A 111,189-nucleotide genomic window follows, 5' to 3' on the forward strand; every position below is an offset into this window, starting at 1 on the left:
CACGCAGACCACGTTTTATCATCAGCTCGAAGCGCAGCACCCTCAAACACCCGTTCAAGACGTGGGGCAAAGCCGAATACCCCATCTAAACACCTAGCCTAGGACACCGTCTGTCAGATAAAGTCTAAAATTAACAGCTATATGAAGCGGCGGTGGTCATTCTAACGCGCAGCTCGGCCGACAGCAGCCTGCGCAGATGGGGCCTCAAGCTCCGGGAGGGGATCGGCTTCAAACGAGCCGCCGTGGCCGTGGCCCGCAAACTGGCGGTGAAATGGATGCCATGCTTAAGACAGGCGAGTTCTTTGATCCGAATTTCGGGAGCTGCCCCGTGAATCTCGCGGATAGCGTTCAGAATTCTGAACGCCTGAGGCGTCCCTGCCGGGACGTGGGCCGAGCCATTCCGTTGATGGGTTGCGCCGCTGATACAGCAAAGTGTGTCATCCACATTGAAGGCTCTTCCCGTGAAGCTCCATCATGCGGCGGCTCTTGTCGACCGCGAAGACAACCATGAACCCGGTAGCGTCTCAACACAATAGATGCTTGACGACCCAAAAGCGATAAGACAACATCATCAATCGAGAACGCCTTCGCGCCAAGGCTGAGAGAACCATCACGGCTCTGTGGAACGCGGTCGACTCGCTCCTTGAACTGGAACTTTCGATCCTACGGGCCCGCTCGATGGAGGCTCTGAAGCAGAAGGCGCGGCGGGAGCCAACCCTTTCTGGCGGTGGCGATCGGTTACACAAAGTCATCGGAGCGGATCGGCAAGTCACCTGCGGCTGCGCGGCGAAGGCATCATGCTCCCGACCGTAAATTACATGCGCACGGCGAGCGAATGATTGTCTGAAAGCTGCCCGTCTACAACACAGTTCACCACATTTCCACCAACCCGATCAACGCCCACGCCTATGTGTTCGGGCGAACCGGCAAGTCGAGGCCAGGCGCAAACGGTGTTGCGCGTGTCCATGCGCGACCGCACCGACTGGGAGGTCTTGCACATCGATCATCACGAGGGTTACCTGAGCTGGCACGATTTTGAGAGCGCCATCACGGACAATGCCACAAGCAAGAGCCTGATGCCGAGCGCACTCTTCGCCGGGGCGAGTTGCTCCTGGGCGTTGCGGCCATGCACTCACGTGCCATCTCGTTGGCGGCGCGCAATAGTTGCCGCTGAGATCTGGGGATCCTGAAAACCATCGCGCTTGAGCTCGCGGAAAATCGTTGAGCGGTGCCGTCCGTCCCCTCAACAGAGCTCAGCGCCGATTGACTGCCCCCACGAACTCCTATGCTCCCTACAAAAACGTCGGGCCCCCGACACCACCTGTCGGGTTCGTCGGGTCCGCGACCCGGCGCGGTGCGGCCTAGTGTCCTGCCGCACGCTTCATGGAAGCCCATGAATACTAGCCAGAACATTTCTTCTTCGGCTCGATCCGCCAAATTGGCACGAGGTTTGCTCCTTTCGGTGCGAAGGAGCAGCTGCCGACCGGATCGTCATGGTCTGGGTAACTGCGCGATCGATAAAGAACAACAACACGTCGGCTCTCGAAGGCGCGGATGCGGTTCTGCATCTCGCGGAGGAGGAAGGTTCGGTGGAAGAGCTCGAACTCGAGAACGTGCCGCCATCAATAGCAGCTTGAGCTTCAATCAACGTCAGGAGAAAACGATGAGCGAGTTCCTTGGCCTTTATGTTGATCACCAGATGACCTCGCCTTTCGCAATGGCGCAGCATTCGGCGAAGATCAAACCAATTGCGAACGACCTTGCGAGAAGAGGAGTTCTCTTGGTCACAACCTGCTTGCGAGTTGAGATCTATGGTCAGGAGCACGCACTAAGAAACATCGATAACACGATATTTTCTGACTTTTCGTCGGAACGAATTGAAGGTGCGGTCGCTATTACCCAGCGTCTCGCCGAGATTGCGTCCGGCGCTCATTCTCAGATCCTCGGCGAGAATTACATCAGCGCTCAGCTCACGAAAGCTATCGAACTTCTTGATCCAAACCTTCCGATTTACCAGATCGTACGGCTGGCAATTGATATAGGTCGCGCATCGCGCGAGCGACAGCGGTTCATTGCATCGTTCAACTACGATCAGATCGTCCGAGACATCATAGCTGATCGATTTCCGAATGGAGAGCTACCCGACCGCCTTTATATGATCGGGGCGGGTATGCTGGGTCGCGAGCTGATCAGGAGTGGTGTGGGAGACCGATTTCGTTCCACGGTAATGGTAACGCGGAACCCTAAGAACCTTCGCAAACGTCTCCGCGCCTGGACTGACAAAGACGTCGAGCTCACGCGCCCAGCAGAGATTGGGAACGCACGCGAACCACAGTCGATCGTCGTGATCGCAACCGCCGATGTCAATGATGAATACCAAGCCGTTCTTCAGAATGCACTTCTGCGATTGCAACCGCGCACCATAGTAGATCTGTCATCAATCCCGGTACTGTCGAAGGCCACAGTCGAGAAACTCAACTATGTTACCATGTACGACGAAGAGTTTCTCAAGTTCATCGATAGAAACAATAGGCATATGGTCCCGAAAATGCCGCTTTTGCTTTCAGATATTGAGACAACACTCCGAGCAGCGCAAATCTATATTTCAGCAAAGGCACCGTAACCTCCACAGCGGCATGGACCGATTTTGGGATCGCGCAGCTGATGCGGCTCGGCTGGTTCCGACCGGTGCATTGCAAGTTAGAAATGGCGACGCGTTGCGTACAGCGCCCGCGGAAGAGAAGGTCGGAGCAGTGTCTCGAGAGATCCCACGCCAGCCGACGATGCTCAATAATTGTCGCAAAATTTCAAAAAATATAAAAAAACCTTTATAAATATTTCCTTTAACTATCCTACTATTTGTGCGAAAAGTCGAAACATGTCAGAAAAAGATTCAAGAGTTATTCAGATTCGAAGGAGAGAGATGTGAAGGAAAATATTGGCAAGAAGGTTTCTTTATCTGAACTTGATTCATACTTCAGCGAAGATTACGTCCATTTTGGGGATGCGGTAAATCCGCCAAAGACAAGTGACCGACAAGTAGGAGTAATCTGGACCCTTCTTTCTCTTACACAAGGCAGCTCAGTTCTTGAACTCGGGTGCGGCTATGGGCGGATTGCCAACCGATTGGCGGAAAAGGGAGCACGGGTAACGGGACTGGATAGGTCCGCGATCCTCCTAAACAAAGCCGAAGCGAATGCGGCCGAACGCGGAGTAGATGTCGAATATGTTCTGGGCGACATGCGCTCACTTCCCTGGCGAGATCGATTCGACGCGGCTTTTCTGTGGTACACGACCTTTGGCTATTTCGATGACGCGGATAACGAGAGAGTTCTTCGTGAAGCCGCTTCTTCACTTCGAAAGGGCGGGCGTCTGCTAATCGATAACCCCAATCGCATTGAGTCCCTAAGCCACCGGTTTCCTATTTGTGACGTTGCGCAGCGTAACGACGATTTACGAATCGATATATATAGCAACGATGTGCTAAGCGATCGCGAGAACCTCGAGAGGATTATCGTCCGCGATGGACGCGTTAGACGAACGCACCTCTCTTACAGGCAGTATGGGTTTTCTGAATATGTTCGAATGTTGCGAAGCGCGGGGTTCGAGACTGTTGAAGCTTATGGGGAGGAAGGTGAAGGGTTTACATCCGATAGCTCGCGCCTCGTGGTTGTCGCACACAAATAATACCAAGCGCATAGCCTAGCTGAACTGCGTGTCCGAAAGCCATTGGCCGGGAAGCGGTGAGATCACTCTTGGACGCTTCATCTTAAAGGATTTCGGCAAAATCATGGTTTTTTTGAAACTTAGCGCGTTTTAAGCGTTTGAGAAAGTATGGCTTTTGATTCTCGTGCAACCGTCATTCGCCAAGGTAGGAGAAACGCTAGTGCCTGCATTTAGTCAACAGGAATACCGCGAGCGCACTGCTCGGCTGCGACAGCAAATGGCGGCGCGCGGAATGGATGCGCTGCTTGTCATGAACGAGAATAATATGAACTACCTCACTGGCTATGACGGATACTCGGAGTACGTTCCGCAGCTCGCTCTCGTGTGTCAAGAAGATGAAGATCCGTGGCTGATTTTGCGCGAAATCGACACTTTGTGTGCGACGCCCACCTCATACCTACCGCAGTCGCGCATTCTCAGTTATCCAGAGAAGTACATTGGGTCGAGCCAGCGAACGGCATGGGAGCCGATCGGCGATCTAATCCGCGAGCGCACTAAGTCGAGCCGAATCGGGGTCGAACTGACGGCCAAGACGTTTGGAGTGAAAGACCATGCCGCCCTCGGTAACAGCTTGGACGCATCGAAGTTCATCGATGCCGATGGAATGATTGCTAAACTGAAGACGGTAAAGTCACCAGCTGAGCTTGCCTACATGGAGCAGGCCGGCAAGATTGTGGATAGGGCCATGCAGGTCGGCCGGCTCGAGATCGCTCCTGGCGCGCGCGAATGCGACGTGGGCGCCGCCATAGTGAATGCTTTGGTCAAGGGCACTCCCGAAATCCCGGGGGGAGTTTGCCACTTTCCAACTATGCCTGTTGGTTCTCCCGCCAATGCGCCGCATCTTTCGTGGTCTGACGCGAGCTATAAGATGGGCTGTCAGACTAATTTTGAGATTGGCGCCTTCCGACACCGCTATGCCTGCGCCTTGTCACGGACGGTATTTTTGGGCGAGCCAACCGCTCGCGCGCGGCACCTACATCAAGCCGCCTTGGACGGCTTCCTCGCGCAGGTCGAAACAATACGGCCTGCAGTTATGTGCTCTGAAGTTTCGCAAGCGTTCCAGCGCGCCTTTAAACCTTATGGCGTGCGTAAGGAATCCAGGAGCGGCTACTCCATCGGCCACGGTTGGGTCGACGGCGGAGTCAGCTTTCAGGCGGACGACGACACCATAATTGAACCCAACATGACCTTCCACGTCCTCATCGGCATTTTTGAGAAGGATGACGGCTACATCTTCAGTGAGACTGTCCGCGTGACCGAGAACGGCGTGAAGTCACTGAGCAATATGTCCCGTGACCTGCTGGTAAATTGCTGACTTTTCAGGATTGCGATGCCAGCGTAGCGCCAATTCGATGCGCCGGCATGCAACATCGCCATGATGTGGTAGGTTGTGCGTCTCACACTTGTTTCGCACGAGAGAGCTTTTTTGGAGGAAGCGCTCAATACGACGCCGCTAGTTCGTGGCCGACGTGCCAATAATCGGAAAGAAAAGGGGAGGATTAACTATTAGTTCAGTTGCCTGTTCTGCGTGAGACACACGCGGTAGAGCTTGAGACGAGACGGGCCGAGCAATCCGGGATTCAGGTGAAGGGTGTTCGGTGAACCGAGGGGGTAGCTTTGCTGGAGCCGACATCGCGCAGAATAAACACGCGCCGGTCTTGCAGGTGTCGGACCTGCGGATTGTTTTCAGGACCCGCGGCACCACGATCCACGCCGTTAACGGCATCAGCTTTGAACTCCAGCCCGGCGAGCTGCTGGGCGTTGTCGATGAAAGCGGTTCTGGCAAGAGCGTTACGATGATGTCGCTCATGAAGCTTCTGCCGTCGCCGCCTGCCGAAATCGTGTCTGGAAGGGTGCGTCTCGGGTGCCGGGATCTTTTGTCGCTCGACCCGAGCGAAATGCGTAAGGTCCGTGGCGGCGAGGTTGGGTTCATCTTCCAGGATCTGATGACGTCGCTCAACCTGGTCGGCATACCCTCGCCACAGGACAGGATACGACTATCCGCACCGCGCCTGCATGCCGAACTGGGGCAGGGGACACCGGTGGTGATCGATGACCCCGCGCCAGGCGGGGGGGTTTCAATTCAGCGTCGGCGACGTGGCGCATATCAGCCTGCGCCGTGGCGCTAACTGCCCTATGCCGTCCAGCTAACCTGATCGTCCATTTTCCAGAAAAACCGGAGCGTTCCCCATGAGCAATCATCTGAACTTCTTTATCGACGGCAAATGGGTGGCACCCGTTGTGCCGGCAACGCTGGATGTGATCCTTCCACCGAAGAGGCCTACAAGATTTCCGTCGGCTCGAAAGCCGATGTCGACAAGGCGGTGGCTGCGGCCACGGCCGCCTTTCCGTCCTTCTCCCAGACCAGCAAGGCTGAGCGCCTGAAGCTGCTGAAGCGCATCCTCGAAGTCTACAACGAGCGCTATGAGGACATCGCGCAGGCTGTCTCGCAGGAAATGGGCGCACCAATCACCCGGGCGCGCGAGGCGCAGGCCTGGGCCGGCAGGGCGCATATGGAAGCCGCCATCTAGGCGCTGGAGGCCTATGAGTTCAGCGAGAAGCGCGGCACCACCATGGTGGTCAAGGAGCCGATCGGCGTCTGCGCGCTGATCACGCCGTGGAACTGGCCGCTCAACCAGATTGTCTGCAAGGTGGCGCCGGCGATCGCCGCCGGCTGCACCGTCGTGCTGAAGCCTTCTGAGATCGCGCCGATCAGCGGCGTCATCTTTTCGGAAGTGATGGAAGCGGCCGGCACGCCGAAGGGGGTCTACAACATGGTCAACGGCACCGGTCGCGATGTCGGACAGGTCATGGCCGGCCATCCCGACGTCGACATGGTTTCCTTCACCGGTTCGACCCGGGCCGGCATCATCGTCGCCAAGACGGCGGCCGAGACGGTAAGCGCGTCGCGCAGGAGCTCGGCGGCAAATCGCCCAACATCGTGCTTGCCGATGCCGACTTCGAGGCGGCCGTGCGCAAGGGCGTCAACGCCTGTTTTGGCAACAGCGGCCAGTCCTGCGACGCGCCGACGCGCATGCTTGGTGCCGGCCGCCCGCCACGACGAGGCGCTGACGATCGCCAAGAAGGCGGCCGAGGCTCACAAGGTCGGCGACCCGCGCTCGGAAGAGACCAAGCTCGGGCCGGTGGTCAGCAACATCCAGTTCGACAAGATCCAGCGGCTGATCGAGGCCGGCATCGCCGAGGGTGCTACGCTGGTCACCGGCGGCCCCGGCCGGCCGGAGCACCTCAATCGCGGCTACTATGTCAGGCCGACCGTCTTCGGCCACGTCACACCAGGCATGACCATCGAAAAGGAGGAGATTTTTGGGCCGGTGCTGTCGGTCATCTCCTACAGCGATGACGACGACGCGGTGAGGATCGCCAACGACACCGTCTATGGCCTCGCCGCCTATGTGCAGTCCGGGGATATCGACCACGCGCGCAAAGTTGCAGGACAGCTGCGCGCCGGGCAGGTCTCGATCAATTATCCGGAGTGGGATACCTTCGCGCGCTTCGGCGGCTACAAACAGTCAGGCAATGGCCGCGAATATGCCGACTGGGCGATCCATGATTTCCTTGAGGTGAAGGGTATCATCGGCTACGGCGCCTGACGCCTTGTGGGCAAGCTTTCCGGCGCACGCGATGCCGGGGGGAGCCGACGCGAAGCCGCTGGCATAGAGCTGCGCAAGAACGCCGGCGTCGATGGTGTCCGTCTTGATCTTGGCACGGGCGATGATGCGCACCTGCTTCGGGTTCGCGATCACCACTTTCTCCACGGCCGAGCAGACACGACTGTGCAGCCGAAGAACGTGATGTTCCCGACCGACGCCAAGCTCATCCACCGGGCGCGCGGACGGCTGATGCGGCTGGCCATACAGGCGGGGCTGGATTTGCGCCAGACCTATGTGCGGGTCGGCAAGCTGGCGCTGATCAGGCACCAGCGCTATGCGCACGCCAAGCAGTTCAAGCGGGCCAACAAGGCGCCGCGCCGGCTCAAGACCTCTCTCGGCCGGACCATTCGCGACATCTCCCGCCAGATCGCCGGCGAAACGGAACTGGACGCGCTCTTCAAATGGCCGCTCTACCAGGCCTCCACCGTTCTCGAGCAGCGTCAGCGCCAGCGCGGCCGCAAAATCTGCAGTCTGCACGCGCACGAGGTGGAATGCATCGGTAAGGGCAAGGCGCATGCCCTACGAGTTCGGAGTGAAGGTGTCGGTAGCCACCACGCTGAAGCGCTCCAAGGGCGGCCAGTTCGCCCTGCATGCAAAAGCGCTGCCCGGCAATCCCTATGACGGCCACACGCTCGCAAGCGTCATCCCCGACATGGAAAAGACCATCGGCAACGAGATCGGCCGCATCCTCGCCGACGCCGGCTATCGCGGCCATAACGCACCGCAGAGCCACAAGCTCAGGGTCTTCACCAGCGGCCAGAAACGCCGCGTCACCCCAGCCATCAAGCGCCAGATGCGCCGGCGCTCCGCCATCGAGCCCGTCATCGGCCACATCAAGGCCGAGCACCGGATGAGCCGCAACTACCTCGCCGGCCAGCAGGGCGATGCCCTCAACGCCGTCCTGGCCGCCGCCGGCTACAACTTCTCCCTCCTGCTCAACTGGTTCAGGCAGCTTTTGTGGCTTCTCATCGCAGCCCTCCAAAGTCAGCCGATGGGGCTCGAAGCCTGACCAATCTCATTGTTCACGGACGACGAGACCTCAAGTCGCTTTTGCCGCTGATTGCCAGTGTGCTGTTCATCACGGCGTGTCAGTTAACTTGAGAATACGATGGTTTTATTTCCGTTGAGCAAAATCCGCCGCTCCAGATGCAGCTTGACGGCCCGTGCAAGGACGCGGCTTTCGATATCACGGCCCGTCGCGACCAAATCCTCCGCGCTCATCGCATGCGTTACGCGCTCAGTCTCCTGATCTATAATTGGACCTTCGTCGAGGTCGGGCGTCACGTAATGCGCGGTCGCGCCGATAAGCTTCACTCCGCGCTCGTACGCTTGATGATAAGGCTTTGCGCCCTTGAAGGAGGGCAGGAAGGAGTGATGGATGTTGATCAGCTTGCCGAAGAGGCGGGTTGACAAGTCGTCGGACAGGACTTGCATGTATCGAGCCAGGATCACGAGGTCCGCGCCAGTTTCGCGTGCGAGACCCAGCAGCTTTCGTTCCTGCTCGGTCTTGTTGTCCTTGCACACCGGCCAGTAGTGATAGGCGACCCCCTCTCGCTCGGCGACCCCACGGCTGTTTTCGTGGTTAGAGACGATCGCCACCACGTCCGCGTTCAGCCAACCGACCTTGATCTGGTAGAGCAGATGAAGCATCGCATGGTCGAATTTCGACACCATGATGATGATCTTTGGTCTACGGCGCGCATCGACGGTGTGAACACACAAACCGAAGCGGTCAATTACCGGCTTGAGCGCGAGCTCGATTGACGCGGTCGAAAGCGACTTGTCTCCTTCCACGGCCAGACGCAAGAAGAAGCGATTGCTGATGCGGTCCCAGAACTGGCTGCTCTCCGCAATGTTGGTGCCAAGCTCAGTCAGCTCGGTAGCGACGGCCGCGACGATGCCGGGGCGGTCATCGCAGGTTAACGTTAGAATCTGGCTTTGAGACATTGTACCCTCGGGGCTAAATCGATCTGGAGAGCTCGGCAGGATAACGAAAAGGTTGCCGACGATGCCGCAAGTCGGCGACCTGAACGATCCGCGCCTCCTCGTCCTTTTGATGGCGAAGATGACCTTCGAAAGCCTTCATGCCGGCAAGGTGCTGGATGGCGCAGGAGACGCTGACCGCAATCTGCGGAATCAGGTGCCACTGCCGATCTGGCCACCCACCACTCATTCGGCGCCGGCGTCAATCGCGCGGCCAGCGCGCGGCCGCCCGAGATGATTATCTTGGCCGAGGTCAGTTCCGGCCGGTCGCCCTCCGCCAGCCGGTGTTCGACGAAGCTGGAGAGGTCGGGGTCGGCTGCCGCCGAGACATGCTCGCCGACAGCCGAATTGCTTTGGCAGGCTAATGGAAAACAGCCGTCCGTACCGCAATGATCTTCCACCGATCGGTCGACTGCACGGTCGAGATGGCGTTGCCGACCTAGATCGGACGTTTGAAAGTGTCGGGCGAAACCACGGCGATGATCTCGGGCACCTGCATGACCTCTAGGAGGGCGGCCGCCCGCGGTCGCCGGCTCAACCAGCTTGTCATAGCCGTCGGCGTCGGCGAGTAGAATCTTGCGCACGCCCTTGAGCCTTGCGGCGGCATTGGCGGCGGTTTTCGCGCCCAGCGCATCGACTTCGGGACCGATCTCAAGCGCGACGGTGAGCGCCTTCGCAGCCTGGTCGGAAAGGGTGTGGTTGCCGTGTTCGCCAACGAGAAGAATGGCCATCTGTCTGTTCCTTCCCAAATCTCAGAGCACGCCGGTCGTTCTTGAGCTTGTCAACAAGTTCCGCCAACCGTCTTGACCTTGACGCTGGCCTTGCGGCGACCAGGCTGCTCGGTCTGACCTTGAGCGGACGCTTGATCTAGGCGAAGACGCCGGAACGCGAATTGACATGAACCCGGGCGCTATCGGTTCGCCAGCATAAATGAAGCCGCGCTGCGCTGCGCCGATCCTGATAGCAGCTTGGTCGAAAAACGCGCCGCTGCCAGGCACAAGCAGGATACCGTTGATCCGCACTTCGTTTCGCTCGATTTTTCGGATTGCGTTGACGGGCGGCTGCAGTTCGATCCCTGACCCGCCAAGTATCTGCCACTTGGCATTGATTCCGCCAATATAATGTTCCGTACGGTGCCATCTCGTTTTCAGATGGCGCCTGCTCTTAAGGATGGCAGTCGCTCTCTAAAGTAGAGAGGCTGAATAAATATGGCAGTAACCCATGCGAGACGCCTCGTAACCAGTCGGATGCTAGGAATGAGAGCCAAATTGCGGTGGAGACGATCGTTAACTCCAACCTTTAGCCATGCGCCGGCAGCGGCCAAAGGAGGCGAATGTTCGCTCAACAATCAACTACCCAGCGGCTTGGAAGGACTCCAAAGCCGCAGCGCCATCAGGCCGGATGACGATCTCAAGCACGAAGCTTCCGACCTTCTGGAGCCCGCCATTAAGCTTCGGGTCCGCAAAACTGCCCGTCAGGAAGACATGACGCAATCATGTCAGCGCATCAGGATGCGCAACTATGCTAAATCATGGTTGTAAACAGCTCTATTATTTATTTTCATAGAGGTTCATTCGATCGTGGACGCTTTTCATTTGAAACGAAGCCGGGTAGGCCCACCAAACCCCATCGCGCTTGTCCAAATCACGCTTGCCCCATCTCGCTTCTAGATGGCGATAATATAGAATCTGTAATTGACGCAACCCCCCCGGCCGATGATGTTCAACGAAAGCCGCAAATGGCGTTCGCTCGTCACGTCATAATCGAAAAGAAAGCCCCCCAATAATCGAAAAGAAGAGGGGAGGATTACCGATCAATTCAGTTGGCTGTTGACGTGAAACACGCGTGGCGCAGCTTGAGACGATACGGGCCGAGCCATCCGGGATTCAGGTGGAGGGCGTTCGGTGAACCGAGGGGGTAGCTTTGCTCGAGCCGACATCGCACCGAACGACCGACCTGCCGGTCTTGCAGGTGTCGGACCTGCGAATTGTGTTCAGGACCCGCGGAACCACGATCCACGCCGTAAGCGGCATCAGCTTTGAACTTCAGCCCAGCGAAATGCTTGGCGTCGTCGGAGAAAGCGGCTCTGGCAAGAGCGTTACGATGATGTCGCTCGTGAAGCTTCTGCCGTCGCCGCCTGCCGAAGTCGTGTCTGGAAGGGTGCGTCTCGGGTACCGGGATGTTTTATCGCTCAACCCGAGCGAAATGCGTAAGGTCCGCGGCGGCGAGGTAGGATTCATCTTCCAGGACCCGATGACGTCGCTCAACCCAGTCTTGACGGTCGGCTACCAATTGATGGAGCCGTTGCGCAAGCATTTCGGTCTCAGCCGTGGCGAGGCGCGCAAGCGTGCGATCGAGCTTCTCTCCTTGGTCGGCATCCCCTCGCCACAGGACAGGATGAACGACTATCCCCACCAGTTCTCCGGCGGGATGCGCCAGCGGGTGATGATCGCTATTGCACTTGCCTGCGAGCCAAAGGTGCTCATCGCCGATGAGCCGACGACCGCGCTTGACGTGACGATCCAGGCCCAGATCCTGGAGCTCGTCAAGAAGCTCCGCCAGGAAATGGGCATGAGCATCATCTGGATCACGCATGACCTCGGTGTGATGGCCGGGATCGCCGATCGGGTGATGGTCATGTACGGCGGACTCGTTGTCGAGTGTGCCCCTGTCGACGATCTCTACACAAATCCCCGTCATCCCTATACACGCGCGCTTCTGGAGACAATGCCGAGGCCCGACCATGCGGGACAGGAGCGATTGAAGAGTGTCGTCGGCCAGCCGCCGCACCTTACCGCCTTTCCGACGAGCTGCCCTTTCGCACCACGATGTCCGCATGTCTTCGATCGTTGCCGCGTCGAAAGGCCGCCGTTGATGCCGGTGCGAGAAGGCCACGAAGCTGCCTGCTGGTGGGAGGTGACCGAGCATAGGCCGCGCGACGATGTCTGAGCCAAGTATCCTCATCAGAGAAGCACAGTCTGGGCGGGACGATATCCTTCTCCGCGTCAGTGACCTGGTCGTGCACTACCCGACTTATCAGGGTGTCTTCGGGCGCCAAGCCGGCGCCATCAGAGCCTTGGACGGTGTGAATCTGGAAGTCAGACGAGGCCGGACGCTGGGCTTGGTCGGCGAGAGCGGCTGTGGCAAGTCGACGGCAGGGCGTGCCATCTTGCGTCTTTGCGACGCTACCGGGGGCCGCATCGTGTTTGATGGCGAAGACATTACACATCTGGAGGACAACAAATTCCGCCGGATCCGCCCGCGCATGCAGATGATCTTCCAGGATCCGCAGGCGTGTCTCAATCCGCGCATGACCGTCGGCTCCATCATTGCAGAACCGCTGAACGAGCACGGCGCCCTGAAAGGCAAGGAAAAGGAGAAGCGGACCCGCGAGTTGCTCGATTCCGTCGGTCTCAATCCGAGATTCGCCAACCGCTATCCGCACGAATTTTCTGGCGGCCAGCGCCAGCGTATTGGCATCGCCAGGGCGCTCGCGCTCAATCCCGATTTCATTGTTTGCGATGAGCCGATCGCCGCTTTGGACGTCTCCATCCAAGCCCAGGTTGTCAATCTCCTCAAGGACCTTCAGGAGCAGTTCTCGCTGACATATCTCTTTATCAGCCACGATCTTTCAATGGTTCGTCACCTCTGTGACGACGTCGCGGTTATGTATCTGGGCAAGGTGATGGAACTCGGCCCACGCGACCTCATCTACAAAGACCCGATGCATCCTTACACGAAGGCATTGCTCTCTGCGGTCCCGGTGCCGGATCCGAGGGTCGAACGTGCGCGCCACCGCACCATCCTGACGGGTGATGTGCCGAGCCCGGCCAATCCGCCTTCGGGCTGCCGATTTCGCACCCGCTGCCCGGTCGCGTTCGACCGGTGCGCGGCAGAGCAACCGGCCTGGCGAAAGGTGGCCGGTGACCGCTGGGCTGCTTGCCATAGGGCCGAGTGAAGCAGTGGAGGCGAGATCCCTTGCAGGAAGGTTTGCGTTAGCGCGTCAGCGATCACAAAGAGGACGGATATGGCGCGGGGCAACAAGGCCGGAGTAAGCCAGGCCGAGGTTAGAAATAGAGGAGGGACAACAAAATGTTGAGATTGAAGCCACTTGTAACAGCGGGGGTCATAGTAACTCTATTGGTCACGTCTGCATTTGCCGAACCCGGCGCAGACGGCGCCGTCAACATCCTGAACTGGCAGGCGCCGTCGACAATGAATCCTTACCTCTCGGGAAGTGACAATGACACCATTCCTGCCTCGCTAGTGCTCGAGCCGCTAGCCGGCTACGATGACAAAGGCGAGCTTTTCCCGCGGCTTGCGGCGGATATCCCGACATTCGAGAACGGCGGCGTCTCCAAGGATCTTAAGTCGATCACCTGGACGCTAAAGCCTGGTCTCAAGTGGTCGGATGGCACGCCCGTTACCGCAAAGGACGTGGCCTTCACCGCCAAGTACTGCATGGACCCAAAGGGCGGCTGCGCAGCACTTAGTAGGTTCCAGGGTGTCGGCAAGGTCGAGGCGCTGGACGACCTGACCGTGAGAGTAGCCTTCAAGGAGCAGACCGCAGTTCCCTATACTCTCTTTGTCAGCATGTCGTCTCCAATCATCCAGGCAAAACAGTTCGCCAACTGCCTGGGCGCTAAGGCCCCGACTTGCACGGAAGCCAATTTCTATCCGGTCGGCACCGGACCGTTTGTCGTCACTACCTTTAAGCCGAGTGATGCGGTCCAGTTCAAGGCCAACCCGAACTACCGCGATTCGAACAAGCCTGCTGTCGCCCAGGTCAACTTCAAGGGCGGGGGCGATGCGCTCGGGGCGGCCCGTGCCGTGCTGCAGACGGGCGAATATGACTACGCCATCAACTTGCAACTCGCTCCGGACGTGCTGAGCACGATGGAGCAAGCGGGCAAGGGGAAGTTGCTCTCGTCCTTCGGGACGTGGGTCGAAACCCTCTTCATGAACCTTACGGATCCATCCCCCAGCCGTCCGCCGGACGAGCGTTCGACGGCAAAGCATCCAAACCCGATACTCAGCGATCTTACCGTGCGCAAGGCTCTGTCGATGGCATTAGACCGCGCGATGTTGAGCGACATCGGCTACGGCTCGATGGGCAAGCCCACCTGTGACTGGATTCCGGCGCCGGCAAACTTCGCCGCCGGCAATACGGAGTGCCTGAAGCAGGATATTCCGGGTGCCGTGAAGCTTCTTGATGAGGCGGGCTGGACGCCGGGTCCCGATGGAATCCGGGAGAAGGACGGGAAAATGCTGAAGCTCACCTTCGTGACTACAACCAACTCTATACGCAACCAGTTCCAGGCGATCATCAAGCAGTGGTGGCACGAGATCGGCGTCGACGTTGAATTAAAGAGCCTCGACACTTCTGTCTTGTTTGGCAGCGATCCGAGCAGTGCGGACACATACCAGAAGTTCTATGCCGACGTCCAGATGTGGACCAACTACGCCAGCGGTACCGATCTCGGCGCATATGTCCAAACCTACATCTGTAGCCAGGCGCCGCGGCCGGACACGCAGTGGCAAGGCTGGAACATCCCACGCTACTGTGACACGAACTATGACGCGCTGGTGACAGAACTCGCCAATACTGCTGACATCGTGAAGCGCGGCGAAATAGTAAAAAAGCTCAACACCATCTTAACGGACAGTTACGCGATCATGCCGCTGGTCTGGCGCGCCAACGTCTCGGGGATCTCCAACACGCTGGGCGGCCCCGCCATGAACGCCTGGGATTCCGAGTTGTGGAATGCTCAGGACTGGTATCGCAAAAAATGAGATTGCCTGCGCCTTCTCGTAAGGCGCTGGCTATACATGTTCCCACGCCGGCCGCGGGCATCATTGTCCCAGCCGACAGCAATAGGTCCGGCGCATGCTCAACTATGCCATCCGACGACTGCTTATCGCAGTCCCGACCCTGTTTTTGATCAGCCTCCTGATCTTCTCGCTGCTCAAAATGGCGCCAGGCGATCCGCTATCGCAGTTGCCACCCACCATTCCACCTGAAGTGCGCGCGAACATGCGCGCCGCTCTTGGCATCGACGAGCCGCTGATCGTTCAGTATCTCCTTTGGCTGAAGCTATTCTTGGTAATCGAGCCGCTCCATGGTTTGGACGTTCTGTTCGGGACCCATTTTTCGGACGGTATGCAGCGCATCATCTCCTGGCAATCGCGCGGCCCGGTCTTCAGTGTTATCGCCGAGCGCCTTCCGCAGACGCTGTTGGTCGTTGGGCTCGCCTATATAGTCGGGGTGCTGATTGCTCTGCCGATCGGTATCGTCTCAGCCTACAAACAATATTCTGTGTTCGATCAGATCGGCACTTTTTTTTCCATGCTCGGCCTTGCCGTGCCGCCCTTCTTCTCGAGCGTTCTGGCAATCCTAATTTTCGCCGTCTATTTCGACTGGCTTCCCACCATCTACAATACCAATCTCGTCGTCAACAACTGGAGCAGTTTCATGGAGCAGCTTCGGCAGATGGCGATGCCAGTGATGGTGCTGGCGGTTCAGACCACCGCCTCCATCAGCCGCTATCTACGCTCGTCAATGCTCGACAATCTCAATCAGGACTATGTCCGCACGGCTCGCGCCAAGGGCATGGGCGAGGCTGCGGTCGTGTTCATCCACGTGTTGCGCAATTCGATGATCCCCGTCGTGACCGTAGTCGCGCTTGGCCTGCCAAGCGTTTTCGGCGGCGCCATCGTGACCGAACAGATATTCAAGGTAAACGGAATCGGCCAGCTTCTGATCACCGCCATATATGCCAATGACGTGCCGATAGTGCAGACATTGGCGTTCATCTTCGCAGTGCTAATCGTCGTCTTCAACCTGATCGCCGATCTGCTCTACGGCTTGCTCGATCCCAGGATTCGCTATGACTGAGCTGCTTCGCGACAACGAACCGAAAGAAGTCGCCGAGGCGCTTGTTTCGCAAACACGAACTATTGATCCCATCGCCGGCGTGGACCCTGTGTTGCTCGCAGCGCCGCCGCGCAATCAGTGGTGGAACGTGTGGGACCAGTTCAAGGCCCACAAGGGCGCCCTCGCCGGGGCTGCCGTCTTCTCCCTGATTGTCGTCGGTGTCGTCTTCGGGCCCTTCGTTTGGCGCGTCAGTCCCACCTATATCGACTTCACGACTTTAAACGCGGGACCAAGCTGGGCCCATCCGTTGGGCACCGACCAGCTTGGGCGCGATCTACTTGCGCGGACGATGATAGGCGGTCGCATATCGATCGCCGTCGGCCTGACGGCGATGGTCATCTCTATTTTTCTCGGCACTTGTGTTGGTGTCGTTGCCGGTTATTTCAAATCCCTCGACGGCCCGCTGATGCGGCTCACTGATCTCTTTCTGTCATTGCCGGTGCTACCACTACTTTTGATCACAGTGATGCTGTTCCGCGACGCGGTGGCGAACATTCTCGGATTCGAGATGGGGAATTTCATCCTCATCGTGTCGGCTATCGGATCGACGAGTTGGATGCAAACTGCGCGCATCGTTCGCGGCGAAGTTCTGGCCGTCAAGCGGCGGGACTTCGTGTTGGCATCGCGTAGCATCGGCGCGCCGCCGTGCCGGATTATCCGTCGTCATGTGCTGCCCAACGTCATGTCGCCGATCATTGTCTCGAGCACTCTCCAAATCGCAGATGCCGTGATTTCGGAAAGCTTGCTGTCGTTTCTTGGCCTCGGTTTTCCGCCGGATTTCCCGACCTGGGGGCGGCTGCTCTTTGACGGAATCGAATACATTCAGGGTTACCCGCAATTAGTGCTGTGGCCGGGCATTGCGATTTCGCTCACCGTACTCAGCGTCGCCTATATCGGCGACGGTCTCAGAGATGCGCTTGATCCGCGGCTGCGGCGATGACGAACGTTTGGTACCTGAAATATTACGACGAGAAGAACGTGCTTCCGGTGCCACGTGAGCGAGGCCTACGTCGCCGAGATACGGCTGGTGCGCGAGAACGCCGGACCAGACGCGGCGCGTGCCTTGACCGGCGAAGGCCGCGGAGTCCATGTCCCGGCTCGAATTCCTGCTCGATATCGCCTGGCCGGGTCTGCGCGTTTCGGTAACTTCGATCACCGAAGGATGGGCGGCGATGTCGATGGCCGGTCCAAAGAGTGCGAGATCCAATTTTCACGTCTCCAAACGAGGCGTTACCCGTTTGGGTCTTCTTGAAGGTCGATATGGGGACAAACCCCTGCGCATCATTCGCCTCAGCTTTTCGGGCGAACGGGGTTACGAGATCTATACCGGTGCTAGCGTCGGCAAGGAAATGCCGCGCAGGAGGGCACTGAGATCGTTGCTACCTATCCCATGAAGAGCCAGACGGTTCAAGCCCGGATAGTCTCGCCTATTTTCATCGACCCGAAGGGAGAGCGACTGCATGGCTGATGGTTCGAACATGGCGGGGTTCGAGATGGCGGCTTATGACTGCGCGATCCTCCAATTCTTGGGCTGGGACGGCACGATGGCGCAATTCGAAGCGGTACTGAATAGGATGCTGGGCGGGCTTCTGCCGAACAAGGTGAGAAGGATGACGGCTACATCTTCAGTGAGACTGTCCGACTAACCGAGAACGGCGCGAAATCGCTGAGCAGCATGTCCCGTGACCTGCTGTAAATTGCTGACTTTTTACTACGATGCCGGCGTAGCGCAATGCGATGCGCCTACATGCAGCAGCATCGATCATCGGCCGGGCTTCCGATTGGCGGCGATTAATCTGGGAAGGATGCCACGCGCAGTGACGAGAAGCCCAAAGCCAGACCACGATCCAGCCGCAGACGCTGGGTACCGTCTGCAGGATCGTGTTTGTCTACATCACCCATAAAATCCGGCTACAGCTGAGCCAGTAGGACGCGGACCCATAACCGCTTTCGAGACCGCAAGCCGCTCTTGCCGCTGATTCCCATGCGGTTTTAATCGCGGCGTCTCGGTTAATTTGAGAATACGATTGCTTTATTTCCGTTGAGCATGATCCGCCGCTCCAGATGCAGCTTGACGGCCCGCGCAAGGACGCGGCTTTCGATCAGGGCTTCATAGCCATTGAGCGATGCGAGTTGCACATCAACAGTCGGCAACCGGGCCGGATCCGGGCCGAAGAGCGCTCTCAGGGCGGCCAGATCAGGCAGTTCGCCGGTGTCTAGCGTTCTGGCAAGCTCTTCAGCCAGTTCACGCTCGCAGCCACGATCATGAGCCAGCGCCAACAGTTCGACGGCAATCTTGCAAGCCTGTTTGTCGGGCAGTTGCTCGATGAGAACGTCGAAGGCTCTACGATATTCCAGCCGGGGAAAGAGCTTGTCGCGATAGACGAGGCCCCGAAGTGCCATCGGCTTCTTGCGTAGGGAATGAATGACGTGCCGGTAATTGACGACCTGGTTGTGCGGCGGTCGGCATGGCCGCGTCCTCGGGGCAACGTCATCAAATGCGTCCCGCCGATGAAGACTCGAGGCGATCGTCGAACAGCCGGACCCGAAGCCGATGTCCGATCAGGCAGGAAGCACAGTGTAGAAGACCTTGCGCAGGTGAAGCCGCCGGTGCGCGACACCGTGACGACCACCTCTTCGAAGTCGGAAGTTCCTGCAGAAGCGGGCGCTCAGCGTCAATGCGCTTGCCATGTGCGGCATTACGGCGGCTGACGATCATCATCGATGAAGGCGCGGTAGGAGCCGAGATCGTCGAAGTCCCTGGTGCCGCGCATTAGCAGCGCATCGCGGACCGCATTCTTGAGATGGCCGTGGGAGCTTTCGATCGAGCCGTTCTCGTGCGCGACGCCCTTGTTGTTGCGCGTCGCCGTCATGCGATAATGGCCGCACAGTTCCTCGTAGCGATGCCTCAGATCGACCTTGGCGTCGGCATCGAGGGTACGGAAGGCGGCCGACAGGCTGTCGCTGCGATGGTAGAGCGGCGAACCGCCGACCGACCACAGCGCGTTCTGCAGGCCCTCGGCCAGAGCGACGAAGCTTTCGCCGGCAAGGATTGACATGGGCGTGCTCGAAGCCCGACCAGACCAGCCGGAAATGATAGAGCAGATGGTCGAGGGGTTGGCCGGCGATCGTCACGCCGAGGCTGCCCATGCCGGTAAAATCCGACAGTCCCAACCGACCGCGTTCGTGCGTCTTACCGAAGATCACTTCCTGCTCCTGACCGTGAACAGCCCGCCATGATCGGATACGCCGCTCAAGCGTGCGGCGAATGCCTTCGGACAGTTCCGGATGACGCCGCATCATCTCATTGTAACGGCGACCGCACGGAGGCCGGGAGCGGCCTTGAGGAGCGGAACAACCTCACCATCGAAGATATGCTCAAGAGGATCGGGGCGACGCCGGTCGCGCGGCGGCCTGCTCTGCGATGGAAGACGCGCCTCCTTCTCGATGCGGTAAGCTGTCGCCCGGCTGATCGACGCCTTGGCGACGGAGACCTCTTGGGAATTGTTTTGTCGGTACTTCATGAAAGGCCTCGGCTGATGATCCGTTACATGGCGACCCGGCACAAAGGTGATTCTCCAGTCTCAGAAAATCACCCACGCTACCGGGCCAACCGCGATTATGAGACGCCGAAAGATTGCGCCGCGGCGGGAGTGTAACTCCGGTCGGGCTACGCCCTCCTTTCGTCACACCCCCGCCGCCGAGTCTCATCCTGATTGGGTTCTTCCGCATATTTGGTGCAGGGACTACTTGTTTCGGGTGTCCCTTTGTCCGGTTGAGTCAAGCGGCTGCCATCAGTCGGCTCCCGGAGGAGTGGATAGGCAGCGCGCCCCGTACATCTGGCGCTTGATCGTCTTGAGGCGGTTGATCTGGCCTTCGACCGGGCTCATACTCCAAGGCTGTGTGATTGCTGCTCGGACAGCCTCAATGTCACGGCCGCTGCCTGCTGCAAGGGAGGTCAGCTCACTGGCCGTGGCATCGGCGATCCATTGCTCGAGGCCGGCATCATCGTCACCCCGTATCACTGCAGCAAAACGGCGGGCGAGTTCGCCCGCGATCGAAAGCTCCCGGCGCAATTTTCGTGGAGTTGGTGAAGGAACCGCTTGGTCTGCTCATCGAGAGATGTCGGGTCTTCGCTCCGGAGCCATGCACAATTCCGGCGCGATGGCGGCCGCCACCGCGAATTTGGTGGAGCGGTCGATGACCGCTCCTTGCGGGCGGCGGTCCACCTGTAGACGGTCGCCCTGCTGCCTTCAAATCCACGATGTTTTATTTCGGTCCACAGCTGCAACCCGTTGCGCTGGCCTTCCTCCCAGCGCTTTTCGAGATAGTCTCGAAAAAGATCCATGAGGACGGAGCGCGAGGGCGGCCGCCGGTGCTCGGGCTCACCGCCCGCTGCAAGCCAGCGTTCGACAGTTCTCACGTTCATGCCAATCCGGAGGCGCGATCTGTCGAGGCGACAGACAGGCCTTCCGCAACTGAAGGATTTGAGCATAGAGCTCCTGCGCTGGTAGCGCCTCGACCGGCGCAGGCAATCAAGTTTCGGGGATGGCTGGCGTCGTCGTTTCCGGCCATCTCGCACGCCATGGCCTTTCCGGCGGCGCTGACCGCCTTGCGATGGCGACCGACGGCCAGACGCAACGCTTCGCCCAGGTTCTGGAGAAGATGCAGCGGTCGGCGACCTGCGTTGCATCGGGAGCACCGCGACGGGCGCCCTCGGCAAAAACGCCGGCACGATCGCGCGCGATGACCTCGATGCCAGGATGACGTTCCAGCCATGATGCGACCGTGTCGGCATTTCGATCTCGCAATAGATCCAGCACCCGGTTGCGCTCCAGATCGCAGATGATGAGCGAAACTGGCCTGTTAGGAGCCGGATGCGGGAAATCTGCACGTCCGGATCTGTGGGGGGCGGGGATCGGCAACGACCCCGCCTACCCGACAAAGTGTGGCTGTCGAAATCCAGTCGCAGACGGATGTGCGACCGGCTGCTCCGGCATGCCGTCGTCATCAAGATCGCAGCTACCGGCCTTAGGGAGCATGCCCATCTCGTCCGCGAGCACATCCCACAGCCGCCGCCATCTGGAAACGCGATGGCATCATCCGGGAGATTATATTGGCGACCTGAAGCCCATATCGCGCATACTTGGCGAGCAGCGGTTCGTACAATATCCGCCCGTCACATAGTCCGGCAGAAATCGAGCAAAGCAAGTGCAGATCAAAGACGTCCTCCTTGCGCCTGGCAACGGCGCATTCTTCTATGACGATCAAGCTGCCATCAGGTCCGGCGCGACCCAGGACGGCTTCATCTATGTCGGCAAACCGATAACGCCTGCGTTCACGTCGATTCGCATTCCGGCATCTTCGATTAGTGTCGGGCTTGTCCTTGCCGACGACACCGTCGTTTGGGGCGACATGATGAGCGTCCAGTACTCTGGTGCTGGCGGGCGCGATGATTTATTTGAAGCTGACCAAATATCGGATTTTACGTCGCGCGTCGTGGTGCCACGGCTTCTCGATGTGGATGCTTGTCTTTACCTTGATGCCTGCGCGAAGGTTTTCGAGCGCATCGGACACAAGCGGTTACCTCTCGCGATTGAGTACGGGATCAGCCAGGCGCTTCTACGCGCAGCCGCCCACCTTCAACGTGCGACAATGGCAGAGATAGTATGCAGTGAATTTAACCTGCCACTGCCTACGCGCAGAATCCCAATCTACTGCCAGAGCGGGGATGCTCGCGAAATCAACGTGGACAAAATGATTCTAAAGGCTGTGGATGTGCTTCCCCACGGCCTGATCAACTCACTGCAAAAATTCGGCGTTGAAGGTCACACCTTCTTGGAGTTCGTGAAGTGGGTTGCAACGCGCACTCGCGAAATCGGTCGCCCGGGATATCATCCGGTGCTGCATTTCGATGTGTATGGCTGGATCGGCCAGGAAATCGGCCTGGAGCCGCAAAGCATTGCCGATTTTATCTGCAAGGTTGCAGATACCGTCCCGGATTTCTTGCTCAACATCGAGTCCCCGGCGGATTTTGGTTCGACACAAGCTCAAGTTGAGAACTACGCCAAAATCGTATCGATTTTGGACAATAGGGGTTCCAGCGCACGTATCGTCGTGGATGAGAGATGCAATACGCTAGAGGATATTCGGCTCTTTGCCGAAGCGAAGGCCGCGCATCTGGTTCAAATCAAAACGCCAGACGTCGGCTCGATCGCCGATGCCGCGCGCGCTGTTCTCCTCTGCAAGGCGAATAAGGTAGGGGCGTATGTCGGAGGAAGTTGTACCGAAACGGATCTCTCCGCACAGGCTTCAGTCCACGTCTCTGTAGCGACTCAGGCCGACATGATGCTCGCAAAGCCCGGAATGGGTGTCGACGAGGCCTTCTCAATAGTTGGGAACGAACAAAATCGGTTGCTGGCTATGCTGAACCGTCGTCGAATTCGAAACGAAAACGTTGGATGAAAACACGGTGTCGCATGCAGAAGTCTCTTGAGGGGATCACCGTCGTTGCCGTGGAGCAGGCGGTTGCTGCGCCTTACGCTTCGTCTCGCCTTGCTGATGCCGGCGCCCGGGTGATCAAGATCGAGAGGCCCGAAGGGGATTTTGCCAGAAATTACGACAAGTTGGTGCGGGGTCAGAGCGCATACTTCGTCTGGCTCAACCGGGGTAAGGAGTCGGTCTGTCTGGACTTGAGATCTGAGGCGGACCGCGCCGTTCTGGACACGCTCATTGCCGGTGCCGACGTATTGATCCAAAATCTGAAACCGGGCAGTATCGAAAAATTGGGTTTCGGGTCTGCGGATCTGCGTCGACGTTTTCCGCGGCTGATCACCTGCGATATCTCTGGTTTCGGGGAGCAGGGGCCGTATTCCCACTTGAAGGCTTATGATCTCATCGTCCAGGCCGAAACTGGTCTGTGTGCGATCACCGGGACGCAACAGGGGCCCGCCCGTGTGGGTGTGTCGGTTTGCGACATCTCGGCAGGCATGACAGCGCACAGTGCCATTCTTCAGGCGCTATATCACCGCGAGGTCACCGGCGACGGGACCAGCATTCAGGTGTCACTGTTCGATGCCGTCGCCGACTGGATGAACGTGCCGGTTCTTCAAAACGACTACAGCGGTTATCACACGGTGCGCGCGGGCGTGAAACACCCGTCGCTCGCGCCGTATGGCGCCTATCGCTGTGCCGACGGCAAAGAGGTCATCTTTTCGGTTCAGAATGACCGGGAATGGGTGAACTTTTGCGAGAAGTTCCTGAAGCAGCCGGGGCTTATACGCACACCTGGTTTCGCCGATAATATGGAGCGCCTCGGTCACCGTGCGCAACTTGATGAGATCATCGAACAGCGGTTTTCCGAACTGTTAGGCCACGAAGCAATGCAGGAGCTTGAGGCGGCCGGGTTGGCATATGGCCGACTGAACGAAGTCGCGGATGTTTCAAAGCACCCACACATTCGCAAGGTGCAGGTCGGAACACCCGAAGGAACCATCGATGCGATAGCGCCGGCGGCGATCTTCAACTCTGAGCGCCCTTTGCTGCGCCCCGTTCCGGCTCTTGGAGCTCATACCGAGGCTGTCCGCGAGGAGGTTCTGGGACGTTTGCGCGAACGAGCTCCGTCAGCGTGAGCGCGCGCCTTGTCGGGAAGGGGGCGTGGTCGCGACCCACAGAGTGTATGCCTACTCCTAACCCTTTCCAGTCCCACGGCCGCCCAGCCAGCTCACTGCAACAGCCCGCGCTAAAACCGGCAGCAGAGGCGACTTCATGAAGGGCACCATTCCGGCCGTTGAAAGCCCGATGTCCATTCCCCGCTGGAGATCGCTGCTCTTCGTTCCCTCTCACGTTCCGCGCTTTGTGGAGACTGCTCATGAACGCGGGGCAGATGGCGTCATACTGGACCTTGAGGACTCGGTTCCCCAGCATCAGAAAGAGGAGTCGCGAAAGCGGCTTTCTGCATCCGTGGCAAAGGTGGGCCGAAAGGGCGCATCTGTCTTGATCCGTGTGAATCGTGGTTTGCGCCCCTTGGCGGCAGATCTCGATGCAGCAGTGATGGCGGGTGTTGATGCACTTGTCCTTCCGAAAACGGATTCGTCAGCATGGGTATCGGAGATCGCGAATGCGGTATTGGAACTTGAACGAGAAAGAAATCTTGTGCCGGGTCAAATCCGGTTCCTTGCACAGATCGAGACCCCGGCTGCATTGCAAAATCTCTCGGCCATTGCGTCGGCCGATCCCAGGATGGTTGCAATGGCACTCGGCCCTGAAGACTTCAGTGCCTCAGTTGGTGGTGCCCCGGAACTCGACCTTCTCTTGACGCCGAACCTTTCCGTTTTGTTTGCTGCTCGTGCCGCAGGCTTACTACCGCTTGGCTTCGTAGGAAGCATCGGCGAGTTTTCAGACACGCATAAGCTTCGTGCGGCCGCGACGCACGCGCGGCGGCTTGGCTTTGTCGGAGCTTTGGCGATCCACCCGACCCAGGTGGCCATATTCAATGACGCTTTCTCGCCAAGCGAGCAGGAAATCGAGTGGGCCCATCGTGTCGTCGCGGCGCAAAACGATGCCTCGGCGCAGGGCAGAGGTGCTTTCGCCTTGGACGGAAAGATGGTCGATGCACCGGTCATTCGAAGGGCCCGTGAGATCATCGCCATGGGCCCGAAAGCTTAGCTGGGCGTCTGTGTCCTTAGAGTCCGTTTGAAAATCACGGATGGGCATTTCGGCGAAGCAGGTTGCCGCCCATGGCGACGAGGATCATGGCGTGAGAGATGTCGACGCGCTGCTCGTAGTCGCGCACGAGACGTCGCCATCGGGTCATCCAACCGAAAGTTCGCTCGACGACCCAGCGGCGGGGGAGGATTTCGAAGCCCTTCTGGTCGTTGGGTCGGCGGATGACCTCGACGACGAAGTCGAGATAACGGCCTTGTGCATGAGCTTTAGCGATTAGGCGCCGTCGGCGAACAGATGCTTGACCCAAGGCCAGCGCTTGCGGATGCCATCCAGGTCGCCTGAGAGCCGGCGCTGTCGGAGATGTCGGCCGGCGTCAGTTCGACCATAACAGCCGCCCATCCGCATCGAGCGCGTTATGCGCTTGCGTCCGACGTTTTTTCCAGCGTCGTAACCGCTTGTTGTTAATTGCGGAGCCTTGACCGACCGGCTGTCGATCACCGGCTCGCCTCGCGCCCGGCCCGCTCACGATCCAACATCGGAGCCACGTCTTGGAGGGTCTGGAGCAGAAACCGCCGCGCCAGTTCGCGAAACCAGCCGTAGACCGTCTGCCTCGGCCCAAAGTGGACCGGCAGCATCCGCCAGCCGCAACCGGAGCGGACCAAGTAGCGCAAGGGTTGACCACCTTCCGGAAATCACCCTCACGCCGACGAGGCGACGCCCAGGTTCGGGCATAAGCAGTGCGAACTGCTCCCACTCCTCGTCCGTCAATCAGACGGGTAGCGCTTGGTCTTCCTGGCGATCTGGGCCATCCGCCCACGACTCTGTTTTGTCCACATCCAGAGCTCGAATCACAATTCGCCTCAGCGCAAACCAAAATCCTCGGTTCCCAAACGGCCTCTTACCAACTGAGGAGACCGGACGGGACGGCACGAGACCACGGCGGTCCAATTGCCTCGCCACTGGATCGCTGCAGCGTGGCACAATTATTGCTATCGCGCCATCGCTTTTCGAGATAGATTACATCCATTGGAGTCCACTCTCGGATGAGTACCCGTGGAAATCAGGCAGTTAAGATATTTCGTCGGCGTGGTCGAAGCAGGCAGTTTTACGAAGGCCGCTGGTTTCCTTAATGTCGCCCAGAGTGCGCTGAGCCTGCATGTGCGTCAACTGGAGCAAGGCTTCGGCACTCAGCTGCTGATACGCGACAGAACCGGCGTCAGCGTCACCGCGTCAGGAGCCAAATTGCTCGAGCGGGCACGGGCGATCCTCAAAGAAATTCGACTTACCGAGGTGGAATTGACCAACACAGCCGCTTCCCCTGCCGGGGAGGTGACTATTGGCATTCCGTCTGGAGCTGCTCGCGTCCTGAGCGGTCCGCTGCTTGAGACGGTGAGACACGAACTGCCCAAGGTGTCCCTCAAGATGGTCGAGGGTATGACGGGACCGCTAGAGGAATGGATGGCGGCTGGACGCTTCAATCTGGCGGTTCTGTACCGCACCGCAGACAGTGTGGGGCGAATGACGGTGCTAGCGCGCGAAGACCTTTGTCTGGTGGTTCCGTCCGGCGAGCCACCGTTTGAAGATGCGATATCTCTGGCCGACCTGCATGCATTCCCCCTGGCGGTTCCCATGCGCAACAACAATGTCAGGCGTTCGGTGGCTGATGTCGTCGCACAACACGGTTGCGCGCTTGACGTTAAGTTTGAAGTGGACTCCCTCTCAACGATCATCAACATTGTCGTAGAGGGAAAAGCGCATTCTATTCTCGCCCCGTCTGCGGTTCAGAAAGAAGCCTCCCAAGGGCTGGTCCGGACTGTCAAGATCGTCGATCCGGTGATTACCCGCTCCGTGGTGCTTGCTGTAAATCCCAAAGATGAGCGTTCTGCGGCCGTTTCTGCGGTCCGCAAGCTCATTCCGAAGGTCGCCAGAGAATTGATTGAAATCCGGGACTGGGCAGCGGTGGCGCCTGAGGCGACCTGACAACCTAACCTGTAAAGCTGGGCATAATCTTTTGCGGCCATCAGGACCAGCCCGATCTGGATTCCAGATGGATTTCGGCAATATTCGATATTTGACCCGCCGCGACCATCGCGATGAAACTGGCTCAAGCGAGTTCAGCAGTTTCGATATCGAAACTGCGCTCGTATGGCAAGAATTCAGTCAAGTGGAGCCCGCGATGTGCGACGCCAAGAGCTACGAGCTCTTCATTAATGGCAAATGGCGAGCCGGTGGTAGCCGAGCCACTTTGCCGGTGATCAACCCGGCGACGGAGAAGGTGTTTGCCTCAGTGGCCTCGGCTACGGTTTCAGACTTGAATGAAGCTCTTGCTTCGGCAGAACGCAGCCGCAAGGCGTGGTCCTCACGACCCGCCAAAGAGCGTGGCGAGATCCTCGTCTCTGCCGCCAGCATTCTGGCAGAGAAAGCTGGCGCCGCAGCCAGGGACCTGTCGTCCGAACAGGGAAAGACGATTGCCGAAGCGACAGGAGAATACGCGCGCGCAGTCGAAACGCTGGAATGGAATGGCCGGCATGCCGATGAGTTGTCGGCCCCGATTCCGTTGGGCTCGAACAGGATGATAGCCCCCGAGCCGCTCGGTGTCGTCGCTGCATTTACGCCATGGAACTATCCGGCCGTTCTTATCGCCCGCAAGCTCGCCCCCGCGCTGGCGGCAGGCTGCCCGGTGATCCTCAAAGGGGCCGAGGAGACGCCAAGCGTGGCTGTCCATATCGTGGAATCTTTGCATCAAGCAGGGATACCGGAAGGCGTGGTCAACCTGGTGTTCGGTGTTCCTGTGCATATATCGCGGCATCTGCTCAGTTCGCCAATTGTGAAAGTCTTGACGTTCACGGGGTCGACCGCTGTTGGAAAACAGCTGGCCACGCTGGCCGCGAATAATCTGCAGCGCTGCATCCTTGAGCTCGGTGGACATTCCCCGGTTATTGTGTGCGAAGATGCGGATCTGGCAAAGGCGATACCGGCTATTTCGGAATACAAATTCGAGTGCGCGGGCCAGAGTTGTAATGCGCCCAGCAGGATTCTTGTCGCCCGATCCCGCTATGAGGAATTCCTGTTCCGGATGACGGAGGCGGTCCGAAAAATCAGGATCGGACCACCGGATGACCCTGCAACGCAAATGGGGCCAATGGCAAACGCGCGGCGAATAGAGGCCATGCAGCGCCTGACCAAGGATGCGGTAGAAGGCGGCGCCCGCATCGAGATCGGTGGCATCCCCCTTGACCGACCGGGGTTTTACTGGCCGCCAACCATCCTGACGGGCGTACCGAAGGAAGCGAGAGTGCTTCATGAAGAGCCGTTCGGACCGATCCTCACTGTGGCGCCTTTCGATACGATCGAAGAGGCGATCGATGAAGCCAACGCCACGGAGTACGGTCTGGCCGCCTACTTGTTTACTGGCGCGGCCGATACGCAACAGAAGCTTGTCAATGGTCTTTCTGCGGGCGCTGTTAGTGTGAATTACCTGAAAGGGGTTTCCGCGGATGCCCCTTATGGAGGCGTCAAGCAAAGTGGCTATGGATATGAAGGCGGCGAGCAGGGGGTGCGAAGCTTCCAGATTCTGAAAATGGTCAATGGCCTCGGTTCATTTGGATAAATCCAGTGGGAAACAGAACACGGACCATCGCCGGTAGCGACATCACAAGGAGCGTCGCCGACGCCCTTCAGTACATCTCGTACTATCATCCTCCAGATTATATCCGGTCTCTTTCTCACGCATACACGCGAGAACAGAGCCCGTCGGCGAAGAATGCCATAGGTCAGATTCTGCTGAACTCCCGCATGGCGGCCTTTGGGCGGCGCCCGATTTGTCAGGACACCGGACTTGTGGTTGTCTTCGCAAAGGTCGGCATGGATGCCCGTATTAAGTCAACGGCCAGTTTCGCTGATCTTGTGAATGAGGGCGTACGTCAAGCCTATCTCGATCCGGACAATCCCCTTCGGGCATCGATCGTTGCGGATCCCCTAGCTAGACGGGTCAACACCCGCGACAACACGCCGGCAGTTGTCCATGTCGACCTGGTGCAAGGTAACCAGATTGAGATCACCATCGCCGCAAAAGGCGGCGGGTCGGAGAACAAGGCACGTTTTACCACCCTCAATCCCAGCGCCTCCGTTTCCGACTGGGTGGTCAATACCGTTTCGACCCTTGGCAGCGGGTGGTGTCCACCTGGACTGATCTCTGTCGGCATCGGTGGTAGCGCTGAAAAGGCGATGCTGCTGGCCAAGGAGGCCATGAATGAGCCCATCGATATGGCGGAACTGATCGCAATGGGGGCGTCAAGCGCAGAGGAGGGGCTGCGGATTGAGCTTTATGAGCGGATCAACGCGCTTGGTATCGGCGCCCAAGGCCTTGGTGGTCTAACGACAGTCGTTGACGTCAAGGTTGCGACCTATCCTACTCATGCGGCGTCCAAGCCTGTGGCGCTCATCCCGCAATGCGCCGCCAACCGGCACCTGAAGTTTACTTTGGACGGCTCTGGACCCATCACCCTCCAGCCGCCCGATTTGCGCGAATGGCCCGACATCGGAGCCGACGAATTGAACCCAGCCGGCGTCCGGCGGGTCAATTTAGATACGCTGACGAAGGAAGAGACGGCATCGTGGCGCTGCGGTGAAACGCTCCTGCTGTCTGGAAAGATACTGACGGGCCGTGACGCTGCCCACCAACGAATGATCGAGCTGCTCGATGCCGGTAAACCGCTTCCGGTCAACCTGCGGGGAGGCGTGATTTACTACGTCGGCCCCGTCCGGGCAGTGAGGAATGAGGTTGTTGGACCCGCTGGTCCAACAACCTCCAGCCGCTTGGACGATTTTACGGACAAGGTGCTCGCCGAAACCGGCCTTTTCGCGATGGTGGGCAAAGCGGAGAGGGGACCGGCGGCCATCGCGTCGATTGTAAGACACAAAACGCCATACCTTGCTGCAGTGGGTGGCGCTGCGTACCTGATTTCAAAATCGATCAAGGCGGCGCGGATCGTTGCCTTTGAAGACCTGGGCATGGAAGCCATCTATGAATTCGAGGTGCAGGACATGCCTGTCATCATGGCTGTCGATGTTGAGGGAAACTCCATTCACAATTCCGGGCCTCTTGAATGGCGGAAGCGTATGGCGGCAGACAGCATCGCACGCAACATCGGCGTTTGAGTCTTTCCGTTGGGCGATTTCGGCCAGACTCCCGCGCCAAATTGTCGGGCAAGCCGTAAGACGAGCGGCATTTGCGGTGCCATGCGCCTCGGCGAGCCGGACGAGCAAGGCCTTCAATTCACTCCAATAGCTGAATGTGCCAGTGAATACTGCATTGAATATGCCGTACACGCGATCGAGGCTCGAATGCCGTCGCGGCGTCTATCAAGTACGGCAGCGGAGTTCAGTAAATGGGTTATCTATATTATCAGGAGGTCTCCGCCGCGGCCGGCTATCCTCTCCAGCTGCATCATTGCCCCGTTAGGCGTCGGGGCGATAGCCAAACTACTTCTGCAGCTTTTCTCAGCGGATCGCTCTCCCTCAGCTGATTTTCGTACCCCATTCTGGCACATCTCGGGCCGAGAAACGGATGCCTTCCACTAGTACATTCGGTCGTTTCAATTGATGATAGAATTGATCGGCACACAACGCGATGTCGATCGCTGCTTGAGAGCATAGGTTATGAAGTCGAAACCCGATCCCGTGCAACTCGACAGTTGGGACGTCCGGATTCTCTCCGAAATTCAGGCAGACGGTCGGATTTCAAAAAGTGAGCTTGCAAAACGAGTTCATCTTTCGGCATCGGCCTGTTCGGAGCGGCTCCGAGCACTCAAGGCCGCAGGGATTATTGAGGGATTCTATGCGCGACTGAGTCCTGCCCTCATTGGCGGCATGATCTTTGTGATGGTAGAGGTCGTGCTGGATCGTCATCGTCTTGAGGACCAACGACGCTTCGAAACTGCAATCCAAGAGATTCCGGAAATCCTGGACTGCTGGGCAATTGGGGGGCGCGTCGATTATCTGATGCGGGTCGCATCTCGTTCTATGGCCGCCTATCAGGATTTCATGGAGGGACTGCTGCAGGCAGGCTTAGGGATTGATCAATACTATAGCCTTGTCGTTACGAAACCAGTGAAGTCCAATTCACCGATACCCTTGTCCGCCCTGAGGCAACGGTAAAACCGAAAAGCTTAAGTTTCAACGGCGTTTGGCACGGATCCCGTAGATTCGTCGGCAAAAAGCACCCATTCCGACGAAACTCAAGGGACATTTGCGGTATACTAATTCCTGGAAAAAGGTGGCCGAGCGCTATCCGCCAGTTGATGGCGAGGAAGGACGATGCGCTTGAGCAATCTGGAACCGATCAATTCCAGGAGACGGATCGAAGCAGCCATCGGACGCACTTGGCCAGCACGGTTGCGGCGAGAAGCCAAACCGGATCGTGCCTGGTGGAGGAGGCGTCCATATCTGAGATGCGAAGTGCCGAAAAGTGCATCTACAGCTATCTCAAGGGGGGAACCTTCGCCCTGGATTGGCGATCGGGGGCGATTGAGCTTAGTCGCGGTCAGCGCATCCGTGTAGGGGGCGAAATCTACAGCGAGGAATTGGCAAGCCGACGGGTAGCGGGAGTGCAAGCTGGCCCGCTCGGCCTTGGCGAGCAAACCGGCCCTCGACGCCTGCGGATATTCGGAGATCGCTCCATCTCCTTTCTACGTCGTAAGTTCGTTGCTGTTCGAGATTAGGAGATTGTCTGTCCTGTTTGACATTGCTGGTCTCCGCAGCCTTCTGAGCGAGGAGCATCGCTGAGCCGCGGTCGCGTAGGTGGGTGACAAGGCCGGTCACGCCCGCCAGCCGAGTGGTCTTCGAGAAGGGTGGAGGTTGCGCTACCGGCTGGAGAGAATGGTGCCAGTTTTCACAAGACAAGGGGTCGCTTAATCGAATGGGCGTCTAGTTCATAGATTGCGAACAGATCATGGGGGATTTGAATAGTGCTACTGACCGAGGCAGAGCTGAAAAAAGTTGCGAATGCCAGTCGAGGACATAGAGCCGCATCGATCGTTCTAAAGGAAGAGATGGCCGCAGCTACAGCCAGATCGTCATTCGACGTTTTTCTGTCACATTCGTTCAAGGACGCAGAGATCGTTCTCGGTGTGAAGCGAATTTTTGAGGAGCTTGGGTTCACTGCTTATGTAGATTGGATCGAAGATTCACAATTGGACCGCACAAAGGTCTCCTCTGCCACTGCCGAGTTGCTGCGGACCCGTATGAGGCAGTCAAAGACGCTAATCTATGTGCATTCAAACAATTCTCCAGGATCCAGATGGATGCCTTGGGAGCTTGGCTTTTTCGATGGCTTTCGGACCGCGGTAGCAGTTCTCCCCGTGGCAAAAAATTCTTCGGAAACATTCTGTGGGCAAGAATTTTTGGGCCTATACCCGTACATCGATGGGACCGGACCTGCAATCCTGTTTATAAACAGAGGGACCGCGTCTAGCTCAAGACTAGGCTCTGTAAGCTCGACTGCAAACGTTACGTTTGCCAAATCATGGCTTAAAGAATTTGCTGGCACAAATAGAGGTGCTCTGAAGTGAAATATCCTGGACTTTATAATAGCGCCGACATGGCGTCTAACGAGCAGCAGGCGACATTTCTTAGCCTGATCCGGGCAGAGTACGTTCTTCTTTTTTCGGCGTCTGTTCTCTCTTTGGATTTGTGGCCATCAAAGGCCTATTTCGGTGTGTATGCTGCGGTGTTTCTTTGCTCAATGGGAATCCTCATTTTCCGGTCGGTCACAAAGCCCGAGCAGGTCTGGTATCAAGCTAGAGCTTTGGCAGAGTCAGTAAAGACATTGACCTGGCGCTTTGCGATGCGAGCACAGCCGTTCGATGACACGCGTGCGGCCGACGCTAGAGCTGATTTTCGCAAGCTCATGGAAGGTATCCTTGATAGCAATCGACACCTTGGCAGCGCGTTGAGCGGCACCGATTCAGCATCCCCTCAAACAACCGACGAAATGATGTCAATAAGGGACTCCCCGCTAAAAGAGCGAAAAGAGCTATATCTGCAGAAACGAATTTGCGAGCAACGTAAGTGGTACGAGAAGAAAGCGCGCTCGAACAAGAGATCCGCAAAAATTTGGATGGGCCTTGGTGTGATTGCTTACGCTCTGGGGTTCTCGTTCATCGTGGTACGCATCGCTGACCCAGCGATACCAGGCTGGCCGACAGAGCCGTTAATCGTTATTGCCGCCTCGCTTATCGGGTGGACCCAGATCAAGAAATTTAACGAATTGGCATCGGCTTACACGTTGACAGCTCACGAGATCGGATTGACTGCCGACCTTATTACGGACGCCATCTCGGATGAGGCATTCTCCGCGGCGGTGAACGAAGCCGAACTGGCTTTCTCAAGGGAGCACACCCAGTGGGTTGCTCGTCAAAACAACTAAGAGACAACAATGGCATACAGCGATCCGACCTATGTAATATTTGACGGCGATGAAGACGCTTGGGCATACCGCTTTATGAAAGGGTGGAATGCCAGCGAGAATGTGAGTTTTGAATTCGCGAACGCTCACGATCTGGACAATATGACGAGCCGAGCACAGGACGAAGATTATGTTAAACGCAATCTTCGCAACAGAATGAATGGATCGAGCCAGGTACTTGTCCTGATCGGTGAGAAAACGAAAAACCTTTTTCGCTTCGTGCGCTGGGAAATGGAATTGGCCCTTGATCTAGGTCTGCCGATAATCGCAGCAAACCTTAACGGCTCGCGACAACAAGATGCGAGCTGTCCGCCCATCATCAGGGACAAATGTGTTGTGCACGTGCCGTTCAAGATGAAGGCTATCAAGCACGCGCTTGCCCATTGGCCTAACGAGTTTCATCGGCTTTCAAACGCTCAGCGTGCCAATGGCGCCAGGAGCTATGGCGAAACCACGTATCGGAATCTCGGGTTATAATAACCCACCTAAAGTACTTAGCCGCAGGACATCCTCGCCATCCACTGGCGGCGACTAACCTTGCAGCGTTCACCGGCGCGTTCCGAGCTTGCCGAGCCGCTGATAATCCGTGGAGACGTCCCATTTGCTGAGTTTGGCTGAAGGGTGCAGGTCATGAGCGCAACCATTAGGAGGAGCCCTGCTCGAAGCATGAGATCGAGTGATCACGTCGGGCGAGGGGCGCTGGTTTCGAGAGGAAAAGGAGCGGCTGCTCGACGTTTGAGGCTTGAGCCAGCGTTTAAAGACTGCACGATCGGCCAGCATTGATGGAGGCAGCTTTTCAGGCGGCGCAAAGAGTTCTGTCGGTTCGCCCGCGTCCCGCGAGCCGCAGCTCGGCTCGCCCTGCGCAGCAACCACGAATTTGCGATCGCAAGAAGGGCAACACACTGACGACAGAACTTGGCGGCGCTGGTCGGCTGCGAATCAAGATGTCGATGGCGAGGCGGCCGGCGGCGCTCTATCGTGCCTCGCGCGGCCGGCGGGAACAGCATCCCGAGCGCTATTCATCCTTCAATATCGCCCGTGACCTTGCCCCTCTGATCTAATCCGGTTTGAAGTTCGTTCTGGCCCATCGAGAGGACCAGGACATGAAACGTAGCCGCTTCTCTGAAGAGCAGATCATCGGAATTTTTGAAGGAACTTGAGGCCGGGGTATCGGTTACCGATCTGTGCCGCAAGCACGGGGTCGGCGACGCCTCGATTTACAACTGGAAGGCCCGCTTCGGCGGGATGGATGTCTCCGAGGCTCGGCGGCTGAAGGCTCTGGAGGACGAGGACACCCGGCTGAAGCGGCTTCTGGCCGACGCCATGCTCGACAATGCCGCGTTGAAGGATCTTGTGGGAAAGAAATGGTGACGCCCGCGGCCAAGCGGAAAACTGCCGCTCGCCTGAAGGAAGGCTTCGGGATGAGCGAACGGCGACCGCGAGCTTCGCGAGCGGATGAAGGCGATCGCGCAGGAGCGTCGCCGGTTCGGCTATCGGCCTCTTCTCGTGATGCTGAGGCGGGAGGGCCTGGTCGTGAACCACAAGAAGCTGTTCCGCGCTCTATCGGGAGAAGCTCGCCGTTCGCCGCCGTGGCGGCCGCAAGCGGGCGATCGGGACCAGAGCGCCGATGCTGGTACCGCTAGAGGCCCGACGAGCGCTGGTCGCTTGACTTCGTATCGGACCAGCTCACCGACGGGCCCCGCTTCCGCATCTTGACCGTCGTCGACGACTGCACGAGAGAGTGCCTGCCACTCATCGTTGATACGTCTCTCTCGGGCATGCGGGTTGCCCGCGAATTGGACCGGCTCATCACCGAGCGCGGCCGGCCGAGGATGATCGTCAGCGACAATGGCAGCGAGTTCACCTCGAACGCCATCCTCGCCTGGGCGGATCAGAACCGCGTCGAATGGCATTACATTGCGCCCGGCAAGCCGATGCAGAATGGCTTCATCGAGAGCTTCAACGGCCGACTGCGCGATGAACTGCTCAACGAGAAGCTGTTCACCTCGCTGGCTCAGGCGCGCGTCGCCATCGCCCTGTGGCACGCCGACTACAACACCGCGCGGCCGCACTCCCAAATCGCCTGGCAGACCCCGGCCGAGTTCGCCAGCACCTTCAATCCGCGACGGTCGCTCGCGCTGCGCTATGCCAAAGGCTCCGCGCCAGCGCCCGTCGCTTCACCCGCCCAGCAGGGCACAACCCACGCCGGAAACGAACCAAAACTGGATAGAAACTGGGGGCAACGTCACCCGCTAATCGGGCACTATGCTGGACGCATGCGCGTCGTAAGCTGTTCGTGTTTGCAGTACGCGCCCTGACGTCGCAAAATCAGTGAGATCCAATTCAACGCTCCCTCGGCCAAGGCGAAGGTGGCGCCTTAGTTTTCACGGCAATTCGGGCCGATCCCGCGAATTCCGCGGCGAATAGCGTGTATTCCCGAGAAACTCGAGAGACGTTTCCGGTATGCTATTTGCTAAACAGGTGGCTGGCCGAGTGCCCTCCGCCAATTTATCGCGAGGAGAGGGACGATGCGCTCGAGCAATCTGGGAACCGAGCAACTCCGGGAGAAGGATAGAAGCTTCGTCTTCCATCCTTCTACGCATCTGGCCAAGCACAGCCGAGGCGAAACGCCAAATAGGATTATGGCCGGTGCGGAAGGCGTCTATATCTGGGACACCGAAGGCCGAAGGAGCCTCGACGGTTTCGGAGGGCTCTACTGCGTCAACATGGGATATGGGTGCACGGAGATCGCCGAGGCCATTGCCAGGCAAGCACGCGAATTGCCGTTCGCGCACGTCTATGCCAGCCAAGGTACGGAGCCGGTCGCCCTGTTGGCAGAGGCCGTGGTGGAGTATTTCGGTCAGAACATGCGAAGGGTCTATTTCGGCCTCTCCGGTTCCGATGCTAACGAAACCAACATCAAGCTGGTCTGGTATTATAATAACATTCTTGGCCGGCCCGAAAAGAAAAAGATCATCTCGCGAAATCGCGGCTATCACGGGTCTGGATTGGTCACGGGTAGCCTAACTGGCCTTCCCTTCTTTCACAATTTCTTCGACCTGCCTCTGGATTTGGTGCGCCATACAACCACGCCGCACTATTACCGCCAGGCGCGTATCGAGGAGAGCGAGGAAGCGTTCTCCCGGCGCTGTGCCGATGAGCTTGAAGCCTTGATCCTGGCCGAAGGACCGGAAACGGTTGCAGCTTTTATCGGAGAGCCGGTACTTGGGACAGGAGGTATTGTGCCGCCCCCCACAGGGTACTGGACGTCCATTCAAGCGGTGCTCGACAAATACGATATCCTTCTAATCGCCGATGAAGTGGTCTGCGGCTTCGCGCGAACCGGCGAGAAGTTCGGTTCCCACCTGTATAACATGCGTCCGGATTTCGTGACCATCGCAAAGGGTTTGAGTTCCGCCTACCTCCCCATCTCCGGGTCAATCATTGGCGACCGTGTCTGGTCGGTTTTGGAACAAGGAACTGAGAAGCACGGCGCACTCGGCCACGGCTGGACATATTCGGGGCACACGCTTTGTGCCGCAGCCGCGCTCGCCAATATTCGACTGCTTAAAGAAAAAAATATTTTGGAGCATGTCCGCGATGTTGGACCGTATTGGCAAGACCGGATGAAGGCCGAGCTGGCGGGGCATCCCATCGTTGGTGAAGTTCGCGGAGTGGGTATCCTGTCGGCCGTAGAGATGATGCGGGACCCAAAACAAAGGATACCATTCGAACCCGACCTTCAGGTCGGGGTGCGCACTGCAGCTGCTCTGTTTGAGAATGGTGTCATCGGACGGGCCATGCCGCATGGCGACATCCTCGGTTATGCACCCCCCCTGATCATTACCCGAAAAGAGATCGACATCATTGTCGACGCGACGGTAAAGTCGGTCGATACCACCTATCGCGCGCTGAAGGCCGAGGGTGCCGTATGATTTTGCGATCGCGAAGGAGCGAGTCCGGAGGCAGGCATGTCCCTGCGCGCTACTGCGCCGAGCAGACCCAAAACTGTTGAATTCCAGATATCTGATCTTGAGCATGCTCCGGACTATTTCAGTCACGAACCGAATCAGTTCTGCCGCCGCTGTCCTGTTGCCCAACGACCAGGACCTCTGTGCGGCGCGCCCTGCGGGTGTACCTCCCCGCCGGCAGGGCGCCCTTTTTGACCCACGTAATCAGAATCATTATGGCCCGTCCGGAATCGAGGGTCTAGTAAAGGTCATCTGCACGTTCCGATGCAGATTGAGCTTAGACTCGCCCTTTACATCATTGCAGCGGGCCACGGTCGCCGGTTCCAAAGCGCGGCAACGCCGAAGATATCTTCCTTCACATCACAAAGAGCAGAATAATCATTGCGGTGAATTTTATCACGTCAGGTATATAAAAGGACGATACTCACACGCCATCCCGTTCACAAGGAAAAGGCATTTTAACATTGTTGAGACGATTTGCCTATCAAATAAAAGAAAGCATCGCAACACTTCGTTCCGGATCATGGCGCCCTGGGTGGGGGATGAGCGGCTATCCGAATTGTTATGCTAATGCCGACCACAATTCCTGCAAAAGCTGGGTCAATGATGGCTTTTGGTCAGCGCAGGATGATTTCTCCTGATTTGGACGGTGCAGGGGCGGTCATGATTTAATGCATGGAGATTCTCTGATTGAGCTGTTGAAAGATCAAGAGGCGTCTGCCAGACGCCCATCGGGCGAGCCCAGCATGATTGGGATGACCGGCGAAGATCGAAAGTGTGGCAGCATTCTGGAGCCTGGTCAGCCCAGCGACGCCCGCGAAGTCAATCGCGTTTGTCGGGAAATACACGACGCAGCCGGAAGGCGTGCAGAAAGAGGAAGAATCGAGCGCGACGATGACGAGGGACCTGCCACTTGTTTTCGAGACATTCCTTGAAAGACTGTCACAGAGTATCGATGAGGCAGATTTCCGGGATGCCATGGCTGAGGCGGCCGGACGACTTGACCTAATCTCCTTTGCCTACCTCTCCTTGCCAGCACGGCCTTCCGGCAAACCGAGGCTAATTTCGAACTATCCACCCCGCTGGACCAGACAGTATCTGGAAAATCAGTATGAGAAACTCGATCCTGTGGTCTTGCGTGCTCGAAATGGCGGCTGCCCGTTTCACTGGGGATCGAATTTGGGGGGCGATAAAATGTCGCCGGCTCAACAGCAGCTATTCGATGAGGCGGCTCAATTCAGCATCTGCTGCGGTTTGACGATCCCGATTGTCGATCTCCGCGGCCGCATCGCTGCGGTTACTTTTGCCGCCGATGAGCCTCGTCCAGTATTTCTTCGGGTCGCTGAGCGGTACGAACAAGCTCTTCAGCTGATGGCGGCCTGCTTTCATCGTTGCGTTCGCCGCAAACTGCCGAGCGATCGAACAGTGGATGGGATTTCGCTGACATCCCGCGAATATGAGTGCCTGCGGTGGGCAGCGCGGGGTAATTCAGCCTGGGTGACCGGCCGCATCTTGGGCATCAAGTCACGCACGATCGCTTTTCATTTGGACAATGCCAAGAAGAAGCTAGGCGTGCGAACCCAAAATCAGGCTATAGCCCTTTTGGGGTCCGAAGGGTCCTCAATTCTCTGAGAAGCTTTTTGATCCGCTTGTGCTCGGGCCATTCGATTGCGCGCTTTGTCTCGAGCGTTGACTGGATGCCGAGATCTTCTGTTCCGCCGGCTCGGTCAGGGCGATGCAGCCGTATTCTTCCAGTCCGCGCCGGTGATCTTAGTCTATCGGTGCTCGAGCGGGTGTTTCGTCGCTGACGAGCTAGTCGTGCGGTTATATAGTTTCCGACGATGGCCCGCTTGCATACCTGCCTGCCGGTAATCTCTAACCGTTGACTTAGGGCGATGGCTTTCGGTTATCCGGCTTGAAAGCGAAGAGGTGGACCATTCTGCGTCGAGCGCCGGCACGATATGCAGCGCTGCTCCGGGCTATTACCCATCCAGACAGAGCGGAACCTTCTATCACGTCAGACGCTCGGACAATTGCCAAAACCCGATTTCCTGGGAACTGAATTGTGCTCGCCACCGGGTCCATTTTGCCGGCGCGTCTGTGGTGCAGGTCCCGATCAGCCTGACCACTGGCTGCCACAGGAACTGCTACTTGTATGACCGAGCACTGCGCATTTGTCAGCTGGCGAACAATTCCTTGTAGCCGCTCGTCACCATCCAGTTCGCACGGTCGAGATGACTACGAAGCGCCTTCCTGGCGCGCTCCGGTTCAAGTGCCGGATCAATGCCGAGGATCAGATGGGCCATTTCCTCTTCGGGCGCCTCATCGGCTGAGGCGTCCAGGAGCCTCATATAGGTGGTAAAGTGCGCCCTGTCGTAGGCGGTAAGACGGTCAGACCAAGGGACTTCGTCGAGCAGTGTTGAGCTTTGAGTCTTACCTGTTGCCGTTGATCGATTCATGTCTGCCGCGAACCTCGCATGTTGATCGCTGGATCCAAGGCAGAATATCCCAAAATGGGATAATCCGAAACGGGGATTAGTCGCTGAGCCGGTCTTTACCTGACCGGTTCACCTAAATGCCCAAATCTCTTCGATCTCCCCGCCACCAGCGGTTTCTGGCCCAGTTGATCTCACTGCGCAAGGTCAAAGGACTGACGCAGGCGCAGGTGGCTGAGAAGCTTGGTCGTCCGCAATCTTTCGTGGCGAAATATGAGGGTGGAGAGCGGCGTCTCGATATCATTGAGTTTCTCGACGTAACTGCGGCCCTCGACGCTGATCCGTGTGAGATTCTGTTGAGCCTGCGGACGTAGTGGGCGCCCGCGCCCATCACCGCGCGTGCCGGGTGCCGGTGGGTCGATCCCCGCTTTTCTTGGCTCAGGGCGTCTCGACCATTCCGCTGCGCCTCCTAGTGCGTCGTTAGACTCTCGTAATTCTTTCTGTTGTGCCTTTCCCAGCAGGTGGCGCCGCATCCTTCTAGGCCCGCCGCGGCGTCCCGCAACCCTTAGCTAGCTGTGAGCTTTCAGTAGGTTGTCCATCCGGTCCTTCGGATGCGGTGCGGCTCAGACGGCGGGCCCGTTCCTGTCATGACTCGCCGCCGCACCGCTTCCTGGGAAGCAGCCATTGGCGAGCGGAGGACAAAACGATGAGACTGCGAAGCGCTGGGCCATCCGCGCCGACTGGAAGTCCTCGCGATCATCTTCGAGCGCTTTCGCGCTGTGGTGATGCGTCGATGCATGGTGGTTACGCGACTTCGTTGCTTGAAGCGAAGCGACCGCACCGCCCATTTCGTCAACTGGCGAACAAATCCTTGTAGCCGCTCGTCACCACCCAGTTTGCACGGTCGAGATGACTGCGAAGAACGTTCCGTGCGCGCTCCGGTTCGCGTGCCGGATCAATGCCGAGGATCACATGGGCCATTTCCTCTTCAGTGGCGTTGTCGGCTGAGGCGTCCAGGAGCCTCATATAGGTTGTAAAGTGGTCCTTGTCGTAGGCTGTAATGCGGTCCGACCAGGGGACCTCGTCGGCAAACGGCGTGTTCGATTTGGGCTGTAACATCGCTAATTCTATCTCCGGCCAATGGACCCGCGAAGCCCTCTGCCTGCTAAATGTGGATTACATATTATAGTTGATAAACTCAAGCCGCCTGATCCGCTGGCTTGCGTGCATGGATATGCGCAAGTTGGTCGGACGGAATGTGCAGAGGATCAGGCAAAGGAAGCGTCTGACGCAGGAGCAGCTTGCGGAGATTTCCGGGTTCAGTCAGCAGTACATCAGCGGCTTGGAGAAAGGCCGAAGAAATCCGACAATTATCACGATCTATGAACTGGCATTGGCCCTCGGCGTCAGCCACATGGATCTGGTTCGGCCCGACAAACAGGCCTGATACACCCGCCCTCCAAGTAGCTGGCGGCCTGATGGCGCGCGCCGGGTGCTCGTGAACCCACGCTTTTCTTAGGGCCCCCGGCAGCCCCTGCCATTTGGCTCGCCCTGGCGCGGCGCACCCTATTGGACAGTCGGCCGCTGCGGTTTTTGTCAGCCTTTCCTGGGGCGTGGGGGTTGGTCGGCAGTGCCTTTTAGGCCCGCCGCGGCTTCCCGCAACCTTCGCTCTCGCTTCAGGTCCTTCTCTTGGTTACGGTCCTTCGGATGCGGTCCGCCTCTTTCTGCGGGCCTAATCGCTTTCTGCCGCCCACCCCTCGGGGACAGGCACGCGAGACTAGTATGGAGCGTTGCGGTTAGCGCACGAACAGCAAAGGAACTGAAAAAAAAGGCAACTGTCGCAGCATGGCTGAACCAGCCATCGTGTCGGCATCTAGGAGCCGCGTGTTCGCCTTGCGCTGACACGAAGCTCAGACGTCCGGGAGACGATGCTGGCAAATAGTCTGGCTGAAGCATTCCACCCACAATACCAAAGCCCGTCCCGATCCAAAGCGCTTCTAAGCACTCCATCTCAGGCGCAAGGCCGGTTGGCCAGTGCACCTTCTTGGTCCGCCGGAAGAGAACCCCGCCCGACAATAGCTTCATGAGGTCTTGCGCTGCAGTGTCGACCATAAAAAAGGGCGCGCGAGGCGCCCTTCATTTTAAACCGGCAGTCGGGAAGCAGACTTCACTCTGATATTCAAAAGCGGTAGGTGACACCTGCGCCTATCAGCCAGGGATCGAGCTCCGCCTTCCCCGTCAGCTTCGCGCCGGCCACCGTGACGTCGAAGTCCGGCCTCAGGAAAAGCTTCTTCACGTCGAAGTTGAGGCCCCAGTGCTGGTCCACCATGTAGTCGAATCCGACCTGCAGCGCCGTGCCGAACGTGTTCTTCACCTTGAGAGCGTCAGCGCTGCCAGTGTCCTGGTTATAGAAGATCGTGTAGTTCACGCCGGCGCCGACATAAGGCTTGAACGCGCCGAGATCGGTAAAATGGTACTGCAACGTGAGCGTCGGCGGCAGCAGCCAAACTTTGCCGATGTTGCCCAACCCACCGATCGTCCCTCGGCCCGCGATGTTGGCATAGGTGGTACCGAGTATGAGTTCGGCGGCGATGTTGTCGTTAAAGAAATACGAGATATCGAGTTCCGGCGTCACCGTGTTCGAATAGGAAAGACCGGAGCCGGGAAGCGTATCAACGTAGCCCAGATCTTTCGTAACGACGCCCAACCCCCGCAGGCGGACCTGCCAAGGGCTTGGCGCTTCGGTGACCGAGGCTCCCGTCTCCGCCAGGACGGTCTCTGCTTGCGCAGGCTCCGCGGCGACGGCCTGCTGTCCCACGATGATCAGGGCCACCGCCGCTGCTATTGCCCGCGCTACGCCCATTCGCGTTCTCGCCATGATATTCACTCCTTGATGTTCAGAAAGGATGCACTGCACTATTTCGTCTCCTGCTCGAATGAATTGTTGATGGAGCTCAAACGCTCCTCTTGCGTTGCAACGCGTTCCGCCATCTCCGGAAGGTGATCGTTGAAGCCGATTGCGCTGCGGAGAAAATTGGTGCCTAGGCTGATGAATGCGGCTTGCTCCCGATTGTCCTTGCCGTAGCCGTGCCCGCCTGCGCTGGCCTCGTAGAAGTAAGCGGGATAGCCAAGAGCCTGCAGTTTTGCGGCCATCTTGCGCGCATGGCCCGGATGGACGCGGTCGTCGCGTTTCGTGGTGGCGATCAGGATAGGCGGATAGGGCTGTCCCGGCGCCGCGGCGTGATAGGCGGAGATTTCCTTCAGGAAAGCCCAATCGTGAGCCTTGTCCGGATCGCCATATTCGTCGATCCAGCTCGCGCCCGCCAAGAGCTTGGTGTAGCGACGCATGTCGATAAGCGGAATTGTGCAGAACAGAGCCCCGAAATGCTCAGGATAGCGGGTCAGCATGTTTGCGATCAGCAGGCCGCCATTTGAGCCGCCCTCGGCGGCAATCCGCCTCGGCAGGGTGATGCCCCTTCGCACGAGGTCGGCGGCAACGGCGGCGAAATCGTCATGCGCGAGACGCTTGCCCTCCCTGCGCCCGGCATCGTGCCAGCGGGTGCCGAACTCGCCGCCGCCGCGGATGTTCGCCTCCACACACGTGCCGCCGCGCTCGAGCCACAGCTTGCCCAGCGGGGAGTTGTAGTAGGGCAGGAGTGATATGCCGAACCCGCCATAAGCGGAAAGGTGAATCGGAGCATCTCCGTTCCCGTTCGCCGGACCAACCTGCGTATAGGGGATCAGCTCATGATCGATAGAGACTGCCTCGTGGCGCGTGACCACCAGTCCGGATGCATCGAAATTCTCCGGGCTGCGCTTCAGGATTGCTGAAGCGCTGAGAGACGGCGCGGCATTGAGATCGAATAGCAAGAGCTGCGGCGGCGTGATCGGATCCTGAGCACAGACCAGGACCTCTCCATTGGTCTCGTGAACTGCCGCATCGAATGACCAGACGTGGACAGTCCCTTCGGCCGGCAGGGTGTCCAGGACTCGGCGCGTCCATTCCTGGTGGCCGGGAGTGAACATCTCGTAACGCGGTACGAGATTGACGAGGTAAGAGATAATGAGCTTCCCGTCATTCCAGAAGAATGACTGCAGAGAGCGCCTTTCCCCTGGTTGAAACAGGGTCTCAAAACGGCGTCCGCCGGCGAGGAAAGAGCAAAGCGAGATGACGATCAGCGCGTCGGCGGGATGGGTGGTGCCTCCCACCGTCCACGGCTTGCGCGGCCTTACCGCCAGCCAGTCGCCGAAGACCCGCCACGACGCGTCACGAGGAAGATCGATCTGCCTCCTCGGCCCGCTCCTGTCGCCGATCCAGCTGATCTTCTCGAAGAAGGCCGGCTTCTCGATGAACCAAAGGCGCTCGCTGCGGCCGGTGCGGTCCGAATGACCAGACACCTTGAGGCTCTCGAACCCGGCCTCGAAGATTACCGGCGTGGTGAGGGGATCCGCGTCACGCTTCCACAGTCGCACGGTGCGCGCATAGCCGGAGCGGGTGGCCATGCCATTACCAAGCGCACTGGAAAGCAGAAGCGCGTCAGGGTCCAGCCAACTAACGTAGCCTTTGGCCTCGGGGAGATTGAAACCGTCGGCGACAAAGCTCAGAGAGATCAGGTCGAATTCGCGATGCACGACCGCGTCGCTGCCGCCGCGCGACAGGCGCAGAACGGCTCTTTCCCGTCTCTCCGGCTCGACGGACGCGCCGTCCCAGATCCAATCCTCTCCGTCGCTAGCCGCGAGAGCATCTAGATCGAGCAGTAGCTCCCATTGGGGATCCGCCTTCATGTAGGCGGCAAGGGTGGTCCGGCGCCACAGTCCGCGTGGATTTCCGGCATCTCGCCAATAATTGTAGAGGTACTGACCACGGCGCGCGATCAGGGGAAGGTTGTCGCAATTGTCGAAAATGGCTGTCAGAGCCGCCCGGTCGCGCTCGAACTGCGTTCCACCGAAGTGCTTCAGGGTCTTTGCCGACTGGCCGGCGGCCCAGGCAAGTGCCCGCTCGCCCTCTACATCTTCAAGCCAGAGATAGGGATCGTCGTCGGGAGCATCCAGCGTTGGACGGACATCAAATGCGTTCATGTCCGGACAGCCTTCAGAAAGAAGGGATAGAGGCTTCCGTCGGCTCGGGAACGCTCAGTGTTGGTAGCGGCGCCCACATGTTCGAAAAGCGTGATCATTGATGAGTTCTTCCAGTCGGTGCGGCATCGCAGGGCTTTTGCGCATAGGATCGCAACCGTCGTGCCAACTGGGAAAATCGTTTCGGAACAATGCGATCGCTCTGGAAGCGTTGTGTCACATGTCCGACATCGTCGAGAATCCGACAACGAGTGCTCCTCCTAATCACCGGATCAACCTCCGGCGCCAGTCGGTGACACCGTGCAGAACTCGAGCAGTGAAGCTCATTGGTGAACTTGGTTGACGCCCAACATCTTCGCTCTGGAGCGCTTCACGAACACGGATTCATGGCAGACACCATGAGGCGATCGATGCGGTTAGCGACCAAGCTGGCTGCGCCTGTGGGTTTCAGCCGCCAGCTGGAAGCAGCGGAGTTCTGAGGAGATGCGACGAGCGCCACCCAAAGCTCGCGAAGCGCATTGAAATACGTGAGCACTGTCAGATACGGATCGGCGGGATCTTCCCCTTCTTGCGTCGGGCTGGAAGTCAGTGCCTGCGCGCCTGCCAGCAGGGTCTGCATGCTCCGAAGAAAGAGGAGTTTAGGCCCGCGATCCTGACTCGCCACACCGATGTAGAGGCGGGCTGGCTCTCGTGTCGATGGCACAGTCCTGGCGAAGAAGCTGTCGGTACGGTGGATGCCGGGTGGCGGAAATACGGCCGTCTCCGAACGATCGAACAAGGCTGCGATCTGTTTCTCCGCCCTTCGGACGGTCGCGGTCGAAGCGACGATTTTGGACGAATGAGTCCATGAAGACCCGGCCGCGACGACAGCAGGTCGATCGCTGTTTCGTAGAGTGCGGCCACCGTTCCAAGCGGGCCAGAGATCAGGTGCAGTTCGTCCTGGATGACAAGATCCGGCGGATCGAGCCGATGCCCGTTTCCGAAGGGGCGACCTTCGCCTGGCCCATACGCGCCGAAGAACCCCTTGTCCGGATCATACCGGTCTACGTGTCCAAAGAATGCGCCGCTCTTGCCAATCCATGGAAGGGAGGCAAATTTGTCCACCGTGGCGATGAGAAATGCGGGAAGACGGCGGTAAATTGGCTCGTCCACCACGAGCACCGGCAGGTGTCGATCCCGCGTGAAGTCGCATTCGGCGTTCTCGCATTTGAGCACTAGATTCTGCGGAGCCGTCCTGTTGGGCGTGAAGTGGAAGCTCTCTGGCTTGAAGGGCTCACCACACCACGGACATGCCTTCAGTGGCACCGGGGATTTCGTCTTAGGTCTGCTCTGGTACCGCTTCAGCCAGGTCGTCGCGGCGTCCTTGTCGGAAGAATTTCGCGGCTGGATTGTTCGGTGAGGCTGCGCCGCCCACCCAGAGTCCAATCTCGATCGGCCATTCGCCAAGCGTCTTCCGGCCATTGTCATCATGGGTCCGCAGGAATTCGAGCGCGCAGACGAGACCAGCGGCGTGAGCAGGCGTAACGTGTAGCGCATGATGACGCTGATGCCCGCACCCAGCACGCCAGATCCGCGGAGCCGCCTCAGCACAATCGCATAGGCGGCAAGTCCAAGATACGCTCTTGCCGCCGCCGGTCGGAAAAAAAGCAGGTCGACGATCTCACGCTCACCACTGTTTCGGTCGGTCACGCCAACGAGATTGAGGAGGACGAAGGCTAGCTGGAACGGCCGCCATGTTGGCGGGTCTACATCGCCCGGCAGCTTCTTCTGGATCACTGCCTCGCGCCGGCGGTTGGCCATCGCCATCGCCGTATTCATCAGGCCGAATGCTTCACGCGCCACCGTATCACGCTTAAGGAGATCTATCCCATCGCGAATCCTGCTGCCGGCGGTGTCAACTTTTTCCAGAAGCGCCTGGCCCGTCTTTAGCCGTCTCGGCGCAAGCCCTGTCATCATTCCTTCCTGACCCCGCCGCCACTCGGCGTAAAGTTCAGGCAGTGAATCCAAGGCTGCACTGACCGCTTCGGCTCCGGAAACGGCAGCCCGAGCGAGAGCCTCCATGCCGAACTCGACGCCATCGCTCCTTGCCGGGACGACACGCTCCACCTCCTGCTGCGGAAGGAAATCGGTCCAAACACGCGTCACGGGGAGCGGATCGTTCGTCGCGTCACGCCGTTCTTGCCAGCCGGCAGATGTGTTGCGACCAACGGCATATTCGCGGACATCGCGATAATGGAGATCGCCCAGCCTAAGTTCGAAATCATCGGACTGGTAGGTGGACAGGTCGCTGCGCGGATAAAATCCATCCGCACATTCGAGCTCGATCCGGGTCTGGAACGCATAGGCCACGTCCTTGTACGGAGCCTTTGTGCTCCGTCGACGGTTTACCAAGAAGACGGTGATGACGCGCAGACGCTCTTCAGCCCCTTCCGGAGTCTTTTAACGGAGCACACGGTGTGAACGGCGACTTCGATGCCGCCGCCCGGCCTGTGAGGCGCAGCGCTTTCCGGCAGCGGGATCCCGGACTGGTTCCGAGTGACGTCGAGGACGATCGCGGCTTCGCCGGAAACCCGAACCCAACGGAGGTTCTCGGGCTTTTCTGGCTTTGGCTTGCCCTTTCCCGACACTTCGGGAATGAGGAGCGCATCGGGCAATGGGGGCTCCGTCTTATAGTTCCCCCATGTTGCGCGCAGCGTGACTTGACTCACCGTTTCCGGAAGAACCACCGTCAACCCTATCGACGACGGAAGAAACCTGTCCCGCGGTGGTTGGTCAGTCGAATCCTTCTCATCGACCTCCTCCTCGACAGCGGAGTCCAGCGTCTCACTGGCGAGAAGGTCGTCGGCGGTTTCTTCGATGGTTTCCTCGCCGTCAGGTATCACAGGCGCAACACCGTCGTAGGCGGGAACGATAAAGCCCCCGACGTACCAGCGATTGCTTCTTGGTCAGGACTTCGCGTGCGAGATCCTGATCAAGGTCAGGATTCGGGCCGACTAGGTCGGATATATCGCGATTTGGACCAGCGAAGCCCCAGTGAGGATCGTGGCTGGCCGTTGATCGGAAACGAATCGGAGGCACCTTCAGGTAACGCACGATGAAGTTCACCATTTCCCTTTCTGATGCAGCTCGTCACACTATTACGCTTGCCACACTGGAAGCCTATGTTCTCGGAGATGGTCGTCCGCGCCGAACAAAGCTGGAAACGCTGGGGTATCTTTGGGGCTTCAGTCGCGAGGACTCGAAAGGAACGACCCATTTCCATGTCGATCTTATGAGTCTCAGCATTTCAGCCAAGCGATCACGGAACAGCGTGAAGCCCAACGATCAGGCTGTCCGCCTGAAGAGCGAACTGATGGATCGATGGGCACCACACTTGACGCTCATCGGTGATTTCCACAGTCATACCTATGAAAATCTTGCCGAGGTACGGGACATTCGTGGATTCGAGTTTTCGGATGCTGACGAAGCATCATTTCTAGACGACGACTTCCTGTGGGAGCGGGCTAACGACCAGCCAATCATGCTGGCAATGACAATCTGCAAGCTGGCGCGGGTCCATGAAAAGCATGCCGCTGAGACCATACGCTCGAACATTGCGCATTTCGACGTGGGTGAATTTCGGTTCTGGTTGAATGCTGCTGTTGGATTCCTAGACGCCTCCGGGTCCAGACGCTGCACTGGGAATCGTCCTTCAAACGTGAAACTCAGAATTGATTCTCGCTTCTACAATTACTCGAGAGACAGGCTCGTTGTTGCTACCCGTGCATTGATTTCCTCGCCTTCTCCCATGGGAGCTTAAGTTTCGTGCGGAAAAACGATTATCAAGAACTCGCCGACGTAAGTGCGGAAATTGGCACGTACAGGCAGGCCTTACGGTTGGAATGATAATGACACCTAGAGCTCATCTTATGACTTGCGAGTCGGTTTCCGATCTAACTACGCGAAATATCAATCGTCACAGCTATGTCCCTGTGGTTCATGACGGTGGTTTCGGGGGACTATTCTTTGCAGAACGCTTCTTCGACGCGACACCGCCGAGTGGAAAAATCTCTGAGCGTGTTTCCGCTCCAGAAGAGACGTTGGTTGGAGCCGACGCAAGCATTTCTAGACTTCATCCGAGACGCCGACCAAAGGCCGTGTCGGCTAGGGTCAGGACTTCGGTAACGGGGCCGTCCTCGTCAAGGCAAATTTGATGCAAGAAGGGATCGCCCATCCGGGTGTGCGGAGAGCGTGATTGCATTTTGGTTGTGCTATATCGCCTGCTTTCCTGCCGTATGAGGTTCTGCCCGGGTTCATGCTTCGGTCCGTGGTCGGCGCGGCGGCCGCCAACATGATGCTTGTCCAATATGGTTCCGATGCGCCCATCTCATTGGCGTGCTCGCCCGGCGGGGCGGCATCAGTCCAGACCGCGGCGTCATCGGGACCACGTCCCGGGTCGGGGACCTCGCAGGTCTGCGCTCAGGCAGACATCAACACGGAGATTAGCTCATGCATGGATCGGCTCTGGCGCTCCTTCCCAGCGGAAGTTTCTTCCGTCCAGCCACATCCGATGCAGGATCACACCGATCCGACGCGCCAAGGCCACCATGGCCCGCTTGGTGCCGCGCCGTTTCGCGACCCGCGAGGCCCATGTCCGCAACCACGACCCACGGCCCCGGTTCATCATGACGGTTGCGGCCTGGCATAAGGCGCGGCGTAAATGGGCGTCACCGGCTTTGGTGATACCGCCTGTCACGTCGCGCTCGCCGGACTGCTGCCGTGAAGGGGGGAGGCCGACCCACGGGCCGACTTTCTTCGACGACGAGAACCGAGCCGGATCATCCACGGCCGACTTGAAGGTCAATGCGACCACCGCGCCAACGGCCGGCATGGTCATCAGCAAGCGGCAGGTCGGGTCGTCCTGTGCTAGGCTGCGCACATGCCGCTCCAGTCGCGCCAGTTCATGGCGGAGGGTGGCACGGGCGCGAAGCATCGGCTCGGTTGCCGCCACCAGCGTAGTGTTGCTGGCAACCAGTTCCTGAATGCGAGCATCAAACCGTCCTTTGGAGATTGCGCCGACTTTCAAGCCGAAGTTCCGCAATAACCCGCGCAAGGACATTTCCAGAGCGATCACGCCCTGCTGGATGGATTTGCGCGCCCCGAGGAGTGCGCGGATCTCCTGGGCAGACACCGACTTGCAATGGACTGGCCGGAACCAGCCCAAATGTAGCAGCCGGGCAATACCTTCAGCATCGCGCCGGTCTGTCTTGATCGGCATGGCTTTCAGAGCACCCTTCACTTGCCGGGTATCCATCAGAACCACTTCCAGGCCGGCTTCGGTCAGCCCCCGGTGCAGCCATTGCGACAACGGCCCGGCTTCCATCCCGATCATCGCAATTTCGCCCTGTTGCTCCAGCGCGAATTGCGTCAGCGCCGCGGGATCGCTGCCGACCTCAGCCTCCTTCACGATCTTGCCGTGCTCGCTGACAATGCAGACCGCAGTCTTGGCGAGTGAGACATCCAACCCAATGAACAGTTTCATCCCGTAATCCTCCTGTCAGAATCAGATACGGGAGCGTCGGCGGCAACCGGTCAGCATGCAATCGGTAACGGGCAGCGCACGACGCAGGCCCCGTTACAGCATCTCATTGATCCAGAAGATGAACGCTGCAGCGAAGGCGATTGCTGACAAGAATGTGTGCGCGCATCGGTCGTATCGAGTGTGGATGCGTCGCCAGTCCTTGAGGCGGGCGAACATGTTCTCGATCCTGTGGCGCTGCCTGTAGAGCAGCGGATCATAGCTGTGCTGGACACGGTGCTTGGCATGAGGCGGGATGCAGGGTGTGATGCCCTTGCCGATGAGCGCCTCGCGGAAGCCAGTGGAACTGTAGGCCCGATCGGCCAGCAGATGGCGGGCAGGTGGCAGTTCGTCGAGCACGGCAGCGGCGGTTCTGTGATCGTTGGCCTGGCCTTCGCTCAGGTGCAGCAGCAACGGACGTCCCTGGTCGTCGCAAACCACCTGCAGCTTGGTGGTCAGACCGCCTCTGGTCCGTCCGATACATCGGGGTAGAGCCCCTTTTTGAGCAGGCTGGCTGCCGTGCGATGCGCCTTGAGATGGGTGGCATCGATCATCAGCTTGTCTGTGCCGCCGCCCCGGGCCGAGAGTTCGGCCAGAATGCGGTTGAACACACCCAGCCGGCTCCAGCGAATGAACCGGTTGTAGATCGTCTTGTGCGGACCATAGGCGGCCGGCACATCCCGCCAGCGCAGCCCGTTACGGATCACGAACAGAATCCCGCTCAGCACCCGTCGGTCATCGACCCGAGGTACCCCGTGCGAGCGTGGAAAGAATGGCTCGATCCGCCGCATCTGCGTCGGCGACAGCAGTAACAAATCACCCATGGTGGCCACCTCCAGCCACCTTGAATCATCATCGCTCCTTCAACTCAACAATTTAATGGGTCCTGACCCTAGTTGTTTCCTCACGCCAGATCGAAGGTCTCGTCAGCATTTCAGCATGCAGAAATTGCCAGTGCGAGCAGCGCTCTTTGCTCTCGTGACAGCATTCGAGATGTCCATGGCGGATGCGATAGGGAGACGCTTCGAAACGCCGGGCCGCTGGCTGGAGAAGCTTAGCGCCGAAAGAAGAAAGAAGATTTCTCAAGTGATCGCCGATGCGAAGAGTGATGATGGATTTGTGGACGAGATCCTATTCACTCAGTTCTGCGACAAATCTGATATTGTTCGAAAAGGAATAGAGCTCCCCCGGAGCGCGACATCGGCCGCCGACGTGTTCCGGCGAGCTGAGAAACTTAGAAATGCTGTTGCGCATGAAATGACTGTGCCTGGCTCCTTCCGCCGCGAAAAATATCGCAGTGTTGGTCAGAGATATGATGATTTTGAAAAGGGAGATTGATGGATAGAAGGCTTGCTCTGCGCAGTTGCCTTTTTGGTGCGTTGGGAGACGAAACGGAGACTGTGCAGGACCCTCCATTAAGCGCTCGAGGTTGCGCGCGTACTCATCTTCCAGTTCGACGCCGGCCTCTTGGAGAATGGCTACTTCTTCTCTGGTTAGAAGCCAGTCAGGCGACTCTACAGGGGGCACGTCGGCGGTGCCTTCGCCTAATAAATCCTCGTCCTCCGCAGCCTGCTGTGCGGCTGCCAATGCTGCCTGGATAGTCAGCGTCGCGTCGAAGACCGTGTCCCTCTCGGTGATTTCGAACTCGTGGCCACGCTCGGTTTGATACTTACGACCAAGAAAGCGATCCCGCAGTTCAGCGAACTGCCAATGCATGTCCTCTCGGCCAGCGTGATGTTTTTCGATGCCCTCGGGTTTGAAGTAGCAGACCATTTGCTCGACACCGCCTTGATGATGCCCCGGCGACGTGGCCAGGCGACTAGGAATGGGTGTTGATGTCCTGCTCAATCTGCCGTGCTGATTCCAGAATGTCATCGAAACTCGGCGGAGTGCCGAAGATCATGGCCGCCGTATTGGCATAGTCGCGCGTGAGCGCGTCCACCATCTTTGGAGCGGGCGCGATCGCGAAGCTGCCCGGGACTGCTGAGGCGAGGTCATAGTCGGGACGGTCGAAAAACATTCGTGCGTGCCGCACGCAGTCGGCGCCAAGATCGAGATCGCCGAGCGCGGCCTTTCCGGTCTCGGATCCGAGAAGACAGTGCATGTATGGACAGCCTCCGCGTGGCAAGGGCTTTCTGACATTGATGACAGGTTGGTCGGGTGCAGGCATGTATTCGGCCTTTGAGTGCGGCCTGTTCATGCCGCTGGCCTTGAAGTCCGCGGATCGGATCCCAGACAGGTCAACGCGCTTTTTGAGCGGCACCCACTGAGCGGGTTTTTCCGATCCCGGTTCGACCGTCGGTCATCACACCATCAGCACCTCACCAACCTCTGTGCATCCTCTGCGACTACGTCACTACGCCGGTGAATCCGCGAAGCGCTTGCCCGTAGTCATCAGCGCCCAGACGATCCGGGCCATCTTGTTTGCCAAGGCCACCGCAACGACGTTGTACGGCTTTTTCGCCAGAAGCTCGGCAGCCCAGCGAGTGGGTGCCGCTTTGCCCTTACGACAGAAGCGAAGCACGGCATGGGCTCCCACAACAAGAAGGCGACGGATGTAGGGATCGCCTTGCTTGCTGATCCGCCCGAGCCGATCCTTTCCTCCGGATGAGTTCTGTCGCGGCACCAGGCCAAGCCAAGCCGCGAGTTGCCGGCCGGATTTGAACAGGGAAGCATCTGTCACGGTCGCAACGATTGCGCTGGCGGTGATCGGACCGATGCCGGGGATCGTTTCGAGGCGACGGCTCAACTCGTGCGAACGATGCCAGATGTGAATCTGTCGGTCCAGCTCACCGACCTTCTCGTGCACCTCACGCAATTGCTGTAGGGCCGATCGGGCAAGCGGGGGAATGAGGTCGTGCCCCTCGTCCTCAACCAACGCGACGAGCATGCTCAGCCCTGTAGCACCCTATCGGCAGCCGTGTGGTGGCCATAGTCGGCGATCGGTTCGTTGCGATACCAGTAGATCGCCTTGTCGACGTCGCCGGTGAGCTCCGTCGCGGCCGAGATCACTTGTACCATCTCGCGCATCCGGCCCTGCAGGCGTTCCGATGAGGGATTGCGGAGCGTGTTGCGATGAACCCCGGTCAACTGTGCCAGATTGGCCACCTTCACGCCCAGCGCCTGCGACAGGCGCTTCGGCGAGATATAAGGCGTGCGCGGCTCCTGAAGGCTATCGACAAAGCCTGAGACCGCCTTGGAGTGTGCGAGCTGTGCGTAGGTTATGACAAATTACGACCTCTCATACGCACAATATATTAACATTCGAATGCATAGCAAGTGGACACGAATTATATGACTTGGTTTAACGGCACTCTGCAATTCGTCAGGCTAAGGGGCAGCATAAGGCCCGGGAGCGGACGGCAGGGGACGGGCGGATTGGTTCCGATAGCGGACCTTCTCTAGTGCGGGTGTCAAGGTGGAAGTAGCGCGTCGACAAGGCGTTCGATCGTTTCCGCTACGCCGTCGTCGACTAGTGTTTGCCGGATCGCCCGCCGCTTGGCGGTGAAGTGCGCGCTGTCGGGTAGTTCGATGCGGGCGGCGATTCCGGCAGCGTGCAGCGCCGCCGCGGCAAGGTCCACGTGCAGTGCCTCGGAAGCGTCGAATTCAGGGATAGGCAGCGTCCAGACGAGATTGTCGAAGTCACGCGGATCTCGCTGTCCGACTGGCTGAAGGTCCTTTACGCGATCAAGCACAATACTCGTGTTCAGGACGGCAGCAACGTACGCGGCTTCTTCGAGTGAGTTGGCGGCCGACCAATAGGCCTTGTGGTCGATAATCACATCGTCGTCCTCTAGCCAGCACGCGCTCAATCGCGTTCCAGCTTTGGTGTAGAGAACTCGAATCGGCGATCTCGCCGCCTGCGCCACCAGTTTTTGAAGGTGGTTTAGCGACCGCGTCAGCGTCATACGAGGCGCGCCGTCTACCCCCTTGTTGCTATGCTCGTTCCACTTCGTTTCGGCATCGCGCAACCACGCCGCAAGGCCACGATGGCCTCGTGCGTCAGCGCTTGCCGCCGTGAGGATTGCACCGCTCTCCATCGGAACCACGCCCGTCACGAGGTCGAGGACCCGATAAGGTGCGACGGACTCTCCCAGCGCAATTCGACGCACGAATATGCGTTCGACCGGGCCCTCGGGAGGCTCGACGCCGGTCCACGGCCGCTTGTCGAGACTACCAACACGGCCGCGCAGGCGCGGCGCATCGCGGCGGCTTTGCAGGCGTCCGGCTGCGGCATACTCCACGAGAACAAAGCGCCTTGGAAAGAGGCTTGCACCATTACGGAAGCGTGTCCGATATGGAGATGCAGCAAGTAGCGTTCTCGGCCTTGGCCAAGCCGCGCGCATATGCGCGAGCACCTCGGCCGCCTCGGCCTCGCTGGCATCACGCCGTGGAAGCACACCTACCCAGCGATCGAATTCCGCCGGCGGCGGCCCGGCACGGTCACGCTCACCGAACAGCACACAGGTGCTCGTCGTGCTGCTGCCGGATTGCGCACCGAAGATCGGCCACACCCGCTCCAGACCCCAACCGCCGATGATCGCTACCCGCACGCGCTCCATGCCCCCGTCGCGCATTCCGGCGAACACGGGAGCGTTGAGCGCGGCATAGGGCAGAACGAGCGCCAGCACGCCGCCGTCGCGCAGGTAGCGTTCCGCGCCGCGCGCCCAAAACAGCGCACACATGTCCTGTTGTGTGGCCAGACTGCCACCGACCCAGAGATTGTAGCTCCGCAGCGCCTCGCGCAGCCGGTCCTTCATGTCCGCGCTCAGGTGGCGATAAACGATCCAGGGCGGATTGCCGATCAGGACGTCAGCCCGGTGATCGGGATGCGACAGCCACACTGGGCGCAGCAAGTTGCGCAGAATGAAAGTCCAGATGTGGTTGCGGCCGTCAAGATAGAGTTCCTTGAGCTGCGCGAACGTTTGGCCGAGCATGGCCGCGTCCTCGGTGGTCGCGCCGGCGAGAGCGATGGCATGGCGAATGGCCTCCGGCTCGGCGAGCGTGTCGAGCCCGCGGTTGAGCTCGTCGAGCGCACGCTCGAACAGATGTTGGTCGCTCGCCAAGCCGGCGGGGATGCGCAGGGGCGGATCGTTGGGCGGCACGTCGACCAGCACTTCGGCCGATGCGCCCAGCGGTCGCAGGTTCCACTGCATCGAGTCGCCCATATAAACCGGCACGCTGAGCGTGGGCGGCCGATCCTGTACCAAATCGCCGAGTGCCAGCAGCCACGTGACGCGCGCGAGCGCGACCGCGACAGGGTGCACGTCGATCCCGAACACGCGATCGGCACAAGTCTCGACGATCTCGGCTGGTGGCACCCCAGCCTGCCGACCGGCTTCGATCAGGCGGCGAAGCGCATGGAACAGAAAGGTCCCAGAGCCACAGGACGGATCGAGCACCCGCTGTTCCAGCGGGCGAGGAATAGCCGCCGTGACCACCCGCGCGGCCAACCAGTCGGGGGTGTAGTATTCACCGAGGTCGTGGCGCTCGTCGGGGTCGATCAGGCTCTCGTAGAGACTCTTGAGCACGTCGACCTTGACATCGCGCAGGCGAAAACGAATCGTTTCGGCGGCAAGCGAACGCACCAGGTCATCGCCGCCCGTTGCGAGTAGGGGCCAGTCGAAGAAGTCAGCCTCGACGGCGCCGACAATACCCTCATTCGCCAGCAACCGGCCCGACAGCATCTCCGCCGGATCGCCAATTTCCAGATCGAGGACGCGCGCCGCGATCGCCTTCACGAGGATAGTCAGGTAGGTGTGTTGGAGGAACAGCGCATCACTGCCCACGTCATCGCCGTATACCTGGCGCAGCAACCCATCCCACAGGTTCCGCTTCAACCGCACTTCGGGATGGTCGCCGACCTCGGACCACAGGCGCTGCAGTTGCGCGTGCGCGCGGCCGAAGGCAAGGCTGTATCGACCGAACGCGAGCGCGACAGCGATCGGTGTCGGCATCACCTCGGGAACGGGCGAGAGCAGCGGCTCGAGCCAGGTCAGCAACCGTTCGGGGTGGTCGACGTCGACGTCATAGCGGCCGATGCTCGTGAGCCTGCCGAGATCCAGCGTGTAAGCGAGCAGCGTCGCGCCGTCGGTGGCAAGACCGACGGTGGTACGGCCAGGTGCGCTGCCGCGGCTTGCATCGGCCAGATAGTCGGGCATACGGGCGACGACATCACGCTCTTCGCGCCGTAGATCGCTCTTCAGCTCGATCACGGTGGCGCCCCACGCCACGTCGATCCGCCCACTGTTGTCGACAAGGTAGCGCTCGTGCTCTAACTCGCTGAACGCGGCGCCGAAGCCTTCTCGCAGCAGTTCCGTGATCAGGCCCCGCAACGCCTCGTGTCGTGGCCGGGAAGCCATCGATCGGACGATGTCGGGCAGACGATCTCCGCGCCAACTGTTTGCCACTTTCCCCTCCCGCTTGAGGCTGTACCGTTGCCGCCGCATGCGCGAGAGCATAAGTTGCCACCATGAGATTCGCTCAAGCAGACTTGTTCGCGCAAGACGACGCCGAACGCAACACGCTATCGCAATCAGAGCGGGTAGCGATCCGATCGCGTCTGGAAACGACACTGGCCAAGCTCGAAGCCACGGCAATCTTCCCTTGGCGCGATCCGCTGGACGCCGTGCACGAGGAGAACCGCTTCCAACGCGACAGCGAAATGCTCGGTGAGGAGGGCGTTCTTCTGTGGCACCGGTTCGACACAGAGATGGACCGGCTCCACGCGACGCGGTTCTCTTCCGACCTCCGCTCCGCTGGATCGACGAATTGACCAGTAGTTTGTCAAGTGCTTGGAAGTCGACCAGAGCCAAAATGAGGCGCAAAGTTACTACGCAAGCTTTGCCTGAAATGGGCCGCTGGGCTCAAATGTCTTTAGTCCGCCCCCCAATTTAGCCAGCCAATCCCTATTAATTGCGAGCCCCAGCTCAGCCTCGCTGTGAGGGCACGTCGCTGATGACAGGCGTACGGGAGTCTCCGGTGCGACCGGAGATGAACGTAACTAACGGGTAATCGAGCTGCCGGTCGATACGTACCGCCGGACCGTCCTGCAAGGTCCGACCAATCCCATCAGCTGTCATGAGCTCATGAGGTTCAGATAGCCGGCGGAAGGTTTCGTCCCCGTACCTTTCGCGAGGCCTGGCAGGGGCGCTACGAACATATCGCTCTCTCAGGAAGGCAGAGACCGTATCAGGTGTCGGAACCGTCTCGCTCCGAACCGTGCTCCGAGGACAAAGTAGTGCCTCGAGGCAAAAGAAATGAGGCCGCAGATGGACAGACGCTTGTTAAGCGCTCCCGTTTTCGGCGTCCCACTGGCACCAGCGAGCTTCGCCTCCAGTTCGGCGGCGATGTCGCTCGCAAAGGCTAGGTTCGCCCCGCTGACAGAGGGGACCAGCCCCCTGAAGTTAGGGTCCATCGTCACACTCGCATGATTGTAGAAGAGGTAAAGTGGGACCCACGGCGGGGGCGTGTCCCGCAGGGTGCGGAATTGATAGTCATGCTTGGGCGAGGGCCTATGCAGCAGCTCGCTGTAGGAGCGGTTCTTGTTTTGGACCACGGCGGCGTTTAGGCGCTTGGCTTGGATCCGCACCCAAAGGTCGCGACCCTCAGACACGTTCCAGAACCGCAGATCAAGATCACCCCCGGTGTCCTTTTCGATCGGGTAGGAGATGACGAGCTCTGGACCGGCGAACGCGGCCAGCGCGCCCGTGAGGATGTCGGTCATGGTTTCTTCCCGGAACCTACCGCGCTTGAGGTTGGTCTCGCGGTCGAGCAGTCCCCCGATCACAAGAGGTAGCCGTGTTGCCAGGTCGCAAAGTGTTGCCAACGTTGTAATCCTACGATGACTATTGCCGCTCCGCGAATTCCATAATCACCTACACTCAGCGCAGGGAGTTAGCGTGTGGTTTCAAGCGAGCGGTAATGAACGGGGTCGTGGTTCCGCACGGCATCTAGGATCAGCGTGACGATCGCCTGCGCCTCGCTCATGTCTGGCAAGCGCGAATGACGGCCTATCCGAGCTACAGGCTTCGGCATGGCGCGCTCATGCGCAGCGGCGAGAAGTGCCTCACCTTGCACCTTCCATTTCACTTGCCAGCGACGGACCGCCGCCTTTGGACTCGCCGCATCCCAGTCCGTGCGCTGCCGAACGATGCGCGTCGTGGCTGTGGTATACTTCAGGCCAGGCGTCTTCACCATGAGATCTGCAACCATGGTCAGGAAGACTGTATCGTTCTTGCCTGTGCCGCGAGGGCGGCCGCGGGAACGCTCGTCAGTCATCGGGGCGTCCTTTCCGAAGATGACCATGATGCCTTAGGATAAGTAATTCGACAGCCTGATCCTACTGAGAAGAATTGGCATTTCGACCTTTTTAGCGTCGGAAATTCACGTCACGAAGTCCATCAACGAGGATAATTCGATTTGGATGGATTTTTCCTCGCTCCGTGACTATCGCAGGGGATCTGCCCTGCGGCCGGGGGTTCCATCAATACGGTCGGGCTCAAGATCGCGCGGCAGAAACGGCTGTGGGGATACGGTCAGGAGTGAGCGAGATGAAACTACCCCTGTAATGACGTATGGAAGGGCCGACACCCTCGAAGAGCGGCTTGGGCTGACGCCCATGGTCAGCCAGCGTATCGCGGCGATCATCATCTTCGCCGCCGCCATCGAACATCACCTGGAGCGGGCACTGTGGAAGCTCGAGGGCGCCAATCCAACGGGCATTCGACCCGAGACCGACGCGAAGATGATCTCTGATTTGATCGGATGCTTGAAACATTCGCCTCAACCCTGCCAGCAGGAGAGGAGCGCACCCCTGCTTGAGACATGGTGCAATGCAGCCCGTCTCGCGTTTGCGATCAGGAATGACATCGCTCATGGCGTGCCCACCAATTTGGGAGACACGCTGACATTCATGAACAATCCTCGCTGGCATGGCGAGAAGCGAAAGAGACCAGTCAGCGACTATTGGGCCGGACGATCACTCTCTTGATCTCGTTCGTCACGTCTTCGCCGTTCTTCTGCGCGTCATTGTTGGCGTTTCGGCAGAGAAAGTGACGTTGGCCGGCCTTACTAAACCGTCTTTGCTACGTGCCTTGCGCGACTCGAATTCGATTCTGAGCGAAATGGCCTGTAAAGACTACAATCCGACCTTCGAGAAATACTAAATCGGCAGCGGGGCTTCATACCGCTTGCAGGTTAAGCCCCGCGTTCAGATCGGCGATATATCGCGCACACAGCTCTTTGATGGTGATTGCTTTGTAGTCGAGTTCACGCTCGTCGGCAGGATTGTCGCCTTGAGCGACACGGCCGAACTGGACATTCGCTTCCGGTCGTGCCGTCTCGGGCGTCCAATCCCGTGGAGGCCGATGGTGTAGCGAGGCGAGCGGCCGGCTGCCCTGTATTGATGACATAGCTGCGTTTGCCGGATGCGAACACACGAAGGCCGAAACCGAGCAGCTCCTCATCCCAGATGACGTAGTCCTTTTCGCGGACCTGGGCGGCGTCGACAACCCTTTTGGTGATCTTAGTCATGACGTTCTCTCCAACCAGCACCGATCTCTCGCGTAAGCAACCACGTAAGCACGAGGGCGGAAGTCGGAGCGCAGTTTCGGATTCGAGCGTCGCTCGGCATTTCAAGTTGCCTAAAAGTTTCTAAGAGATAGGGTGCGCCAAAGAAATCAGGGGTCCATTCTGGACACATAGGTTACGGTTTATACCGGAGACATGGTGAAGTGCACCCATCTCTCGGGAAGGGCACAGTCGCTTAGATGGGTTTTCGAGCAAAGCTGCCACTTGGTCCCACACCAAGTTCCCGCACAGCGCCAAAATGCTGCTAGAAGCTGGTGACTTCCATGAAAGGGACTTTCAGGGCGGCACAGAGGCTTCTCATCGACGAGGAGTGGAGTCCGTTGTCGCCGGATACCAAATGGCATGGCGGCTTAGCGCCATTTTGCGCACAATGGACGAGAGCTATGAAGGGGACCTTTTCGTTTGCGGCCGCGTTTAACCGATGCCCTGAGGTCATAAAGATTTCGTTGAGTGCGCAAGCGGCCACGTATACGTCGGAATCGAGTTCGACAATTTCGATGTCCGACTCCGATATCTCATCGGCCAAGCTCTTGTCGAAGATACGAACCTGGTCGAAAACCTCTTTGGGTACCGCAATGCGTTCGACTTTCGCTCGTTGGAACAGAGCGGCTTTCAGGTTTCCGCCAGCTTCGCTAAAATAGAGGCATGCCTCTAGATCAAGCACAAAGTTGATGCCGCTATAGGCCATGCTGTTATGGCCCCAGCCGGTTAACACCGATGGCGGCGATCTGCTTTATCGTACTTGGCTTCAGATTGGTGAGCCGGTACGCATCGAACTGAGAGATTGCCTTCCTGTCGACCGCGGCGGTGAGCATGTTAGGCAGAAGATATCCGAACCTGGCAATCTGCGAGCTAATTCCACCGCCCCCGCTGTTTTCCTCACCTTCGTCTTCTTCTTCGATCATGGGGACTTCAGACGGCAGGGTCGCAGACCACGCAGCGTAAAAGCCTTTGCTCAAGCCCAAATCAGAGACGCGTAAGGCGCTCGCCTGCTTACTGGCGCCAAATCGTCTGGAAAGGAGATCAACGACGGCCCTAGCACCCCTTCCCGCGACGCTTTTATAGGCTTGGGAAAATTCCTCCGCAGGCATCATGACCGAGGCAGTCACCGAGTTGCAGAATCTTTCAACCTGGTTGTTGAGAATGGCGGGGTCTGAAACTCCCGTTTTGCCAAGGAGCACATGCACCACTTCATGCATCAGTGTGAACAGCTTGGTAGCGGGCCGCTGCCCGGTTGTATTCACGAAGATGATGGGAAAGTCACCGGTAGGAGAGTAACAAAACCCACGGAACGGGTCCGCTACCCTATCGCAGAGCACGATGATGCCTTTCCGCTCTAGCGATACACGCGTCTCCCTGAACGTTAGGGTAGGATCCACCGATCCATCGACGCGCTGGACGGGGACATAGAGCGATTTCAATAGCTTTCGCGCGGTCGACTGCTGATGGATGGTCACGCTATTTGTATTGGCGAACCTGGCGCAGTCTTCGAACGCTCGGTCCGCCAGGTAGGCGGCGATAGAACGAGCACGCGCGATTCGCGTTAGTCCTGCCGATGTAAGAACCGCTGGCCTATTATTGGCGGCACGAAAATCAGGCATATTGGCGTCGATTTCTACGTCTTTGGCGAACAGGAACTGGACCGGTACAGCTAGAGCGGAGGCAAGTGAAAACGCCACTCGCTTGCTGACGTCGGTTGGGGTTGTTTCCATTTCAGTCAAGAAATCTGGTCGGATATTCGCCTCAATCGCGACCGCTTCAATTGACAATCGTCGCGCGCGGCGGATGCTTTCCACTGCCGAAGGTCGGGGGGTAAGTTTCAATGGCATCTCAGTCGCTCGCAACAGAGTGTTTTCGTCTGAATGAGTTTTCCGGACTGCTTCAACTAGCGTTCGGATTGAATTTGGCGCTGTCGATTTTTAGAGAGCTGGCAATCGTTCCTCGAGGACCGCTTGCACGCCAGATCGCGGCAATCGAAACGTTAATCGGAACAAGAAAGGTGAGAAACCCCTCATCAGCCGGCAGCCTTCGGGCACGTTTGGAATCGGCAAAGCGAGAGATCGTCATCAATGACGATAGTTTGGCCACTTGGGTAACATGCTGCGCGGCCGTCACATCCTTGTTCGGGCTAGCGGCCCTGTATTGGTCGTTCTACGCTGCCGTGGACCAGTCTTGCATGGGCGAGCAGCTCGCTCTCTTTACGACCATTGTGCATTTCGTTCCCCTCCCATTGGCTATTCTAATCCTCTACGCCAGAGCCCATTTTGTCTATAAAGACGTTTGGCAAAAGTGCAATTTGCTTAAGCAAGATGCACTCGCATAACAATTGGCTGCTCTAACACAGCGTCTCGCAAGGCGATCGGCCAAGGAAGCTTGCGAACCGCCCGACATCGCGGACGTAGTTGCGCTGCGCCTCCTGGCTGAACCGGCGCATGGTCATGTCGTCAATCAACCATTGGCGCGGCGGGCTGATCGGTGCATCGAGAACAGGGTGGGGGTGGTCAGGCTTCTTGTTGACGAAGCCTGTGATGCTCTGCCCCGCCGAACGACGCTCAATGCGGGCGCGGCAACCGGATCGTGACCTCTACCTTACCACGCGCGTCCATCCCGCGCAGCGGGTTGTTCTCCGACCTATTGCGGTGATTGTCGCTGTTCGGCCACAGCTCCGGTTCTTCCACTTAGGTGATGATCACGTTTCGCAGGAGCTAGTGTCGTTACGACGCGCTTGAAGTTCCTTCACTAACGTTCCTCGCAATAACGCTAAGCGCCTGATCATATCCACGATCTTGATATAATCTTCGAGGACGTCGCCGGATCGAGACTGTCGGTTGCCCCAGCACCACTAAGGCCGCCCCTGGTGATACCGCCGCGGACAGGCCCCTGCGCGCGCGCAGCGCTGGCGAGGATCGAATTGGCGAACGTCGCTGAAACGCCGAGCGCCGTCGCACGGCCGAGAAATTCACGTCGGCTCAGGCGGCCCGCAGCGACGTAACGGCTAAGATATTCGAGTTCTTGCGACATGAAATGTTCCTCCTCCCATTCATTGTTTCGTGCTAATGTCAGCGCTTTATCAAGCTCAGCGGAAGCGAGCGGCCAAAGAATCTCTATTTAAATGGTAGTGGTCAAATACCGATTGTCGTCCCACATCATCTCGTTTCAAGATCGTTCACACGCAGGGCGGATCTGGTTCCGAGATGCGCGACAATCGATACTGACGAAATGACGTGTGATCGAACTACCTGATCGAAATTGTGGCCCGTGCTATCTGGCTACTTCCGCTCCAATCTGAGTCTGCGCGATGTCAGGGAAATGCTGCTCGATCGTGGGATTGTCGTTCCCCACGAGACCATCCTCCGATGGTGCCGATGCACTGCCTGATTATGCCCGCCGCATACGCCGAAGGCGCAAACGAAAACGATGTCTGGCACCTCGATGAAGTCGTGGTGCGCATCAACGGTCAGAAATCCTGGGTGTGGAGAGCGGTTGATCAGGACGGATATGTGCTCGACGAGATCGTCCAACGCGCCGCAACGCTGCGAAGTCGGTAGCTTCGGCCGAGATAGAAGATACTTTCGTTGCACTGCGCCTGAGCTCAAACCACTCACCGTCAAATCGTAACGGCGCACGCGCTTGTCCACGATCTCCGAAGGCTGCTCTACATTTTCAGCGATGGTTCATGGACGAAGGGGCTGCATGGCTCCGATCACGATCGGCCGAGCTTGAACGACTAAGCGGGCAGACAATCATCTAAGGTGATTGTGAGGGACCTTGGATTCCGCTGGGGTTCGTGCGGCAAGCATAGGACACTCTACTTTAACTGGCGACTTCTACAGCTGCCGGTACAGGTTATCGACTACGTGGTGCTACACGAACAGGTTCACCTGCTGCATCACAACCACTCCAAGCAATTCTGGAAAGCGATGGACAGCGTGCTTCCAGACTGGCTTGTTCGTAAGCAAGAATTGGAACGCGATTGGGTAGGTTTGCGCGTTTCGCTTTGGCGACTCCGTCGGAGGCCCCCGCTGGCGAAGGGATTGCCTCCACGAGTAAGGTGTCGCGGCGATGAGTTGCCGCAGGTCAAGCTCAGCGAAGCCGATCGACAGTAATGCCCCCGACAGTCGGGGATATTCCCACGTGTCAGCGCTCGCCGCCTCAACTGCATTCCGTGTATTCGAAGGCTGAAAGCACGATGCCGATCCCTGACTACCAATCGCTCATGCTCCCGGTTCTTGAGGTCTCTTCGAAGGACGAAACCTCCGCCCACTAGCCGAGGCCGAGATTGCTGCACGGTTTGGTCTCACCGCTGAAGAGCGTGAGCAGCTGTTGCCGAGCGGCAAGCAGCACGTGCTACACAACCGTATCCACTGGGCGAAATTCTACATGAGCAAAGCGGGACTGCTCGCCTCTCCCGCACGAGGGCGGTTCGTTGCCACCGAAGCAGGTCTGTCATTGCTCACCAGCGGCCCTGACCGCATCGACGTGAAGCTGCTATTGAAACACCCAGAGTTTAGGAAGTTTTACAAGGGCAACGGCTCCGATGATAGTGCAGGGGAGACGCCATCCGACGTCGCGACGGAGGCGACGCCGGAAGAGCAGATCGAAAGTGCCTATCAGGCGGTACTAACCGCTTTGCGGGCAGACATTTTGGACAGGATAGGCCAAAACAGCCCGGCCTTCTTTGAGCGGCTCATTGTCGATCTACTTGTCGCCATGGGTTATGGCGGATCGCATAAGAACGCAGCCGCCCAGCTTGGGCGCTCGGGCGACGGCGGGGTTGATGGCGTAATCAACGAGGATCGGCTCGGTCTCGATCGGTGTATGTTCAAGCGAAGCGTTATGCTGTCGCAAACGCTATTGGGCGACCTGATGTTCAAGGATTCGTCGGCAGTCTGGTAGGGCTAGGAGCGACGAAGGGTGTTTTCGTGACCACCTCGACATTCAGCCCACATGCCCACGAATTCGTGAAGCACCTGTCTCAACGCGTCATTCTGCTCGATGGGCGCCAACTTGCCGACTTGATGTTCGAGCATGGCGTCTGAGTTCGTGTCCGTCGAGCCATTGAGCTACCGGACGCGCCTTTTGCTGACGCACCGGCGCAATCTGAAGGCCGAAGTTCCTCGACCTGGAGAACGCCATCCGCCACTCGCTGAAGTCGTTCGGCATCCGCCTTAGGCAAGGTCGGACGTGGCGCCTTCGAACGCGCGGTACGCCAGGCGGTGGCGGACAATCCGTTGTCGGCCGAGCTGATGGACGCCATGCTGACGGCGCGCGCGGCGCTGTGGCGACAGTACTGCCGGCTGCATGATCTCGTCGTGAGGATCGTCGCGCACAGCGAGCCGTGCCGGCGCTTCATGGCTATTCCCGACGTGGTCGGGTGACGGCGCTCTCCTTCATGACGGCGATCGACGATCCCACGCGCTTTCACCGCTCGCGCGACGTCGCCGCTTACTTCGGGCTGACGTCGCGGCGCTGGCAGTCCGGTTCAACGATCGACATTCAGGGACGGATCTCCAAGGCCGGCGACGCGGACGTGCGGCGCGCGCTCTACGAGGCGGCGTCAGGACTGATGACGCGCTTCAAGGGCAGGGACAAGGTCAAGAGCTGGGGCCGGGACATCGCCAAACGCTCCTGCCACCGCAAGGCCTGCGTTGCGGTGGCGCGCAAGCTGGCGGTGATCATACACGCCATGTGGAGCGATGGACGTTTACGTCGGCGATGCGGCCGCGAGCGAGGCCGATGCCACGCGGCGCGCCCATGTCAAGGACCGCAAGCTGCTGGGAGCGCATCGATGAGCGGTGCGGCGGCAGATAAAACGCATGGCGCCGGCGCGCTGACGGACCCCATCTGAGCAAGGAGATCCGCTCCGGCGGATGAGCACCGATGCAAACCAGGAACGACTGAACCACGTTATCCTGCCTGCCGCCGCGCCGACAATGAGACAGCCGGACCGCGCTCGATTTCGATGCTCCGTCCGTCCGATGGAAGAGTGCGTCACGACGGTTCGAGCGCTGCGTTCATCCCCGGCGTCGGTCCGGTGACGGCGCTTTCGTTCATGAACGGCGATGGACGATCCCACGCGGTTCCGCCGCTCGCGCGACGTCGCGGCCTACTTCGGGCTGAGGTCGCGACGCCGGCAGTCGGCGGCGTCTGATGATGCGCTTCAAGGGCAAGGACAAGGTCAAGAGCTGGGGCCAGGACTCGCCAAACGCTCCTGCACTGCAAGGCCGCCGGGCCAAGAGCCAGAACTGTCCAACAGGCTGATTGACGTGCACAAGACAGCATACGCGTCCTTCGGCGAAAGCCTCGCACGAAATACGTGGTGAGGCCCGACGCAACCGGCCGGTGCCAGTCGTCGGCTCTTGTGGGGTGAAGGCTCTGAAACGATAATTTTCCGTTCGCATCGACGGGAGAAGCGAGTGTGGACCACCAGCGGTCACCGCTGCCCCGCGCCAATGGTCGGTCTGCCGGGGCACCGAGTTATAATGGAGATAATCTTCTTTTGTATCTAGGTCGATGATGATATCCGTCATGCCTGCCAAAATGAGTCGGCGCTGGGCACAGCGTGACGACCCTATTCTGGCGGGCCGAGGCGGCTGCCCCAGCACCTAGCAGCGAGAAAACACACGCAAGGAGAACTCCATTGCCTTCTTCAGAGACCAGAGCGCAGACACTCGGCCCTAGCATGATTTGGCGGAACTGGGTGAGCAATCAGGTTTGTCGGGTGAAGCATTTCGAAATGCCAAGTTCGGACGATGACGTCTGCAGAACGATCAAGACAGCAGCTTCAACCAATCTGCGCGTCCGCGTAGTGGGTACGGGGCACTCTTATACGCCGATTGTCCCCACGGACGGAGTTCTAATCTCCGCGGAGCGTCTAACAGGGATCGAAAATATCGACCCAACCAACGGCAGCGTAACCCTCCGCGGCGGAACGCGGATTTGTGACGTTGGCCTTGAACTGCGTTCTGCTGGTTGGGCATTGCCCAACCAGGGCGATATCGATCTGCAGACGATGAGCGGGGCCGTATCGACGGGTACGCATGGCAGCGGCGATAGTTTGCAATGCTTAGCGGGCCCGATAATTGGAATGCGGATAGCGATGGGCGATGGATCCATCGCCAATTTCGATGCTTCGCAAGACATCGATGTCCTCAACGCTGCGAAAGTTTGTCTCGGAATGCTTGGCGTGGTGCTTTCCGTCACGATGAAGCTTGTTCCTGCTTTTGATCTTCATGACAAAATATGGCGTGAGGATTTTGAAGAATGCATGAATCATTTGGATCAGCTATGTCAGGAAAACCGGAGCCTCCGCGTGTTCTGGTGCCCGACCGAACACTCGGCATCGTTATACAGCCTGCCCGACACGTCTGGCATTGGTCGTACGCGCAGTAAAGCTGATGTCTGCGAAATCAGAACGCTGAACGTCACAACTCAGCCGTCAGCAGCTGTCGAAGCACAGGCCGGCGAGAGAATAGGGCCCAGCTATCGGATATTTCCGGGTTCAATTCCGATGCCGAACCATAACGAATGCGAATACTCGGTGCCCTACGAGGACGGTCCGGCGGTATTGCGTGAAATACGCAAGCTGATCCAGATGAAGCATCCGTCGCAGATATTCCCGGTTGAGTATAGAACCGTGGCGGCTGACGATATTTGGTTGAGTCCATACTTTGAGCGGAAGACCGCAATGATATCGGTGTCCGGCGCAGCAGGAGAGGACTACTGGGATTTCATCCGCGATTGCGAGACAATCTTTTCCTGGGTAAAAGGTCGTCCGCACTGGGGCAAACTTCACAGCCTGGGCCGGTCCGAGATCGAAGCCTTGTACCCAAGATACGGGGATTTTATTTCTCAAAGGGCTCGCTTCGACCCGGACGGTCGCTTCCTGAACGACTACCTGCGCGAACGTTTCGGCTAAAAGCTTTTATCTATGGTGGCTTCTGCGGTTCGCTGCATAGCCGCCTGGAACTTGCTGCCATCTTTAGCGATCATGTTGGCGAGGATGTCGATGATCAAATATTGTCCAGCGACCCTGGAGAATGCTCCTCGCGTGATGGGCGTGTCTGTTGAGGATGCTCCCAGTACAGCGTCCGCGTTGGCAGCGATCGGACTGCGTATATGACAGGTGATTGCGATGGTAAATGCGCCAGCCGCCTTGGCCGCCATAAGTGAGTTGATTGTATCCTTGCTCGAGCCAGATTCCGAAATTGCCAGTGCGACTTGCTTCGGCCCGAGATTCACTGCACTCATGACGGCGAGATGTGGGTCGTCCAGCACGCGCGACACCAGTCCGAATCGAACAAACAAGTAATGCGCGTATCGGGCCACATTCGCAGAGCCGCCGAACCCGTACAGATCTATGCTTTTTGCTCGTATGATCTGTTTTGCCGCCAATTCGAGAGCGGCGTGGTTCAACAGGTCCTTTGTCTGCTTGAGCGCGGTGATGGCCGTCGACAGCGTGTCGTCGATGACGTCACCAGACGGGCTGGCGTGTCTGATTGTCTGGTGAGTGGAGAGTTCGATCCCCAATGCCAGTTTGAAACGCTGGAAGCTCGAAAACTTGATGTCTCTACAGAACCTCAAGACGCTCGCTTCGCTCGATCCGGATCCGTCAGCAACCTCCGTGATAGTTTGGTTCACGACCTTCGCGGGATCGTTAAGGACGTACTCACTGATGCGAAGGAGCGCCGGACTGAGGCTGGGCTGAGACGAACGCAAGCGCGCCAAGATCTTTTCCTGCATTTACGATTCCCTTGATGTCGCCGAGCTCCAGCTCCCTAGGCTTGATTGACACGGGCAGTGAAAGCAATAGGAATTTTTCAGCAGATTGCCAAGCCGTGAACATTGTTTTCGTTAGAGCCCCCAGCCGCCTGCCAGCCTTTTTGCACGGCATTTGACCATCATCGCCGCGCGGGGAGAGAGTCGCGCATGATGAAAAAAACCATCTTCCGCAGACGAAAAAAAAGTGGTATTCCTTCAGCGAGAGACTGGGACCGCGGCCGCTGGGCGCGAATGCGAACAGAGATGACGAGATGGGTTCTATATCGATTGGTGTCGACATCGGAGGCACCAAAACGCATTTGAGAAGCTGCCTGGAACAGGGCATGGGCCGCGACTTGGTGGTGAGGACCAGTGAATGGCGTTGTGGAGCCTATGACCACGATATTCCTGGACTAATCGCGCTAATCAGCGGATTTGCGGATGGCGCCACTCCCAACGGCATCGCGATTGGCTCTCATGGATGTGATGATGAGGCCGAGTGTGCCATCCTGCAAAAACCACTTTCTAATCATTTTGCCTGCCCGTTGAGGGTCGTCAACGATGCAGAGCTATTTCCCCTAGCCATGGGGCTTTCCAGCGGAATTGGTGTCGTCGCGGGAACTGGCTCAATCGCTGTTGCTCGGGACCAGAAAGGCAGGATGCATGTCGCAGGCGGTTGGGGCTGGGCAATCGGAGACGAAGGGAGCGCTCCCGGTTTAGTACGTGAGGCTGGTCGAGCAGTGCGACGGCACATTGACCTCGGAGGGGCAAGGTCAGAGCCGCTTGTCGAAGCGCTTTGTGAGGCATTTGGACTGAATAGCCCCACGAACATCGGCACCGCTATCGCGAAGGAAGGCGGTGCCTCGGCTCTGGGGCGACACGCACCCGTTATCTTCTACGCAGCCAATGAAGGCTCGTCGTTGGCTAAGCGCGTTATTGACGAGGGCGCAGCGGCCCTGACCCAATTAGTTCACCACCTGAAGTTGGCGGGCGTGTCCGACAAAGACGTGGTGGTAGGCGGAGGGGTCATCCTCGCCCAGCCACTTTTAGCCAATGCGTTCTCCCATCAAATTTCCGATCGTTTCGGGGCGACAGTGGCGGTCACCTTCCTCGACAAGCCGCCGGTCTTAGGCGCCTGCGTCTTGGCGCGGCAACTTTGCAGTGCCGGGGATGGCCCAGAGACCTCAATTGTCTCTCAACATATGGATATCCAATGATTTACAGGTCAACGATCGCCCGTCAACCCAATCAGTTTCGCCATACCTTGGAAGTGGTCGGAACGCAGCTTCGCGACCTTGATCTCGCGCCATTTGAAAAGGGGACTGTCGTCGTTACAGGAATAGGCGCGAGTTACGAGGCAGCGGGGGTAGTGGCCGGTGAGCTGCAACGCCGCGGCAGACGAGCAAATACTTGGCGCGCAGTCGATCTCATGGAGCCGGGGGACCCTGGCGACGCGATCATAGTCTTTTCTGTCGGAGGAAGAAGCATCGAGCCAATCGCTGCACTCACCATCCACAGCACGTTACCATCCCTCGCGATTACAAGCGGAGGCAACGACCCGCTGTCACGCACCGCTTCGGCAGCACTTCGCTTCGAGTCCGGTCCGGATTCACTGCCGTCGAGCACCGGCTACACAGGCTCGCTGCTGGCAGGCGGGCTGCTGATAGATGCGCTCTGCGGTGAAGACAGCTTCAATTGGAACGACATTCCTCTGATAGCAAGCGAGGTCTTGGAAACCTCTGCGAAAAAGATGGCACGCATTGGAGAAATGTTTCATGACCAGCGGGCGATCGATTGCGTTGGCGCGATATCGGCTTTGGGTACGGCGGGCGAGGCTTGTTTGCTCATTCGCGAGGCTGCGAGGGTGCCCACCGGCGTCGCAGACACGCTGCACTACTTGCACGGCCCGATGGAATCGATGGATCAGGCAACCGGGATTTTGATATTTGGTGACGGCCGCGAAGTGCGATTGGCGCAGGAATTGGCTGAAATCGGCTGTGCAGTTCTTCTGGTAACCGCAAGCGAGTCGCCTCAGGACGCCAAAAACCTAGCAGTTGTGAAGGTGCCATCTTTGCAGAACCGTGTGGGACGATCAATCGTGGACATCCTGCCCGCTCAGCTGCTAGCCGCAGAACTGTCCGACGCGGCCGGACTTACTGATGCCCAGTTTCGTTATAGCCAAAATGACACAAAGGTGACCGTGAATGAATCGGAGCCCCGGGTCTGAGCACGCGCGTCACGAGATGACACGTTCCGGGCATCCTTCTTGGCCCTGATCAAGACAGCAATGGCGAGCCAGTGGCAGTGATCCCGCTGTCTCGAGCCCGTTGACGGGCAAGAATGCGTCGTGCTTCGCCTGCCGATTGAATGCTGCGCAGCATTCTGTTTCCAAAGGCGTATGAAACTTGGAAAGGTAACCCTACAATAAAACTATACACCGTGGAATTGTCTCGGCACTTCATCACGTCGACGGCCGCGAATAGCTCACCACGGGGAACACTGCATCGTGACGCCCTCTGCTTACTGAAGCTCGCTTAGCATTGCTGGCAGCAGCTTGGGGACCCATTCAGGGCGAGAATAAATAACTCCAGGACTAACGGACGATGGCATCTTCCCGGCCTAAAGTGTCTTCGGCGCTCATTACACCCGCGATCGGGTTCCTATGTCTCGCGACGCTCGTCCCGATTGCAGCTGTCGTTGCCCTCTCGTTCGGGGACTTCAACATAGCCTTCCCGGAAAAGACGCGCTTTATCGGGCTTTACAATTACGCGCGGTTCTTGTCCGACGGTCGGTTTATCAACGCCGCGCTGGTTACGTTCATTTTGGTCGTCGTCCCCGTCGTCCTCCAATTACTGTGTGGATTAGCGTTGGCAATAGCGCTTAAGGAAAAGCTCGTTGGCACACGGTGGATGCGAGCAGCTTTCCTGCTTCCGTCCGTAGTTCCGCCAGCGGTAGGCGGAATTGTGTGGAAGCTGTTCCTCATTCCTGGTGTCGGCGGCTTGTCTTATCTCGCAAGCTTGTTCGGTCACAATTTCGAAGCTGACTTACTTGGAAGCAAAACGTCAGCGCTGATCTCGGTGATCATCGTATCGATTTGGTTTGGCGTTCCCATCGTTGCTTTGCTGCTTCTCTCGTCTTTGGACTCGATCCCAGACGAGATTTATGAGGCGGCAAACCTCGACGGAGCAAGTTGGGCCCAGGCGCAATGGCATATTTCCATACCGCTTGTCTTACCTGCGATGGGAGCCGTCGCCGTGTTTCAAGCTTTAGAGGTCCTTGGGATTTTCCCCGTGATCTTCGTGTTGACAGGTGGCGGGCCGGCTGGGGCGACTGAACCCCTAAACTTCTACGCTTTTCTGAACGCATTTACATATCTCGATCTAGATTATTCCGCCGCAATTCTCGTGGCATTCACAACAACGATCGTCGGCGTGTGTTTTTGGTCTATTAGCCAAATCTCGGCCACTCGCGTTGGGAGGTAAGCCCATGCATCGATACTTTGGACGTCACATCTCCGAATATCATCCACTCGCCAAATCTCGGCCCCTCGCGTTGGGAGGTGAGCCCATGCGTCGGGACCTCGGACGTCGCATCTACGGATACCTTGTCTCCGCTGCCTTTGCGCTATTCCTGTTCTCGCCGATATTGTGGACCCTATCGACATCTCTCAAGCAGCCGACCGAGATGTTTCAATGGCCGCCCGTGATCGTGAGGGAGCCATCCGCTCAGCACTATACCGCGATAATCGCTGACAAGGACTTCTCTTCCGCGCTCATCAATTCAATTGTGGTCTCATGCAGCACCATCATATTGACCATGGCGCTTTCGATCCCGGCAGCCTTTGGCATCTCTCATTTGCAGAAAACTGCGATGCGAAGGCTATTGACGCTGGTGTTGGCACTCCGGGCGGCGCCAGCGATGATCTACATCATCCCCTACTTTCTCTTTTTTCGCCAAGTACACCTCGTCGACACGAAGATTGCGCTGATCATCGTCAACACAATGTTCGCGGTTCCGCTTGCGATATGGTATTTGTCGGCGTTTTTTGACCAAGTGCCGCGTGAAATTGAAGAAGCCGCGATGATAGACGGCGCGTCAACGCTGCAGACGATGACGCTCATCTCGATACCCATCGCCAAATCTGGTATCATTGCAACAGCAATACTGATATTTATTGGTTCGTGGAATGAGTTTCTTTTCGCGCTGACACTGACACGCGATGACGCGAAAACTGCCGCCGTCGCAATACTGAATTTCATCCCATTTGAGGGGACCGATTGGGGCAAGGCGGCAGCCGCATGCGTGCTTATGCTGGTCCCGATCGTGGTGTTCGTGCCGTTCGTAAAAAAATACGTCGCCGGCCCAACAACGACCGGTTCCGTGAAAGGGTGAAACGCTAGCTCAAGGAGAAAAGCAATGAGATGTCTTGGAATTCTTGCTGTTGCATTAGGTGTTGCCGTCGGCGGCGGAGCGTCGGCTCAGCAGCGCTATGACGGCGTGAAAATAAAGGTCCTATCGACAAACTCGGCATACGATTTGGAGCTCAAAAAATTCGCGCACGAATTCACAGAGAAGACTGGCGCTGAAGTGCAGTTTGATCTCTTCGGTTATGCGCCGACCGTTCAAAAAGTGTCGGTCGAGCTCCTAACGCGTTCAGATAGTTACGACGTGGTATATTTAGGGAGCGAGGAGTTCGGGCGATACGCATCTGGCGATATCCTGGAGCCGCTCGATAATTACATAGACATGAAGAGTGCGGACGTACAGGATTTCATCGCTCCCGTGCTGCGCCTCTACAATAAGGACGGCAAACAGCTGGCATTTCCGCATTTCGCGGCGACACAGCTCCTGTATTATCGTGCCGACTTGTTCGAGAAAGCCGGAATCAAACAGCCACCGCAAACGTGGGAAGAGTTCCGTAATGATTGTGATCTGCTGAGAAAGGCAGACATTCAGTGCACGGCGCTACGGGGTCAACCGGATACTGGCGAGAATATATGGTTTTGGGGCCAGGTTCTTTATGGTTTTGGCGGTAAATATTTTGCGAACGAACCAGCGGATCTGACGCCCACGGTAAATTCGCCCGCTGCGGTGGAGGCGCTGAAATGGTACACGGATGTGATGACCAATTTCACTGTGCCTGGGAGCATCTCAGCAACCTTCGATGATGTTGTCATCGCGATGCAGCAGGGCCGCATTGCTATGACTGTCGAAGGCGCTCCCACCGCAGGTCGCATTCTCGATCCCAAGCTGTCGAAGGTCGTCGGCAAGCTTGGGTTTGCTTTGCCCCCTGGCGGCGTAAGTGGGAGGTTCCCGCCCTTTGCGGGACAGGCGTATGTCATTCCAGCTGCATCAGAAAACAAGGCAGCTGCAGCGGCCTTCCTTCAATGGGCGACGAGTAAAGATCTCATGAAGCGGATTTCGCTCGACAGCACCTTTGTCGCCATCACCAGGACATCGCTGTGGGACGATCCGGAAATCCGTGCGAAACATGACTATGATTATGGCCATGGATCGTTTGCGGCAACGTATGCAGAAACGCTTCGCGGGGCGCCCGAGTGGTATTATCCTCGCATTCCAGAATTCAAGGAGATCGGCGATCGCCTTGGCCGTGCCCTGCAAGAAGCGGTTGTCAGGAGCAAGAGCCCAGAGGCTGCCTTGGACGATGCTCAAGGTGATGCGGTCGAAATCGTGAAGCGCGCTGGATACCTGAAATAGCCGTTACACGTCGCCACCGGCGCGGTTTTGCGCGCCGGTGCGCGCGCGAACTGAACCTTCATAGCGCGTGGGATGAGAGTTGAGGAACTTTAGTATAGTCTGGATTTGCAGCGATCAGCAGCGTTGGGACACCTTGCAGTGCCTAGGGTTCAAAGGCACGCAGACTCCCAATATTGACCGCCTGGCGGCGAGGGGCACGGCATTCGCCCGTGCGTATTGTCAGAGCCCTATCTGCACGCCGAGCCGAACGAGCTTTCTGACAGGCTTGTATCCGATCGCACACCAAGTGCATCAGAACGGCGCCGGCACATTTCCTTCGCATCTCGTTTTGCTCCCAAAACTGATGGCGAACGCCGGATACTATACAGGGCACATAGGAAAGCTGCACCTGTCTGCCACACGTGGCATGATAGAAAAGCGCCCCGATGATGGATTTGCCGAGTTCTACTGGAGCCCTGAGCCATTTCCGGAGTGGTCAGGCAACCACGACTATCATGCGTGGATGTGGTCAAAAGGGATCAATCCCGAAGCCTACTTCAAACCCTATCTTGACCAACACTATGGTCCGGGACCAGCCGCAGAATATCGGCAGGCGCGTTGGGCAGGCGATCGGGCTGAGCGCTTCATCAAGATGCATTCTGATCGTAGTTGGTATTTAGGCGTTAACATCGACGCGCCTCATCCGCCCCTCAATCCCCCGCCAGACTACCTCAGGCGGTTCAATCCAAATGATATGCCTGATCCTGCGTTCAAGCCGATTGATCTCGAGCACCAGAAGAAATTTGAACGAGTCGATCAGCAAGCGAAATTCGCGGTGGATCCTTGGCACGCAGCAACAGACGCGGGTGAGGCGCACAACGACGAATTGGCAGGACCTACGCATGAAGCGCCACCAACGAAGTTCAATATTTGGGAGATGAGAGCGGCCTATCACGCCGAGGTGGCACAGGTGGACGATCTGGTCGGCCGGATACTAGACACTTTGACGGAAACCGGCCAGCTGGATCGCACGATCATCGTCTTCATGAGCGATCATGGTGATATGATGGGCGACCACGGCCTGCTCTACAAAGGCTGCCGGTTCTATGAGGGTGTGGTGCATGTCCCACTTGTGATTTCCGTGCCTGGCAGCCCAGCCCAAGGATCGGTGTCGAATGCACTTGTCGAGCTGGTCGATATTGCGCCCACATTGCTCTCGTTATCGGGGCTTGAGGTCCCAAAGGCCATGCAGGGGCTGTCACTCGACCAGATGCTGCTTGGGAACACTTCACTGGATTGCCATAAGCCATACGTTGTCAGTGAGTATCACAACTCCCTCAGGTTCCGCGGCAGCCGAGGGTCTCGCGCATCGATGTACTATGATGGACGTCACAAACTAAATGTATATCACGATGTTGGAATAGGAGAGCTGTTCGATCATAAAGAGGACCCCAATGAGCATTATGACCTATGGGATAGCCACCATCACAGGGGGTTGAAATACGACCTATTAGGCCGCAGCTTTTCCGCAATGATGCTTAGAAGTGGATCCGGCCCGGAGAGAATTGAGGACTATTGACCTTGGCGGACCGACGCCAGGATGGTCACGAGCGAGGCATTGTTCTCGCGACCTTGGGGCCGCCCTCGGTCGATTGTCCAGAAATTGATCGATAATTTATGGTATCTCGCTGCTCTTTCCTTCATTCATAAGGGGTGAGGATTGTGGAAATGAGCGTCAACTCACCTGCAATGAAAGCGGCATCGCACGAGAGCATCTTGGCTCGCCTGCAGGACGACATCGATCGATTGCCCAATGCGCTCGCTCGCATTGCCAAATACATTCTGGAAAACCCGGAAAAGGTGCTGCACCAATCGGTCGCGGAGCTAGGTGAATTCGCGGCCAGTGGTGAAGCGAGCATATTGCGGCTTTGCCGGCAGATAGGCTTTTCCGGCTTCCGCGACTTCAAGCTGGCATTGGCGGCCGAGATTGGCCGCCCGGGACTGCCTCCTACTGCTGCTGGAACTGCGGATAGCGCTCTGCAATCCTTGCACGACACCATGGCGCAAAACCTCAGCATCGCACACAACAATGCCGATTCCGAAACTCTCGCGAAGGTCGCCGCCGCGCTTGCGGCAAGCAGACGGATCGACCTCTACGGCGCCGGAATGTCCGGTATAGCGGCAGAACTGCTTGCCTATCGGCTTTTGCGTGTCGGGCTAACGGCCTTTGCGTTCAGGAATTCCAACATGGCTCACGAAGTCGCCAGCGGGCTTAGTCCCGGATGCGTTGCGATCGGCCTTTCGATCTCCGGCCTCACGGTTGACACCGTCCAGTTCCTCAAGGGCGCCCGTTCTGCGGGGGCACTGACCGTCGCCATCACCAATCGCGCCCGCAGCCCGCTCGAGAAAGCGGCTGACTTCACCCTGCAGGCCTCCGGCCTTCAAGACCACCCGATCGGCGGCACCCTAACATCGACGATCGGCAAGATCTTTGTGATCGAAAGCCTCATGCTGGCGCTCGGAAAGGCGATGGATAAACCGGTTGCCAAATGAAATTAAACTCCATATTGTCACGAAAATGAAATAAAGCACCGATAGAAGTCACGCCCACCGAAAGGGAACTCGGAATGGCAGCGTTAGACCTTCACATCGACGACATCGGCAAGCGGTTTGGCGCGATTGATGTCCTGCGCGGCATCTGTCTAAGGGTTGCTGCGGGGGAGTTTGTGACACTGCTGGGGCCGTCCGGGTGTGGTAAATCAACGCTTCTTCGGATCATCGCGGGGCTGGAGCGTGCCGACCAGGGCCATGTGCGTGCAGGCGGCAGGGGGCTGGACGCGGTGGCGCCGAAGGACCGCGACCTAGCCTTCGTGTTCCAGAGCTACGCCCTTTATCCGCATCTGAGCGTGCACGACAACATTGCTGCCCCGCTGGTCATGCGTGAGCTAAGCAGCTTGGAACGGCTTCCTGTGATTGGCGCGCTGCTGCCCGGAGCCATCCAACGCAAACGCTCGATCCAAGAGCGGGTCCGGCAGACATCAGGGCTTCTCAAGCTCGACGCGCTGCTCGAGCGTCGACCGTCGGCGCTGTCGGGCGGGCAGCGCCAGCGCGTGGCTTTGGGACGCGCCATGGTGCGCAAGCCGAAGATCTTCCTGATGGACGAACCCTTGGCAAACTTGGACGCAGCGCTGCGCATCCATACGCGTGGCGAGATCGCACGGCTTCACAAGGAAATGGAAACGACGACTATCTTCGTTACCCATGACCAGGCCGAGGCGGCAGCGCTTTCAGACCGCGTCGCAGTCATCTTTGGCGGCGAACTCCGTCAGGTCGCAGCCCCTGCCGATCTCTATCGCGAACCCGTCGATCTAGACGTAGCGCGCTTCCTGGCGCAGCCATTCCTGAACGAGCTGGCAGTGGCCGCACCTATAGGCGGCGGGCTCATGATCGGCGGCAGCAGGATCATCATTCGCGACGCGCTCGGATCCGGGCTGGCCGGAACGCTGGCCTTCCGCCCCGAGCATGCGACCCTGGCTGAGAAGGATCATCCAGGAGCCCTGCCGGTTCGCGTCACGCGCATTGAGCAAGCAGGGATCGACGCTCACGTCTTTGTCGATGCCGAGGCCGGCGCTCAGTTCGTCGCCCGCATTTCCGCCGAGCGCGCGCGATCACTGCGTGACGGCGACAATCTGGGACTGACCATCGACGCTGAAAAGGCATGGTTCTTTCCTTCCAACGGCTCGCGCCAGCGTGGCGATCACAGCGGGGCAGCCTGACATGGCCTTAGCCAACGACATTCCGCTCAGTTCCTTAGCTCCGAACACTGCATGCAGGTACCGGCCGGCTCGGGCCCAGGCGCAAGCTGGCATAATTCTGTCCGTGCCGGCGACGCTGTTGCTTGTTGCCCTTGTCATCGGACCCGCCATTCTTGTCTCCTTTCTGTCCTTCACGAATGCGTCGCTCGGCTTGGCCGGAATCCAATTCATCGGGGTTGCTAATTATACGCGCATGTTGACCGACCCTGGCTTTGCTCAGAGTCTGCGCAACACCGCGCTCTATGTGGCTGTGGTCGTGCCGACGGCAATCGGGTGGGGGCTGCTCGTCGCCGTTTTGATCGCTAGATCACGGTTCGCAGTTCTCTATCGAACCGCTTACTTTCTGCCCGTGGCTGCAAGCTTGGTTGCTCTCGCGACCGCGTGGGAAGCAATCCTGCATCCAAGTCTGGGTTTTGCCAACACGCTGCTGCAGCTCCTGGGCGCATCGCCCGTCAGGTTCCTGTCCGACCCGGCGACGGCCATATATGCGCTCGCGGCGATCGGCGTCTGGCAGTTGGTTGGCTTCAACATGATCCTTTTCCTGGCTGGCCTTTCGACCATTCCAGAGGAGCTCTACGAAGCTGCGACTATCGACGGGGCGGACAGGGGACTGAAGCGCTTCCTTCTGGTCACCTGGCCGATGCTGGCGCCAGTTACGGTGTTCGTCACCGTGATGACAATTATCCGCGCCTTTTCGGTTTTCGAAACGGTCGCGGTCCTCACACAGGGAGGGCCGATGAAATCTACCTCCGTCGTTCTTTACACTTTTTATGAAGAAGGTTTCCGCTTCTTCCGCGTCGGATATGCTTCTGCGATCTCCGTTTCCTTTTTTGTCTTCGTGACTTTGCTGTCGCTCGTCCAGATGCGCGTCTCCGAGCGTCGGGCGCGCTGGAAAGCAAATGGAGGCCAGTGATGATCCTGGGGCAATCTTCCTCTTCCCGCATTGTCTCGCATGCTGTGCTTGTCACCGGCGCGATCATCATGGTCTTTCCGTTTCTGTGGATGATCCTTGCCTCGCTGACGCCACAGAGCGAGATCTTTGACGGCAGCCTGCTTCCAACGCCGACCCTTCACGGCGCAATCGACAATTACGGCACTGCGCTCTCGGCAATTCCGCTGCTTCGGTTCATGGCAAATGGCTTTGTCGTGTGTCTGGCAATTCTTGTGTTGCAGATCGCGATCGCCATCCCATGTGGCTATGCGCTGGCCAAGCTGTCCTTCCCGGGCCGCCCTATTCTGCTTGTCGGCGTCCTGCTCGGCCTTCTGGTGCCGGTGCAGATACCAACCATCCCGATCTACATAGCCCTCGCAAAATCCGGACTGCTCGACAGCTATGCCGCTCTGGTTCTGCCCTGGATCATTTCGGTGTTTGCCATCTTCCTGTTCCGGCAGTTCTTCGTGACCTTTCCCGATGAGGTGCTCGACGCGGCGCGGCTCGACGGTTTCAGCGAGCTATCGATCGCCTGGCGAATCATGCTGCCAGCAGCTTGGCCGGCCGTCGTCTCCTTCTCGATCTTCTCTATCGTGGCCCATTGGAACGATCTTTATTGGCCAATGGTGGTGATAACCAATCCCGACATGATGACGGCTTCGCTCGGCATTGCCTATTTCCGGCAGGCCGGCGAGGGCGCCGGAAATGTCGGTGCGCTGATGGCGGGGGGCGTTCTCGTAACTGCTCCCTTGGTCGCTTTTTTCCTTCTCATGCAGAAACACTTCATCCGAGGTCTGGTGCTCGGCCGACACTAGCTCCGTCTCTAAAAACCCCCATCTCAAAACTCAGGAGAGCAATGTGAAAACAGTTGCAATGATCCTTGCTGCCGGTGTCGCAGCGGCAGCCATGCCAGCGCAAGCCGAGACGAAACTCAATGTCTATTACGCCTGGCCCGAACACGAAGTGATCCACAAGCCAATTGCAGACCGCTTCATGGCGGGCCACCCGGAAATCAAGATCAGCTTCCGCGCTGCTGCGCCGAGTTATGACGAAGCTGTCCAGACGTTGATTCGTCAGAGCATGGCAGGCGAGTTGCCGGACGTTCACTATGTCGGCTTCAACGTGCTCCGTCCGCTCGTCACGCGCGGGCTCGTAAAGCCCATCGACGATCTCGTTGCCGCCCATCACCTGGCCGATAAGGGCTACACGGAACAAATCCTGTCTCTGGCAAGAATCGAGGGCCATCTGTACGGACTTCCCTTCGCCATGTCGACGCCGGTCGTTTATTACAATGCCGATCTCGTGAAGCAGGCGGGCGGCGACCCCGACAAGGTTCCGACCGATTGGGACAGCTTCGTCGCACTGGCCGGCAAGGTCGGTGCGCTCGGCAATGGAACGTCCGGCATGTATTACCAGCTCGGCTCGGACGACTGGGCCACGCAGAACCTGGTACGCAACTTCGGCGGCCAGATGATGAACGACAAGGAGAGCGACATCGCTTTTGACGGTCCTGCAGGCCAGGCTGCCGTCAAGCTGTTCAAGCGGTTCCACACCGACGGCGCTCAGCCGGCGATCGACTCCCATGCCGCCCGGCAGCTCTTCACCTCCGGCAAGCTCGGCTTCTTCTTCGCCTCTGCCGGCAGTGTGAGCGGTTTCGAAGGTGAAATTGGAGATCGGTTCAAGCTCCGCACAGCCAAGCAGCCGCTCGGCGCTGAAGATGCGACGATGCCGACGGGCGGCATGGTTGCGATAATCCTTACCGACGATCCCGCCAAGCGCGCCGCCGCCTGGGACTACGTCAAGTTCACCACAAGTCCTGAAGGCCAGAGCATTGTCGTGCCGAATACTGGTTATATGCCGACCAACACGCTTGCCCTCGACAAGGATCATCTCGCCGGCTTCTACGATAAGCACCCGAACTGGTACACCAGCGTGCTTCAGACGCCCCGCGCCCGCCCGTGGTTCTCCTGGCCTGGTGATAACGGCGTGCAGATCGGGGAGGTCCTCCGCGACGAGATGACGGCTATTGCGCTTGGATCCAAGGAACCGGAAGCCGCTCTCGCAGACATGGCGTCCGAGGTTCGCGCACTCCTGCCGAAAACGAACTGATCGCCTCGTCCGAGACGCTGCACGCTCCTGTGCGGCATCCCTCCCTTTTTCGGGATTATCCATGAAACTCATTCATCTGACCGACCCCCATCTTGTGCCGTTAGGCGCCATGCTCTTCGGCTTCGATCCTGCCCAACGGCTTCGCAAGACCATTGAGCGCATCAACCGCGATCACGCCGACGCCGAGCTTTGCGTCGTGACTGGCGATCTCACTGACGAGGGAGATTTCGCTTCCTATGTCCTGCTTCGCGAGGTGCTGCAGGAACTGCGCGTGCCCGCCCGCCTTCTGCTCGGCAATCACGACAGCCGCGAGAATTTTGTTCGGGCGTTTCCTGGAGAGCCGCGCGATGAGAACGGCTTTATCCAGTCGGTTCACGACGGATCTGCCGGGCGCCTCATTTTTCTCGACACATTGGTGGAAGGTTTCGGTCATGGCTCCTTGGACGATGGTCGGCTCGAGTGGCTGCTGGCCCGGGTGGCCGAGGCGTCGGATGTGCGGGCCTACCTCTTCGTCCATCATCCGCTGCAGCCGATCGGCCTGCCGCATTTCGAACCCTGGAGCACCGAGAATTGGCGCCCGATCATGCAGGCGATTGTCAGCGCCGGCAATGTGCAGCACATTTTCCACGGCCATGTGCATGTCGATGTTGGCGGCACCTGGAGCGGCATCCCTTTCAGTGCAAACCGCGGCGTGGCGCATCAGATCATTCCACATTTCACGCGGAGAGACGCGGACTTCGTCGAGGATGCGCCCGCTTTTGACATCGCGATAATCGACGTTGATGGGGTCCTGGTGCATCGCTTCGAAGTTAGCGACCGACATGTGGTCGAGGTCTCCGCAGAAGGTTGGGTTCCCGAGGGCATGCAATGAATCAACAGGCCTCTTATGAACTGGTCATCTTCGATTGCGACGGCGTTCTGATCGATAGCGAGACGCTGGCAAGTCGAATCGATGCCGAAGAACTTACCCGCATTGGCTATCCCATGTCGTATTCTGATGTGATTCTGCGGTTTACCGGCCTTTCCTCAGCCACCATGCGGAAAATGATCGAAGAAGACTGGGGCCGCCCTCTACCCAGCGACTTCGACGTCATCGTGCAATCCAGGATAAAGGAAAGCTACCAGACGGAACTGCAAGCGATCAGCGGCATTGACCAACTCCTGCATCAGTTGCGATTGCCGCGCTGCGTCGCATCGAGCAGCGCCCCGGACAAGCTGCGGCTTGGTCTTGAACTGACGGAACTTTGGGCATACTTCCATCCCCACGTGTTCAGCTCCGCCATGGTAAAGGCCGGTAAGCCTGCACCGGACCTCTTCCTGTTCGCTGCCGCCCAGATGGGCACTAAGGCAGCGCGCTGCGTCGTGGTCGAGGACAGCATTGCAGGCGTTCGAGCCGGTGTGGCCGCGGGGATGATGGTGATCGGTTTCACCGCGGGCGGCCACTGCCACGACGACCACGGTCAACGATTGCTGTCAGCCGGCGCTGCGGTGGTCGCGCGATCAGCCGAAGAACTTAGCGTCCTGCTGATGACGAGCGAAGTCCAGCCCAATACAAAATGGCAGGAGGCGGACCCGGTGGCAGCAGGTGCCGTAAGGTGAACTGCAGCAGCTTCCCATCCACTCAACCCCACAAAAATGTCTTCCTGTACCGACTGTCCCGGCGATTCCGTCCACTTGATATCCCTTGCATTCGATATCGGCGAAGTCTGACAGGCGGATGCGGCATGGGGCGGGCGCGCAAGCGACACTCAACGGTGTTCGACCGAGCTGCTCACAAATTACAATTGAGGGTCAAGAAGGAGCATTCGTGTCTGCGTGGGGGAACTCACCGGAGCTCGAAGCACAGGCCCGTGGCACCGTTTCGATGATGGACGAGTTACTTCATGATCAACCGAAAGCGATAGCGACCGAGGTCCCTTATGCGGCCCGAGCATTTACAACTCGCGACATTTATTGCCGTTCGTCGGTCAAGTGTTTGCTTGGAATCGAACACCTCGATCCGGGCGGCAGAGAGGGGCGACCCCTCACTGCTCACGGTTCGCTGTCAGACGCCTGAAATAGATGGTCACCACAACGACGGCAATCAAGTGGCCTGACGCAGCAGCGGTCTCTTGTCCCTCCCAGGGTCGGGCCCAATCTGAGTGTGGAGCAATGCAGAAAATCATTCATATCACGGATCCTCATTTTGTTGCCCCTGGCAAGACGCTTTACGGCATCGATCCGGCGCAGAGATTGCGCGACACCTTGGACCATGTCTCGTGCGTACACGCAGATGCCAAGCTCATCCTTATTACCGGCGATCTTGCTGATACAGGCGATCCAGCCGCTTACGCACTCTTGCGCGAGATCTTGTCGGAGGTCCGGCTCCCGGTCCATTTGACGATCGGCAACCACGATGACCGCGGCGCATTTCGAGGCGTATTCGGCGGGGAAGGATTCGTTCAGGCGGCTGTCGACTTGCACGACTGGCTCGTCGTCTTGCTCGACACAAAGGACGACATCAGCCATTTCGGTTGTCTTGACGGTGGCCGGTTTGAATGGCTGCAGGACCAGCTTTTCCGTGCCGCCGGCCGACCAGTCGTGGTTGCTATGCACCATACGCCGGCGGATTTGCATGTGCCTTGTTTTAAGACGAGCGATATGAAGGAGTCCGATCGGCTCCTTTCCATCCTTCGGAAAAACGCATCGGTCCGCCACATGCTCTTTGGTCACCGGCATGTTGCTGCAGCAGGCAGTTTGTCGGGCATATCGTTTACTGCCAGCCGTGGCACGGCGCAGCATATCGTTCTGGACTGGGAACAATATGGCAAGCCCATATTTGTGGCGGCTGCGCCATCATACGATGTCGTCATGTTGGACGGATCGGATGTCGTTGTCCATCGTCACGAGGGACTTGATCAGCTGCCTGTCATTCGTCCCGGTGATCCGAAATGATGGCTTCACCATCGATCAAAACGTCCGATCGGTCGCGGCCTCGACTGATCATCTTCGATTTTGACGGCACCCTTGCGGAGACGGAAATCGTAGCATCGGAGGTGATTTCGGCAAAACTTGCCGCGGAAGGTGTCCAGGTGCATCCAGATGAAATAACGGCAACGCTCTCCGGTGTTGAGCGGGACGATCAACAACGGCATCTGGAAAGACTTGTCGGTGTAAGCCTGCCGAAGAACTTCATGGAAACGGCCGCGGCTGAGATCCAGCTGGCCGCCTCTGGGACCCTGTCGGCGACACCTGGCGCGATTGAACTGCTCCAGTGGCTTTCCATTCCCTTTTGTGTCGCATCGAACACATCTCGTTTCGAACTCATCCACCGCATGAGAGCCGCCAGTCTCTTGGGGCTTGTAGGCTCACGGTTCTTCTCCTCCGATGACATCGGTGTCCGGAAGCCTGACCCTTCTGTGCTGCTATTGGCGGCGGAAATCATGGGCGTGTCTGCCAGAGAGTGCCTTGTCATTGAGGACAGCGTCATCGGTCTTAGTGCCGCGCGAAATGCAAATATGCGCTACTGCGCATTCGGGGGCGCTCGCCACCATACCAGTCGACTGAGGAATGACCTCCGGACCTTTGAGCCGGAGGCATTGTTGCTGAACTTGGCGGAACTTAAAGGTTTGCTTTGCCCAATGTAGAAAGAGGGCAGCGGCGTGGACGGTCCGCCCGCGCCTGCATCCGGAACACCATACCCCGGCGGGCAGTGCAATGGCGGACAGGTCATCAAGCTTGGTGCGGGATGCGGTATGCGATCTGGTCGCCAGCGGGCCTAGCTCACAATCCAGAATCGCGCATTTTGTTGCCTAAAACCCCGAGCTTCTTGGGGACTTATCTATCTCCAAACTCGTAAGTCAAACAAACAGCGGAGAAGCGTCGGTTTTGCGTTTTTGCCGTACTCTTGGCCTCTCTGGGTTTCGCGAGTTCAGGGTGGCGTTACCGGGGAGATTGAGCGCGATAAAGCCCGGCGACTGACACAGCACCTCGCCACTGAACTCGCATGTAAGACCGGAAATTGTGCGAACCTGAGCGCGGCCTTCCTACATTCGGTTGAGGCCTCAGCTCGCCTTCTCGACTACGCCCAGATCGAGCGCCTGACGGAGCGACTACAGAGTGCTACGCGTGTCGAAGCTCTTGGTATGGGCGTCTCCGCAATCTGCGCAGAGCTACTGTCACAGCCGCCTGATCTAGCTGGGGACCCCGGATTGTGAACATCGCTCGCGGTCTGGCTCATGGGCTGGACGCTTCGGCTTATGCTATCGGCATCTCCTATGAAAGATATGAGCGAGAGACCGTCGCCTTTCTCAGAACTGGCCGCGACCGAGGAGCGCATACGCTTGCAATAACGACGCGTGACAAATCGCCAGTCTCTGAGGTGGCGCATGAGGTGCTCCTACTCAGCTCCGGCGCGGGCCTTGGCCGAACCTGGACCGGCAACGCTTATGCCTTCAATGGCTCTTCTGAGTGAGTGCATCGCCGAGTGTCTGAAGGGGCACAGAAATGCTAGACTCCCAATGCCTCGCGAACCAAAGCATAGCTGTGCGAACGCTTGGTAAGATCTCTGTTGGTGCCAACACCGCCTTCAGCGAAGCCTTCCTTTCGCTCTTCAGATCGCCAAGTGTAGTTTTAGTCGGAGCCGGGCCTCTCCGAGGGCAATGACAAGAGATGCCACCCCGGGAAGTTCCGTCAGAACGGTCGCTCCGTTAGTGACGACGGCCGTCGTGCGGCGACCACCGAAGTATGGTCTACGAACAAAGAGAGGGCCAAGCGCAAACTGGTGAAACGACAGATGTACGGCCGCGGCAAGTTGGATCTAAAGGCCGTTAGTCGGCGGTGTAAAGAAATGTCACCGAGAGTGGGTCAAAGCCCCCGTGGTAAGCGCTCGCCGGGCGGAACTGGTCAGGGTTGCGCAGTCCGCTAGTCTCTCATGTTCCCTGTCAAGGCTGAGCGCAAGACGGATGGTCTGCTCGGCGTGGGCGAAGCAGTCGGATCGGCTGAAGCTGCACAGGGCTGGGGGTGGAGCTCTGAGACGACGGTTGATCAGACTCTCATCCGCGGGTTGGATACCGCCTTCCGTGTCTTCGTCTCGGGGCTGTCCTCTGTCTAGAGGGCGGGCGTCGAGCGGGTTGGCTCGGCCACATAACTAGCGACGGGAGTTCCCCACCGTGGCCCCACCCCCAACGCTGTGCAGCGGGTCGGGTCGAGACCTGTCTATGACGGTGCGACCTCCCGACCGATAGCCCACAAGAAGGCGGCCATCTCGCGTGCGATCGCGGCCACGACCACTGGTGGCTTCTTGCCGGCGGCGTTCAGGCGGCGATAGCGAGTGCAGAGCCTGATTTGCGCCTTCCAGGCGATGTCGCGGACAGCCTTCGGCAGACCCTCGAGCCGGAGCCTCAGCGCTTCGCTGACCCTGGCGGGGTAGCGGTAAGTCCAAGCCGCTTCGACCAAGGCGCGGCGGGCGCGTCGATTGCCGGCGAGCGTAAGGCTCGACCGGCGGACCGTATCGCCAGTCGAGCGCTCTCCCGGAACCAGGCCGAGGAAGGCCATCAACTGCGGCGGCGTATCTAAGCGGCGCACATCGCCGATCTCGGCCGCGAAGATCACTGCCACCAGGAACGAGGCGCCGCGCATCGCCTGATAGGCCTCGACGACCCGTGCCATGGACCAGGTCGGCACGATGGTGCGCAACTGCTCGTCCAGGCGGCGTAGCCGCTGAGCGGCGTCCTCGATCGCGTCGATCTTCTCCTGGAAGACAATCTGCTGCGCCATATGCTCGAAGCTCTGGCGGGCAAGCCAGCGCCGGTGCGCCAATGTCCAATGACCGCCGCCCTCGTAGATCCGGCCATGGCGCAGAAGGAAGGAGAGCAGTTGCTGGCGTTTACGGCGCAGATCGTCGCCTGCAGTTTCCCGGGCCCGAACCAGATCGCGGACAGCCTCATGGACGACGTCCGGCACCCACACTCCAGTCAGCTCGCCCGCCCGATGCAGCCGCGCCAGCGTGACCGCGTCCCGTCGGTTCGTCTTGATCCGCTCGCCCGACCGCTTCGGGATCAGGGCCGGCGCAACCACCATGCAGTCGTGACCAAGATCGCGAACCTGCCGGCACAACCCGTAACCCGTCGGCCCGGCCTCGAAGCAGACGTGCAGTCGATCATACTTCTTTCCCAGCTTCTTGATCGTCCGCTCTATCGCTGCAGGACTATTTTCGACCTCGCCGACAAACCGGACCTCGCCGGTGCGGCCGCCCTCCGCGATCGCCACCGCGTGCTTCTTCTTGGCTACATCAAACGCGACAAACGCTTCGCTATACTCTCCCATGGCTCGCCCTCCGTGCGTGAGGATCGGCTCGGCCCATCCGAGCAACCCTCGTCTCTTAATCGCACGAAAGGGCGGGCCACCGATCTCAGCCCTGGAACATGACGTCTAGCGTGGCGAAGCGACGAGCGCAGGAAATGGTTTGCGCGCAGGTCAGGTGCGTCGAGCGCCTAACGCCTCCTAGATCTTTCCGCGTCCGGTCCTCTGAGGCTTCCGCATCCGAGCGCCACGGCTGGCCATGGTCACACCTCATACGCATGGTGTATGCAGCTGAGGCGGCGCGCGGTGCATGCGTCATGTCCGGATGTCGAGAAATAGCACGCCGCAGAAACTCAAATTCTGCTAATCGAACGTTCAAAGGACGTCGAAACAAGGGGAAGCGTAGAGATGTGGTTTTGCAAAAATGCGGCCCAATGTCGTCGGACAGAAATGCCCAGTTTGGCTATTGAAGCCAAGAAGAACGCAAAAGCCGATGCAGCCTACGACGCGGTACTTCAATTGCTCTACAGCAAATCCCACATGCCGGGGCAGCATCTCAGCGATAAAGAGCTAGCGTCCGACCTCAACATCGGCCGGACTCCTATACGCGAAGCACTTATCCGACTTGCAGCGGAAGGGAAGATCGTGTCCTTTCCTCAAAGGGGCTACTTTACGAGACCTCTGGTCGAGTGGGTTCTATTGGACTCGTATGTGGTGGCGCGCGAAACACTTACCTTCGCCCTAACTCGTACACGGACTCACCCTCTCGACCGAACCGCCCCCTCTGGTGAGTTATCTCCAACGGAGCTCGCTCTTCGAGCGGAAGAAATATTCACTGACATAGCTCTGGGGGCATGTAATTGCGAAATTTGCCATATCATCGACAAGTTCTGTTTCTGCTCTCATGCCCTTCGCATAGAAATAACCGCGTCTGAGCTTTCCCCGGCTTTTCGAACCAGTCTTGCAAGGCTAACTGACGCAATGCCTCAGCTCGGCAAGACTACGAGCGCAGTGGCATCCGCATTGACTAACCACCTTGATGTAGAACAGCGCGCAGTGTCGCGCGCTTTGCAAAATATGAGCAGGAGACAGCTGGCAAACTTCACGTTTACAAAGAAGTATTGGTGAGCGATTTTCGCCGACATCAGCCGAGTAGCTGAGCCATTCGGCTTGGGCCGTCGCAGGAGGGCTGCGGGTCCCGTGCGATATGATGCTGGAGGCGGTCAAGAGACGCTTCGGATCGACGAGGGTGCCTCATCCGATCGAGACCTGTCGGAAAATGGCACCCCTACACCGGCAAGGAACACGCGCCTTCGCCTCTGCGCTGACCGCGTTACTTGCTCCACGCCCGTGAAGCGCCCCACGCCAGCGACGTGTCGGAAGCCTGGGTCAAAACCTTCAAGCGTGATTGCGTTCGCATCACTCCTTGCATGATCACCCATGGTTCTCCGCCAGATCGCCCGGTGGGATGACTACAACGAGATACATCCTCACTGAGCGCTCAGAATACGATCCCGGGAGGTCATTCTGACACAAACCCACTAGCCGGAGTGTTCGCGAAAGGGGCTACTAACATTGGACGCCGGCCCTCGGTCCGGCGAGTGCTTCAACCAATTACGGAAGCTCGGGGTGCTCCCAGCTCGCCAAGGTTGGCTGATTATCTGGCCCGCGGCTTTGGCGGGATGATATTCCTGCGCATCCGCGCTGCGCTTTTTATCTTTTAAATGGTGCCGGTACGAGAGGCTGAAAAAGCAACCTCGCGTTGTCACTTCCGATACTAAAATATCCCAGATAGGAGGCTAAAGGTAGGCGGAGAATAAATAATATATCCATAAATATATTTCAGAGGACCACTTCCCCTTCTTGTCAAGGGCTATTAGGTGTTGATTTACGAAGGAGGGACTGCATCGTTCAGCGAGTTCATTTCCGACGAGGTTGACGCCTCATACGCCGGTTGCGAGCTTGAAAGCTCTTTCCTGAACTCAACGTAGCGAGGGCGCTACGGCGCCCAGCCTGTTCTCAGGAGCGACTCTGCTCTTGTGGGTTAGCCGAGCCTCGTTGCAAGACGCAAAAGTATGCGAGAGACGGGTCGGTTCGGCTCGTGACTTCGCGAGTGGCCGATGGCCGATGTAACACAACCAGGCTAGATCATATGACCAAGGATGTAAGCTTAGCCACGGCAGCAAGCACACGATGCGCCCACCAGAAGGACACTTCTCTTGCGCTCTTTGGAGGAGATCCCACGGTGCCGGCTGGGCGAGTTGTTCTTTGGCCAGCTGCGAAACGTAAACATTTGAAGGCGCTCGCAAATGTTGTCGAAAGCGGCAAATATCATCGCGTCAATCACCCTATGGTGATTGAGCTCGAAAAGCGGCTAGCGGATTGGTCGGGTAACTGGTCTGTGCGCGCCGTTGGAAGCGGCACAGCCGCTATTCACGTGGCTCTCGACTACTACCGGAACCGAGGTCGCCGAGTCGTTACGTCGGCTTTGAACTGGCCGGGAGCCGTCGGCCCAATCACGATCAGTGGACTCGAACCGGTCTTTGTCGATGTTGAGCCAGACCTTGCCGGAGTTGATGAGAAGATGGCGGCCTCCCTCATCAAGCCAGGTGACGCGGCGACGCTCATAACTCATCTGTTCGGAAATAACCTCTTGGTTCCCAGCTTGAGATTGGCGGCGCGAGCGCGAGGCGTGGCGATTATCGATGATGTTTGCCAATCAATTGGCGCTGCGAAAGATATTGTCAATGGAGCTTACTTGGAGAGCGATGCACTCTCTCTCTCCGGCAACGGAGCTAAACACCTCGGGGCAGGTGAGCTTGGATTTGTCCTGACGAGGGACCCTGCTCTGATCCACCATGTAGATAATGTTTCGCTGACAAGCTCGTCGCGATGTGGAGCTAGGATATTCTCCCCGAACTCCAAAGGCTACAATTACCGACCCAATGTATTCTCTGCTGCCATTGCTAATCACAGGCTCAAGCAGCTTGACCGGCAGCTTAAAAAAAGGCGAAGGAATGCTAGGTTCCTTTGGCAGGAGATTGGCCACCTCTCAGGGCTTCTGCCTCTTTTCGATCCAGCAGATCATCAACAATCGATGCTGAATCTCCCGTTGCGTCTTGAGCCGGAAAAGCTCGGTTTTCTACCTGGCCCTACGGCCAGGGATTTCATCATTAAGCTTCTTCAAGCCGAGGGAGTTCCCGTTGCGGTCTGGCTGACGAAGCCCGTCTTTGAATATCTGCCGGATATCTGCGGCCAATGGTCAAGGACCGATTTTCCAAACGTCATGAAGATATTGAACACCATGTTTTACGTGTCGGAGATCGCTCCACCAAACGACGTTGAAGTGATGAAATTGTACGCGGCCGCGTTTCAAAAGGTCTGGGCAGCGCTTCCAAACCTAGCTTCAAAAATTCCTGAGATCGTATCTGTTGCCTGAGGGCGGGATGGCAAGCCGATGGACTGCTCAATAAAAGGTTTTCCACCATATGGCTTTTCGATTGTTCTCAAATTCGGCGGGAGCATCATGCGTGATCTTGCCGTGTGTAAGCTCGCACTGGCTGAACTTGAGCGTCTCGCCGATAAGGGCCATCGAATCCTACTTGTTCCAGGCGGCGGCATCCCGGACAAAGCAATTGAGGCGATTGATGCAGCCGAGCGATTAGATCCGTGTACCGCGCATCATGCGTGTGCTCTAGCACAGGACCAAACGGGGTATTTGCTTGCGGATGCCGCCTTCTCTTCCAAACTAGTTCCATCGGCCAGCCTAGGCGAATGCCGAACTCTCGCGAGACTTGGGAAGATTCCAGTGCTGCTGCCTTCCCGTTTGCTGTTTGCGGCTGACCCAGTGGAATGGAGTTGGGACGTCACATCCGACGCCGTTGCCGCGTGGATCGCTTGGTTAACTGGGGCACCACAGCTGGTGATTTTGACAGATGTCGATGGCGTGCATCGCGGTGGAGCAACCGACGATCCCGCTGCACTTATAGAGCAGATCGCTGCTCAAGATCTTGTCCTTCTCGGCCACACCTCGATTGACGCCTGCGCGGTCGAATTCATGGCGAAGAAAAGCCTTCCCGGCGTTGTGATTAATGCCCGTCATCCCGCTCGTCTCGCCGATTGGCTGGAAGGGAGACGCGTTAGAGCGACTAGGATCACCGTCGCGAGCAGGAAGGCCCATATCACAAGCGACCCTTTGGGGGGGGCGGCATGATGTCATCCACGGCGCTGATAGTGTATGGCCCGGAAGTCGCGCGCTCTGGCCTAACCTCGCTGCTCGACGAATTTATTCGCCGGCGAACCGGTTTGGAACTCTCGGAACGGTTCTTTTCGATTCATAGTCGCAAATCCATTGATGCGTTTTATACCCTTACCTGTTCCACCGGCGGGAAGCATTGGCCATTGGTGCTGGACTTATTCGACATGCGTCCGGTTTGCGCCACGATCTGGAGCGGACCTAATGCGCTGCACTTGTCGCAAAAACTGAAGGGTAACACACAGCCGGCCCAGGCTTTATCCGGCACCGTACGTAGTCTCTTTTTCTGCGATAATCCCGTGACGAACCTCCTTCATGTGAGCGATAGTCATCAAGTAATGGATGCTGAGCTGAGAATACTTAGGTGCCGGTCGTTGGGCGACGAAGCGACTGCTTGGATTTCTCTCGATTCCGGCTACATTGCCCATTCATCTTTCCAAATGTTGCTAAACGTTCTCGGCGACAGGGGAGCTGCGCCGATGCCGGACAATCGGAGTGATGGTAGCGCGTTTGCCCACGCAAGATTCTGTTACGACAGAGCACTCCTAACCGCAGCAAAGTCGGGCCTAACGACAGCCGTCCAGCGGTATTTCCAGGGGGATCGAGCCGGTCTAGAAGGCCTCTTCCGGTATGCACCCCTCCGCTCATCTTGGGACCGCCTCATTCTTGAGGCCGGTCTGTTTTCAATGCCTCTTTGGAATTGCTTACTGAAGCGAACCGTTGATGCCGTCGAGCCGGGAAAACAACCAGGCATGGCACCGCGCCGGAAGGCCGGAGAACAATGAGCGAACTTGATCGTATCAGGACAACGCTTCGGACAAGTCAACAAGCCACTTTCCCGCGTCAGATGCAGGCATTCGGACTGGATCTGGTCGTACAGGAAGGGGTTTTTCCTCCAGAGCACTTCCAGAGTTGGCGTTGGATTAGCGAGAATTTTCCCCCATTCGACGGAAAGACCGTCTTAGAAATCGGCTGCGGTTTCGGTCTTCCCGGCCTTCTGTTGGCAAAGACTGGCGCGCTGTCGTTGCTGACTTGTGACATCAATCCGAGGGCCGTCGCGAACACGTTGGAGAATGCTGCAAGAAACGGAATTAGTAACGTCGAGGTCATCGCAAGCGATATATTTAACAATGTTCCACCTGGCAGAAGGTTCGACATCATATTTTGGAACTACCCGTCGAGCTACGCTCCAGAAGATTACGAGTTTGTCCACGACCTCGAAGGTGGTGCGATCGATCCAGGGTACAACTTGCTCGAGAGATTTCTTTCAGATGGCCCAAGGTTCCTTACGGAATCAGGTCGTATCGTTCTTGGGTTCGGCACTAATGCCCGTGACGACCTTCTTGAAAAGATTGCGGGTTCAAATGATCTCACATCTGTGCTTCTGCGAGCCGGGACCTATCCCGACGTCAACGTAACTTACAGGCTGTTCTCAATATCAAAGAAGGCCACAAGCGCATGATGCCCGAGCTGATGCGCATTGCGTTGGTCGCCATTTCGCGCAATCGGAGCAAAGATAGCTGGGTAGCGGGCAGTAGCGTCCTTTCGCAGTTCATCCAGCGTGCGCCGAACGACATTGACATTCATCATGTCAATTTGGCCGCATTCAATCAGGCTGTGGATAAGGATACCAGGGCTCTGGCGGACGCGGGGTTCTCCATTGCCACATCGCGACCTGCCGACGCGGAGCTGGAGATCGTATTCTTGAGATCGAACGGGACCCTGGCGATAAATTGGGTTCTCGAACAGGAACGACCGACGGCGTTAATCAACGATCCGCTTTTTGGGACAAGGGCGAGTTTCGCGGACGTCATCGCGCGAAAGGTCGAGATGCACCTGGAGAACCACCATTCGAAGCACAGGGATGATCTCCTTGCACTCCTGGAGCATTCCGCCTCAATCTCGGCCGAAATGAGTCTGGACCAATTGGTTGGTAGCATCTCCGCGCTAGACCTCGCGAAATACGTCAATACCAACCTTCGTGGCAGCACGCGATAGATGTCAGCCCCCAATCTCCCAGGAATTCCCGAACACCGTGGCAAACGTAGAAGTGGACATGGAAGAAGCTCGACCTGGTCCACCGATCTGTCGACCGGCAAAAGGAGCCGCTGACTTGCTGTCGGTGAAGAAGGAAGCTAGGATCTTGCCTGCCTTCCTGCGTCCCACGCTGCTGCGGCCGACCCATGCCCTCTCGAGGCCCTCCAGCGCCACTCAGTCGGCGAGCGCGCCGTCGAAGGTCACGGAGTCGACCTGGTGCTGCAGCCTTGCCCAACGACGAGGAACCTGCCTTGTCCTCCGGTTTGATCCCGGTGTAGTAGTTCGTCAGCTTCTCAATTGTTGAAGCTTCCCCTATGATCACCAAACACCCGCGCGCCGTGGCAAGAGGGTTGCTCGGTGAGTTCGTCGTTTCCATGTAACAAGCACGCAGTACGCACAGTCGAAAGTGCGGTTCAAGTTTATCGCTTCAATGGCTCGTGCACGCGAGCACGCGCGACGAAGACCGAGGTGGGATCCGGAAATAACCTCGGAACTGCCCGAATTGGCCTTGGTGGGGATTCAGACTTCCGCCATCTGCAGACACTGGCAAAGATATTCGCTCAGCAACACCAGAGGCGGCACGTGCATCGCCGACCCGGCCTGTGGCCAAGCCTCAGCCGAGGTAAACAATACCACCTCGTCCGCAGTCCGGGCGATCGGGCAGTCAACGCGGGTCGTAATGGCAATCGTGTATGCTCCGGTTTCGCGCGCAATAGCCAGAAAATCCTTGGTTTCCACAGTGTGGCCACGCGACGAAATGCCAATGGCGAGGCTCAACGAGCCAAGCCCTCGCGCGAGAGCGTGAGACACGGTGGCGGACCCCGAGCAATGTGCGGGGAAACCTAGGCAGATCAGTCGCATGGCCAGAATATCAGCGCAGACGGATGACGGCCCCGTGCCGAACAGTTCGACGCGTCGGGCCGCTCGGATGCGGTTGGCAAACCCACTAATTTGAAGGTCGTCAAAACCACGAGCGGACACGGAAATTGAGTTTTGTAAAGCAGAACTGAGGATGGCGATCCGAGGAGCTGTGTCTACAGCTTCTGATGGCGCGCGTTCAGCCAGTTCGCCGCTCAACTTCCGCCGCTCAATTTCGCCGCTGAGCGCAATCTTAAACTCGCGAAATCCCGCGAGTCCCAAGGTTCGGCAAAATCTTACAATTGAAGCAGAACCGGTAGCGGTGTTGCGCGCAAGGTCGGCAATGGACAGCGCCAGAACAGCCTCGGGGTCTTGTGCAACATACAGAGCTATACGTGCGAGCGCATTCGGAGCCGTGTTAATTGCATCATAGATGATGTCTAGCAGCAATTTCTGTGTATGTCGGGGCTTCCGCATGTGTCTTAGTGTTCGTTCCAAGCTGGCAGTCGACCCGCGAAGGCCTAGCAAGGCCCTGCATATTCGAGTCTCGCTGACGGTTCACTGACGCAGATCATAGACAAGGTCGATATCGGATTCCGGCTGCCGCTCCGTTCGCGCCCATGTCTCGGCAGTCGGGGCAATGGACGCGAGGGCATGCGCTCGGCCGCTCGCGAGGCGGTCTTGCGAGTGGCCTCGTTTAACGACGTCTCCTGGCCCGATGCTGTCAATGGAGCTTACTTTACTGGCTGCGCATGCGCCGCGCAAACCGTGGTGTCCTCGTCGTCAGGGCAGTGGGGACGACTGCACGGCAACGCAAGCGGTGCCGTCTGGGAAAATATATTCATTAGTATATTGGCGACATAACCAATCTTACTTGCATTCTTCTATGATTAGGTTCATCGTCCGATCGAAAACGGGGGCATGACAAGGTGACTACATCTCTAGGGAACGCCGACGTGGCGTTTGGTAAATAGCTCATCTCAGCAAGTTGGCCACGAGCTTGCCGATGCCACCCGTACTAGCGGTTCGTCTCGCGGCTAGCGCATGCGACGGGCTTTACTTCTCTGGTACGGCAACAGAGGGCGCGACTGCTTGGGGTCAAGCTGGTCAGGAACTTGTCCTGTCGCGCATTGGCTCCGGCTGTTTAAAAAAGCCGCTGCAACAGTGAGGAAACCACAATGTTTCACCCGCTTCCAGAAGAGCTGCGCGATATCGCGGGTCAACCCTTTCCACTTTATCCCTGCTCGAATGAATCTTGGTCAATCAAGCCGACGGCCGGCCGCTCAAGCTCGCGGGTTATGATATGTTCCATTCCGAAGGCGGGCACCCACCTATATGCCCGTCTGCTTGGACTGCTCGGGCTTGTACAGTCCGATGTGTTCTTTAATAAAGACTATCTTGGAGACTTCCGCTTTGTGGATGTCGAGCGAGCTCGCTTCACTCATTTCGAAAATATTCTATGGATACCGATCGAGATATCCTCGCGCTTTATTCAGCCCGGTCAGTTTGGCTATGGGCATCTACCGTGCGACATCGGCACTCGCCATTGTTTAGCGGATTTCAAGATCGTCTTTCTTTCGCGCGAAATGCGTGCGGCAATTGTGTCGCAGATGCGATATGTAGGTGACAGCGATTGGTGCCCGCCTGAGAGGGCTGAGATTACGTGGCGCAATGAGCCGGACGGACCTGACAAAATGCTGAAGTACTTCGATGAGATCGCGCCTTTCATTTTCAATGATCGCTGCCATCCAGTGGCACCGTGGGCGGATCAGGAGAATGTTCTTGGATTGAGCTATGAGCAGATCATAGGCGACCAAGGACGCGAAGTTCAGCTCGAGACCATTCGCAGAATTGTAGAGTTTTGCGAGATCGAGCGGCCGCCGCAGCCTGAGCTGATCTTAAACCAGCTAATCGGACAGCAGACCTTCACCCTGTCCAGCGGGCGAACTTCGTGGGAGGCTTGCTGGAATGCCGAGATCGAGGCGCGGTTTACCGCGCTGGGAGGGACGAGACTCAACGAGCGATTCGGATTTGGTTCGAGATAGATTTCAGGCTGTCGCAGAGCCCGGCGATGGCAGGTACGCTCGGAGCCGCTCGCCGGACGTTTATGCGAGCGATATTCTGGAAAGGCGCGCTGACCACTGCCCACCTGCCGCCCGCGCAATCACTTCCTGAAGTGCCGACATCGCGATTGGCGCGGGGCTTGCAAGGACCCTTGGTGCAACGTTCGACCGGAGCGCAGCGACGGGAGATGCCCGGGAGGGAGGAACCTGCCTCGATCCGGTTAGGAGACAAGAATTGTTGAATATAATCCCGCACACCGCAGCGCGAGTCCCGCGCGCCCTAAGCCCTCTTATCCCAGCTTTACGTGCAGGTGTTTGCTGCAGTCACGCTCAGCCATCGCACTCGGCCGCCTGAAGCCGCTCGGCGAACGGCGACCGCGGGGGCAGTTCGCACGCACACAGCGCCGCTCACGGATGGGTCGGCTGTTGGGCCCAGCCATCCCACCGCATCTCTTCGAATAGCACGAGCCCCTTGACCTCCCGTCATCCGCGAACAGCGGGTGAGGCATTAAAGCGGTGCCCCCTTTGACGTCAAAAGGCCAGCCGTTGCCGCCCTGCCGTTCACTGTTAATTGGAGCCTAACCATGCCTTACGCCAAAAGCCGGCCGTATCGCTCTTTCAGCCCTAGCCCTGCTTTTTTTCGGGCTGGCGACGCAATATGGTCCAGTTGCCAAAGACTACGTGCGCCAGCATGAAAACCATAGCCGGCTCGTCGCGTTTTGGCGGAAGCTCATTCCAGAGCGGCGCGACGCACTCTTAAACGACGCCGCTGCGCCAACTGCTGGCAACCCGAATGGCGACGTCCCTCTCGTCTTATTTTTGGACTACAACTGCCCGCGGTGCCGGGCGGAAGACCGTACAATCCAGCAAGCCCTCAAGCATGATCCCATGCTGAAGGTTGTCTACAAACATTGTCCGGGCAAGAGACCGGGTTCCAAATTTGCCGCACTGGCGGCGCTCGCCTCCAGCAAACAGGGAAAATATGAGGCGTTCCATCACGCCCTTATGGCTGCTCGCGGCCAGCTCAGCCAATTCGACATCTTGACTATCGCACGACACGTTGGCCTCGAGGTTGAGCAGCTCAAGCGGGACATGGAAGACCGCGCCATCGAAAACGTCCTCGAGCGCAATTGCGCGCTCGCCAAGGAGCTGTACATCAACGTCACGCCGGCGTTGGTTCTCGGCGACGAAGTGATTTCAGGTGTGCTCAAGATTCACACGCTGGAACGCTTCATCGCCACAGAGCGGGAAGAAGCTAAGCGTCGTGCCGGATCACAACTTCGGCATTTTGACAGCGTGGCGGCCGGTGCGATCCCGTTCTTTGGCCACGAGTGCCGCTTCTCGCGCCGGGCCAAATCTCTTATATGGCCCGGCAACGCGGTGCTAGCGTGCAAAGTCCTGCATTCAGCTCGCTTTCCTCAACTTGGCCGAACGCGATCGCACAGCTCGGGATCTATTCAGCCGGTCCTGGTGTTTCCGTTCCGCCATCGGCGTCTTTCACCGAAGCCTCGCCAGAAGATAGGCGGGAGGCGCGCCGACGCCTGCTTCAGATCGCGGCCGGCGCGACGATGATCGTCATGGGCTCTCGCCCCCCTGGGGTGATCGTACAAGTCCCGATTGTCAGAAGAATCTGTTGACGTGGACGCCTCGGCGCCAAGCTCGCGCCACCTGTCGACAGCGCGGCCCTTGGCGTGTTGGATAAAGCCGCAAAGCGGTTGCAAGAAATCCCGTTCGGATTGACGAAAATGACGGTGGCCGCACCCATGCACCTCGATCATGCCATTCAAGGCCGAGGCTCTGGTCGAGGTCACCTCATTGAGGATGACGGCGGCCGGAATTGCCTGGATCAAGCAGCCAACCGTGGTGCGCGACACCTCATTTATTGAATTGAGGGTGGCGCCGGTGTTCCGGCATTGAAGTCCTGATATCAATTGTGCGACAGGCTGCCTCATCGAACCGCTGGCGGAGGCAAGCGTGGGCTGCAGCACCAGATCACAGGCATGCCGCCAGCGAGGCCATCCCATGTGCTTAATGGCCATGCCGCCAAGATCGAATTCGCTACCCGCATGAAACCTTGGTGTGGTGGAGGTGTTGAGAGGCACCTGCGCTAGGCTGGCGAACGGTTAGAAGCGGGCAAAACCCGTAGCTCAGCTCATAGCCCGCCTAAACAAAGGCGGGCATCGTAGAAGGCCGCAGTCCTTCGGACTTAGGTCCAAAAGAGCGGCCCAGGTGATTTCGCAAGCCGGGCGGGGGTTTGCGCCGTTCGCATCAAGAGCTGTCCGCCCGGCCAATTCTGTCCCTCACATAAGCTGGCGGTCAGCCGCAAACGGTATACCAGCTGTCGAATCGGCCATTGTTTGGAGCCGCACACAGAGCGCCGTAACAAACCTTCTCACCCTTGAAGTAGGCCAGGAACTGCAGCAAATGCGATATTTCGTCCTGTTCATCTTGGTCCCGGATACGCTCCGGACCGCCCTGCGATTTCAATGCCATCTCGATCAACTCGATCGCCCGATCTTTGTTGCCGCTCTCGTGATAGTACAGGGCTGCCAAACGATAAGGCAGGAGCTTACGTTTGTCGCTTTCCGGGGGATTCAGTGCCAGGATGTGTTCGGACAGCTGTTTTCCCATCGCCAAGCGCTCAGCAGACGGAAAGTGCGAATGGTCAAGATTCGGAAAGAAGAGCTCGTCTAACGCCGCAACCATCCAATTCTCGGAGTTTCTGTTGATCGCGTCGCGAACGAATTGGCGCATGACGGGCAAGCCGACCTGCATGTCCTTCATTTTGTGAAGCAACAGATTCACATGAGAACGGCGGAAACCGAGGTTGTCCGGCATCAAGGCGATGCCTTCTTCGATCGCCGAGAGCGCCGTCTTCCAATCCTTTTTCTCCACCGCCGCCCGATATCTGTCCTTGATCGGCTTCTTCAGCGCTTGTTCGCGCGCTATGGGTTCGCCTTCCGCGATCCGCTCCGCATCGGCGGATTTTGCCTGATCGCTGGTGCGCCAGCTGCCGTTAAGCACCTTCGGCAAGACCTCATCGAGTTCCGTCGGTTCACCAATAAAGGCGATGCAGCCGTCTCGGTCGACCACGAAACTGGTGGGAATCCAGAAAGAAAAGCTGGGCTCCATCCAAAGCTTGTCCATTTCGCCTGTGGAGTCGAATGCGATCCGATAGTTCAGATTCGGGAACTTTTCCGTCAACCAAGCGTCCAACGTGCTTCGGGCCTCATCGGCCGTTGGAGCGCGTTCACTAGCCGCGACTCCTACGATCTCAACGCCGCTTTCCCTGTATTTCTCCTGCAGCTGCATCAGATGGGGCATCCCGTCCACACACGAACCGCACCAAGTTGCCCAAAATTCGACGATGTACACTTTGCCGGGCTCGAAGCTGGTGAGGGGCTCGCCACGCAGCCAGGTTTCCGCTTGAATCGAAGGAGCCGGGGACTCGATCTGCAACACCACGTTGTTCTCCAAAGCCGTTGTCAAAGGTTGTGAGATTTTCTGCACGAGCTTATTTCCCTCTCAGAGACGGCACACGGTTCAGGGGAGAGAACATCCTCGTCTGCTCCATTGCATACCGTCCTGCTGCAAGCGTTGCAAGGTCCATGCCAGCGGGCTCAGCGCGCAAGTGCATGAATATGCTTTGAAAAACCTCCGCAGTGCCCGGATGGCGGTTGGATTGAACCTGACAAGTTTCTGCCTTTGTCAGGTTTTGAACGCGCATTGCCCGTGTTTCGCGCCGCCAGAAAAGCGTGGCCCATCCGCACGATCCTGAAGCCCAAACCGTCGAACACGTGCGACACCGCCGCAATATGTCGTGCCATGCATCGATGCCAAGCGCCTCGGCGTTGAGCTCGCAGCACGCCAGAACATCATCGACGAGACGTTCAAGCTCGACCCGGGAACGGGAAAACGGCCCGAGGTTTGGCCTTGGTCGGGACGGCCGAACGGCAATATCGCCGAGAGGGAAAGACGCAGAAGAAGATCATCACACCCGGCGAGCCGAAAGTGTCGGCAAGCCATCGCAGAAGGCAGCAAACATGCAGGCCCAGACGTATCGCTGGGCGATCTGAGGGAGTGGCATACGTTGCGCGCCTGGTGCAGAAATTGCTCGCATCATGCCGAAGTAAGGTCGGCCGCGCTAATCCGCCGGTATGGCAAAGGCGCACTATTCAGCACGGTCGAGGGCACTTGGTTGCCCGGGAATTGACCGGCTCATCACTGGTCAGTGATAATGCCAGCCAGTTCATCTCGAACGCCATCCTCTCCTGCGCGGATCAGAACCGGTCGAATGGCATTCCATGCGCATGGCAAGCATCGCTATCGCCTGTGGCGCGCCGACTGCAACACCGCGCGGCCGCACTCCCAAATCGCCTGGCAGACACCGGCCAAGTTCGCCACCACCTTCAATCCGCGACGGTCGCTCGCGCTGCGCTATGCGAAAGGCTCCGCGCCAGCCCCCGTCGCTTCACCCGCCCAGCAGCGCACAACCCACGCCGGAAACGAACCCAAAACTGGAGAAACTCGGGGCGACGTCATTTAGATTCCACCCATGCAGAGGTACTTCATTTCGAGGTAGTCTTCGAGCCCGTGGCGGGAACCCTCCCGCCCGATGCCGGACTGCTTCATGCCGCCAAAGGGCGCCGCATCCGAAGACATACGCCCCGTATTGATGCCAATCATGCCATATTCCAATGCCTCGGCCACGCGCCAGACACGCCTCAGGTTCGAGGCATGGAAATAGGCGGCGAGCCCGTAAATCGTGTCGTTTGCCTCACAGACAACCTGATCCGCATCGTGGAAGCGGATGATCGGCGCCAACGGCCCGAAAGTCTCCTCTTGCGCAACCGCCATGATGCTGGAGATCTCGGTGAAGGCTGTGGGTTTGAAAAAGGTGCCATCCTTGCCGATACGTTTGGCCCCGCATCGATTATCCCACCCTTGGCAACGGCATCTGCGATGTGGGACTCGATCTCGGCCAAAGCATGCATGTCGATGAGTGGTCAGACGTCCACTCCCGGAGCGAAGCCGTCGCCAACCGATAAGTGCCGGACTTTCTCCACGAACTTCTCGACGAACTCATCGTGAACGCTCGATTGGACGTAAAGCCGGTTCGATGAAACGCAAGTCTGGCCGGCATTGCGGAACTTCGCCTGGATCGCGCCGTCAACGGCAGCGTCAATATCCGCGTCGTCGAAGACGATGAAGGGCGCATTGCCGCCGAGCTCGAGGCTGACCTTCTTGATCTGGTCCGAGCACTGGCGCATGAGCAGTCGGCCAACCTCAGTGGAGCCTGTATAGCTGATCTTTCGGACCTTGGCATTGGAGCAGAGTTCGCGGCCCCACGCGATCACCTTCGGACGCATAGACCAGGTTGACAACGCCGTCAGGAAAGCCGGCTTGCTGCGCGAGGGCAAATATTGCACCTGCCACGAGCGGCGTCTGTTCAGCAGGTTTGAGCACGATCGCGCAGCCCGCCGCCAGGGCCGGCGAGATCTTGCGCGCCACCATCGACGCTGGGAAATTCCATGGCGTAGTCGTGCCGACGACACCGATCTGCTGCTTTGATCACCATCATCCGACGGTCTGTAGACGGTGCGGAGATCGTCTCGCCATAGATGCGATTGGCTTCTTCGGCGTACCATTGCAGATACGCGGCCGCATGCGAAACCTCCGACTTGGCTTCGGCAAACGGCTTGCCCATTTCCGCAGTCAGAATCGCGGCGAGATCGCCTGCATGGTCGATGATCAGCTGATGCCATCGCCAAAGAATGTCGCTGCGCTCCCGGCGGTCAGCGCCGCCCATCCAGGCTGCGCGACATAGGCCTTGTCTACCGCAGCGCGTGTCTCCTCCACGCCCATATCGGGAAGCTCTGCCAAAACTTCGCCGGTCGACGGATTGACGACCTCGAACGTCTTATTGCCAACCGGTCTGCCGAGTGCCGGCAGGCGATGGACGGCGCCAAACAGGTCCGGGGATTTCAGGTGGCGGATCATCGGCAGGCACAGGGGCAAACCGGGTTCCTCTCAAAGGCAGCTGATATGTATAATCGGCAGAGCCTCGGCGTGTACTCCGCACCTGCGGGTTCCTTATAGGGCCTCGGCCATACGGCTGGTAGACCATTCCACTCAACTTGAAAGGGAGAATTCTTGAACTCTTCTGGTCGATGGCTTGCGGTTCTCATCAGGTGCAAACTGAACAATGGACATCGGCTTCCCCACCGCGCGTACCGGCCATCGGTCCGAATAGCAGCAGTGCAGCCAAATGCCTTTTTTGAGCATCATCGGATTTGAAATTGCTTTCAAAAGTCCTCGATCTTGCCGCGCCCCATCGCGAGCGCCACAAACGGGCGTGGAAAATCAAAAGGGACCACAATCGAGAATCAGCACGGTGATGCCTTCTTTGCGACCGTAGGCACGCAGATCATCTGCAAGCTGGGCTCGGGACCGTGCAGGTCGCGCCCCAAAAAACGAGAGGGGGGGTCGTTGTGGTGGAAGAAGTCGGGGATTTTCGAAAGAACGTCGTTTACGGCGGGTCGTCCCTGTAGAGCATTCCCCTCGAATGCGACCGCCTTCAAAGGAGGACTTACCATCGACTCCACGCTGATAACCGCTGCTGGCAAGCTGGAACTGAATACCGGTTAATTGCACTGAGGGCGGCGGCAACCAGCCCTCGAAAACTTTTTGCCCGGGGGATTAAGCTCGAAAAGAGTGTTCCTTATCATATGGTGTTCGCGTAAATGGACGTAGTGCGTTTCCTGGGTTGAATCACATAAAGTAGTCTGTGTTGACGTCTGCCGTACCACGTTCCCTTGCCGGTTCCATGTTGGGCTAGATGGTTTATTTCGACCAGGGTTGCCACATGTTTTTTGACGGTGTTCCGGTTTGCACCGGTCAGGTTGACGATCTCGCCAATGGTCATTCGCCCGCGCTCCTTGATGGCTTCAACTATTTGAAGGGAGAGTTCCGGAAGCGTACCGAGCACGAGACGCTCGCGCTCGATTTTCTTCTCAAGCCGCTGCTTTTGCTGCTGAAGAGCGCGCAGGAAATAAACAGCCCAGGGCTGCCAATTAGGCCTCGGACTGCGGATCGTTTTTTGAGTTTGCCGAAGCGCCAGATAGTAGCCCTCCTTGCTGTTCTCGATCACGCTTTCGAGCGAAGAGTAAGGCACATAAGCATAGCCACTGCGCATCAGCAGAAGCGTCGTCAGAACGCGATAGCCTTCCATTGCCGTCCTGGAATGGATGGATCTCCAAAAAGACCACCGTGAACATTGCTGCGACGAGCAGATATCTCGACCGCATCGACTGCGCCAGCCGACGCCCGAAGGGATTGTGCAGACGATCGAGCGGCTACGTCGCCGGCGCTAGAAGATAGGCCCTCCACTGAGCATCTATCATTAGCCTGAACTTTCGAGCCCTTGCCAAGCTTTGTCGGGGCGGTCTCGCCCATCACGGCTGGGAAGTGCGGTCCATGGAAACCGGCGTATCAGTTAGATCGATCATCTATGCAAACCCTTCGATGCGTTCGTGGACAATCGCGCGCATTTGCTCCGCCATCTTCGCGCCTTGAGAGCCGTCTGATAGAGGCGGCGGCAATTCGAGGTGGTTGAGCGCGCGTGAGAGGGCTGCAACAAGATCGTCGATGCTGGTATCCGCATCGGCTGCCTTGAGGCCAGCCGTGCTCGCGAAAGCCTTGAAGTCGGCGCGCCGCAGACGATCGTCCTTGCCGTTCAGCTTGAGGGCCATCCGGTCTTTTTCGAGGCGTGGAAACACGCCAGTCGTGACCGCGTCGTAGAGCGGAGCCATGCGAACTGAGCTGAATTGCGTGCTGCCGGGCTCTGCGATTTCCAGCAGTGCCATGTTCTTCAGGTGCATGTCGCCATCGGCGATCAGCCAGGCGAATAAGGATCGCTTCAGGACAAGCAGGACGTCTTCTTCGGGAGAGGTCGATAGCGGCCTTAGTGCCCGCGCGATGCGCTCCATCGTGCCGTCGTATTTTGCTTCGGTGGGCACGCCAAGTACCGAGCAGAAGTCCTCAAGCGCGAGCAGGTGTTTGTCCTCGAGGCCCGTTCTGATATCGAACCGCTCCACGAGTAGCGCCGGAGGCATCCCGTCAGGCATCGGGACGAGCGCTGTCGCGGGCGTCTTGAAACCGGCCGCGCTGCCCAAAGCGAGCGACTGCCATTCGACAACTGGCAGGGCCTCAAATCCGCCCGTACCCGCAGGTTTGAGAATGTGGGTAAAAGGCCGGCCGACACTGGGAGAGAGGGTGCCATCAGCACTGAGGAACATAGGCGCTTTGATCTGAACACCCGAAAGGCGAGGCGTATCGGTACGCTCGAATATCTGTGCGAGATTGCGTTCGAAACTCTGCTCCAGGTCGCCGCGACCCGGCCCTGCATACTGGCCAGTGAAGACAGTGTTTTTAGTGAAGCCATTGAGCCGGGTTAACAGGATGTCGGGCGGCAGGGCGGAGAGATCGCTCGCACGCTCGACGATGGTGATGTTGGACATGTAGCGTTTGCCCGAGCGTAGCGTCGCGCGCTCGTCGCGGTCGTTCAACACTGACGCAAGCCAGCCTTCAGGCAGCAGCGACAGAATGAAAGGAGGGAGCTTGCCCGGCGTGGTCTGGCGAACAAGTGGCGGGCCCTGATCGTCTGGATTCCAGCGCCACTCAAAACCATCATGTGTGAGATTTCGGAGCGGAGCGCCGTGCCACGCCACGATCAGATCGAGCGCGGCTTCGTTGCGTGCGGGTTCTGTGGTCAGTGGAGGGCGGAGGAAAAAGCGCTCGGCGTGCTCGCCCTCGCGATACCACTGGTTCGCGCGGGCGAGCGCCCATGTCGCGTCGGCAGCGCCCTGGGCGCTGCCGTATTGTTCTATGAGGCGGTTCGCGATTGCCTCGCGCATCGTCTCGTCGATGGATGCCGCGTGTTCGCTGCGCAGGCGGAAAGCTTCGAGGAAGCGCTGGCGCATCGAGGAGACGTCGATCCGGAATTCTCCCATTCCATCATCGACAATCGCTTGAGCGACTGATGGGTGGTCGGGAGCTGCGTTCTGAATGATTTCCAGCAAGCGCAAGCGCCTGCGCTGTATTCGTCGCCCGCTCAGGAACAGGCGGCCATCCCGGGTCGGGCCGAGAAGCACAGCGCTCGCCGCCGAGAGGTAAGCGTTGGGATACAGGTATTGGCGATGCGGACGGCGTGCTTGAGTATCGTGGCCTCGATATCCTCCCCGGCATCGACATAGATGCCGCGCATTAGCTGGACGAGCTTGCCCGTTTCAGCCTGATAGTGGCTGCGGGTTTTATCGATGTTTTCCCCAACGAGGTGGAGGGCCATTTTCTAACTTTCCCGTGTCTGAGATACGGGAAAGCTAGCAAAATCCGCTTCATATTCAAGAGTTTCTAACTTTCCCGTATTTGGTATACGCAAAAGTTAGAATACTTTCTCGGAACGACGGCGTTCTTCGGGTCGGGAATCGAACCACGGGAGAGAACCTGGTCTGCGAGGGCGAGCAGGCAGAACTCAAGGCGTTCATTCTGCCACACCATAGTCGGATCAGCCACACGTAGGTCGGCGGGTCCTTCAGCTATTGTAGAGCGTGGGATTATTCGCTGTCACGGGCCAACGCCCATAATCGCGGGCTCGGCCGAAAGCAGCTTCTTCGCCGCCGCCCTGCCTGGTCGAGGATCACCTGCTCGATGAGGCAGGGCGGCGCTGGATGTAGTCTATGCCGAGTTTGTCGAGCTGCAACCCGACAAGCGTGGCGGAAATCGACCTGGAGGAACCCAGATTGTCGATAGCATAGGCGCCGATCAGATACTTCTTGCTCGCTTCGAGTTCGGCCGCTGTTGGGCCTGTGTCCACCAGCTCCTTGATTAGTTGTCTTATCAGGTCGAGCGTCTCGGCCGCCCTGTCGGCGCGCGTCGACGTCGTCACGACAAGCATGTTGGGCTGGTAGGCTTCCAAGCTGGACGAGACACCGTAGGCAAGGCCGCGCTTTTCGCGCACTTCCTGGAACAGACGTGAGGTAAATCGTGAGCCTCCGACTATATCGTTCATCAGCTGTCCCGCGTAGAATTCCGGGTCGTTGCGTCCCATGGCGGGAAAAGCCAGCTGGAGCGAAGTCTGGGGGAGGGCGTATGCGACCTGCGTCCGCTCGCCGCTTCGGGGTGGCATCAGGTACGGGGGCGAGCGCCTGTTTCTGAGGCAAATCGCCGAACAGGCGGTCGAGCCTTGCTCTTAGGGCTTTGGCATCTATGTCGCCTACGACCGCCACATGCAGCCCGTCGCGGGCGAAAGCGGCTTTGTGGAAGGCGCTTAGATCGGCGGGCGTTACGCTGGTCAGGCTCCCTTGGGCGGTCTCGAATACGGATGCGTGCCGTAGATCCGCGCCGCCAGGCCAGCTCGGCGATCGCGTGAGGTTCGCGCTCATTGGCAATGATTTCGGAGAGAAGCTGGGCGCGTATGCGGTCGAAAACTGCTGGCGGACATCCTCGGCTGCGGGTCCCGCCGCCGAGGATGTCGGCCAGCAGTCGAGCGCCTCGGCCTCGCCGGGTGCGGCCGTATGATAGGACGGCACCATCCATTGCGTGGAAAAGCGCGGCACCGAAATGCGCACGCCGGTCAGCGTCACCGTGCGCTTGGCGTTTTGCTCCGGCTCGACTGGGCGGATGCGGGTTAGACCAGGAGCCGTCGGCACGGTTCCCTACGTCTTATCGGCCAGCGCCTTGACCGTTTCCGGCTCGACATCGCCGGCCACCACCAGGACGGCGTTGCTGGGCGTGTAATATTTGTCATAGAAGGCTCTGGAGTCGGTGCCGTAGCGGATCGTGTTGGAATTTGGCGGAGCAGCCTCCGGTAAATTGAGGTTATCGGTTCATGCGGCGAGGTCAATCTGCTGATCGAGTGGCTTGGCGGGGAGCGTGTGCCATCCGTCGATTTTTCGCATCGAGATTTCGCCGGACGCAATCAACGCCCAGAACAACATTGCCGCGGTTTCGGCCGAAGGCAGCACGGTCTGGGTCTTGATGCGCCGCTTGAACTCTTCATGCAGACGCTCAATCGCGTTTGTAGTTCTGGTGCGCTTTTCCACTGGCTCGGCGGCAGGCGCGTGAAGGCGAAGAGGCGCTCACCGGCCTCCTCCAGGCTGTCGGCCACCGCCCGGCACTTGAGCCGCCATTTGCGCAGGAACGCCTTGCGGCGGCTCTCGATCTCCTCCGGCGTGGCCGCGTAGATCATGTCGGTGTAATCGGCGCTGATCTCCTCGTGCAGGCGCTCGGGAGCGTGGGCGAGCAGGTTGCGGTGCTTGTGAACCGTGCATCTTTGAACCGGCACCCCGTCCCACAGCCCAGCGATCGCCCCGTCCAAGCCGGGTGCGCCGTCGACGATGAGGAACTCAGGGCGGCGGAGGCCGCGTGCGACGAGATCGTCGAGGATCGCCCGCCAGGCCTCGGTCGTCTCGCCGCCCATGTTCTTGACCGCGAGCAGGATCTTGTGGCCGTCCGCGCGCACGCCGATGACAACGAGCAGCGGGATCGAGGTCGCCTTGCGGTCGAGCCTGACACGAACCACCGTCCCGTCGAGGATCAGGCGCACGATCGGGCTCGTCGGCCAGCGAGCGACCCTTCCAGGCGTCCCAGTCCGTCTTCACCTTGCGCCAGGTGCGGCTGACGACGTCCTTGCCGATCGCGCCGCCGAACAAGGCGGCAAGCGCACGACGGACGCGTCGCGTGTTCGTGCCCGCCAGGTAGCTCGACGCGATCAGTGCGTCGGCGGCCTTCGTGCGCCGCTGATAGGCGCGCAGAGCCTTGCTCCTCCATTCCACCGTCTTGTCCTCGTCGACATCGAGGCGCGCCCGCGTAACCGTGATCTCAGTGGTGCCGAAGGTCCCCGTCAGCGTGCGCGTCCGGCTGCCGTGGCGGTGGCCGGCGACACCGGTGGTCTCATCACTGGCGCGCCGCCGGCTGCCGGCCATAACGGGGACGGGCAAGCACCGCTTCCAACTCGGTCTCGAGCATCGTCTCGATGAAGCCGCGCACCCGCTCGCGCAGGCCAGCTTCGATCGGATCAAACCAGTTGTCGAAAAGATAGCTCGTCGCCTCATCCCCCGGATGAAAGGCTTCGGCTTTCATGGTAGTCCTTGTCATGGCGTAGTCTCCTGTCCGGCACCGCAAGGCCGGATGATTCGAGGTTGACACCCCGGAGACTACGCCAACTCACAATTCCAACCACTCCCGCGACGGCACCTTGGCAGTCATCTGCTCGGCAACCAAATCGAGCGGGAATTCGCTCTTGCGGGACTTCTCGAAGAGGAGGCGGGTTCCGCGAACCCAAGTCATCACGACCACACGCCGGCGACAAGGATTGAGACCCAGCCGCCGTCGAGCACTTTCATGATGTTCGCCGAGAAGAAGCCGACATCGACCACCCCGAAGATGAGCGCAAGGCGAGCGCCGGGAGGAGCGTCCACCTCCAGATACGCCTCATCACGACGTGGAGCAGGATTGTCGTCACAACCATTTCGCCCGTGACCGATATGCCATAGGCTGACGGGAGGGCGCTGGACTCACCAAAGCCGATGACCGCAACATGACCGACCATGCGAGCAGCAGGTTGACGCGCGGCAGGTATATCTGCCCGAATTGCATTTCGGATGTATGCCGGATTTCGAAGCGCGGAAGCATGTTGAGCTGGACGGCCTGTCGCACAAGTGAATAAGCGCCGGAATCACGACCTGGCTGGCGATCACAGTTGCCGCCGTAGCCATCACCACCATCGGCACCAACGTCCAGCCGTGGTCATCTCGAAGAATGGATGTCAGATCGTCCCGCCTCGGGAAAGAACGAACGCGCCCTGCCCGAAATTGTTAAGCAGCAGGCACGGAAATGCGATCGCCAGCCAAGCCAGCACAATCGGCCGGCGGCCAAAATGACCGAGATCAGTGTAGAGCGCTTCAGCCCCGGTTACGGAAAGGCTCCGCGGGCGGCATACTGCCTTGCCGAAGGGGCCATAAATGCTGCGCATCTACACGGGCCAGAACGGCCATCTGACAGCAATTGACGGCTTGCCGGAGGCCGAAGCTCTCGGTGCTCTCTGGCTCGACCTCCTCAACCCGACTGTTGAGGAAGTGAAGCTTGTTAAGGCGCATCTGGCCATTGATATCCCGACGCGCGACGAGATGGCGGAAATCGAGTTGTCGGACCGTCTTTATCATGAAGACGGCGCCGAGTTCATGACGATCACCGCGGTCGCGAATATCGAGGGCGAGGACCCTGTCAAAGCGCCGGTTACCTTCGTTATCAAGGGCCAGACGCTCGTCACTGTCCGCCACGCCGAACCGAAGCCGTTCTTGATCTATGCGGCGAAAGCACAGCGTACTAGCGGCCTCCCTGCACGTCCGGCGAATTGGTGATGCTGGGTCTGATCGAAGCGATCATCGACCGCGCGGCCGACACGCTTGAGCGCGTCGGCGACGAGATTGATGCACTCTCACGCGAAATTTTTCGCAACACGTCTCCGAGCGCCTCGAAGAAAACACGCAACCTTCAATCCCTTGTCGAGCGAATCGGCCGGAAGGGTGAGCTGCTGACGAAAATTCAGGAGAGTCTCGTGAGCATCGCGCGGCTCGTCGCCTACCATAGCGCGAGTGACTCGACCAGCTGGGCAGTCGCGTCGTCCGGTCGCAAGTTGCAGAAGGAAATCCGGCAACGTATCAAGCTCGTCCAGCGCGATGCCACGTTCCTCAGCGACCATGCGACCTTCCTGTCCAACAAGATCAACTTCCTGCTGGACGCGACGCTGGGTCTCATCAATCTGGAGCAGAACCAGATCATCAAGATTTTCTCGGTCGCTGCCGTCGTGTTTTTGCCGCCGACGCTGGTTGCCTCGATCTACGGCATGAACTTCGATGCCATGCCCGAGCTAAAATGGCTTCTGGGCTATCCTTTTGCGCTGGGTCTGATGGTGCTCTCCGCCGTGGTTCCGTATCTCTTTTTCAAGCGGCGCGGTTGGCTGTGAAAGGAAATAGGCTGGTTCGGGGCGCTTACTGAAAGTCCGACGTCCCGGAGCGGTCGCGCAGCTCAGCGAATTCGACATCTTGACTATCGCACGACACGTTGGCCTCGAGGTTGAGCAGCTCAAGCGGGACATGGAAGACCGCGCCATCGAAAACGTCCTCGAGCGCAATTGCGCGCTCGCCAAGGAGCTGTACATCAACGTCACGCCGGCGTTGGTTCTCGGCGACGAAGTGATTTCAGGTGTGCTCAAGATTCACACGCTGGAACGCTTCATCGCCA

79 protein-coding genes and 29 pseudogenes are annotated in these 111,189 nt (G+C 58.4%); 65 read left to right on the forward strand and 43 right to left on the reverse strand.

What is annotated here, in order from left to right; all coding sequences use genetic code 11:
- Positions 1-137: 137 nt before the first annotated feature.
- From EOA29_RS00005 to EOA29_RS00035, 7 genes and pseudogenes are all read left to right on the forward strand, one after another.
- Positions 138-269 (forward strand): annotated as a pseudogene (locus EOA29_RS00005) (IS110 family transposase); the annotation flags it as partial.
- A 1,224-nt stretch (positions 270-1,493) separates the two neighbouring features.
- Positions 1,494-1,637: a hypothetical protein gene (locus EOA29_RS41030; RefSeq protein WP_189478782.1), complete on the forward strand. Its 144-nt coding sequence runs from the start codon at positions 1,494-1,496 to the stop codon at positions 1,635-1,637.
- Positions 1,638-1,663: 26 nt separating this feature from the next.
- On the forward strand, positions 1,664-2,623 hold the full coding sequence (locus tag EOA29_RS00010) for a hypothetical protein (protein ID WP_029354666.1): 960 nt from the start codon (positions 1,664-1,666) through the stop codon (positions 2,621-2,623).
- A gap of 302 nt (positions 2,624-2,925) precedes the next feature.
- Positions 2,926-3,687, forward strand: coding sequence for a class I SAM-dependent methyltransferase (locus tag EOA29_RS00015; RefSeq protein ID WP_166488019.1), 762 nt, complete (start codon positions 2,926-2,928; stop codon positions 3,685-3,687).
- 199 nt (positions 3,688-3,886) lie between these two features.
- On the forward strand, positions 3,887-5,041 hold the full coding sequence (locus EOA29_RS00020; protein WP_127220012.1) for a Xaa-Pro peptidase family protein: 1,155 nt from the start codon (positions 3,887-3,889) through the stop codon (positions 5,039-5,041).
- A gap of 349 nt (positions 5,042-5,390) precedes the next feature.
- Positions 5,391-5,855: an ATP-binding cassette domain-containing protein gene (locus tag EOA29_RS42610; protein ID WP_240992857.1), complete on the forward strand. Its 465-nt coding sequence runs from the start codon at positions 5,391-5,393 to the stop codon at positions 5,853-5,855.
- 61 nt (positions 5,856-5,916) lie between these two features.
- Positions 5,917-7,337 (forward strand): annotated as a pseudogene (locus EOA29_RS00035) (aldehyde dehydrogenase family protein).
- A gap of 51 nt (positions 7,338-7,388) precedes the next feature.
- On the opposite strand, the pseudogene EOA29_RS42105 reads toward EOA29_RS00035, so the two are convergent.
- A pseudogene (locus EOA29_RS42105) lies at positions 7,389-7,502 on the reverse strand (IS110 family transposase); the annotation flags it as partial.
- Between the two features lie 9 nt (positions 7,503-7,511).
- On the opposite strand from EOA29_RS42105, the pseudogene EOA29_RS00045 reads away from it, so the two are divergent.
- Positions 7,512-8,406 (forward strand): annotated as a pseudogene (locus tag EOA29_RS00045) (IS5 family transposase); the annotation flags it as partial.
- 83 nt (positions 8,407-8,489) lie between these two features.
- Here EOA29_RS00045 and purU read toward each other — a convergent pair.
- The 3 genes and pseudogenes from purU to EOA29_RS42615 all read right to left on the reverse strand — a co-directional run.
- Positions 8,490-9,344 carry a formyltetrahydrofolate deformylase gene (purU, locus tag EOA29_RS00050; RefSeq protein ID WP_127220013.1) on the reverse strand — a complete coding sequence of 285 codons (855 nt, stop codon included), beginning with the start codon at positions 9,342-9,344 and terminating at the stop codon, positions 8,490-8,492.
- A gap of 145 nt (positions 9,345-9,489) precedes the next feature.
- A pseudogene (locus EOA29_RS00055) lies at positions 9,490-10,111 on the reverse strand (electron transfer flavoprotein subunit alpha/FixB family protein); the annotation flags it as partial.
- A 141-nt stretch (positions 10,112-10,252) separates the two neighbouring features.
- A pseudogene (locus EOA29_RS42615) lies at positions 10,253-10,402 on the reverse strand (methylaspartate ammonia-lyase); the annotation flags it as partial.
- 967 nt (positions 10,403-11,369) lie between these two features.
- Between EOA29_RS42615 and EOA29_RS00065 the strand changes: the two are divergent.
- The 7 genes from EOA29_RS00065 to EOA29_RS00095 all read left to right on the forward strand — a co-directional run bounded on the left by EOA29_RS00065 (position 11,370) and on the right by EOA29_RS00095 (position 17,960).
- Positions 11,370-12,329: an ABC transporter ATP-binding protein gene (locus EOA29_RS00065; RefSeq protein WP_348628844.1), complete on the forward strand. Its 960-nt coding sequence runs from the start codon at positions 11,370-11,372 to the stop codon at positions 12,327-12,329.
- Positions 12,322-13,338: an oligopeptide/dipeptide ABC transporter ATP-binding protein gene (locus tag EOA29_RS00070; RefSeq protein WP_127220015.1), complete on the forward strand. Its 1,017-nt coding sequence runs from the start codon at positions 12,322-12,324 to the stop codon at positions 13,336-13,338. Before EOA29_RS00065 ends, EOA29_RS00070 begins: the two co-directional genes overlap by 8 nt.
- A 134-nt stretch (positions 13,339-13,472) precedes the next feature.
- On the forward strand, positions 13,473-15,173 hold the full coding sequence (locus tag EOA29_RS00075) for a peptide ABC transporter substrate-binding protein (RefSeq protein ID WP_051695298.1): 1,701 nt from the start codon (positions 13,473-13,475) through the stop codon (positions 15,171-15,173).
- A 94-nt stretch (positions 15,174-15,267) separates the two neighbouring features.
- Complete coding sequence (locus tag EOA29_RS00080) at positions 15,268-16,275, forward strand: ABC transporter permease (RefSeq protein WP_029354679.1); 1,008 nt, start codon at positions 15,268-15,270, stop codon at positions 16,273-16,275.
- Positions 16,268-17,254 (forward strand): ABC transporter permease, encoded by a 987-nt coding sequence (locus EOA29_RS00085; RefSeq protein ID WP_084831471.1) that lies wholly within the window; start codon positions 16,268-16,270, stop codon positions 17,252-17,254. The genes EOA29_RS00080 and EOA29_RS00085 overlap by 8 nt, the downstream gene beginning before the upstream one ends.
- A 148-nt stretch (positions 17,255-17,402) precedes the next feature.
- Positions 17,403-17,708: a hypothetical protein gene (locus EOA29_RS00090; protein WP_084831472.1), complete on the forward strand. Its 306-nt coding sequence runs from the start codon at positions 17,403-17,405 to the stop codon at positions 17,706-17,708.
- A 66-nt stretch (positions 17,709-17,774) separates the two neighbouring features.
- The gene (locus tag EOA29_RS00095) at positions 17,775-17,960 is read left to right on the forward strand and encodes a hypothetical protein (protein WP_029354683.1); all 186 of its coding nucleotides are present in this window, start codon (positions 17,775-17,777) and stop codon (positions 17,958-17,960) included.
- Between the two features lie 364 nt (positions 17,961-18,324).
- On the opposite strand, the pseudogene EOA29_RS42110 reads toward EOA29_RS00095, so the two are convergent.
- From EOA29_RS42110 to EOA29_RS42120, 4 genes and pseudogenes are all read right to left on the reverse strand, one after another.
- Positions 18,325-18,417 (reverse strand): annotated as a pseudogene (locus EOA29_RS42110) (formyltetrahydrofolate deformylase); the annotation flags it as partial.
- A pseudogene (gene istA, locus EOA29_RS00100) lies at positions 18,415-19,838 on the reverse strand (IS21 family transposase); the annotation flags it as partial. The pseudogenes istA and EOA29_RS42110, both read right to left, overlap by 3 nt.
- 270 nt (positions 19,839-20,108) lie before the next feature.
- Entirely contained in the window at positions 20,109-20,390 is a 282-nt protein-coding gene (locus EOA29_RS42115) for a transposase (RefSeq protein WP_210213096.1), read from the reverse strand.
- A 559-nt stretch (positions 20,391-20,949) separates the two neighbouring features.
- Positions 20,950-21,164, reverse strand: a pseudogene (locus tag EOA29_RS42120) (transposase); the annotation flags it as partial.
- Positions 21,165-21,525: 361 nt separating this feature from the next.
- Here EOA29_RS42120 and EOA29_RS00110 point away from each other — a divergent pair.
- The 3 genes from EOA29_RS00110 to EOA29_RS00120 all read left to right on the forward strand — a co-directional run bounded on the left by EOA29_RS00110 (position 21,526) and on the right by EOA29_RS00120 (position 24,981).
- The gene (locus tag EOA29_RS00110) at positions 21,526-22,779 is read left to right on the forward strand and encodes a methylaspartate ammonia-lyase (RefSeq protein ID WP_127220016.1); all 1,254 of its coding nucleotides are present in this window, start codon (positions 21,526-21,528) and stop codon (positions 22,777-22,779) included.
- A 14-nt stretch (positions 22,780-22,793) separates the two neighbouring features.
- Positions 22,794-23,945, forward strand: coding sequence for a CaiB/BaiF CoA-transferase family protein (locus tag EOA29_RS00115; RefSeq protein WP_029354685.1), 1,152 nt, complete (start codon positions 22,794-22,796; stop codon positions 23,943-23,945).
- 136 nt (positions 23,946-24,081) lie between these two features.
- Positions 24,082-24,981, forward strand: coding sequence for a CoA ester lyase (locus EOA29_RS00120; RefSeq protein WP_029354686.1), 900 nt, complete (start codon positions 24,082-24,084; stop codon positions 24,979-24,981).
- Between the two features lie 34 nt (positions 24,982-25,015).
- Here the strand turns inward: EOA29_RS00120 and EOA29_RS00125 are convergent.
- Positions 25,016-25,817 (reverse strand): annotated as a pseudogene (locus EOA29_RS00125) (IS5 family transposase).
- 217 nt (positions 25,818-26,034) lie between these two features.
- Between EOA29_RS00125 and EOA29_RS00130 the strand changes: the two are divergent.
- The 10 genes and pseudogenes from EOA29_RS00130 (at position 26,035) to EOA29_RS00175 (ending at position 39,051) form a co-directional block, all read left to right on the forward strand.
- The gene (locus EOA29_RS00130) at positions 26,035-26,961 is read left to right on the forward strand and encodes a LysR family transcriptional regulator (RefSeq protein ID WP_029354688.1); all 927 of its coding nucleotides are present in this window, start codon (positions 26,035-26,037) and stop codon (positions 26,959-26,961) included.
- Between the two features lie 196 nt (positions 26,962-27,157).
- Positions 27,158-28,591, forward strand: coding sequence for an NAD-dependent succinate-semialdehyde dehydrogenase (locus tag EOA29_RS00135; protein ID WP_029354690.1), 1,434 nt, complete (start codon positions 27,158-27,160; stop codon positions 28,589-28,591).
- Positions 28,592-28,596: 5 nt separating this feature from the next.
- Positions 28,597-30,141 (forward strand): fumarate hydratase, encoded by a 1,545-nt coding sequence (locus EOA29_RS00140; RefSeq protein ID WP_029354692.1) that lies wholly within the window; start codon positions 28,597-28,599, stop codon positions 30,139-30,141.
- A 501-nt stretch (positions 30,142-30,642) separates the two neighbouring features.
- A complete protein-coding gene (locus EOA29_RS00145; protein ID WP_029354694.1) occupies positions 30,643-31,140 on the forward strand; it encodes an Lrp/AsnC family transcriptional regulator in 498 nt (165 codons plus the stop codon).
- 809 nt (positions 31,141-31,949) lie between these two features.
- Complete coding sequence (locus EOA29_RS00150) at positions 31,950-32,552, forward strand: toll/interleukin-1 receptor domain-containing protein (RefSeq protein WP_127220018.1); 603 nt, start codon at positions 31,950-31,952, stop codon at positions 32,550-32,552.
- The gene (locus EOA29_RS00155) at positions 32,549-33,409 is read left to right on the forward strand and encodes a DUF4231 domain-containing protein (protein WP_029354698.1); all 861 of its coding nucleotides are present in this window, start codon (positions 32,549-32,551) and stop codon (positions 33,407-33,409) included. Before EOA29_RS00150 ends, EOA29_RS00155 begins: the two co-directional genes overlap by 4 nt.
- A gap of 9 nt (positions 33,410-33,418) precedes the next feature.
- On the forward strand, positions 33,419-33,925 hold the full coding sequence (locus EOA29_RS00160) for a TIR domain-containing protein (RefSeq protein ID WP_029354700.1): 507 nt from the start codon (positions 33,419-33,421) through the stop codon (positions 33,923-33,925).
- 626 nt (positions 33,926-34,551) lie between these two features.
- Positions 34,552-35,559, forward strand: a pseudogene (locus tag EOA29_RS00165) (IS3 family transposase); the annotation flags it as partial.
- 417 nt (positions 35,560-35,976) lie between these two features.
- Positions 35,977-37,383 (forward strand): aminotransferase, encoded by a 1,407-nt coding sequence (locus EOA29_RS00170; RefSeq protein ID WP_029354703.1) that lies wholly within the window; start codon positions 35,977-35,979, stop codon positions 37,381-37,383.
- A gap of 930 nt (positions 37,384-38,313) precedes the next feature.
- Complete coding sequence (locus EOA29_RS00175) at positions 38,314-39,051, forward strand: LuxR family transcriptional regulator (protein WP_029354706.1); 738 nt, start codon at positions 38,314-38,316, stop codon at positions 39,049-39,051.
- A gap of 545 nt (positions 39,052-39,596) precedes the next feature.
- Here EOA29_RS00175 and EOA29_RS00180 read toward each other — a convergent pair.
- A complete protein-coding gene (locus EOA29_RS00180) occupies positions 39,597-39,878 on the reverse strand; it encodes a DUF2285 domain-containing protein (RefSeq protein WP_051695304.1) in 282 nt (93 codons plus the stop codon).
- A 116-nt stretch (positions 39,879-39,994) separates the two neighbouring features.
- On the opposite strand from EOA29_RS00180, the gene EOA29_RS00185 reads away from it, so the two are divergent.
- A complete protein-coding gene (locus EOA29_RS00185; protein ID WP_029354710.1) occupies positions 39,995-40,228 on the forward strand; it encodes a helix-turn-helix transcriptional regulator in 234 nt (77 codons plus the stop codon).
- Positions 40,229-40,706: 478 nt separating this feature from the next.
- Here the strand turns inward: EOA29_RS00185 and EOA29_RS00190 are convergent, their stop codons facing one another.
- The gene (locus EOA29_RS00190; protein WP_029354712.1) at positions 40,707-40,973 is read right to left on the reverse strand and encodes a DUF2285 domain-containing protein; all 267 of its coding nucleotides are present in this window, start codon (positions 40,971-40,973) and stop codon (positions 40,707-40,709) included.
- Between the two features lie 109 nt (positions 40,974-41,082).
- On the opposite strand from EOA29_RS00190, the gene EOA29_RS00195 reads away from it, so the two are divergent.
- Positions 41,083-41,301, forward strand: a complete 219-nt coding sequence (locus tag EOA29_RS00195) for a helix-turn-helix transcriptional regulator (RefSeq protein ID WP_029354714.1) — start codon at positions 41,083-41,085, stop codon at positions 41,299-41,301.
- 732 nt (positions 41,302-42,033) lie between these two features.
- On the opposite strand, the gene EOA29_RS00200 is transcribed toward EOA29_RS00195, so the two are convergent.
- The 5 genes from EOA29_RS00200 to EOA29_RS00220 form a co-directional block, all read right to left on the reverse strand.
- On the reverse strand, positions 42,034-42,732 hold the full coding sequence (locus EOA29_RS00200; protein ID WP_127220019.1) for an OmpW family protein: 699 nt from the start codon (positions 42,730-42,732) through the stop codon (positions 42,034-42,036).
- A 38-nt stretch (positions 42,733-42,770) separates the two neighbouring features.
- Positions 42,771-44,933 carry a prolyl oligopeptidase family serine peptidase gene (locus EOA29_RS00205; RefSeq protein ID WP_084831474.1) on the reverse strand — a complete coding sequence of 721 codons (2,163 nt, stop codon included), beginning with the start codon at positions 44,931-44,933 and terminating at the stop codon, positions 42,771-42,773.
- Between the two features lie 367 nt (positions 44,934-45,300).
- Positions 45,301-45,549 carry a hypothetical protein gene (locus EOA29_RS00210; RefSeq protein WP_051695306.1) on the reverse strand — a complete coding sequence of 83 codons (249 nt, stop codon included), beginning with the start codon at positions 45,547-45,549 and terminating at the stop codon, positions 45,301-45,303.
- On the reverse strand, positions 45,516-47,279 hold the full coding sequence (locus EOA29_RS00215) for a hypothetical protein (protein ID WP_091597893.1): 1,764 nt from the start codon (positions 47,277-47,279) through the stop codon (positions 45,516-45,518). Before EOA29_RS00215 ends, EOA29_RS00210 begins: the two co-directional genes overlap by 34 nt.
- 35 nt (positions 47,280-47,314) lie before the next feature.
- Positions 47,315-47,812: a hypothetical protein gene (locus EOA29_RS00220; protein ID WP_051695310.1), complete on the reverse strand. Its 498-nt coding sequence runs from the start codon at positions 47,810-47,812 to the stop codon at positions 47,315-47,317.
- Positions 47,813-48,024: 212 nt separating this feature from the next.
- Between EOA29_RS00220 and EOA29_RS00225 the strand changes: the two genes are divergently transcribed.
- Positions 48,025-48,729 (forward strand): hypothetical protein, encoded by a 705-nt coding sequence (locus EOA29_RS00225; RefSeq protein WP_091597890.1) that lies wholly within the window; start codon positions 48,025-48,027, stop codon positions 48,727-48,729.
- 687 nt (positions 48,730-49,416) lie between these two features.
- Here EOA29_RS00225 and EOA29_RS00230 read toward each other — a convergent pair.
- The 7 genes and pseudogenes from EOA29_RS00230 to EOA29_RS00260 form a co-directional block, all read right to left on the reverse strand.
- A complete protein-coding gene (locus EOA29_RS00230) occupies positions 49,417-50,451 on the reverse strand; it encodes an IS110 family transposase (RefSeq protein ID WP_029354722.1) in 1,035 nt (344 codons plus the stop codon).
- Between the two features lie 93 nt (positions 50,452-50,544).
- A protein-coding gene (locus tag EOA29_RS00235) for an IS5 family transposase (protein ID WP_236370666.1) occupies positions 50,545-51,311 on the reverse strand; the annotation gives its coding sequence in 2 pieces (ribosomal slippage) (positions 50,545-50,978 and positions 50,978-51,311; 768 coding nt in all).
- Positions 51,312-51,618: 307 nt separating this feature from the next.
- Positions 51,619-52,260 carry a hypothetical protein gene (locus EOA29_RS00240; protein WP_091597887.1) on the reverse strand — a complete coding sequence of 214 codons (642 nt, stop codon included), beginning with the start codon at positions 52,258-52,260 and terminating at the stop codon, positions 51,619-51,621.
- 46 nt (positions 52,261-52,306) lie between these two features.
- On the reverse strand, positions 52,307-52,750 hold the full coding sequence (locus tag EOA29_RS42620; protein WP_029354732.1) for a hypothetical protein: 444 nt from the start codon (positions 52,748-52,750) through the stop codon (positions 52,307-52,309).
- A 93-nt stretch (positions 52,751-52,843) separates the two neighbouring features.
- Positions 52,844-53,341: pseudogene (locus tag EOA29_RS00250) on the reverse strand (IS110 family transposase); the annotation flags it as partial.
- 56 nt (positions 53,342-53,397) lie between these two features.
- A pseudogene (locus EOA29_RS00255) lies at positions 53,398-53,712 on the reverse strand (hypothetical protein); the annotation flags it as partial.
- A gap of 188 nt (positions 53,713-53,900) precedes the next feature.
- Positions 53,901-56,948 (reverse strand): N-6 DNA methylase, encoded by a 3,048-nt coding sequence (locus EOA29_RS00260; RefSeq protein ID WP_084831476.1) that lies wholly within the window; start codon positions 56,946-56,948, stop codon positions 53,901-53,903.
- A gap of 32 nt (positions 56,949-56,980) precedes the next feature.
- On the opposite strand from EOA29_RS00260, the gene EOA29_RS00265 reads away from it, so the two are divergent.
- Complete coding sequence (locus EOA29_RS00265) at positions 56,981-57,262, forward strand: hypothetical protein (protein ID WP_029354740.1); 282 nt, start codon at positions 56,981-56,983, stop codon at positions 57,260-57,262.
- Positions 57,263-57,416: 154 nt separating this feature from the next.
- Here EOA29_RS00265 and EOA29_RS43955 read toward each other — a convergent pair.
- Positions 57,417-58,276: pseudogene (locus EOA29_RS43955) on the reverse strand (DUF6615 family protein).
- Positions 58,277-58,383: 107 nt separating this feature from the next.
- Complete coding sequence (locus tag EOA29_RS00275) at positions 58,384-58,767, reverse strand: hypothetical protein (protein WP_127220021.1); 384 nt, start codon at positions 58,765-58,767, stop codon at positions 58,384-58,386.
- Positions 58,768-59,107: 340 nt separating this feature from the next.
- On the opposite strand from EOA29_RS00275, the gene EOA29_RS00280 reads away from it, so the two are divergent.
- Positions 59,108-59,479, forward strand: coding sequence for a hypothetical protein (locus EOA29_RS00280; RefSeq protein WP_127220022.1), 372 nt, complete (start codon positions 59,108-59,110; stop codon positions 59,477-59,479).
- Between the two features lie 202 nt (positions 59,480-59,681).
- Here the strand turns inward: EOA29_RS00280 and EOA29_RS42625 are convergent.
- The 5 genes and pseudogenes from EOA29_RS42625 to EOA29_RS00305 form a co-directional block, all read right to left on the reverse strand.
- A pseudogene (locus EOA29_RS42625) lies at positions 59,682-60,021 on the reverse strand (Arm DNA-binding domain-containing protein); the annotation flags it as partial.
- 301 nt (positions 60,022-60,322) lie between these two features.
- Positions 60,323-60,766 (reverse strand): hypothetical protein, encoded by a 444-nt coding sequence (locus EOA29_RS00290; RefSeq protein ID WP_029354749.1) that lies wholly within the window; start codon positions 60,764-60,766, stop codon positions 60,323-60,325.
- Between the two features lie 4 nt (positions 60,767-60,770).
- Positions 60,771-61,907 carry an ImmA/IrrE family metallo-endopeptidase gene (locus EOA29_RS00295; RefSeq protein ID WP_084831477.1) on the reverse strand — a complete coding sequence of 379 codons (1,137 nt, stop codon included), beginning with the start codon at positions 61,905-61,907 and terminating at the stop codon, positions 60,771-60,773.
- Positions 61,908-61,959: 52 nt separating this feature from the next.
- Complete coding sequence (locus tag EOA29_RS00300) at positions 61,960-62,193, reverse strand: hypothetical protein (protein ID WP_127220023.1); 234 nt, start codon at positions 62,191-62,193, stop codon at positions 61,960-61,962.
- Between the two features lie 693 nt (positions 62,194-62,886).
- Positions 62,887-63,099: pseudogene (locus EOA29_RS00305) on the reverse strand (twin-arginine translocation signal domain-containing protein); the annotation flags it as partial.
- 249 nt (positions 63,100-63,348) lie between these two features.
- Here EOA29_RS00305 and EOA29_RS00310 point away from each other — a divergent pair.
- From EOA29_RS00310 to EOA29_RS00335, 5 genes and pseudogenes are all read left to right on the forward strand, one after another.
- Positions 63,349-63,599, forward strand: a pseudogene (locus EOA29_RS00310) (DDE-type integrase/transposase/recombinase); the annotation flags it as partial.
- A gap of 802 nt (positions 63,600-64,401) precedes the next feature.
- Positions 64,402-65,117: pseudogene (locus EOA29_RS00320) on the forward strand (restriction endonuclease).
- Positions 65,118-65,139: 22 nt separating this feature from the next.
- A pseudogene (locus tag EOA29_RS00325) lies at positions 65,140-65,870 on the forward strand (IS110 family transposase); the annotation flags it as partial.
- A gap of 224 nt (positions 65,871-66,094) precedes the next feature.
- Positions 66,095-66,218 (forward strand): annotated as a pseudogene (locus EOA29_RS00330) (transposase); the annotation flags it as partial.
- Between the two features lie 560 nt (positions 66,219-66,778).
- Entirely contained in the window at positions 66,779-67,996 is a 1,218-nt protein-coding gene (locus tag EOA29_RS00335) for a D-arabinono-1,4-lactone oxidase (RefSeq protein WP_164747223.1), read from the forward strand.
- Here EOA29_RS00335 and EOA29_RS00340 read toward each other — a convergent pair.
- Positions 67,993-68,820: a MurR/RpiR family transcriptional regulator gene (locus EOA29_RS00340; protein WP_029354755.1), complete on the reverse strand. Its 828-nt coding sequence runs from the start codon at positions 68,818-68,820 to the stop codon at positions 67,993-67,995. The genes EOA29_RS00335 and EOA29_RS00340 overlap by 4 nt on opposite strands.
- A gap of 290 nt (positions 68,821-69,110) precedes the next feature.
- On the opposite strand from EOA29_RS00340, the gene EOA29_RS00345 reads away from it, so the two are divergent.
- From EOA29_RS00345 to EOA29_RS00415, 15 genes are all read left to right on the forward strand, one after another.
- A complete protein-coding gene (locus tag EOA29_RS00345) occupies positions 69,111-70,055 on the forward strand; it encodes a BadF/BadG/BcrA/BcrD ATPase family protein (RefSeq protein ID WP_051695319.1) in 945 nt (314 codons plus the stop codon).
- A complete protein-coding gene (locus EOA29_RS00350) occupies positions 70,052-71,065 on the forward strand; it encodes a glucosamine--fructose-6-phosphate aminotransferase (RefSeq protein WP_095521232.1) in 1,014 nt (337 codons plus the stop codon). The genes EOA29_RS00345 and EOA29_RS00350 overlap by 4 nt, the downstream gene beginning before the upstream one ends.
- Positions 71,066-71,441: 376 nt before the next feature.
- Entirely contained in the window at positions 71,442-72,320 is an 879-nt protein-coding gene (locus tag EOA29_RS00355; RefSeq protein WP_127220025.1) for a sugar ABC transporter permease, read from the forward strand.
- A gap of 85 nt (positions 72,321-72,405) precedes the next feature.
- Positions 72,406-73,230, forward strand: a complete 825-nt coding sequence (locus EOA29_RS00360) for a carbohydrate ABC transporter permease (protein WP_051695321.1) — start codon at positions 72,406-72,408, stop codon at positions 73,228-73,230.
- Between the two features lie 24 nt (positions 73,231-73,254).
- A complete protein-coding gene (locus tag EOA29_RS00365) occupies positions 73,255-74,556 on the forward strand; it encodes a sugar ABC transporter substrate-binding protein (RefSeq protein ID WP_029354766.1) in 1,302 nt (433 codons plus the stop codon).
- Between the two features lie 79 nt (positions 74,557-74,635).
- Positions 74,636-76,114, forward strand: coding sequence for a sulfatase-like hydrolase/transferase (locus tag EOA29_RS00370; RefSeq protein WP_126038496.1), 1,479 nt, complete (start codon positions 74,636-74,638; stop codon positions 76,112-76,114).
- A gap of 149 nt (positions 76,115-76,263) precedes the next feature.
- Positions 76,264-77,088: a MurR/RpiR family transcriptional regulator gene (locus tag EOA29_RS00375; protein WP_127220026.1), complete on the forward strand. Its 825-nt coding sequence runs from the start codon at positions 76,264-76,266 to the stop codon at positions 77,086-77,088.
- 74 nt (positions 77,089-77,162) lie between these two features.
- Complete coding sequence (locus tag EOA29_RS00380) at positions 77,163-78,311, forward strand: ABC transporter ATP-binding protein (RefSeq protein ID WP_127220027.1); 1,149 nt, start codon at positions 77,163-77,165, stop codon at positions 78,309-78,311.
- 103 nt (positions 78,312-78,414) lie between these two features.
- On the forward strand, positions 78,415-79,263 hold the full coding sequence (locus EOA29_RS00385) for a sugar ABC transporter permease (protein ID WP_245466518.1): 849 nt from the start codon (positions 78,415-78,417) through the stop codon (positions 79,261-79,263).
- Positions 79,263-80,096, forward strand: coding sequence for a carbohydrate ABC transporter permease (locus tag EOA29_RS00390; protein WP_127220029.1), 834 nt, complete (start codon positions 79,263-79,265; stop codon positions 80,094-80,096). Before EOA29_RS00385 ends, EOA29_RS00390 begins: the two co-directional genes overlap by 1 nt.
- Before the next feature lie 43 nt (positions 80,097-80,139).
- On the forward strand, positions 80,140-81,390 hold the full coding sequence (locus EOA29_RS00395; protein WP_127220030.1) for an ABC transporter substrate-binding protein: 1,251 nt from the start codon (positions 80,140-80,142) through the stop codon (positions 81,388-81,390).
- 61 nt (positions 81,391-81,451) lie between these two features.
- Positions 81,452-82,261 carry a phosphodiesterase gene (locus tag EOA29_RS00400; RefSeq protein ID WP_127220044.1) on the forward strand — a complete coding sequence of 270 codons (810 nt, stop codon included), beginning with the start codon at positions 81,452-81,454 and terminating at the stop codon, positions 82,259-82,261.
- Entirely contained in the window at positions 82,258-82,989 is a 732-nt protein-coding gene (locus EOA29_RS00405) for an HAD family hydrolase (RefSeq protein ID WP_051695327.1), read from the forward strand. Before EOA29_RS00400 ends, EOA29_RS00405 begins: the two co-directional genes overlap by 4 nt.
- Positions 82,990-83,541: 552 nt before the next feature.
- Entirely contained in the window at positions 83,542-84,324 is a 783-nt protein-coding gene (locus tag EOA29_RS00410; protein WP_164747226.1) for a metallophosphoesterase, read from the forward strand.
- A complete protein-coding gene (locus EOA29_RS00415; protein WP_127220032.1) occupies positions 84,321-85,016 on the forward strand; it encodes an HAD family phosphatase in 696 nt (231 codons plus the stop codon). Before EOA29_RS00410 ends, EOA29_RS00415 begins: the two co-directional genes overlap by 4 nt.
- Positions 85,017-86,586: 1,570 nt before the next feature.
- On the opposite strand, the gene EOA29_RS00430 is transcribed toward EOA29_RS00415, so the two are convergent.
- Positions 86,587-87,696 (reverse strand): IS110 family transposase, encoded by a 1,110-nt coding sequence (locus EOA29_RS00430; RefSeq protein ID WP_127220033.1) that lies wholly within the window; start codon positions 87,694-87,696, stop codon positions 86,587-86,589.
- A 384-nt stretch (positions 87,697-88,080) separates the two neighbouring features.
- Between EOA29_RS00430 and EOA29_RS00435 the strand changes: the two genes are divergently transcribed.
- From EOA29_RS00435 to EOA29_RS00460, 6 genes are all read left to right on the forward strand, one after another.
- Positions 88,081-88,800, forward strand: coding sequence for a GntR family transcriptional regulator (locus EOA29_RS00435; RefSeq protein WP_127220034.1), 720 nt, complete (start codon positions 88,081-88,083; stop codon positions 88,798-88,800).
- A 1,024-nt stretch (positions 88,801-89,824) separates the two neighbouring features.
- Positions 89,825-91,111, forward strand: coding sequence for a DegT/DnrJ/EryC1/StrS family aminotransferase (locus tag EOA29_RS00440; RefSeq protein ID WP_091595886.1), 1,287 nt, complete (start codon positions 89,825-89,827; stop codon positions 91,109-91,111).
- A gap of 18 nt (positions 91,112-91,129) precedes the next feature.
- Positions 91,130-91,885 (forward strand): aspartate kinase, encoded by a 756-nt coding sequence (locus EOA29_RS00445; RefSeq protein ID WP_051695332.1) that lies wholly within the window; start codon positions 91,130-91,132, stop codon positions 91,883-91,885.
- Complete coding sequence (locus tag EOA29_RS00450; protein ID WP_236370659.1) at positions 91,882-92,712, forward strand: nucleoside-diphosphate kinase; 831 nt, start codon at positions 91,882-91,884, stop codon at positions 92,710-92,712. Before EOA29_RS00445 ends, EOA29_RS00450 begins: the two co-directional genes overlap by 4 nt.
- Positions 92,709-93,389 carry a methyltransferase gene (locus EOA29_RS00455; RefSeq protein WP_029354798.1) on the forward strand — a complete coding sequence of 227 codons (681 nt, stop codon included), beginning with the start codon at positions 92,709-92,711 and terminating at the stop codon, positions 93,387-93,389. Before EOA29_RS00450 ends, EOA29_RS00455 begins: the two co-directional genes overlap by 4 nt.
- Positions 93,386-93,925 carry a hypothetical protein gene (locus EOA29_RS00460; protein WP_051695334.1) on the forward strand — a complete coding sequence of 180 codons (540 nt, stop codon included), beginning with the start codon at positions 93,386-93,388 and terminating at the stop codon, positions 93,923-93,925. Before EOA29_RS00455 ends, EOA29_RS00460 begins: the two co-directional genes overlap by 4 nt.
- A gap of 558 nt (positions 93,926-94,483) precedes the next feature.
- Here the strand turns inward: EOA29_RS00460 and EOA29_RS00465 are convergent.
- A complete protein-coding gene (locus EOA29_RS00465; protein WP_187331388.1) occupies positions 94,484-95,272 on the reverse strand; it encodes a MurR/RpiR family transcriptional regulator in 789 nt (262 codons plus the stop codon).
- Between the two features lie 728 nt (positions 95,273-96,000).
- Between EOA29_RS00465 and EOA29_RS00470 the strand changes: the two genes are divergently transcribed.
- The 3 genes from EOA29_RS00470 (at position 96,001) to EOA29_RS41035 (ending at position 98,802) form a co-directional block, all read left to right on the forward strand.
- On the forward strand, positions 96,001-96,867 hold the full coding sequence (locus EOA29_RS00470) for a sulfotransferase domain-containing protein (RefSeq protein ID WP_127220036.1): 867 nt from the start codon (positions 96,001-96,003) through the stop codon (positions 96,865-96,867).
- A gap of 699 nt (positions 96,868-97,566) precedes the next feature.
- Positions 97,567-98,457: a DsbA family protein gene (locus tag EOA29_RS00475; protein ID WP_245460609.1), complete on the forward strand. Its 891-nt coding sequence runs from the start codon at positions 97,567-97,569 to the stop codon at positions 98,455-98,457.
- A gap of 204 nt (positions 98,458-98,661) precedes the next feature.
- Positions 98,662-98,802 carry a hypothetical protein gene (locus EOA29_RS41035; protein WP_164746818.1) on the forward strand — a complete coding sequence of 47 codons (141 nt, stop codon included), beginning with the start codon at positions 98,662-98,664 and terminating at the stop codon, positions 98,800-98,802.
- Between the two features lie 399 nt (positions 98,803-99,201).
- Here the strand turns inward: EOA29_RS41035 and EOA29_RS00485 are convergent, their stop codons facing one another.
- Entirely contained in the window at positions 99,202-100,350 is a 1,149-nt protein-coding gene (locus EOA29_RS00485) for a TlpA disulfide reductase family protein (protein ID WP_127220046.1), read from the reverse strand.
- A 759-nt stretch (positions 100,351-101,109) separates the two neighbouring features.
- On the opposite strand from EOA29_RS00485, the pseudogene EOA29_RS00495 reads away from it, so the two are divergent.
- A pseudogene (locus tag EOA29_RS00495) lies at positions 101,110-101,431 on the forward strand (hypothetical protein); the annotation flags it as partial.
- Here EOA29_RS00495 and EOA29_RS43720 read toward each other — a convergent pair.
- The 9 genes and pseudogenes from EOA29_RS43720 to EOA29_RS00530 form a co-directional block, all read right to left on the reverse strand.
- Positions 101,428-102,903 (reverse strand): annotated as a pseudogene (locus EOA29_RS43720) (NAD-dependent succinate-semialdehyde dehydrogenase). The pseudogenes EOA29_RS00495 and EOA29_RS43720 sit on opposite strands and share 4 nt — an antisense overlap.
- A 706-nt stretch (positions 102,904-103,609) precedes the next feature.
- Positions 103,610-104,116, reverse strand: coding sequence for a DUF977 family protein (locus EOA29_RS00505; RefSeq protein WP_245468301.1), 507 nt, complete (start codon positions 104,114-104,116; stop codon positions 103,610-103,612).
- A 20-nt stretch (positions 104,117-104,136) separates the two neighbouring features.
- Positions 104,137-104,192 (reverse strand): annotated as a pseudogene (locus EOA29_RS43960) (hypothetical protein); the annotation flags it as partial.
- A gap of 201 nt (positions 104,193-104,393) precedes the next feature.
- Positions 104,394-106,231 (reverse strand): annotated as a pseudogene (locus EOA29_RS00510) (HipA domain-containing protein).
- Positions 106,232-106,582: 351 nt separating this feature from the next.
- Entirely contained in the window at positions 106,583-107,071 is a 489-nt protein-coding gene (locus tag EOA29_RS43725; protein ID WP_348628843.1) for an insulinase family protein, read from the reverse strand.
- A 49-nt stretch (positions 107,072-107,120) separates the two neighbouring features.
- Positions 107,121-107,327: pseudogene (locus EOA29_RS43730) on the reverse strand (hypothetical protein); the annotation flags it as partial.
- 61 nt (positions 107,328-107,388) lie between these two features.
- A pseudogene (locus EOA29_RS42665) lies at positions 107,389-107,711 on the reverse strand (insulinase family protein); the annotation flags it as partial.
- A gap of 60 nt (positions 107,712-107,771) precedes the next feature.
- Positions 107,772-109,026 (reverse strand): annotated as a pseudogene (locus tag EOA29_RS00525) (IS256 family transposase).
- Between the two features lie 132 nt (positions 109,027-109,158).
- Positions 109,159-109,867 (reverse strand): annotated as a pseudogene (locus EOA29_RS00530) (KUP/HAK/KT family potassium transporter); the annotation flags it as partial.
- A 40-nt stretch (positions 109,868-109,907) separates the two neighbouring features.
- Between EOA29_RS00530 and EOA29_RS00535 the strand changes: the two are divergent.
- Both EOA29_RS00535 and EOA29_RS42670 read left to right on the forward strand, forming a co-directional pair.
- Positions 109,908-110,911 (forward strand): annotated as a pseudogene (locus EOA29_RS00535) (magnesium transporter CorA family protein).
- Positions 110,912-110,990: 79 nt separating this feature from the next.
- Positions 110,991-111,189, forward strand: a 199-nt coding sequence (locus EOA29_RS42670) for a DsbA family protein (RefSeq protein ID WP_281058453.1), incomplete at its 3' end; no start/stop codon positions are given.

It is taken from the genome of Mesorhizobium sp. M1E.F.Ca.ET.063.01.1.1 (assembly GCF_003998155.1).
Classification (GTDB): Bacteria; Pseudomonadota; Alphaproteobacteria; order Rhizobiales; family Rhizobiaceae; genus Mesorhizobium.

Excerpts from the sequence above, each read along its gene's own strand:
- EOA29_RS41030 (WP_189478782.1), top strand. The coding sequence starts at position 1,494 with ATGGTCTGGGTAACTGCGCGATCGATAAAGAACAACAACACGTCGGCT.
- EOA29_RS00010 (WP_029354666.1), top strand. The coding sequence starts at position 1,664 with ATGAGCGAGTTCCTTGGCCTTTATGTTGATCACCAGATGACCTCGCCT.
- purU (WP_127220013.1), bottom strand. The coding sequence starts at position 9,344 with ATGTCTCAAAGCCAGATTCTAACGTTAACCTGCGATGACCGCCCCGGC.
- EOA29_RS00070 (WP_127220015.1), top strand. The coding sequence starts at position 12,322 with ATGTCTGAGCCAAGTATCCTCATCAGAGAAGCACAGTCTGGGCGGGAC.
- EOA29_RS00075 (WP_051695298.1), top strand. The coding sequence starts at position 13,473 with ATGTTGAGATTGAAGCCACTTGTAACAGCGGGGGTCATAGTAACTCTA.
- EOA29_RS00080 (WP_029354679.1), top strand. The coding sequence starts at position 15,268 with ATGCTCAACTATGCCATCCGACGACTGCTTATCGCAGTCCCGACCCTG.
- EOA29_RS00085 (WP_084831471.1), top strand. The coding sequence starts at position 16,268 with ATGACTGAGCTGCTTCGCGACAACGAACCGAAAGAAGTCGCCGAGGCG.
- EOA29_RS00090 (WP_084831472.1), top strand. The coding sequence starts at position 17,403 with ATGTCCCGGCTCGAATTCCTGCTCGATATCGCCTGGCCGGGTCTGCGC.
- EOA29_RS00095 (WP_029354683.1), top strand. The coding sequence starts at position 17,775 with ATGGCTGATGGTTCGAACATGGCGGGGTTCGAGATGGCGGCTTATGAC.
- EOA29_RS00115 (WP_029354685.1), top strand. The coding sequence starts at position 22,794 with ATGCAGAAGTCTCTTGAGGGGATCACCGTCGTTGCCGTGGAGCAGGCG.
- EOA29_RS00120 (WP_029354686.1), top strand. The coding sequence starts at position 24,082 with ATGAAGGGCACCATTCCGGCCGTTGAAAGCCCGATGTCCATTCCCCGC.
- EOA29_RS00135 (WP_029354690.1), top strand. The coding sequence starts at position 27,158 with ATGTGCGACGCCAAGAGCTACGAGCTCTTCATTAATGGCAAATGGCGA.
- EOA29_RS00145 (WP_029354694.1), top strand. The coding sequence starts at position 30,643 with ATGAAGTCGAAACCCGATCCCGTGCAACTCGACAGTTGGGACGTCCGG.
- EOA29_RS00160 (WP_029354700.1), top strand. The coding sequence starts at position 33,419 with ATGGCATACAGCGATCCGACCTATGTAATATTTGACGGCGATGAAGAC.
- EOA29_RS00170 (WP_029354703.1), top strand. The coding sequence starts at position 35,977 with ATGCGCTCGAGCAATCTGGGAACCGAGCAACTCCGGGAGAAGGATAGA.
- EOA29_RS00175 (WP_029354706.1), top strand. The coding sequence starts at position 38,314 with ATGACGAGGGACCTGCCACTTGTTTTCGAGACATTCCTTGAAAGACTG.
- EOA29_RS00180 (WP_051695304.1), bottom strand. The coding sequence starts at position 39,878 with ATGAATCGATCAACGGCAACAGGTAAGACTCAAAGCTCAACACTGCTC.
- EOA29_RS00185 (WP_029354710.1), top strand. The coding sequence starts at position 39,995 with ATGCCCAAATCTCTTCGATCTCCCCGCCACCAGCGGTTTCTGGCCCAG.
- EOA29_RS00190 (WP_029354712.1), bottom strand. The coding sequence starts at position 40,973 with ATGTTACAGCCCAAATCGAACACGCCGTTTGCCGACGAGGTCCCCTGG.
- EOA29_RS00195 (WP_029354714.1), top strand. The coding sequence starts at position 41,083 with ATGGATATGCGCAAGTTGGTCGGACGGAATGTGCAGAGGATCAGGCAA.
- EOA29_RS00200 (WP_127220019.1), bottom strand. The coding sequence starts at position 42,732 with ATGGCGAGAACGCGAATGGGCGTAGCGCGGGCAATAGCAGCGGCGGTG.
- EOA29_RS00205 (WP_084831474.1), bottom strand. The coding sequence starts at position 44,933 with ATGAACGCATTTGATGTCCGTCCAACGCTGGATGCTCCCGACGACGAT.
- EOA29_RS00210 (WP_051695306.1), bottom strand. The coding sequence starts at position 45,549 with ATGCAGACCCTGCTGGCAGGCGCGCAGGCACTGACTTCCAGCCCGACG.
- EOA29_RS00225 (WP_091597890.1), top strand. The coding sequence starts at position 48,025 with ATGAAGTTCACCATTTCCCTTTCTGATGCAGCTCGTCACACTATTACG.
- EOA29_RS00230 (WP_029354722.1), bottom strand. The coding sequence starts at position 50,451 with ATGAAACTGTTCATTGGGTTGGATGTCTCACTCGCCAAGACTGCGGTC.
- EOA29_RS00240 (WP_091597887.1), bottom strand. The coding sequence starts at position 52,260 with ATGGTCTGCTACTTCAAACCCGAGGGCATCGAAAAACATCACGCTGGC.
- EOA29_RS00260 (WP_084831476.1), bottom strand. The coding sequence starts at position 56,948 with ATGCTCTCGCGCATGCGGCGGCAACGGTACAGCCTCAAGCGGGAGGGG.
- EOA29_RS00275 (WP_127220021.1), bottom strand. The coding sequence starts at position 58,767 with ATGACTGACGAGCGTTCCCGCGGCCGCCCTCGCGGCACAGGCAAGAAC.
- EOA29_RS00280 (WP_127220022.1), top strand. The coding sequence starts at position 59,108 with ATGGTCAGCCAGCGTATCGCGGCGATCATCATCTTCGCCGCCGCCATC.
- EOA29_RS00290 (WP_029354749.1), bottom strand. The coding sequence starts at position 60,766 with ATGGCCTATAGCGGCATCAACTTTGTGCTTGATCTAGAGGCATGCCTC.
- EOA29_RS00295 (WP_084831477.1), bottom strand. The coding sequence starts at position 61,907 with ATGCCATTGAAACTTACCCCCCGACCTTCGGCAGTGGAAAGCATCCGC.
- EOA29_RS00340 (WP_029354755.1), bottom strand. The coding sequence starts at position 68,820 with ATGCAGGAAAAGATCTTGGCGCGCTTGCGTTCGTCTCAGCCCAGCCTC.
- EOA29_RS00345 (WP_051695319.1), top strand. The coding sequence starts at position 69,111 with ATGGGTTCTATATCGATTGGTGTCGACATCGGAGGCACCAAAACGCAT.
- EOA29_RS00350 (WP_095521232.1), top strand. The coding sequence starts at position 70,052 with ATGATTTACAGGTCAACGATCGCCCGTCAACCCAATCAGTTTCGCCAT.
- EOA29_RS00355 (WP_127220025.1), top strand. The coding sequence starts at position 71,442 with ATGGCATCTTCCCGGCCTAAAGTGTCTTCGGCGCTCATTACACCCGCG.
- EOA29_RS00360 (WP_051695321.1), top strand. The coding sequence starts at position 72,406 with ATGCGTCGGGACCTCGGACGTCGCATCTACGGATACCTTGTCTCCGCT.
- EOA29_RS00365 (WP_029354766.1), top strand. The coding sequence starts at position 73,255 with ATGAGATGTCTTGGAATTCTTGCTGTTGCATTAGGTGTTGCCGTCGGC.
- EOA29_RS00375 (WP_127220026.1), top strand. The coding sequence starts at position 76,264 with ATGAGCGTCAACTCACCTGCAATGAAAGCGGCATCGCACGAGAGCATC.
- EOA29_RS00380 (WP_127220027.1), top strand. The coding sequence starts at position 77,163 with ATGGCAGCGTTAGACCTTCACATCGACGACATCGGCAAGCGGTTTGGC.
- EOA29_RS00390 (WP_127220029.1), top strand. The coding sequence starts at position 79,263 with ATGATCCTGGGGCAATCTTCCTCTTCCCGCATTGTCTCGCATGCTGTG.
- EOA29_RS00400 (WP_127220044.1), top strand. The coding sequence starts at position 81,452 with ATGAAACTCATTCATCTGACCGACCCCCATCTTGTGCCGTTAGGCGCC.
- EOA29_RS00405 (WP_051695327.1), top strand. The coding sequence starts at position 82,258 with ATGAATCAACAGGCCTCTTATGAACTGGTCATCTTCGATTGCGACGGC.
- EOA29_RS00410 (WP_164747226.1), top strand. The coding sequence starts at position 83,542 with ATGCAGAAAATCATTCATATCACGGATCCTCATTTTGTTGCCCCTGGC.
- EOA29_RS00415 (WP_127220032.1), top strand. The coding sequence starts at position 84,321 with ATGATGGCTTCACCATCGATCAAAACGTCCGATCGGTCGCGGCCTCGA.
- EOA29_RS00430 (WP_127220033.1), bottom strand. The coding sequence starts at position 87,696 with ATGGGAGAGTATAGCGAAGCGTTTGTCGCGTTTGATGTAGCCAAGAAG.
- EOA29_RS00435 (WP_127220034.1), top strand. The coding sequence starts at position 88,081 with ATGTGGTTTTGCAAAAATGCGGCCCAATGTCGTCGGACAGAAATGCCC.
- EOA29_RS00440 (WP_091595886.1), top strand. The coding sequence starts at position 89,825 with ATGACCAAGGATGTAAGCTTAGCCACGGCAGCAAGCACACGATGCGCC.
- EOA29_RS00445 (WP_051695332.1), top strand. The coding sequence starts at position 91,130 with ATGGACTGCTCAATAAAAGGTTTTCCACCATATGGCTTTTCGATTGTT.
- EOA29_RS00450 (WP_236370659.1), top strand. The coding sequence starts at position 91,882 with ATGATGTCATCCACGGCGCTGATAGTGTATGGCCCGGAAGTCGCGCGC.
- EOA29_RS00455 (WP_029354798.1), top strand. The coding sequence starts at position 92,709 with ATGAGCGAACTTGATCGTATCAGGACAACGCTTCGGACAAGTCAACAA.
- EOA29_RS00460 (WP_051695334.1), top strand. The coding sequence starts at position 93,386 with ATGATGCCCGAGCTGATGCGCATTGCGTTGGTCGCCATTTCGCGCAAT.
- EOA29_RS00470 (WP_127220036.1), top strand. The coding sequence starts at position 96,001 with ATGTTTCACCCGCTTCCAGAAGAGCTGCGCGATATCGCGGGTCAACCC.
- EOA29_RS41035 (WP_164746818.1), top strand. The coding sequence starts at position 98,662 with ATGCCATTCAAGGCCGAGGCTCTGGTCGAGGTCACCTCATTGAGGATG.
- EOA29_RS00505 (WP_245468301.1), bottom strand. The coding sequence starts at position 104,116 with ATGGAAGGCTATCGCGTTCTGACGACGCTTCTGCTGATGCGCAGTGGC.
- EOA29_RS43725 (WP_348628843.1), bottom strand. The coding sequence starts at position 107,071 with ATGCCACCCCGAAGCGGCGAGCGGACGCAGGTCGCATACGCCCTCCCC.